The sequence below is a fragment of the Halorubrum sp. CSM-61 genome, assembly GCF_003781945.1.
Taxonomy (GTDB): Archaea; Halobacteriota; Halobacteria; order Halobacteriales; family Haloferacaceae; genus Halorubrum.
Genome location: NZ_RJJW01000004.1, coordinates 1 through 112,342, shown reverse-complemented (window position 1 = coordinate 112,342; position 112,342 = coordinate 1). Strand labels below are relative to the sequence as shown.

The following is a 112,342-nucleotide window of genomic DNA, read 5'->3' as shown; positions in this document are numbered from 1 at the left end:
CCCCCCGAATCTGATCTTTCTTCCAGTCACCTACTGATCTATCATTTGCATATAAGAGTAAATCCTCTGAATTGGGAAATTCATTTTCTATTTTTGAAGAGATAGATGCAGCAATCTCGGCAAAAATCCGGTATAGCATCTCTTTCATCGGTCGTCTGTTGAGATCAGCGAGTGTCAGTCGATCACATCGGGTTTGAGTGAAAGTGTCTGCTTGGGAAGGGTGTGGAAGCTACCGAAGCAGACAGCGAGATAGAAGAAGAGCACCTCCTTAATTTTGTCGTCAACAGCCTCAACGAAGAGCTTGCGATAGATCTCGACGAGAACGTCAAGGTCACGACAGAGACGTTGTACGAGGTCCTCGCCGGCGCCAGCGCCGGCGGGACCTCGATCAATCACGTCTGCGAAACGACCGAGGACTCGCCACACGCCAACACCGTCCGAGGACATCTCACCGAGCAGTTCGAACTTGACTCCGTTGAGGCGGTTGGCGACACGCTACTTCAACGAGATACGCTTGAGACGCTTCCAGATCGACCGGTGGAGGTCTGTGCAGACCTCCACCTCGACCCCTACTACGGCGATGAAGACGAAACGGAAGCGCTGTACTCCTCACAGGCGAAACGGGGAACGACGACGTTTCACGCGTACGCGACGCTGTACGCGCGGGTACGCAACAAGCGGTACACGCTGGCGGTGCGCCAGCTTGTCGCTGGCGACACCACCAGCGACGTCCTTGGTGAGTTTCTCGAGCTCCTCGACGGCCTTGACCTCGGCGTCAAGGCCGTCTATCTCGATCGCGGATTCTACAACAGCACCTGTCTTGGGCTGTTGTCCACGCACAACTACGCCTACGTGATGCCGATCGTCAAGTGGGGTGAAACGATCCAAGACGAACTCAGTAGCGGCTGGAGCCGCGAGATCGAACACGATCTCGCCGGCAAGGTAACGTTCCCTGTGTTCATCGACTGCGTCTACCAACAGGGACGATACGACGAACACGGGGTGGCGCGTCACGGCTACGCCGCTGACGCGCCGTTTATCGACACCCCACGGGATGCCCGAGAACACTACAGCAAGCGCTTCGGCATCGAGTCGAGCTACCGATTAGCCAAGCAGAGCCTCGCATTCACCAGTTCTCAGGACGCTGGGCTACGGCTGGTGATGTTTGTGGTGAGCCTGCTGCTCCAGAACAGCTGGCGGTATCTTCACTGGAAGTACGTGGCGGCGCCCCGCCACGGGGGGCGCCGCCTCTGGCAGTGGTCGTTCACGGAGTTCTGTGAGATGGTGCTGCGGGCCGCTTGGACAGCGCTTGGTGTACGTAGGTCCATTCCAGCGAACCAGCCACTCGACAACCGGTTCTTCCGGTAGCTGTCCACCGATTTAGATAGCGGTCGTGAGTGGCGACACTGTCGCGTCGGCGGCAGTGCGCCGCCGACAGCGACGGTCCATCCTGAAGATCACACTCACCAGCGCTTCGAAGACGCTCCATGACCAGTTCCATCTGATTCATCGCCATCAGACGAGATTACGCAGCTGTCGATGTGATCGACTGAACTTGGACGCTGGAGAAATCTCTCCAGAAGATCGAGAGAAGATCGTCCGGTCCGACGTGAAGTTCCAGGAGCGAATCGTGCCAGAGTCACTCGAAGAAAACGCGACAAAATATCAAGATATCTCTGCATCTGAATACCAGCCGAAGGCAATCATTCCGTGGCACCATCGCATTCGATCTTCTGGAGATGTGGATATCAACACTCATATTATTGAAACTGCTCTGGACCAGACCTCTCTGAGTCTCAAACCCTGTATACAGACGACTAAAGGATTCATCACAAACCTATCCAACCAACAACAGGTTCTTGATATGCTTGTTGAGACCGGTGTGGATCAGTGCTTCATTTGGGTTGAAGGTCTGGACAAGCGAGATACGGGACAGGACACCTATGAGAAGATAACTCGATTCGTTAAGGCTGTTTCAGACGCTGGAATCGACCCGCATTTCTACTATGCAGATTACTTCGGTACGATGCTCCACCATGCTGGTCTGTCGGGTGTAACTTATGGCACGATGTGGGGCGAGGAGGGGGAGGAAACAGTAGAAGGAACGTCCGGTGGAGGTGCTCTCTCCCGCTACTACGTTCCGCAGATGAAAGACTTCCTCAAAATTCCTGCTACGGTAGAACTACAGCAACTCGCGGATGCCCCTATGTGCGACTGTAGGGTCTGCTCAAATCAGTTTGACTCTTGGATCGACCTAGCAGAAAGAGAGGAAGATGATGATGAGAATATACAGACCCCAATTAAGAAACACCATCTCGTTACGAGATACAAGCAGATCAGAGAAGTCGAGGATCAGGATCTAGGCGAGACTATAGACGAATGTCGTGAGGATTTCAATGAGTACGTCAGTCCGTTCAATGCGGCCAACCAGATTAGTCCCTCAAAGAAAGTCGACTATCTTCCAATTTGGGTCAATGCTATCGAGAATGAGCTCAACTAGCTGGTAGTAATTGACGTTCGGTGTGTGGTTAGATTTCTCTGTGAATTCCGGGAAAACCTCAAGAGACCACTTACGCAAGACCTGTCTATGAGCGAAGTTGTCTACGCAATCAGAATTTCTCACTTGGAGTATTCGGGCCTGAAGATCATGGACATCAAGATCGGCAAGTCCACGAACATCGACAACACCCTCAGACAGTACAGCAGAGGCAACAGGGACATCGAGCTGCTCGACATGTGGACACCGAATCCCGACAAGAACCTGTCCACAGCCGAGCGCGGCGTCCACGAGGTCGCTGAGAAGTACGCGTACGACAAGCAGAGCGAGAAGTTCGTCTTCCTCCAGGGCGCGTACCAGGACTTCGCGGAGACGATCAACAAGCTCCTGCAGAACACCACCCGAGAGGACCTCGCCGAAGAACCGGCGTCGAGCGACTCCACTGCGATCGACGACTACACCGGAACGACGCCCTCCGTGCTCAAGCTCTTCGGCGAGAGCTACGACGTCGACACCTGGGCGGACACGCTCACCACGGCGGTGACGCAGATCCTTCGCGACGCCGACGACCACGAGCCGATCACGGAGATCGAAGGCCGCAAGCGGCGCTACTTCGTCGAGGAGGGTCAGCAGTCAGAACTCGTCAAACCGCGACGGATTCCCGATACCGATCTGTACCTCGAAACCAACTTCTCCGCGAATACGGTTGTTCGGGTCATCGAGCAGGTGATGGCGAAATACGGGTACGACAGGGCCGAACTGGAGATATTCACTGAAGAGGCCTGAATACGCGATTCTGAGCGGATATCGGCGAGAGCAGCACGCGGAAGCAAACGGTAGTTTAAAACTAGACGCTCTGCCCTTCAACAGTACATGCAAACAACAGGTGGCGGTAGCGGGACCGCCAGCAGGAACACGACAGCGTGGTGTCGAACGTGAGCGAAGATCGGAAACAGCTCACCTCGACCCAACAGGCGATCCTCTACAAAAAAGACGAGAACCCTAACTGGTCGAACGCTGAGATCGCCGATGCAGTCGGCTGCTCGGATTCGCACGTCTCGAAGACACTACGCAAGTGGGATCCAGACGATATGGATGACGACGGAACGGTGTCCGTTCCGAGCTCGGAGTATCCCGACGCGATTCCCGCCGAAGAGGTCGATTCGGGAATGTATCCGGCGGCGATCGTCGGCGTCTCCATCGCGTGGATCGCCGGGTTTGCAGGTATCTTCGCGCAAGCGAGTTTCATAACGGTAATCGGTTCACTCGTAGCGTTCGGCACATGGATCGGGCTTCCAATCGTGATCGCTCTGGACACGATTTCACTGCATAAACAGAACGCACCGTTCCGTCCGAATCGGATAGTCTGGCCGGCAGTGAGCCTGGTGTTCGGCGTTGTCGGTGGTTTCGCGTATCTCGTTGCTCGGGTGTCGAACCTATAGATCCATATTGGATTGCCATCTATCAGTTGAGGTGTTCGTGAAATCTTCAAAAATTACGAACAGGAGTGACAACCGAAGACCCCTTTCAATCCAAGAACGCTGACATCGGTTCTTGCCATTCTCCTAATCACTCCTCCTCCGGATCGAAGTTCATCACCAGCCGCTCTTTCGCGTCCTTCGACGATCCCTGCTTTCCGTTGTTGATAAATCGCTTCTCGTCGCGATCGAGCACGAACACTTCCTCGAACAGTTCCGATTGCCACGATTACCAACGCAGATTTTGCTGTAAGACCAAAAAGACGACAGGGGTAGGATCGGTCTGCGATAGATATACCTATCCGCCGCTCCGATTCATACGTATCTACGATGGGACGGTTTGGTGGCATAAAAGGCGATGCTGGAGGCGAGTATCCGGGTCAGATAGACCTGAGTATGCCTCTCGCATTGGTTGTGCGGCAGATCGAAGTGGCCACCTCGATATCTATCGATGACCCGGAGGAGTTCTTTGAAGCCGTAGTCAACAACGTCTTAGATCAGCCACCGGAACACCGATTTACTGAATCAATCGAGGTTATCGAGAAACATGTGAACGAGGAGTTCGGTACTCTCGATGCGTTTGAGGCAGTACTCCCGTTCGACAACGAGATGGCCATCCAATTTCTCGAGAACCTACTGGAGATGGTAATGGACGACGTCATCGAGGATTCGCTCCATGCGGACAATCCGAGCGGACATCTGATCCTGTTATCCGCGTTCGAATTCCTGAACTCTTGTTTGGAATTCACCCATGACAGCGAACCTACCGAGGACGAACGGAAAATCCTCGCCTCCTCGTTTATTGCGGTATACGCTCGGATATACCGTGCTTGGCAGATTGACAGCGAGGAATCGTGGGTCGATCTAAGCCCACTCGCAAACGATCTCGTATGGGCTAGGAGCGCGTTACTAGGTAAGATTGCTCCGAACTCGAAGGACTATCCGGATCCATCCAATACGTCGATGCATCAGTCGGTTGCGATGCAGCGCCAAGTAGGGGCTGTAGTGGTGTACGATACAGAGGATATTTCCGTGAATCGGGGAGCTGAACTGGCAGGGCTTACCCAAAACGATTTCGTCGAGGTTTTGAAGGCAGCCGAGGTCGAGGTCCGATACGGTCCTGAATCTGCTGAAGAGTTGTTTTCTGAGGATGGGTCGATCGATGAGTGAACAGGTATTCGTGCTCGACAACTCCGTTCTTTCCGCGTTTACCCGATCTGGGTGGTTCAAAAGCATCGAATTCTGGAGCGACACGCACAAAATCGTGACATCTGAACGGGTTTGGGAGACCGAGTACGTGCCCCATCACGAACGGACGGAGGTGCCCAGATGGCTGTCAGTCGAGGAAGCGAATCTAAATGAACTGGTGACCGAGCGCTCGGTTCGTCTCGGGGACGCTGATTACTCTCTGCTCCGTCTAACCGAAGAGCGGCCAAACGGTGTCCTCGTTACGAACGATAAGCGGGTATTGACAAAAGCGAAGGAGAACAATCTCGGTACGAGCTGGGGATCGAAGTTTCTGAAGGAAACGTTCGAGCAGTGTGGTATCTCCAAGGAAAGTTATCGAGGAAACCTTCCGAAGTACTTCAAGGATGTCCCGCTCAATTCCGAGGTTAGACGGGTTCTGCAAGATGCTGAGAAGCTATGATTAGAGACGTAGATTACTGATACAAGGGACAGCAGATGCTGCTCGCTGCAGTCACACCCTTTCCGGGTCGAAGTTCATCACCAACCGCTCTTTCGCGTCCTTCGACGATCCCTGCTTCCCGTTGTTGATGAACCGCTTCTCGTCTCGATCGAGCACGTACACGTCCTCGAAGCCCTCCGGCAGGTCCTCGTCCGAGCAGATCCAGTCGCCCTCCAACCCGGCGAGCCCGTCGACGAGCGCCTCGTGGTCGATCGTGTTCACGAGGTAGTAGTCCTCGTACCGACGTACGGCGGGTCGCAGTAGAACACGGTGTCTGCGCTGTCGTACTTCTCGAAGACCTCGGGCCAGTCGAGGTTTTCGAGGACCACGTCCTCGAGCCGGTCGGCGAACTCGTCGAGGCGATTGACCTTGTTCGCGTAGGGGCTGGCCTGACTCCGAACCTTCGAGGTCCCGGACCCGGCGCCGCTGTCGTACGTCTCGCCCCACTGCGTGTACCGGAGGTAGAAGAACTGCCCGGCGCGCTCGATCGGGTCGGCGGGCCGGTAGCCGTGGAAGAACTTGTGCGCCCACTCGTCGTAGATCTCCCGCGAGTACGGCGTCCGGTTGAGCCACTCGACCAGCTCCTCCGTGCGGTCGCGGAGAACCTCGAAGAACTACACGAGGTCGCCGTCGCGGTCGTTATACACCTCGACGTCGCTCGTGTCCGAGTCCTTGTTCGCGAGGACGCCGGCGGCGCCCCCGAACACTTCCACGAAGCAGGTGTGCTCGGGCGTCTGGTCGAGGATCCACGACGCGAAGCGGCTCTTCCCGCCGGGGAAGGGAAAGACGGCGTCCGCCATCACCGATCCCCTTCCAGGCGCTCGCCGACGACGCGGGCGACGCGCTCGACCCAGGCCGGCACGTCGACGTCGTGGACGGTGTCGCCCTCGCAGAAGGTGCGGACGATCTCGATCGAACCGGCGACGATCCGCACGTCGAGCTGCCAGTCGTACTGGTTCGCCGCCTCGATCTCGACGCGGAGCGTCCCGTTCGCGTCGAGGCTGACGACGGCGCGGGCGTGATCCGGACTGCGACCGCGAATCCTCTCGTCGACGAGGTCGATATCGAACTCCTTCGTCTGTGCGCTACTGCCGTGGACCGGTTGCTTCGAGGCCATACCGAGGGCTGGTCGTCGACTGCGGTTTAGCCTGACCCGGAGGGTTCCGAACGGTTCCGGACGGTCGGGATTCCGGTATCGTCTCCGAATTAGGCGCGTTCCGAACGGTGTTCCGGATGGTCGACACCGTAGACCACTCGTCCGGGGTGTGAAGGAGACTCACAGAACACGGACCGCGCCTCGATCACTCCGGTTGATACGGGTTGGTTGCGACGTCGAGGCGGTAGACGTCATCGGCGGCGTCGAAGTCGTCGTCGAACGCGTAGAGATAGCCGAGTCCCTCCATCTGCATGTACGCGACGATACAGGCGTCGACGAACGAGAACCGCTCGTGTTGCCGGAAGAGGCCCTTCGCCGTCGCGAACGCGTCCGCCGTCAACGATTCGACGTGGAATCGCGTGTTCTCCTCCACTCGGTCGAGGAAGTCGACGGCGGCGTCGTGGCCCGCGTGCGTCGTCAAGCCGTTGAGCGTTTCGGCGAGCGCGTACTCGAGAATCACCGCTTCCGGGAGGTCGGCGGTGTCGATCCCGCTGAGGATCGGGAGCGCGTCGTCGTGCGCGCTGTCGCGGCGGTACGCCGCCGCGAAGAGAACCGTCGTGTCGACGAGCGCACGGGGCACTACTCGGTGTCGACGCCCCAGGCGTCGTGTTCGCTCTCGGCGTCGGTCTCCCGGTCGCCGTCGTATCCGTCGAAGTCGCTGAACGTCCCGCTGCGCTGTTGGACGACCCGCACGCGGAGCGTGCCGTCGTCCTCGATCTGCCAGCGGAGCTTGTCGCCGTCGTCGATCTCCAGCTCTCGGCGGATGTGGGCGGGGATGTTCGCCTGGTTTCCCGAGACCTTACTCTCGGAATCAACGCTCTCGGTGCTCATACACTGGAGTACGGGGACACCGCCAATAAATATAGTGTGTCATCACACTACGCTTCGGAGCCGTGAACCTCCCTTTCGCGTTCACCGGGTCGTCCGTGTCCGCGAGACACCTGATGAGGGCTGTCCGGAAGCCGACGACTTCCACGCGCGGTGTGGGTGGATCGACGAGCATCGGTGAACCTCGTCGCACCACGTCTGATGAGTCGCCGCGTACACGGTCTTACGGCGATCCGGGTCCTTGAGGACGTACTGGACGCCCGCGCAGTGGGTGACCGGCTCCGGAGCGATACCGTCGTCGAGGCGGGGCCAGGAAACGAGCCGATCGACGCACCGGGCGTCGAGGGCGTGTCGACGCTCACGCACCGACACCTCCGGCTCTACGCACCGGGGGATAGCGTGGCGGTGCGCTTAGGGAACCGTTCGGGTTGCGATTTTGGACTCTCGTCTCAGGAGTGTTAGAATACCGAAATTGGGTGGCTGGGGAGTCCCAGCCCACCAATCCCGCACGGCCAGAGACCGTGCGCGCAGTAGGTGGGCCAACACGGATTTGAACCGTGGACCTCCCGGTTATCAGCCGAGCGCTCAACCTGACTGAGCTATTGGCCCAGGTGAGCGCATTCGTTCGTTGCGCTGGTAGGATTTTAAGGGTTTCCTTTCGCGAATCGCCCGCAGTCAGCCGATTTCGGATCGAGTCAGAACCACCTCACGCGGAGGGGAAAGCGCGTCTCGAACGGGTCGTCGAAAAGGGCCCGTCAGTCGGTCCGGTCCGGCTCCTCGTCTTCGACCGTGAAGTCCACGTCGACGACGTCGTCCGCGTGGTCCGGGTCGTCGAAGCGGTCGCCGTCGGCGGCGTCGCCGGCCCTGTCGGCGGTGGAGCGCTGGCCGTCGAACTCGTCGGTGCCGTCGGCGTCTCCCGCGTCGAAGCCAGTGCCGTCCTCGAAGTCGCCGTTCCCGAAGCTCCCGCCGCCGAACGACCCGCCCATCGTGAATCCGGTTCCGGCGCCGTCCCCGTCGCCGCCGGGGAACCCGCCGATGTAGACGTTGCCGGTGGTGAATCCGCCGGTCTCGCTGTCGAGGTACGGGATCACGACGTACTTCTTGAGGGCCATGCGGATCGGGACCCGCGAGAGGGGGAGCGCGAGCAGGAACCCGATCGCGTCGGTGACGAGCCCCGGCGTGAGCAGGAACGCGCCGGCGGCGATCAGGAGGCCACCGTCGAGCAGTTCGTCGGTCGGGGGCTGGCCGCGGGCCAGCTTGCGCTGGACCCGAGCGAGCGTCGCGCGCCCCTCGGCGCGGAGGAGGAGCATCCCGAGGATCGCCGTCAACACGACGAGCGCGACCGTGACGGGCCACCCGAGTCGCGTCGCGACGACGATCAGGAACAGCGCGTCCACGAGGGGGACGACGAGGAGCAGCGCGAACAGCGTTCGCGGGCGCATACCGTCGCCTTCCCGCCGGGGACCCATAGCCCTTTTCGTCCGGGGCGTCGGTTCCGCCGTCCGCGCCGCGGTCGTCAATCTCGCCAGTCCGCGGTCGTCCGGCCCGCCGTTCCGCGACCGCCACCGCTTTGACCGGCCGGGCCGAGCCGACCGTATGGACATCGTCGGCGCGCTTGGCCGCGATCCTCCGGACCGCGAGTCGCTGCCGCGGTGGCTCGCCCCGCTCCCGGAGGCGCTGGAGGACGTCGCCTTCCGGTTCGTCTGGGCCATCGTCGCTATCAACCTCCTCGGCACCGCGTTCGGTTTCTGGTACTACCGGTTCCAGTTCCGCGAGCTACCGATGGAGACGTGGCCCTTCATCCCCGACAGCCCCGGCGCGACGCTACTGATCGCGCTCGCGCTCGCGGCGTGGGCGCTCGGCCGGTCGAGCGACACGCTCGCGACGCTCGCATTCTTCGGGAACGTCAAGCTGGGGCTCTGGACCCCGTACGTGCTCGTCGTCTTCTACCCGGCGTTCCTCGCGAACTCCGGGCCCGCGATGTACGCGTTCCTGTTCGTGAGCCACCTCGGGATGGTCGTGCAGGCGTTCGTGCTCCACCGGATCACCGACTTCCCGGTGAAGGCGGTCGCGGTCGCGACCGCGTGGTACACGGTCGACCTGCTGATGGACTATTTCGTCCCCGTGACCGGCGGGGTGACCCACACGTCGATCCCCTACCCCGACGCCGAACCGTGGTTCACCACGACCGTGCTGCAGGTCGCGGCCGCCGGCGCCGTCGCGCTCACCGTGATCCCGCTGTTCTGGGCGCTCGCGACGCGGGTCGCCACGCTCCGGACCCGGATCCGCGCCGGCGGCGGCGCCTGACTCTGCGACGACGCCCGAATCGCGACCCGTTCGGCGGCGTCCCCCGTTTAAGTTCCCGCGGACCGTCGGGTACGCCATGAGCGCGTACGAGGAGATCGCGGACCTGTCGGTGACGATCGAGTCGGTAGAGCGCCGCCGGTACACAGGGAAAACGACGAGCGGATTCGAGCGGACGACCACCGAGTTTCGCCTCGCCGGTGACGGCGTGGTCGGGCGCGGCGAGGACGTGACCTACGAGACCGAGGACCACGACGCGCTCGTCGGGACCGATCCGATCGACGTCGAGGGCGAGTGGACGATAGACGGGCTGTCGGCCCGCCTCGACGAGATCGACCTGTTCGCCCACAAGCCGCCCGCACAGGAGTACTTCCGCAACTACCGCCGGTGGGCGGTCGAGAGCGCCGCGCTCGATCTGGCGCTCCGGCAGCGCGAGGAGTCGCTCGGCGAGTTCCTCGGTCGCGAGCCCGAGCCGGTCCGGTTCGTCGTCTCGACGCGGCTGGGAGAGCCGCCGACCACCGACCGCGTCGAGGAGCTGCTCGCGCTCGACGACGACCTGGAGTTCAAGCTCGACCCGACGCCCGACTGGCCCGACGAAGCGTTCGAGACGCTCAGAGAGACCGACGCCGTGCGGATCCTCGATCTGAAGGGCTGGTACGAGGGCACCGACGTCGACAGCGAGGCCGACCCCGAACTGTACCGCGACGTGTTCGCGGCGTTCCCGGCCGCGATCGTCGAGGACGCCGCGCTCACGCCCGAGACGCGCCCGCTCGTCGAGCCGCAGGCCGACCGGCTCTCCTTCGACTACCCGATCGACGGCGTCGAGAGCCTCGAGTCGCTCCCGGTCGAGCCGGGGTGGTGCAATATCAAACCCTCCCGGTTCGGCACGCTCCAGTCGCTGTTCGAGACGATCGCGTACTGTCGGGAGGAGGGGATCGAGCTGTACGGCGGCGGCCAGTTCGAGCTCGCGAGCGGCCGGACCGCGGTCCAGACGCTCGCCGCCCTGTTCTACCCGGATGGGCCGAACGACGTGGCTCCCCGGCCGTTCAACGACCCCGAGGCGTCGCCGCCGTACCCGATGAGCCCGCTCCGACCCGACCGCGACGCCGTCGGCTTCGAGTTCTAGGGAGAGAACCCCGTTGCAGTCCGCAGCGACGACCGGCTTCGGGAGTGGATAAAGCAGATCGGCGGCGGTAGTTCGGTATTTAAACGGCTGTGTGGACGGCGACGATCGCTTATAAATGACGAGTGCGGTGGCGCGTGCCGCCGAGCGCCCGCAGGGCGCGAGGTGCACGCGCGAGGGAGTCGCTGGCGGCTGCCGCCGCCAGCGACGAGGCTGGGGAGGCGTGAGGCTGCGGTGCGGTTGCGGGCGGGTGGGACTCAAAGGGGCAGCCGCTGTGGGCGGCGCAGGCGACTCAAGCACCGCAACGAGGGAGAGAACACCGTGAGCGACCGAGTGAGACGCGCAGCGAGCGTGCGCCGTCCACAGCGGCTGGGGCTTTGAACGCTTTTCCCGCAGCACCGTCGTACCCTTATAAACAGCCGCCAGCAACACCGCTCGATCACGTATAAACGACCGATCAACCACACTGACATACGCACTCCCGCCGTAGTTCAGCAGGACCGAACGTGGTGAGATCCCCGTCTACCGCTCGCGCTCGGTGATTCGGTCCGACGACTGCGACGCCGAGGAGTCGCGCTCCGTTGGGGAGCCGAACCGGGACGCCTCGTCGGCCTCGCGCTCGCGGATATCGGCGAACCGCTGAGCGGCGTCGGCGATCGAGTCGAGGACGGAGAGGGTCCGGTAGCTGAGGTACAGGCCGATCGGCAGCGCGACGCCGATCAGAAGGCCGAGGAGGACCTGTGCGACGATAACGACCGAGTACAAGAGCACGAACAAGGAGACGGCGGTGAGCACCGCCCCGATCGGCGTCAGGAGGGCCTCGGAGGGCGAGAGCGGGTCGTGCGCCATACGCGGCGCTACCGGCGCGAATCACTTAAAAATGAACGCGAACCGGCGCGGCCGTCGAGACGCGACCGCGATCAGTCGTCGGCGGGCGCCGCGGAGTCGCCGGCGGAGACGCCGGTGCCGGGGCCGACGTCGATCCCGAGCGCGTCGAGCTTCTCGTCGGGGACGACGCCGTCGATCCAGTCGCGGGTCTCGTAGTACTCGGCCTTCATTTCGTCGAGTTCGACCAGTTCGCCCTCGCTGGCGCCCGTGCCGGGGATGGCGTCCGGGTGCCCCTCGACGAAGCGGTTCGGCAGGGTGTCGTCCGCGCCGTCGAAGCCGGCGAGGTTGTTGAAGTACCGTTCGAGGTTGTACACGCGCTCGCCGGCCTCGAACAGCTCGTCCTCGGTGACGTCGCGGCCGGTCATGCCGTTGTACTGGAGCACGTACTCCTCGATCCCCTCCGCGAACGCGCTGAACTTGCAGATGTCGAAGGAGTCGGAGACGGCGTGTAAGTCCTGGAAGGTGGCGGTGAGTTCGCCCTTGCCCTCCCACTCGTACGGATCGACCTTCTCCGGGATGCCGAGGATCTCGGCGGCCGGGGTGTAGCCGCGCAGGTGGCAGGCGCCGCGGTTGGAGGTCGCGTAGGCGATCCCCATGCCCTTCATGCAGCGCGGGTCGTAGGCGGCCATCGTCTGGCCCTTCACGGAGAGCTTGTTGCCGTGGGCGTCCTTCGCGTCGGCGACGCGCTCGGGGCCCTCCGCGAGGAGGTCGCCCAGGTCCGAGGAGCGATGCCCGATCTCGTCGAGGAGATCGATCATCGTCTCGGAGTCGCCCCAGTCGAGGTGACCGACGCCGTCGAGTTTCCCCTCCTCGCTCATCTCCATCGCCATCGCCATCATGTTGCCGGCCTCGATGGTGTCGATGCCGAGGTCGTTACACCGCTCCAACATGAGGGCGATCTCGTCGCGGTCGGAGTGGCCCGAGTTCGGGCCGAGCGCCCACGCGGACTCGTACTCGTACGACTCCGTGCGGACGTTCATGTCCTGGCCCTTGTGGGTGACGTCGACGTCGACTTCCTTCTTGCACGCCACCGGACAGGAGTGACACGTCGGCTCGTCCACGAGGATGTTCTCGCGGACGTTCTCGCCGGAGACGCGCTCCGCCTCGATGTCGACGCCCTCCGCCTCGTTGTACGCCTCGGTCGAGGTGTACTTCGCGTTCTTCGACGGGAGGCCGTCCATCTCCTCCGTCGCGTTCATCAGGACGTTGGTGCCGTACATCGAGAGCCCGCCCTCGTTGGGCGCGGTCACGTCGGACTCCCGGATGACCTCCATCGCCTGCTGGTACCCCTCCTGGAACGTCTCGGGGTCGGCCGGCTTCGGCATGTCGGTGCCGCTCTTCACGACGACGGCCTTCACGTTCTTCGAGCCCATCACGGCGCCCGTGCCGCCGCGGCCCGAGGCGCGGTCGTCCTCGTTGATGACGCAGCCGTAGCGCACCTCGTTCTCGCCGCCCTGGCCGATCGCCATCACGGAGACGTTCCGACCGACCTTCCCGTCGACTTCCTCGCCGAGTTGGTCGATCGTGTCGCGGACGCCCTGTCCCCAGAGGTGGGAGGCGTCGCGTACCTCGACGTCGCCGTCCTCGACGAAGAGGTAAACGGGCTCGTCGCTCGCGCCGTCCAGCAGGAGGCCGTCGAGCCCGGCCCACTTGAGCCGCGCGCCGGACCAGCCGCCGTGGTGCGAGTCGGTGACCGTCCCCGTCAGCGGGGACTTCGTCACCAAGGCGATCCGACCGCTCATCACCGTCTGGGTCCCCGTGAGGGGGCCGGTCATGAACGCGAGGCGGTTGTCCGGCCCCAGCGGGTCGACGTCCGGGCCGGCGTCGAAGACGTACTTCACGCCGAGCCCCCGCGCGCCGATGTACTTCTCCGCGTCCTCCTCGTCGATCCCCCGGTAGTCGACCGCCCCGTCCCCGAGGTCGACCTGTGCAACTCGGTCTCTGTAGCCACCCATTTCAGTCATGTAATGCTCGTTCATTATAGAAGGACTGTAACGGGTTAGTTGTTCACCTCCCAGCGAAACGACAAACGGTTACGTCGGCGGTCGACTGCCGGCACCGTGATATATAACTGGTAAAACGGAGAAACGCGCCGAAAACCACCGACAGAAGCGCAGTTGCGTGTCGTTCGCACACCGGCTGCGGCGGCCGTACTGCCGAGCGGTTTCGGCGCGGGCGGCGCGGGCCGGCCGTGGAGGGAGCACGCCGTGCACAGGACCGCTCCGTGACCGCTAACTTCGCGCCCGGAGAACGAGGGTCCGTGAACGGCACCGACGGCGACGACGACAACGACGACAGCGGCCCCGCCGATCGCGAGAAGCGAACCGACCGGCGGTTCGGCGCCGTCGCGTTCGCGCTGGCGGTCCTCGGCGCGTCGGTGGTCCCGGTGTCGTGGGTCGCCCCCGGCGGGGCAGAGACCGGAGGCGACGCGAGCGGCGCCCTCCCGCTCGATATCGGCCTCACCGACCCCTTTCACCTCGTCGGCTACGCGGTCCTGACGATCCTCGCGAGCCGCGCGATCGGTCGGGGGCGGCGCGGGCTCCTCATCGCCGCCGGCGCGGCGGTCGCGTTCGGGTTCGGGATCGAACTCGTGCAGGCGCCGATCCCCTGGCGGTCGTTCGCGTGGCGCGACGCCGCCGTCAACGCGATCGGGGCGGGCCTCGGTCTCGTCGGGCTCGCCGCGGCCGACGCGATCGGCTCGGCCGCCGCGGCCCGGCGGCGGTGACAGCGACGCCGACCCCCGTCAGCGCGCCGCGAGGTTGTTCCCCCGGCCGCGGCCGCGACCGCGCCCCCGCTTCTCGATGACGGCCCGGACGGCGGCGTTCAGCCGCGAGCGCTCGAAGTACGGGTGGTCGAACTCGCTCGACTCGTACTCCGCGTAGAGCTCGAGCGGGACCTCGTCCCCGTCGTCGGCGTCCCCCAGCAGCTCCGCGAGGGCGCCGTCGTCGACGCGGACGACCAGCGTCCGGTCCTCCTCGTCGAAGACGGCCTTCTCGGCCGCGAGCTCGTCGCCGTCGGGCGACCACACGGAAACGGTGTCCTCGGCGACCGACTCGACGTCGTCGGGGGCGTCGAACCGGGCGACCGCCTTCCCGCGCCCGTCGACCGTAATCGACGCGTCGGACAGGTCGCGGTCGACCCGCTGCATCCGCCCCTCGACGACGGGCGCGACGACGTCCCGCTCGTCGAGGTACTCGATGACCGTCGTCGCGAGCAGCTCGCCCGTCTCCGCGAGCACGGGCTTGCCCTCGAGCGGGAAGCCGCTCCCGCCCTCGGCGATGAAGCTGTTGACGGCCACCTCGTAGGTCCCGTCGGGGTCGAGCGGCTCGCCGCCGACGCGCACGTCGCGAACCAGCTGGTCCGCGTCGTCGTGGGGGACCCACTCGAAGCGCACGCCGCTGACCTGTTGGGAGACCTCCTCGCCGAACTCCCGACCGGTCTCGCTCTCCAGCGTGACGATCTGGCTCTCCAGCGCCGCCACGAGCTCCTCGCCCGTGAGCTCCAGCTTGCGGAGCGTGTTGGCGAACGGGAGGGTGTTGAACACGTCCCCGCCGGTGATCTCACCGGGGCCGTACACCGAGTCCGACCGGATCCCGCCGGCGTTCGTGATCGCGACGTCCGCGTCGACGCGCTCGCGCATCGCGTCGGTGAGCAGGTTGCCGTAGTTGGTCTCGCGGTGGTAGTTCGACGAGAACGTGGCGTCGAGCGGCGTTTCCGTCTCCGCGACGACCGTGTCGAGCTTCGCCTCCGCGCGGTAGTCGTTGATGATCTGAGAGGCGTCTGGGTCCTTCTCCACGTCGTCCGTGACCTCGATCAGCTCGCCGTCCCACGAGGTGACCGCGCCGTCCTCGACCGTCAGTTCGATCTTTCCGAGATAGTTCGCCCGGGCCTGGGCTTCGGTGACGACCGTCCCGCTCGTCTCGGCGGGCGGATACACGAGCTCGTCGTCGCCGACGACGACCACGTCGATGTCGTCGTCCCCGTCGGCCTCGGCGAGCGCCTCGGCGTCCGGGACGCCCGTGTGCGCGAGCGCGACGACGACGTCCACGTCCTCCTCCTCTCTGAGCCGCTTCGCCTCGGCCGGACCCGTCTCGGTGAAGTCCTCGACGGTGAGCCCGCGATCCTCGAAGTCGATGTTCGTCTTACCGTACGTGGCCCCCTCGTCGATCAGACCGATGATGCCGACGCTGACGCCGCCTCGCTCGACGATTTTGGAAGACTCCGTCCCGTCGAACGCCTCGCCGGTGTCGCTGTCCACGAGGTTCGTGGCCAGCCACGGGAACCCGGAGTCGCCGGTGACGCCCGAGACGCCGTCGAGGCCGTAGTCGAACTCGTGGTTTCCGATCACGTCGGCGTCCGGCTCGACGCCGTTGAGCACCTCGACCGGCGCCCGCCACTGCGAGACGGCGCCGAGCGCGTGCGGCCCCACCTGGTCGCCGCCCCCGACCACGACGACCGGCCCGTCCGCGGCCGCCCGCTGCTCCTCGATGAGCGTCACCAGCCGCGGGAAGTTCCCGTCCTCCGCGGCCGCCGTCTGCACGTCGTTGTACGACAGCACCGTCAGCGTCGTCGACCCGTCGCCGTCGGCGCCCACCGCCGACCCGGAGAGGAGCGATCCGCCGAGAGCGATTCCACCCGCGCGAAGCACGTCACGCCGTCCGTAGTTTCGGTCCCGTGACATCGTTGTGTTCCTCCTAGTGACAGTTATAAAATCTTTCTATAGGTTGTAATATAGGTCTCACGAGCGCTCCCCCGCCGTCGGGTCATTTCCGAGAAGTCGCTCGCGGCGCGGCCGGCGCCCGGATCGGGGGTCCGCGATGACGACTCGGGATCCGCGATAGGGAGTCGGGGTCCGCGATGACGACACGGCTTTACGCGCTCGCCCGCTTCCTCCGGTAATGAGTAAGCCGAGCCCCGACGCGTACGAGCAGGGGCGCGGGATGGACGCGCACAACGCCGTGATGCGCGACATCCGCGCCGAGCGCTCGGAGACGTACGACCCGACCCAGCCCACCCGCGTGTGGATCGACGAGGACAACACGCCCGACGGGGTCGTGAACTCCCTCACGATCATCCTGAACACCGGCGGGTGCCGCTGGGCCCGCGCCGGCGGCTGCACCATGTGCGGCTACGTCGCGGAATCAGTGGAGGGCGGCAGCGTGAGGCACGAGGCCTTGATGAACCAGATCGAGGTGTGCCTCGACCACGAGCGCGAGGAGGCGGACGCCCCCGCCGAGCTGATCAAGATCTACACCTCCGGATCCTTCCTCGACGAGCGCGAGGTCCCCGCGGAGACCCGGCGGGCCATCGCCGAGACGTTCGCTGACCGCGACCGGATCGTCGTCGAGTCGCTGCCGGACTTCGTGAGCCGGGAGAAGATCGGCGACTTCGCGGACCACGGCATCGCGACCGACGTGGCGGTCGGGTTAGAGACCGCGACCGACCGCGTCCGCCACGACTGCGTGAACAAGTACTTCGACTTCGCCGACTTCGAGGACGCCTGTGCGGAGGCGGCCGCGGCCGACGAGGAGTTCGACGCCGACGTGGGGATCAAGGCGTACCTCCTGATGAAGCCGCCCTTCCTCGCGGAGCCGGAGGCCGCCGCCGACATGATCGACTCCATCCGGCGCTGCGCCGACGTGGACGGATGCCACACCGTCTCGATGAACCCGACGAACGTCCAGCGCTACACGATGGTCGACGAGCTGTTCTTCGAGGGGGGGTACCGCCCGCCGTGGCTCTGGTCGGTCGCGCACATCCTCGAGGAGACCGCCGACGTCGACGCCATCGTCGTCTCCGACCCGGTCGGGCACGGTTCCGACCGCGGCGCGCACAACTGCGGCGAGTGCGACGACCGCGTCCAGACCGCGATCAAGGACTTCGACAAGCGGCAGGACCCGAGCGTCTTCGAGCAGGTGTCCTGCGAGTGCGAGGCGACGTGGGAGCTCGTGATGGCGGAGGAGACGAGCTACAACATGCCACTTGCGCGGTAGCCCCGTCGTTCGGTTCTCGGTTCTCGTCTGCCGCTCGAGACCCCCGTCTTCCGTCCTTCACCCGGCGGCTTCCGTCTCTCCGTCCGAAACCGGAGCGATCGAGACCGGTTGCGATCAGGTAGATTCGATATTCTGAAACGTCTGATCTGTTTTGTGCGCATTTCTAAACGGTATTCGCGTGTGAACGCGGACCATACCGATCGATCAGGTCGAAAAAGACCCTTATAGCTCCGGATACTGAGAGTATGTATGAACGCAGACGCCAGCAGTTCCCAGTCAGACGCCAGCAGTTCCCGGCCCCTCCGCGGGAAGTCCGTTCTCTTCTGTGCGGAGTGCAACTTCGAGAGCCCCGTCTCCGAGGGGTGGCTCGTCGTCAGCGACGGCGACGAGCGCACCATCGTGTGCCCGGAGTGCGGTCACGTCGCCGACCACCGGACGGAGCGGTCGGCCCCGGCGCCGCGGGCGGACTGAGGACGGTATCGATCGGTCGAACGCCACTCGCCCTCACTCCCTCCACCTCGTCTCTCACACCTTCCAACCCGTCTCTCATCTCCGCGTCGCTCCTCACGTCCTTCCCGGCGCGCGCTCGGCCAACACCGGAATCGCGTCCAGTCGCTCGTCGTCGAGCGCGTCCCAGTCGATCCCCTCGGGGCGCGCGTGGGGCGTCTCGGTGCGGACCGTTCGCTCCGGAGTCACAACCAGATCCAGCGGCACGTCGTGCGCGTCGGGCGCCGGGAGTTCGGCGGGATCCGCGATCGGCGACTCGGTGCCGTCGAGGACCGACAGCTCGTGGACGGTGGTCGCGACTGTGGTCGCATCAGTGACCGCATCGAGCTCCCGGAGCGTCCCCCACTCCAAGTCGCTGTACCCTTCCCCTTTCCCGATCCGGGCGCCGTCGGTCGTGACGCCCACCGAGCCGGCGACGATCAGGTCGACGCGAGACACGTCCTCCGGCGCGGTCGGAACGCCGTACTCGGAGATGCCCGAGACCGTGGTGGCGTCGCCGATCTCTTCGGGAGCGATCTCGGCCGGGTCGAGCCGGAGGAACGGGTCCGGATCGCGGAGCCGCGGCTGCGCGACGTACACCGTCTTCCCGGCCCGGAGCGCGGCGCGTCGAACGGGGAGCTGCGGCGCGTCCGGGTTGCACTTCAGCGTCGCCGCCGCGTCCCACGCGTCGGTGTCGGTCAGCCGATCCGCCGCCTCGTCGGCGCCGGCGAAGTTCGGGATCCGGTCGTGGGGCGGGAACGGGAACCGGGCTTCGCCGCGCTCCTCGAAGGCGTCCCAGACGGCTTCGCGGACGGCCTGCTTGTCCATGGTCGAAAGAGGAAGCCCGGCGGCAAGTATCCCCCGTCCCCGGTCTCGATCCCGCCCACATACGACAATTGGTGAATTACCGGAGTGTTTATACATCAGATTCGTGTGAGGTAATCCATGCTCGAAGACGGACTCTCGTATCCGATTCGCGGCGACTGGATCGGTCGAATCATCATCGGTGGGATACTGGGATTCCTCTCGGTGCTCCTCCTCCCGGCGTTCGTCATCGTCGGGTACCTCGTTCGGGTGCTCGAACAGACGGTCGGCGGCGAGGACGTGCCGCCGGAGTTCACCGACTGGGGCGACCTCCTGATGAAGGGCGTTATCGGGACGGTCATCACGATCGCGTACACGGTGATCCCGGTGGTCCTGTACGCCGTCGTCGTCGCGGTCGTCGCCGGTACGAGCGGCGCGGTCGGGGGCGACGCGGGCGCGCTCATCGGCGTCGTCGGCGTGCTGTTGGCGCTGGCGTTCGTCCCGGTGCTGTTCCTCGTCTACTACGCCGTTCCGGCCGCGCTGTCGGCGTACGCGGCCCGCGGGGAGCTGAGCGCCGCCTTCGACGTCGGCCTGCTGAAGCCGGCGCTTCTCAGCACCGAGTACCTCGTCGCCGTGCTGATGCCCATCGTCGTGGCGGTGATCACGTGGGTCGTCACGGCGGTGCTCGCGGCGACGGTCGTCGGCCTCCTGCTCGTTCCCTTCGTCCAGTTCTACGGGCAGGTCGCGGTGTTCCGGATGTTCGGCTCCGCGTTCGCGAGCGTCAACGACCGGATCGACGCGGGTGGGATCGGCGGCGCCGGCGGCGTCGACGACCTCGGCGCGGCGGTCTGAACGGGCGTTCGAGACGGACCGGCGCCGAGCCGACCGTCGCTGCGACCGATTCACGACGTCTTTTGAACGATCAGTCGTCGCCGCTGACCGACCGTTTTCCGGCTCGAACCGTGCGGGTCGCCGCCACGCCCTTCCGGTTCGCGTCGAACTCCGAGAGCGCGTACACCAGACCGCCGAGCGTCGCCACGCCGATCGGGAGAAGCACCAGCGGCGTGATCCGGGTGGCGCCCCACACCGTCAACAGCAGGGCGGCGACGACCAGCACCGTCGTGGCGTAGTACATCTGGGTGCGGACGTGATCGATGTGGTCGGCGCCGGTGAACGTCGACGAGAGGATCGTCGTGTCGGAGATGGGCGAGCAGTGGTCCCCGAAGATGGCGCCGCTGAACACGGTCCCGATCGCGACGGGGAGCAGCGCCGGCGTCCCCCCGCCGACGCTCCACGCCAGCGGGACCGCGATCGGCGTGACGATTGCCATCGTCCCCCAGGAGGTGCCCGTCGAGAACGCGATGAGCGCGGACGCCGCCAGCACGACGACCGGGAGCAGCGTCGGCGACACGAAGGTCTCCGCGACGTTCGTGACGTAGATACCCGTGCCGAGCGCGGTGGTGACGGAGCCGATCGTCCACGCCATCACGAGGATCGTGAGCGCGGTCAGCACCATTCCGAAGCCGTCGATCACGGTGTCCATCGCCTCGTCGAGGCTGGCGAGACCGCTCCCGACGCCCATGACGAGCGCGACGGCGACCAGCGCGAACGCTCCCCACAGGAGCGCGTCGACGAACGCTGCGTTACCGGCGATGTCGAACGCCGACGCGCCGGGATCCGAGGCCTCGAGTCCCGTATAGGCCGCGCCGCCGACCACGACCGCCACCATCGAGAGGGTGGGAACGGCGAAGTACCGGAGCTTCGGCGAGTCGGTGAGCACCTCCCCGAGGCTGTCTTCGGCGCTCTGCATCGGGATCGCCCCGTCCCGCAGGAGCTTCCCCTCCGTCGCCGAGCGGTGCTCGGCGTCGAGCATCTCGCCGAAGTCGCGCCGGGAGAGCACGATGATCCCGACCATCACGACCGCGAGCAGGCAGTACATGTTAAACGGGATGCTCTTTGACATCCTCCCCGCGCTGAAGCGCGAGGATTCCCACGGCGCTGCACCGCTGGGTTGGGATATTGTGGTTTACGACGTTACCTGTTCTTGAGGCGCGAACGCGCCAGTTTCTGTGTCAAACAGGAACGTCGATGGCTGTGCCAACCAGCCGTTACTCCTATTCACCGAGAGATTCGGTGAACTCGGAGATACTTTCTGCCGAATGTTCTCAGCACCGTTCACATCCGCGTTCGCCGTCGTCCCGCACTCATCACACACATACAGCCCGCGTTCAACACGGTTCGCGTCACGCTTTCGACCACAGCACGAGCACGACTTYGASGTATCCCGCTCAGACACGTGTTCAACCGTGATACCTTCCATCTCCGCCTTGTACTCGAGGAGATCGGTGAAGCGGTCGAACGCCCACGAGTGCAGGTCGAGATTCCCGTGTCTACCCCAATCCTTTGACTCGCCGTTCTCCTCATCCTCACGGATGCCGGAGAGATCACCCACCACGATCGTTCCAACTTCTTCGTCAACACACCGCTGGACGATGTGTTTTGAGAGCGTGTGGAAGTAGTGAGTACGGCGAGCTGACTTCTTCTGGTTTAGCCGCGTGGCCTGCTCGGAGTTCGAATCGTCACACCGAGCGATTCGCTTGCTGAAGTAGTAGTCGTCCTGTTTCAAGCARTTCAGCGGGTATAGCTCGCTGTGACCGTCTTCATAAGCGAGCGCAGCGAAGTTGTTGATACCGAGATCAACACCCACGGTTTTCTCACCCGGGGCTTCATCTACGTCGATTTCGACCTTACAGACAAATTGTAGTTCCCACTCGTCGCCCGTCCAGACAATCTTGACTTGTTGAACGTTCTCCACGGTGGAAAGGTCAACGTCGGGGCGGGTCTGGTACTTACACAGGACGAAGTCCGACCAGTACTCCTTGAGGTTCGAGCCTTTTGAGAGTCGGACTCGGTCGTACTGAGTGTCRAGTTTGAATCCAGCGGTTTTGAACGTCACCGTCGAACGCGGGTGTTCGTCGCCGTGTTTGCGGTAGCCGGGCGGGTTCGCTTTCGTGTCTCCGTTGCGTCGCTTGCCGTACCAGCCGTTGAACGCCTCAGCGAGTTCTTGAAGGACTCGCTGACTTGACTGAGAATGGAGGTCATCGTAGCGTTCGTGTGACTTCAGGTACGTGGTGAGTTCGTTATGGTTCGGGATGTGGCCGATTTCATCCCAGATCCGACTACACGTCCACCGTCCAACGTTCCAGAGCTTACTGGCTGCGAACCCGAGCGAATCAAGGTCGTCCGACACCCGTGACTGATTCCGTATGGAAGCAGCGTAGGTGCGAGTAACGACCTGTTTCGCCATACGTAACCTATGTAGATAAAATTACTTGAAAGTACGTATTGGCGCAGCGTGGAATATCCAGCCGTGCCATCCGAACGGTGGACTGCGAAGGGTAGTGTCGGATTCATCCCCGCGCTAAAGCGCGAGGCTTTCTCCTCGATTCTCCGTAAGAACAGCGCGAACGCGGTGGGGACCTCGCCGCCCTCGGGGTCGACGCCGATGGCGCTGTACCCCTCTCGGATCATGCTCAGTTGGTACGCGACCCAACTCGAGATGCCGAACGTCGCGACGGGGGCGGCCGTCGAGTCGATGATGTACGCCAGTTTCTCGCGAGAGATCCGCACCTCGTCGGATATCTCTCGCATCGTCGTGCCGACGATCGCCGTGTTGGAGTAGTCGTCGAAGAACCACAGCATGCCGAAGAGCCACGTCGCCCCGCCGACCTTCCGTTGGGTGTCGAGGCTGGCGGTCACGGTGTCGGCGATGGCGTTCGCTCCGCCGAGCCGCCAGACGAGGGCGACGCCGGCGCCGAGGAACAACACGATCAGCATGATCTTCGCGTTGAACGCGCTCTCGCCGATCGAGGAGACGAGCCAGCTCAGCGTCTGTGCCACGCCGTGACTCGTCGTGAAGATCACGCCGCCGGACCAGATCCCGAGGAACAGCGAGAGGATCGGTTTCCGCGTCGCGATCGCGAGCACGATCGCCAGGAGCGGGGGAACCAGCGAGACGGCGCCGAACGTCTCGGCGCCCGTCATGCGTCTCCCCTCGAGTGGTCCGGGGCGTCGACACGTGGATTCGTCGGCCTCGGCCATCCGATTCGACCGTCACGAGCCCTCGTCGGGACAACCATGATACGATGACCCACACCCCACCATCGTATATAAATATGATGTTACTTTTGATATTTAATCGGATTTCTTGAGACATATAGTTAAAGAGTCATTTTCCGGCAGATACGCGTCTCGCTCGGCGGAACGGTCGAGAACGCGACGACGCGTCTTTTAAACCGTTCAACCGCCACGTACGGGTATGTTCGAAGACCGGCCGGACCGCGACGCCGAGGTCGTCCTCGTGGGGCGCTCGAACGTCGGCAAGTCCACGCTGATGCGCGAGCTGACGGGCCACGACTTCTCGACCGGCGGCAAGCCGGGCGTGACCCGCCAGCCGAACCACTTCGACTGGGCCAGCGAGAGTTTCATGTTCACGGACCTGCCCGGCTTCGGGTTCATGTCCGGCGTCGAGGAGGAGCACCGCGAGGCGATCAAGACGAACATCGTTCACTATCTGGAGGAGAACGCCGACTCGATCCTCGCGGGCGTCGTCGTGATGGACGGGAAGGCCGCCGTCGACATCATCGACCGCCACGCCGAGCGCGGGAACATTCCCCACGACGTGGAGATGTACGGCTTCCTGGAGGACGTGGGCGTCGAGCCCATCGTCGCCGTCAACAAGACCGACAAGATCGACGACCTCGACGAGCGGCTCGACGCGATCTGCGATCGGCTCGGCCTGTACCCGCCGTGGCAGCAGTGGTCCGACCGGATCGCTCCGATCTGCGCGAAGAAGGGTGACATCGAGGCGCTGGAGGAGTGCCTCCGGACGCGCTTCCACGAGCACAACCGCGACGACCTATTGAAGTTCGTCTCGTAAGCGACGTCGGCTCCTGAGAGGCCGCACGCCCTTTTAAGTCGGCACCCGTCGAGGTCACGCGCATGAACACTCGCCCCGTCGCGGCGCTCGGCGTCGGGCTGACGACGTTCCTCGTCGTCGCCGCGCTTCTCACCGAACTCCTCGCGGCGCAGATCGCCTTTTCGGCGCTCGTCGGACTCCCGGTCGGACTCGCCGCGGGCGCCGCGGCGGGACTCGCGACGTGGACCCGTCTCTGGCGTCTTCCGAGGGCTCGACCGCCCCTGCTCGGGATCGCCGCCTTCGGCTACGCCCTGCTCGTCGCGGCCGCCGTCTCGTACGCGGTGCCGCCGGCTCGCGGGTTCATCGGCGTCGACACGGCGGTCCCGTTCGCCGCGGTCTGTGCGGTCGCCGCGTTCCTGCTGGCTCGTCGACACGCCGACCGGACCGCGTGAGTCGACTGAGCGAACCTGAAAGAGCGGCTTTGGATACGGTTGCGCGGACGATGATCTACAGTCACACTGCCATCTAAGAAATCATAAACGCGGTCCGAATTTCTCAATGTTTGCGAATAATTATCATGAACTCCGTGGAACACACTGACATGGAGTTCCAGCTCACGGACGAACAGAAGCAGCTGCGGGAAGAGGTCCGCCGCTTCGCCGACGAGGAGATCCGGCCGGTCGCGACCGAGTACGACGTGGCGGAGGAGTACCCGCACGAGGTGATGGAGAAAGCCGCCGACATGGGGCTGCTCGCGCCGCACGTCCCGGTCGAGTACGGCGGCGTCGGCTACTCCTCGCTGGAGAACGCGATCCTCACCGAGGAGCTGTTCGCGGCCGACCCGGGCATCGGCCTCTGCGTCTCCAGCGCCGGCTTCGGCGCCGAGGCGCTGATGGAGTTCGGGACCGAAGCCCAGAAGGAGCGCGTCCTCCCCGAGGTGACCGCCGGCGACGCGGTGATGGGGTCGGCCATCTCGGAGCCGCAGGCGGGCTCGGACGTGACGTCGGTCGCCACCCGAGCTACCAAAGACGACGACGAGTGGGTGATCAACGGCTCGAAGATGTGGATCACGAACGGCACCGTCGCCGACTACTTCGTCGTCGTCTGCGAGACAGACCCGGAGATCGACGACCGCTACTCCGGCTACTCGCAGATCCTCGTCGAGGGCGACCGCGACGGGCTCACCCGCGACAAGATCACGGGTAAGCTGGGAATTCGCGCGAGCGACACCGCCGAGTTGCGATTCGACGACGTCAGAGTGCCCGAGGAGAACCTGATCGGCCAGCGCGGGATGGGGTTCCTCCAGCTCATGCAGTTCTTCGACGAGACCCGCACCGCGGTCGCCGCGCAGGGGGTCGGCATCGCCCGGGGCGCCGCCGAGCGCGCCTTGGAGTACGCCGAGGAGCGCGAGCAGTTCGACCGCCCGATCAGCGACTTCCAGGCGATCAAACACAAGCTCGCGGAGATGCACACCGACACCGAGGCCGCGCGCTGGCTCACCTACCGCTCCGCGTGGGCGGTCGACAACGAGGCCGGCGACCTCACCGCGCTCGCGTCGATGGCCAAGGAGTTCGCCTCGCGGGTCGCCGTCGACGTGGCCGACGAGGCGGTCCAGGTCCACGGCGGGGCCGGCTTCGTCAACGACCACGACGTCGAACGGCTCTACCGCGACGCGAAGATCACCCAGATCTACGAGGGGACCACGGAGATCCAGAAGAACATCGTCGCTCGCGAGCTGCTCGACGAGGGGATGTGACAGCGGGAGCCGTCGTCGGAGAGACTACTCCCCGTCGTACTCCATCGCGACCGAGTTGATACAGAACCGCTTGCCGGTGGGTTCGGGGCCGTCGTCGAACACGTGACCAAGGTGCGAGTCGCAGCTCGCACACCGGACCTCGGTGCGGGACATTCCGTGGCTCGTATCGACCGTCGTCGTCACGGAGTCCTCCTCGGCGGCGTAGAAGGCGGGCCAGCCGCAGCCGGACTCGTACTTCGTCTCGGCCTCGAAGAGGACGGTCCCGCAGGCCCGACAGCGGTACTCCCCGTCGTCTGGGTGATGGTCGACGTACTCGCCGGAGAACTTCGCCTCCGTGCCGCTCTCGCGGAGCACGCGGTACTCCTCCTCGGAGAGCCGCTCGCGCCACTCCTCGTCGGTCAGTTCTCGCGGATCGGCCGCGTCGTCCGCTCCGGTCTCGCTCATACCTCCGGTAGGCGCCCCACGGGCAAGGGGGTTGCGGCGGTCGGTCCGGCCGACGCAAGGGGTTTGGTCCTCGCGGCCGATCCGCGACCATGGCACGCGAGATCACGCACGAGGCGAACGGACCGGCGAAGCTCGACGAGTCGGACATGGGCGACGACGGGATGATCTACGTCTGTCGGTGCGGCCTGTCGGACACCAAGCCGCTCTGTGACGGCTCGCACAACGCGACGGCGGACGAGGAAGAGGGCGTCGTTTATAAATACCCAAACGACGACGCCGACGGCGAGCGCCGCGAGATCGAGTATAAAAACCGGTAGGAGGTCGGGACGGTCGCTTTTCGAAGCGTAGCACCGCAGTCGAATTCATACGAGCGACTCGTCTCTCCGCGAATCTTGGACGGTTGAGGCAGTACCGCGCAATCCAAAGGTAGTAACCGCACACCAGTTAGATAATAATCATGAACTCGGATGGCGTGAACTACGACGGTGACGGTCCTCATCTCAAACCTGTCCATCTCGCATTACTCGTCCCCGCATGGGTCGCGATAGCGGTTATCGTGCCGCTCGGCACCACGGTAAGCCTCATCGGGTTGTCTACCCTGATACTCAGTTACTTTCTCCTCCGCATCGTCTACGCGATCGAACACGTTCGCGCAGTCCTGGAACGGAGCGATTGACGCGGGCATCGACTCCCGCGAAGCGAGGCGAACGCGATCCCGTTATAACACGCCCATCGCGTCGAGCCGCTCGGGGAGGTACGTGTCCGTGACGAAGTCGAGCCCGCGGCTCGCGAGCGACTGCTGTTCGGACTTCTTGCCGATGTCGAGCTGGAGTTCGATCTGTTCCTCCCAGTAGTCGGTCTGGAACCGCGGGTCCTCCAGTTCGGATTCGAGGGCGTTCACGTCGGAGTCGGCGAGCGGGTCGGCCGGGAGGTCGTACTCGACGATGTCCTCCGGCTGGATCCCCACGAACCGCGCCTCCGGCGTCGCGAGGTACTTCGAGAGGTGCGCGGACTTGATCGACCCGTACGCCACGGAGCCGTAGATCCGGTAGGACCACGGGTCGCCGTCGGCGAAGACGGCGATGGGCACGTCGAGCTCGTCGTGAACGCGCTTGGTGATCCGGCGGGTCGCCCGCGCGGGCTGGCCCTTGAGGTGGATGACGAGGCAGTTGTACGCCTCGTCGAACCCGTTCTCGACGAGCCGGTCGCGCATCCCGCCGGTCTCGACGGCGAGCGCGAAGTCGATGTCGTCGTCGAGAAAGTCGATCATGTCCGGGTTGTTCGGGATCTGGTAGCCGCCCGCGCCCACGTCCTCCTGACAGTGGATCTCCCGCTCCCCGCGGCGGGTCTGCTCGCGGATGAGGAGGGGTCCCATCAGGGTCGCGCCCGACTCCTCCGGACGCATGTGGAAGTCCTCGCGGGTGACGCCCGTGACGATCTCCAAGTCCTCCACGAGGTCGTTCGACTCGTCTTGCGAGGAGAACTGCGCCTCGTCGTTGTCCCACGACTCCGAGAGGTAGTACAGCTCACGCAGGGTCGACGAGCGGTCCTCGTCGAGCTGGTCCGCGAGGAACTCGATCGTGTACGCCGCCTTCAGCAGCTTCCGCGCGCCCCGAACCGAGTTGGCGCTGCGCGTCGACGTGCGGTCGCCGTAGGTCCACACGCCGCTTTCGGTGTCGTACTCGATGTTGCTCTTCGTCCGCGTGGGAAGCGTCATCTCCGGGATGTCTCCGGCGGCGAACTGGTCGTAGAAGTCCGCCGCCAGGTCGATCAGCTCGTCTCGTGCGTCGCTTTCGGTCGTCATTTAAGCGTTCACCGTGAGTTTCTCGGTCTCGACGCCGCCGACGCTGACCTCGAAGTCGGCGTCGCCCTCGATCGCGTACGTCAGTTCCCGTTCATCACCCGAGGGGACTTCGGGCTTCCACTGGACGAACCACTCGCCGTCCATGTCCACCACCGTTCCGTCGGACAGGTCCGTCGGCTCCGTCGAGACGATGTCCGTGATCTCGAGCTGTTCGTTCACGTCCGAGTGGTTCTCGACGACGAGCGTCACCGTCTCGTCGGTCACCTCGCGTTCGACGCTGACGTTGTTCATGATCCGCGCCAGAGCCCCGTCGATGTCGGGGCGGGACCGGCCCGTAACCTCCGAGACCTTGTCGGCCATCTCCGGGAGGATCTTGCCGAGCACGTCCTGTTTCTCCCGGCGCTGCTGCATCGAGCGCCGCTTGTTGAGGTACGACTTCAGCTCGCGGGCCGCCTCCCGCACCGCGAGTTCGATCTCGTCTTCGATCGCGGGGACGTTCGCGAGCGCGTCCTTCGACTCGCTCGTGAACGGGACGTTCGTGGAGGCGACGTGGATGCTGATGACCGCCGGACCGTTGGGGAGCCCCGACCCGCCGGGCTGGTCGAGCCCGTAGTTGCGCCAGCCGATGTTCTTGATCACGTCCGTCGTCGCGCAGGCGCCGCGCTGGTACACCAGCGGGACGCGGTTCGCGAACCGGAGGAGCTCCACCGACCCCTCCGCCGGGATCTCGCCGCCGTAGGCGATGCCGGCCTCGACGATGAACGGGTCGCCGCCGTGGACCTCCGCGTCGCGGGTCGCCGCCGCGTAGAAGTCGGCGTCGTACTCCTTGCGCAGCCCGGCCTCGACCAGCTCGGCCGTGATCGGCGCGAGGCAGTCGGTCGGCGGCGCGAGGATGTCCGTCGTCCGCATCGCGTCGAGTAAGTCGGCCGCGGCGTCGCGGCTCCCCGCGATCGCCGTCACCTTCGGCGGGTCGTCCGGGACCGTGCGCGCCCGCGACCAGAACGCCTCGACGACGTTTTCGCGGGCGGTCTCGCCGAAGGTCGCGTCGCGCTGCTCGGCGACGAACGAGGCCGCGTCAGCGACGAGGCGGTCGAGGTCGTCGCGGGTGATCCGGAACGCGTCGCCGTCGATGTTCTCGAACCGGCGCGCGAGCGCCTCGGCCATCGCCCGCACCGCGGCGTCGTCCTTCCGGGTCGAGGTGGCGTCGTCGACGAGGGCGTAGGCGTCGGGGACGAGCGGCGACTCGATCGCGCCGCTCTCGCCGTCGTCGGAGTCTCCGCCGTCGCCCGCTCCGGCGGCTCCGTCGTCGCCGCCGGCACCGGTGATCGCCCGCCACGCGGCGTCGACCGCGTTCTCGCGGACGGTCCCGCCGAACGTCTTACCCGTGTCGCCCTCGACCGTCTCCGCGACGTTGTCGACGATCGTCGCGAGCTCGGACCGGGAGAGGCGGTCGTTGTTCGCGACCGTCTCGGCGACGCCCTCGGAGAAGGCGGTCGTCGCGTCTTTACCCTTGTTGGCGACCGCGTCGGCGACGGCGGCCGCGACGTCGCGGTCGTCGTGGGTCCGCGGGGGCGACCAGGCCAGCTCGCGGCCGTAGTACACGTCGCGGAAGTTGTCGATCACGCCGTCCGCGGTCTTCTTGCCGACCCGCGTGAACTCCTCCTGGAGGAACCCCGACACCGAGTATGACTCGGTCGCCTCCAGCATCTTGATCAGCGCGCCGAGCTCGACCCCGTGGGGGTGCGGGCGGATCTCCTTCGTCTCCGCCGGCAGCTCGTCGGTCGCGCGCTCGAACTTCATCGGCTCGTCGAGCCCCGGCTCGCGCAGTTCGAGCCGCGCGTGGGGGTTGACGACCGCGGTGTGTTTCACGTAGTCGTGGAGCTGGTTGCGGGCGCGCATGTTCGCCTCCATCTCCAGTTCGATGCGGGTGCCGTGGGGGCGGTCCCACGTCGTCTCCTCGTCGGCCTTGATCTCCGGCTCATTCGTGTCGGTGTCGATGATGAGCTCGAAGTACTGCGCCCGCGACTGCCCCTTCGGCCGCGAAGTGATCTTCGCGGGCTGACCGGAAGTCAACTGAGAGTACAGTACAGCCGCTGAGATGCCGATCCCCTGCTGACCGCGACTGTTTTTGACGCTCAGTGCGCCCTCGTTGGAGACGACGAAGTTCTCGTCTCCCCCGGACTCGCCAGGAACGGAGATGTCGTACACGTGTTCGGGCGGCTCGGTTTCGGTCACGCTCTTCACCGAGAGCAGACACATGTCCGTGTCCGTGATTCCGTGTAGGCTGGTGACCGTTTCCCAGAGCGATTCGAGCGAGTCTGTCGCGAAGCCGGCGTCATCGAGGAGCCCGTACTCCTGTAAGTTGTGTGCGTACCTCGTCTCGTCGATCTGCGCTCCGTCCAGAGCGCGTTCGATCAGTGAGGCGTAGGTCTCTGCGTGCTCGCGCTTCGATCCTACCCCGGCACCCATCAGCAACCCGGGAATCGTGTCTGGAACCGTCTCGGTGTCGGCGTCACTGACTCGAACCTCGTCAAGTAGCGCGGTCGGGACTCGCTTGTACTGCTGTGTCCGCGGTGATTCCGAGCTTTTGAGCGCGTCGACAGTATCGATGTCGGACCCGTACACCTTCGTCCGATACTTCGTGGAGACACCGTCACCGTACCCGTCGCTGTCTTCCGAAACCTCCGTACTCGCGAGAACGCCCTGCATGTTCCACAGCGTCGAGACCTGGCGAGCCAGCGTCTCGCTTCGCGTCGTGTGGGACAGCTCGTTGCTCGGGTGCGAATCGGACCCATCTCCCTCGTAGAGCGCTCCGATAAACCGACGCTGGAGGTCGGGATCGAGGTCGAATACGAAGCCCGGAACTCGCTTGTTCGCGGCGGCATCGCCGCAGACGGACTTCAAGAACAGCGCCAGTGGCGAACCGAACGCTTTCACGCGCGTCGAGTTGCGCTCTCGTTTGACCGTCGTCGTTTCGCCACCGATCGTCTGTACCGCCTGTTCCGTCGCTTCGATCAGGTCCGACTCGTGACTTCCGAACGTGAATCCGACCTGTCGCGGTCCCGCATGCCCCTCCGACACGTAGTACGCCAGCATCTCGACAAGTGACTCGTCGACCGGTAGCGACACCGGAAGCATCGTCTCGTCGCCACCGACACGGTACGTCTTGAACTCGCAATCGGCTGCCTTCTCTTCCCAACCGAGTTCCAAGACCGTCTCCGCTGGGAGGTACCCTTTCTGGAGGTAGTTCTGGTCGAGGCTGTCTTTCAGAATCTCGACACCGTCGTATCGGTAGTAACTCCGCTTTCGGTCGCTTTCGTCTGACGGCTTCCGGCGAACTATCTCATCGGTCTGGAGTTCCTTGAGCGTCTCTTGATCGAAACCGTAGACGTAGACACGCCGATCGGCAAACTCTCCGCGGTCGACGTGTTCAAGCAGATTAACCTCCTCGACGGTCCGATCGGTCGACGGTAGCGTGCGGGGCGTGAGGAGTGCATCTCCGGATTCAAGTTCACCGGCTTTCACCTCCTGTGTATTCCCGTTCGAATCGACGCTGAACACGCTGTGGTTTCCGGTGACCTCAACCGATCTCCCCTTATGTGTCTCTATCTCGTACGTACGTTCGTCTGTCTCGTGGCGAATCGCGTGAGTGATCGGCTGCCAGCTCATATCCTGCGTCTCGCGATTGAAGGACGGAACTTCGATCGCGTCGGGGATCGGGGCAGTCGAGTCACCGTCTTCCGGGAGGTACGCGTCACAGAGTACCCCGATCGGGATGTACTCGACGTTTCCGTCCCGTCTAACGAGCAGTTGTTGGTCCGGAGTCAGCGACTGCTCCCTGGCATGAAAACGACTCCCATACAGGAGTTTCCCGAAGACCTTCGGGAGCTGTTCTTTCGTGATGCCCGGCCCGTTGTCCTCGATGACGAGCCGGTAGTAGTCGCCCACCTCCTCGATCTCGATGTAGATGTCGGGGAGGACGCCGGCCTCCTCGGTCGCGTCGAGGGCGTTGTCGACCGCCTCCTTGACGGCGGTGACGAGCCCGCGGGCGCCCGAGTCGAACCCGAGCATGTGTTTGTTCTTCTCGAAGAACTCGGCGATGGAGATCTCGCGCTGGCCCTCGGCCAGCTCCTCCGCGATCCCCTCCTCGTCGCCGATCGTCGACTGGAAGGACGTCATTCGGTACCCTCCCCTTTCACCGAGGCACCTAAAAACGCACCGCCGGCGCGGTGAAAGTGTATCTCGGCGTCAGACGCCGTCTCGTCGCCCTGATCGAGAACGTGTCACACGAACGGGCAAGTCCGATCCCCCCGACAGCTTTCTCCCCGTGACGCCCCTCCGTTCGGGCATGACCGACTGGACCGCCGCGGACATGCCGCGACTGGACGGGAAGACGGTCGTCGTCACCGGCGCGAACAGCGGGCTGGGCTACGAGGGGACGCGCGCGTTCGCCGCGAAGGGCGCCACCGTGGTAATGGCGTGTCGCAGCGTCGAACGCGGGAAGGACGCGGTCGACCAAATTCGGGCCGAGGCGGACGGGGCGGTCGGCGGCGCCCTCGACGTGCGCGAGTGCGACCTCGCCTCGCTCGACTCGGTCGCGGCCTTCGCCGAGGGCCTGCGCGACGACTACGACGCGGTCGATATTCTGTGTAACAACGCCGGCGTCATGGCGATCCCACGCGGCGAGACCGAGGACGGCTTCGAGACGCAGTTCGGCGTCAACCACCTCGGCCACTTCGCGCTCACCGGACGCCTGTTCTCGCTTTTAAGAGACGGCGAAGGGATCGACGGCGACTCCAGAATCGTCACGCAGTCGTCGGGCGCCCACGAGAGCGGCGAGATGGACTTCTCCGATCTCAACTGGGAGGAGTCGTACGGCAAGTGGAAGGCGTACGGCCGGAGCAAGCTCGCGAACCTGCTTTTCGCGTACGAGCTCCAGCGCCGGATCGAGGCCGCGAACCGCGAGGACGACGAGGGGAACCTCGGGAACGAGTCCGCGATCGGCGTCCGTAGCGCCGCCTGCCACCCGGGCTACGCCGACACAAACCTCCAGCTCCGCACCGCCGCGGAGAGCGGCAACCCCCTCGTGAAGGTCGGGATGCGGCTGGCGAACGCGGTGCTCGGTCAGGACGCCGCCACCGGCGCGCTCCCGATGCTGTACGCGGCCACCGCCGACGTCGACGACGGCGCCTACGTCGAGCCCGGCGGGCTGATGAACATGCGCGGCGCGCCGACGATCGGTCGGTCCAACGACGCCTCCTACGACCGCGAGGACGCCCGGGAACTCTGGGAGTACTCCGAGGAGGCGACCGGCGTCGAGTTCCCGGTCTGACGCGCTCGGACAGGTGAGACGGCGCCGCCGCTGGCGGGTGTCATATACGCGAGACGCGTTTCGAGAGCTGTCCGACGTCGTCGGTAGCGGATGCCGCCGAACGATCTACAGCCGAGTGAGGTTCGTCGCGCGCGGACCCTTGTCCGCCTCCTCGATCTCGAACTCTACCTCCTGGCCTTCCTCGAGATCCGGGCCGCCGACGTCTTCCATGTGGAAGAACACGTCCTCGTCAGCGTCGTCTGTCTCGATGAATCCGTAGCCGCCGGTGTCGTTGAAGAAGTCGACCTTGCCTGTCGCCATCGCGTCTCGATCCACTCCCGACTGGGACATAAGTGTTGTGTGGCTCCGGAATCCGACGCGTATCCCGGACTCCGTGACTGACCGTCCGATTCAACCGTTTTCCGTCCGGACGGTCACCGCCCGGATTTCGCCATCTCCAGCGAGATGAAGAACCCGAAGTACGCGGGGATCCCGGCGAGCATGAACATGTACAGCACCCACCTCGGGGAGGCCGAGAACAGGAAGTCGTACAAAAGCGAGACGGTCGTCACCCACACCACCGCGAACGCGAGGTCGTAGAGCATCCCGCCCCGGTTCTCGCTGACGTGCGCTCGGAGGCGATCGACGGGGCTCTCGGGCTCCGAGTCTGTCGGCTCCGTGCCGTCGGTGTCAGTCATGGGTAAGCGTACGTGGCCGGATACGTCGGTGTTCCGGAAGCGAATCGGTCGCGGTCGGTCGAACGAGCTATTCCAGCGAAAGCGAGACCGAGGCGGAGCCGCGTCGCGTCAGTCCTCGTCGAGGTAGTCGACGACGAGCACGGGGACGTGCGTCGAGCGCAGCGTCCGTTCGGTGACGCTCCCGAGCAGCGCTCGCCGGACGCCGGCCCGACCGTGACTCCCCATCACGATGAGGTCGATGTCGTGGTTCTCGGCGTAGTCGCCGATCACCTTGTGCGGCCGACCGCCCGAGACGTGCTCGACGACCTCGACGGCGCGCGCCGCGCCCCGCTCGGCGACGGTGCCGGTCGCCTCGTCGGCTCGGTCTTTCAGCTCACCCATCTCGTCGAACCGACCCTGTTTGAGCCGGTCGACCTGTTCGGTCCCGAGACTGAAGTTCACGGAGTCGATGTCGACCACGTACAGCGCGTGGACCTCGGCGTCGTACTTCTCCGCGAGGTCGAGCGCGTGCTCGACTGCCGACTCTGCGACGTCGCTACCGTCCGTGGGTACGAGGATGCGTTCGTACATTATCGCTCCTCCGTGGTTTTATCGTCGTCAACTGCGCGGCCACCGTCGGTCCCCGCGTCGTCAACTGCGCGGCCACCGTCGGTCGCAACCTCTTCGCCACCGTCCGCAGCGACGACGTCTTCCGCCGTCTGCTGCTGGCGCATCGGCTCCGGACTGTGGCACTGCCGGACGATCCGCTTCGTCTCCATCGGCGGGTCGTCGGTCGCCATCGAGACGACGATGGTGACCGCGAAGACGATCGGCACGGCGATGAGCGCGGAGCCGATCGCGGGCAGCCACGTCGCGAGCCCCGCGTTGAGCGGCGCTTCGAGGCCGCCGATGTACGTCGGGACGACCTCGTTGACCATCGAGATCCCCCAGATTGTCAGTCCGGTCGTCATGCCGGCGAGCGCGCCCTCGCGGTTCGTGTTCTCCCACCACATGCCGAGGAAGAACATCGGGAACAGCACCGCCCCGGCCAGCGAGAACGCGTACGAGACGAGCGCGGCGATCGGCGCCGCGGGGTCGAGCGCGGCGAGCGTCGTCAACACGCCGAGCGCGACGATGCTCAGACGGCCGACGAGCACCTGCTGGCGCTGCGTCGCGTCGGGGTTGATGATGTTGGTGTAGATGTCGTGCGAGATCGCCGAGGAGCCGGCGATGAACAGCCCCGCGGTCGTCGCGATCGCCGCGGCGATACCGCCCGCCGCGACCAGCCCGACGAACCACTGGGGCAGGTTCGAGAGCTGCGCGGCCAACACGACGATCACGTCGGCCGCCTCGCTCGTCATGCCGGGGTCACCGTACACCGCGCCGATGTTCTGTCCGTACAGGTCGGTCCCGAACGCCGCGAACGCCGGCGCGCTGAAGTAGAGGATACAGATGAAGAACAGCCCCCAGACGGTGGACCAGCGGGCAGTCCGCTCGTTCTCGACGGTGTAGAACCGCACGAGAACGTGCGGGAGCCCGCAGGTCCCGACGATCAGCGAGAACGCCGTCGCGATCCACAGGTAGTAGCTCTGGTTGACGAACGGTTCCGAGAACTCGGCGCTCAGGGTGTTTATGAGCGCGCCGTACTCGATCTGCGGCAGGACCGTCGAGTAGCCGTTCGTGAATCCGACCGCGTACAGGCCGGCGACGAACGCGACGATGAGGATGACGTACTGGACGGCCATGTTCTTCGTCGCGCCCAGCATCCCGGAGAGCGTCAGGTAGCCGACCGTGATCGTCATCATGATCACGACCATCGCCTGGTAGCCGCTCAGTCCGAGGAAGCCGAGGTCACCGAAGATGTAGAGGCCGACGAGCCCCATCCCGCGCGCCTGTCCGATCGCGTAGACGAACCCGATGAGGAACGTCGTGACCGCGCCGATGGCGCGTGCGGTGTCGGAGTTGAAGCGGTCGCCGACGAAGTCCGGCGCCGTGTACTTCCCGAACCGGCGCAGCTGCGCCGCGAGGAAGATGAGCAGGATGAAGTATCCCGTCGTCCAGCCGACGACGAACGCGAGGCCGTACACGCCGGCCGTCGCGATCAACGCGGCCATTCCGAGGTACGACGCGGCGGACATCCAGTTCGCGCCGATCGCCATCCCGTTCTCCAGGTTGCCGATGGAACGACCGGCGACCCACATGTTCTCGGTGTCGGCCACGCGGAAGATGAAGCCGATCGCGAGGAAGATGAGCAGCATGCCGATAACGAGCACCGAGGGGAGCGCCTTGAACGAGACGTCGAGCCCCTCGGGGAGCAGCTCGCTCTGTAGCAGCGCCGCGGCGAGCGTCATGCGTCACCCCCCACGCTGTCGTGTTCGATTCCGTACTTGTCGTCGAGCTCGTCGCGTCGCCGCGCGTACCACGCGGACAAGATTAGCGCGCCGCCCGGCGCACCGATTGCGATGAGGAAGTAGTGGAGCGGGAAGCCGATGATCGGCATCGCCGTCGTCATGGCTCCGGGAGCCAGATAGGTGGCCGTCACCGGTCCGAAGACGATGACCGCCCAGATCGCGAACCCCGTCCAGACGATCCGGAGGTGCTCGCGCATGTACGGCGTGCTCGGGTTCAGGAGGTTTACCTCCGAGCCGAGGTAGTCGGTCTGCCGGTGCTTCTGTGCCGCTCCCGACGCGACCCCTCCGTCGGTGGCCACGTCGTCCGCTGCGCGACCACCGTCGGTGGCCACGTCGTCCGCTGCGTGACCACCGTCGGTGACCGTGTCGTCGGCTGCGTGTGTGCGATTATCTGTCATGTGTTGTGATGTGTATTGTTGTGGTGCGTTTGTGCGATTTTATCGTGATGTTTATTTCCGGTGTCGAGCGGGTCTGTTCGTCTGGCACCAGGAAAACGGAACCGCCGGCCGGCTACTCGCCTTCGGCCTTCCGCTGGATCTCTTCGACGATCTCCGGGTTCCGAAGCGTGCTGGTGTTACCCAGCTCCTTCCCGTCGGCGATGTTCTCGAGCAGGCGACGCATGATCTTTCCGGACCGGGTCTTCGGCAGGTCGGGCGTGAACACGACCTGCTCCGGCCGAGCGATCGGGCCGATGGCGTCTTCGACGCCCGCGACGATCGCGTCGCGGAGCTCGTCGTCGCCCTCGTAGCCGTCCTCGGTGGTCACGTACGCGTAGACGGCCTCGCCCTTGATGTCGTGGTCGCCGCCGACGACCGCGGCCTCGGCGACGCCCTCGACGCCGACGATGGCGGACTCGATCTCCATCGTCCCGAGCCGGTGGCCCGAGACGTTGAGCACGTCGTCGACGCGCCCGAGGACGCTGATGTAGCCGTCCTCGTCGATCTTCGCCCCGTCCTCCGGGAAGTACACCCAGTCGTCGGGGTCGTCGCTGTCGGTGTCAGAGTACTCGGCCCAGTACTCCTCGATGTAGCGCTCGTCGTTGTTGTACAGCGTCCGGAGCATGCCGGGCCACGGCTTCTGTACCGTGAGGTAGCCGGCCTTTCCGGGCTCGACCTCGTCGCCGAGCGTGTCGAGGATCTGTACGTCGAGCCCCGGAAGCGGCGGTCCGGCCGCCCCGGGCTTCATGTCCTTCACCCCGGGCAGCGTCGTCACCATCATCCCGCCGGTCTCGGTCTGCCACCACGTGTCGACGATCGGGCACTCCTCGTCCCCGATGTGCTGGTAGTACCACTTCCACGCGCGGGGGTTGATCGGCTCGCCGACCGTGCCGAGCAGCCGCAGCGAGGAGAGGTCGTGGCGGTCGGGGAACTTCGAGCCCCACTTCATGAACGCCCGGATCGCGGTGGGCGCCGTATACAGCTGGGTCGCGTCGTACTCGTCGACGATCTCCCAGAGGCGGTCGCGCTCCGGGTGATCGGGCGTCCCCTCGTACATCATCGTCGTCGTCCCGAGCGCGAGCGGCCCGTAGACGATGTAGGAGTGACCCGTGATCCAGCCGATGTCGGCCGAACAGAAGTACGTGTCATCCGGCTTGACGTCGAGGACCGCCTGCGAGGTCCACGACACCCACGAGAGGTATCCGCCGGTGGTGTGTTTCACGCCCTTCGGCTTCCCGGTCGTCCCCGAGGTGTACATCAGGAACAGCATGTCCTCGGCGTCGCGGGTGACCGGCTCGACCTCGGCACCCTCGTGGTCCGCGACGAGGTCGCCGTAGTCGATCTGGTCGTCGCCGAGGTCGTGGCCGAAGTCGTCGCCGTTCGGGCCGAGCCGATCGACGACCACCGTGGTCGTGTCGTGGTCGACGCCCGCGAGCCCCTCGTTGGCCTTGTCGAGGTGGTCGAGGGGGTCGCCGCGGCGGTAGTAGCCGTCGCAGGTGACGAGGTACTCCGAGTCCGCGGAGTTCATCCGCGTCGCGAGCGCGTCCGCCGAGAACCCGGCGAAGACGACGCTGTGGGGCGCGCCGATGCGGGCGCACGCCAGCATCGCGATCGGCAGCTCCGGGATCATCGGCATGTACATCGTCACCACGTCGTCCTCTTCGACGCCCTGCGCCCGGAGCGCGGCCGCGAACTCGTTCACCTCCCGGTGCAGTTCCTCGTAGGTGAACGATCGGTCGTCCTCGTCGACGGGCTCGCCGACCCACTCGATCGCGACCTCGTCGCCGCGCTCGTCGAGGTGTCGGTCGAGGCAGTTGGCCGACGCGTTCAGCTCGCCGCCCGTGAACCACTCGTAGAAGGGAGGGTTGCCGTCGTCCAGCACCTGGTCGTAGTCCGTCTCCCAGTCGAGCAGATCGGCGGCCGCCTCCCAGCACCCCGGCCAGTTCTCGTCGAACTCGTCGTAGACGCCGGGATCCGAGACGTTCGCCTGCTCGACGAACGACTCCGGCGGCTCGAACACCTCCTGCTCTGCCAGCCTCGCTTCCAGTTGACCGTCTCCCTCTGTCATGGTACGGGCGTACCCAACCGATCTCATCATATAAACGCTGGCGCTAAATACGAAAAATCGTGAAGGATTCGGGGCGTGATTCGGAGCGTCTCGGCCGCTCGGCGCCGGTTCACTTTCGATCGGAACGACGGGGGCCTCGTCCGTCCTCGAAGAGCTCGTCGAGCAGCCCGCGCTGGGCCTTCCGGAGGTGGTTGTGGAACGTCGGCGAGGAGACGTCCATGGCGTCGGCGACCTCCTCGGCCGTGCTTCCCCGCGGCCAGTCGAAGTACCCGCCGTGGTACGCGGCCGACAGCGCGGCCCACTGGCGGTCGGTGAACCGGTCCGCGACCCCCTCGCGGAGCGAGTCCTCGCTTCGCGCCGACCGCACGACGGACTCCTTGCTCGCGAGCCGCGCGTCGGCGAACGCGGCCCGGAACCCGTCGGCGACGGGGCGGACGTCGGCGCCCTCCGGGAGGTCCGCGACGACCCGGACCCGTCCGTCCTCCGCGGTCGCGTCGCGGACGGTCGCGCCGTGTTCGGTGAGCGTCCGGACCGCGGACCCGCCCTCCACGCGCGCGGACACGTCGCAGCCGTCCTCGCGCGTCTCGATCACGCGGAGGTCCGAGACCCCGGGCGCGCCGTCGACCGCGTCGGCCAGCGCCTGCGGGCGCGCCCCCTCGACCGAGAGGTAGAACCGGGAGGCGTCGTCGTCGACCGCCACCGTCGAGGCCAGTTCGATCCGACAGCCGAGCGCCGCGCTCGCGCGGGCGAGGAACGCCCCCTCGTCGCCGGTGTGGAACTCCACCTCGGTCACCGCGTCGGAGTGGAGCAGGTCGCGCCAGCGCTCCGCCGTCACCGCCCACCCGAGACACCGGCCGAGCGTCGCGATCTCCCGACGCTCGATCGACGAGACGGACGGGACGGAAGCGACGGATGACTCTCCGCCGGCGACCACGCACAGCGCGCCGTGGGTCACGTCGCGGTACCGGAGAGGAACCGCGACCGCCGGCCGGCCGGCGGTCGCAGGCGACCCCTCGGTCGCGACCGGCTCGCCCTCCTCGACCGCCTCGCGCCACGGGCCGTCGCCCGCGACGCCCCGATCGACGAGCGTCTCCCGGTCGACGCCGGCCGCGCCCGCGATCTCGACGCGGCGGCGGTCCCCCGTCCCGCGGACGACCCACGCCTCGGCCCAGCGGTCGGACTCGACCACGCCGTCGGGGACCGCCGCGAGCGGGGCCGCCCGGTCGCCGCCGGCCGCGAGCGCCTCGAACCCGCCGAGGGCGGTGGACCCTGCGCCCGCGCCAGACCCGCCAGACGATCCCGCTCGGTCGCCGGCGATCGCCTCGGCTATCGCGTCCCCGTCGAGCGGCCCGAGGTAGTCGTCGAGCGTCGCCATCGTCTCCCAGCCGCCGGCCTCGCGGACCGCGTGCGGGTCGACGCCGCGGTCGACGAGGAGCCGCCGCGCGAAGGTCCGCCGCAGGTCTCGCGGCGTCACGTCCGGGTCGACGAGGCCGTCGGTCCGCCTCGCCGCGCGCTCCGCGGTCTCGCTCACGATCATCTGGACGCGGCGGGGAGACACGTCGACGAACGGCTCCGACTCGCCCAGGTCGGCGCTCTCGGCGTACCGCCGCAGCTCCGCCGCCAACGACGCCGGAACCGCCGTCTCGCGGTCGATCGCTGTCCCGTTCTCCGCCCCCGAGCCGTCGTCCGCCCCGCCTCCCCATTCGTCGTCCGCCGGCGGGACCGCGAGGAGGGAGAGGTCCGCACCGCTCTCCGTCTCCCGGAGGTGTCGCGGGGCGACGCGCGTGATCTCGCCGGTCCGCAGTCCGGCCTCGCCGGCGAGGCGGACGACAAGCGCGGCGCGGTACGTCTCCGCCGCGGTCACGAGCGCGTCGTACGCGTCGGCGTCAAGTCCCTCGACCATTCGTTTCGTGTTCACACAGATAAGCGAAGTAAACGTTTCCCTCGAAACCGCTCTAGGCCCGCGAATGACTCCGATTGGTTCTCCGCTCTCGTCTCTCGACCGCGAGCCGGACGAACGATCGCCGATTCGATTTCGTATCCGTAAACTAGAGCGAAACGTTAGCGGCGAGCGATCGTCTCGCGACGGTTCGATCTCGGGCTCACGCGTTCGCTCGTCGGTTCAGGCCGTCTCGGCGAATCCCCACGCTACGTGGTCCCACAGCCGCTCGTAACCGTAGTAGGTTATCGTCTTCACCACGTTGGCGACCAGTCCGATGTTCACGGCGTCACTGACGTCGCCGACGACGACCCACGCCACCAGAACGGTGATTGCCACCATGAGAACCCGGTAGCAGAGGGTCTTCGCGAGCGCCCGCTTCCGCGCGTGGAGCGCGGAGCGCGAGACGAGACTGCTCATAAAGCGTGAAACGGTCTACAGTACCAAGAAACCTATAGACGTTTCAAATATATCTAGATGTAGCTTTTTGTGGTTACATCTCGCGAACCGCCGACTCGATCTCCCCGACGACCTCGGGGTTGCGGAGGGCGCTCACGTCGCCGAACTCGTCGCCGCGAGCGATGTCCTCCAGCAGGCGACGCATGATCTTCCCGGACCGGGTCTTCGGCAGGTCCGGGGTGAACACGATCCGGTCGGCGCGCGCCACGTCGCCGACCGCCCGCGCCAGCCGCCCGCCGATCGCCTCGCGGAGTGACTCGTCGGGGTCGACGTCGCCCCGGGTCGTCACGTACGCGACGATCTTCCCGTCGCCGTCGCCGACGACCGCGGCCTCGGTGACCCCCTCGGCCCCGACGATAGCGGACTCCAGCTCCGCGGTGTTGAACCGGTGCGTCCGGACGTTGATCACGTCGTCGACGCGGCCGAGGATCGTCACGTAGCCGTCCTCGTCGACGGTGGCGCCGTCGCCCGTGCGGTACCGCCACCCGTCCTCGCCCTCCACCCAGTACTCCCGGCGGTACCGCTCGTCGCCCTCGCGGAGCCCGCGGAGCATCCCGGGCCACGGGGCGGCGATCGCGAGGTACCCCGGCTCGCCGGGGTCGACCGGCTCGCCGTCCTCGTCGACGACGCGCGCGTCGATCCCCGGCAGCGGCGGCCCGACCTTGCCGGGCTTCATCGGCGTGATTCCCGGCAGCGTCGCGAGGGAGATGGCGCCCGTCTCGGTCTGCCACCACGTGTCGACGATCGGGGCCTCGCCGCCGCCGACGTGCTCGCGGTACCAGCGCCACGCCTTCGGGGTGATCGACTCGCCGACGGTCCCCAGCAGGCGGATCGACGACAGGTCGTGGGCCTCCGGGTACTCCGCGCCCCACTTCATGAACGAGCGGATCGCGGTCGGCGAGGTGTAGAAGACGCTGACCGCGTTGCGCTCGATCAGGTCCCACACGCGGTCGCGGTCGGGGTAGTCGGGCGACCCCTCGTACAGCAGGGTCGTGGTCCCCACCGAGAGGGGACCGTACACGCCGTAGGAGTGGCCCGTGATCCAGCCGATGTCGGCCGCGCACCAGTAGGTGTCGTCGGGGCGCACGTCGAGCACGTTCCGGGTCGTCCACGCGACGTGCGAGAGGTACCCCCCGGTCGCGTGCTCGACGCCCTTCGGGCGCCCCGTGGTCCCGGAGGTGTACATCACGAAGAGGAGGTCAGTGGCGTCGCGCGCGACCGGCTCGACGGTCTCCCCGTCGTGCGCGTCCACGATCGCCTCGTACTCGTGTTCGTCGTCGCCGAGGGGCGCGTCGAGCGTGTCGCCGAGCCGGTCGACGACCACCGTCGCCGAGAGGTCGGCGTCGGCCCGGAGACGGGCGTTGTCCGCCTTCGACTTCTGGTTGAACGCGTCCTCTCGTCGGTAGTAGCCGTCGCAGGTGACGAGGTACGACGAGTCGGCGGCGTCGATCCGGGTCGCGAGCGCCTCGGCCGAAAGCCCCGCGAAGACGACGTTGTGGGGCGCGCCGATCCGGGCACAGGCCAGCATCGCGATCGGCAGCTCCGGGATCATCGGGAGGTACAGGGTCACCACGTCGTCCTCCTCGACGCCCAGATCCCGCAGTCCGGCCGCGACCGCGTTCACCTCGCGGTGGAGGTCCAGGTAGGTGTACGACCGGCGTTCCCCGCGCTTGCCGAACCAGCGGATCGCGAGCTGGTTCCGGCGCTCGTCGAGGTGGCGGTCGACGCAGTTGGCCGCGGCGTTGAGCCGCCCGTCCGGGAACCACTCGTAGAAGGGCGGGTCGCCGTCGTCCAGCACCGTCTCGTAGTCCGTCTCCCAGTCCAGCAGGTCGGCGGCGCGACGCCACGCCGCCGGTCCCTCCTCGGCGAAGGCCTCGTACAGCTCCGGATCGCTCGCGACGGCCCGGTCGCTGAACGCGGAGAGCGGCTCGACGACGTCCCCGTCCTCGCCGGCGGCGCTCCCGTCCGTCCGCCGGCCGTCGACTCCGGCGTAATCCATGATACTACCTCGCAATCGGAGGAATGTATACTTTGTCCGCGACCGCGACGCCGAACCCCTCGGGACCGACCGCCTACGTCGACTCCGCGGACGCCAGTTCGGCCGCCTTCGACCGGGCGCGCGCGACGATCGACGGCTTCGCCTCGAAGTCGAGCGTGACCTGATCGTCCGCGTACGTCTCCGCCTCGACGTGGCCGTGGTCGTGAACCCACGAGACGAGGCTCATCGCGTCGTCGGAGAGGGGGAGGACGAGCCGCTCGCGCTCCCAGTCCGGCAGTTCGTCCTCGACGCGGTCGCGGAGCTCCGCGACGCCCGCGCCCGTCTTCGCCGAGACGGCGACCGGGTCGGGCGCGACTCCCGAGAGCGCGCCGCGCTTGTCCGCCAGCTCGCCCGGAGCCAGCCGGTCGACCTTGTTGAACACGGTGACGATCGGGGCCTCGTTGCGCTCGTAAAGGGTGTCGTGGCTCGTGACGAGCTTCTCGCGCATCTCCTCGACCGACTCGCTGGCGTCGACGACGAGCAGCACGAGGTCGGCGCGGTACACCGAGTCGAGCGTCGACTCGAACGACTCCACCAGCCAGTGGGGCAGGTCCGCGATGAACCCGACCGTGTCGGTGAGGAGGACGTCCCGCTTCTCCATCTCGGCCCGGCGGGTGGTGGTGCCGAGGGTGGTAAAGAGCATGTCCTGCGACTCGGCGGTCCTGTCGAGGTCGGGGTGGCGCTCGGCGTTCTCGTCGACGTCGATCTCGGCCGCGAGCCGGCGCATCAGCGTCGATTTGCCGGCGTTCGTGTAGCCCGCGAGCGCGACCAGATCGAACCCGGAGTCGCGGCGCTGCTCGCGCCGGGACTCCTCCTTCTCCGCGATCGACTCGAGCTCGTCGCGGATCTCGGAGATCTGGCGTTTGATGTCGCGCTCGACGCTCTCGTCGTACTCGCCGAGCCCCATGAACCCCGGCCGCTCGTCGCGTTTCGCGAGGCTCGCCTTCGCCTCGGCGCGCGGGAGCTCGTACCGCAGCTCCGCCAGCTCGACCTGCAGCTGCGCCTTCCGGGTGTTCGCACGCTGGCCGAAGATCTCGAGGATGAGCGTGAACCGGTCGATCACCTCGACGCCCTCGGGGAGCTCGCCCCCGATGTTGAACGTCTGGTACGGCCCCACGTCGTTGTCGACGATCACGGCCGTCGCGTCGGTCCGGCGGACTAGGTCGCGAAGCTCGGCGACCTTCCCCTTCCCGAACATGAACGCGGCGTCCTCGGTGCGGGTCTGGGTGAGCTCGCCGACCACGTCGTAGCCCGCGGCGGCCGCGAGCTGCGTGATCTCCGTCAGGTCCGCCGATCCGGACTCGACGCGCTTGGCGACGACCGCGCGCCGCTCGGCGGCGGTCGGCTTCGTGTCGGTGGCCGCCCCCTGAGCGCTCCCGGTCATAACAGGAGGTCGCGGGCGGCGTACGCGGCGTGGTGTGCTGCCTGCACTGTTTCGCGTTCCCCTATGCTCTCGACGTATTTAAACTCGGGTTGGAAGCTCAGTCCCACCCGCTCGGCGGGCTCCTCGTAGAACTCGCCGCCCTCCGCGACGATCGGTCCCGCCGGCGGCTTCGGAAGGTTGCCGACCGCCTCGGCCGTGAGCGCGACGGTCGCGTCGAGCGTCGGTCCCTCGCGCACGGCGGAAAAGCCCATTCTCTCTATCGTCCGGATCCGCGTCGAGTCGACGCGCGCGTGGACCGCGGCCGCGACCATCAGGTACTCGCCGTCCTCCTCGTGGCGGCCGCTGATGTCGACGCCGACGACCTCAGGGACGGGCGCCCGTCACCTCGGTTCGATCGGCACGCGGCTCGGTCGCGGGGGCTGTCGGAACCATACGCCCCGATACGTCGCCCGACGAATTGAACGTTTCCGTGGTCGGAGCGGGGTGGTAAATAAAAGGAACCGCGCACGTCTATCGCGCTCGACTTCGCTTACGCCTCGTCAAACACCGATAGACTCGCTGCGCTCGTCTATCTGGCTCGACGAGTCGTTTTACTCCTCGTCGAACAGCGTCTCGCCCTCGACCATGTGCTCCTCGACGGTGTCCATGTCGAGCGTGAGGCCGATACCGGGCTTTTCCGGCACCTCGATGTAGCCGTCCTCGATGACGTCCTCCTCGACGAGGTCCTCCCACCAGCCGAGCTCGTAGGAGTGGTACTCGATCGCGAGCGAGTTCGGGACGGAGGTGCCGACGTGGGCCGCCGCCATCGTCGCGATCGGGGAGGCGACGTTGTGCATCGCGACCGGGACGTAGTACTGGTTCGCCACGTCCGCGACCTTGCGGGTCTCGCGCATCCCGCCGACCTTCGGCAGGTCCGGCGCGACGATGTCGACCGCCTGGTTCTCGATGAGGCGGCGCTGCTCGGTGACGCGGTAGCGGTTCTCGCCGACCGCGATCGGCGTGACGGTGTTCTTCGTCACTTCCTCCTGCACCTCGAGGTTCTCCGGCGGGACTGGGTCTTCGAGCCACCACACGTCGTACTCCTCGATGGCGTCCGCGAGGCGCTGCGCGGAGCCGCCAGAGAACGTCCAGTGGCAGTCGAAGGCCACGTCGGCCTTGTCCTTCACGCGCTCGGTGACCTTCTCGACGATCTCCGCCTTGTGGCGGATCTCGCCGGGGCGCAGGTGGCGGTTCGCGCGGTCCTTCTCGAAGCCGCTCGGCACGTCGAGGTCGAACTTCAGGGCGTCGTAGCCCAGCTCGTCGACGACGCGCTCGGCCTCGTCGGCGCACGCCTCGGGGTCGGCCTCCTCCTCGGTGTGGCAGTCGCAGTACACGCGCATCCGGTCGCGGTACTTGCCGCCGAGCAGCTGGTAGGCGGGCACGTCGAGGATCTTGCCGGCGGCGTCGTGGAGCGCGACCTCGATCCCGGAGATGGCGGTGACGGTGACGCCCTCGACGGAGCCCTCGCCCGACATCTTCTGGATGAGGTGCTCGTAGAGGCGGTCGATGTCGAGCGGATTCTCGCCGACGACGAACGGCTTCATGCGCTCGATAAGCTCCGGGACGCCCGCGCCCCAGTACGCCTCGCCGGTGCCCACGACGCCCGCGTCGGTGTACACGCGGACCAGCGTCCACGGGAAGTTCCCGTCGACCATGGTCGTCTGCACGTCGGTGATCTCGACGTCGCGCCCGCCGCCGCGCGAGCCCGTCGTCCCCATCGTCTCGGCGGAGAGCTCTCGCATCGTGTACTCCGCGTTCGGGTCGTGAAGCGACTCGTAGTTCCGGCTCATGGCTCCCGATTCATTCGGAACAGGGTAAACGTTTATGTTCCTCAGGGGAGGGTTCGTTCGGCGCGAACGCCTCCTTCGGTCTCTCACGTAAATAGGGAGTTTTTCATTGACGTGTCCGCAATGGTCGGCATGGTCGAACTCACGGATTCGCTGAAGTGTCTCTTTACCGGAACTGTCGAGGAGCGCGGCGACGATCACGTCGTCACGGTCCCCGCGACCGAGATCGAACACGGCACGATCGAGGCGGGCGCGTCGTACCGCGTAGCTCTGATCAAACGCGAGGGGGACGACGACCGGACGACCGTCGCGACCGACGGCGCCGCGGACCGGACCGTCGCAGGGAACGGCGCCGGGGGGAGTCCGGCGTCCACGACGACGCGACCGACGGACGACGGCGGCGCCTCCGGCCCGCCGGTCTCCGAGGGCGACGTGCGAGAGGTCACGATCGAGACGCTCGGCGACAAGGGCGACGGGATCGCCAAGATCGAACGCGGGTACGTCGTCATCGTCCCGGACTCCGAGCCGGGCGACGAGCCGACCGTCGAGATCACGAGCGTCCGCGAGAACGTCTCGTTCGCGGAAGTCGTCGAGGAGTAGAGTCGTCGAGGAGTAGTTCTCTCCGCGCCCGCGCCCCGACCGCGCCGGCTACCGCGGCGCGTCGTCGGGACCGCTCCGCGAGAACAGCTTCCTGAGGTGCGCCGGCGAGAAGAAGGAGCTCGGCCGGTCCATGTGGACGCCGATCTCGCCCGACAGCGCCCACAGCCCGGCCCGCTGAACCGGCTCCGGGAGCGAGTAACACCGCCGGATCGCCGAGCCGAGCCGGATCTCGGTGCCGATCGCGTCGCGCCACCCGGACTCGTAGTCGGCGAGCGTCGCCGGGTCCCGCGGGTCGATCGCGTCGGCGGCCGCGTCGGCCGCGGTCATCCCGTAGAGGATCCCCCCGCCGGTGAACGGCTTCGTCTGCGCGGCGGCGTCGCCGATGAGAAACGCTCGGTCGGTCGTCACGCGGTCCGGCGGTCCGACCGGGATCGCCCCGGAACAGAAGTGATCCGTCGTCACGTCGTAGGCGTCGGTGAGGCGGTCGAACATCGCGGACACGTCGTCGCTCGGCGGCGCGGCGAGCCCGTACTCCACGCCCGCGTCGCCGCGGGGGATCCGCCACGCGAAGAACGTCGGCGCGGTGAGGTGGACGTCGACGAGGTCGCCCGCGTCGGGCGCGTCGTCGAACGCGAGCACGCCGTGGAGCAGCTCGTCCGGCTCGGGGAGGCCGAGCGACCGGCGGACGCGCGAGGTCGGGCCGTCGCAGCCGGCGACCATCCGCGCCTCGACCTCCTCCACGTCGCCGGCGGGCGTCCGGACCTCGACGACGACCCGGTCGGGGCGCTCGTCGACGCCGACGACCGTGTGATTCTCCCGCACGTCGGCGCCGGCCTCGCGCGCGCAGTCGGCGAGGGTGCGGTCGAGCCCGATCCGGTCGATCACGTTCGAGACGGGCTCCGGCTTGTAGAACGGATACGCTTTGGAGCCGGGCCCGCCGACGTGGAAGCGCGCGCCGTACACCCGGTTCTGGAGGAGTTCGTCACGGGCGCCGCCCGGGACGTACTCCCACACGTCGTCTGAGACGTGCCCGGAGCAGGCCAGCGGCTCCCCGACCGTACCCTTCTCGAAGGCGACCACGTCGTGGCCGAGCTCGGCGGCGCGCCGGGCGAACCGCGACCCCGGCGGCCCCGCGCCCACGACGACGAAATCGTGCATGGACGGAGCGTGGTGACGGGGACATATAATTACGCCGCGGCTTACTCGAGGCGATCGAGCAGGTTGAGGACGTAGACGGTCCGGAGCATCGTCGCGGACTGGCCGCGCACGAACACCAGCTCGTCGCGGTCGAGCACGTGCGAGAGCACGTCCGCGGAGGCGTGCTCCGGGGCCGCCGCGATCCCCGCGTCGCGCTCGGCGGCCCACTCCATCACGCGGAGGTCGGACTTGCTGTCGCCCATCACGAGCGGGAACGGGTCCCGCACGTCGAGCACCTCGAGCGCCGCCTCGACGCCCGCGACCTTGTCGAGCTCCAGCGAGGTGATCTCCGCGGCGTCGGCGCGGTAGTAGCCGACGGCTATCCGGTCGAACAGCGACGCGACCGGCTCGGGTACGTCCTCGGCGGCGACCGAAGGGCGGCCGTCACCGTCGACCTCCGCCGCCTCGATCACCTCCCGGATCTCGGGGTCCGAGGCCGCGTAGTGAGCGCGCGCCCACGCGGCGCCGCGGTCGGCCGGATCGAGGTCGGTCGCGCCGAGTTCGGCGGCGTCGAGATCGCTCGCGTCCATATCGTCCGCGTCGAGATCGTCAGCGACCCGCTCGACGACGACCTCGCCGAGCAGGTCGATCAGGTGGACGAGCCCGTCGTCGATCACGGCCTCGGCGTCCGCGCCGCCGGTCTCGAAGTTCGGCTTCAGGGTGACGTTGAACTCGTTGCCCTGGAGGTGACAGCCGCGGCGGACGTTCTCGGGCGCGTCGGGCAGCGCGCGCGACCGCACCGCGTCGAAGACCTCCCGGACCGGGCCGTCGAGGTCCTCGTACAGCAGGCGCTTCGTGCGCGAGCCGTGGCCCGGCGTGAACACGCCGTTGCCGGACTCGTAGACGATCGAGAAGCGCCCGGAGTGGACCAGCTCGTTTCCGAGCCCCTGGATCATAAAGCCCTTCACGTTCTCCAGCGTCTGGCCGGTACAGATGACGATCGGCACGCCGGCGTCGTGCAGCTCCGTCAGCATGTGGAGCGTCTCGCGGGGGATCTCGTTGTCCGTGCCCCCCGCGGACCGGAGCGTCTCGTCGACGTCCAACACTAAGGCGTTGACGGCGCGGCCGTAACGCGCGTGGAGATCGAGCGCGGTGAACGCGGTCTCGCGGTCGGCGTAGGCCGCGATCTCGGCGTAGGTGGCCCCCGCGGGCAGGGACTCCCGGATCTCGCGTTTCAGCCGGTCGAGCTCCTCGCCGGCGTCCTCCCAGTGCTCCAACGCCACCCGCGAGTCGACCGGCGGGAAGAGGTCCACGAACGACTGGTGTTCCCGGAGCGTCTCCGCGTCGAACTCGTCGTACAGGCGATAGAGGAGGTCGTGCCGCTCCATGGTCGTCCCTCCGAATTCGGGTCGGTAAAGCGTGCCGTCTCCCTTCGGACCGGGAGTCGAGGAAGGGTCCGAAGTCCTACTCCGACCGCTCCCGCGCGGCCAGCCACTCCAGCGCCGCGTCGAGGTCCGTCTCCGGGGGCGAGCACGTGAGCCCCTCGCAGACGTAGGCGGTCGGCTCGCCGTCGATCGCGTCGCGGTCGACCCAGATCGGCGGCGCCTCGTCCATGCCGAGCCGGTCGATCCACGCCTCGAGGTCGTCTTCGGTCGGCGGGCGCGGGGCGACCAGCGCGCCCGGCAGGTAGCGCGTCCCGAGCGTCTCGCGCCACGCGTCCGGCATCGCGTCGGCGGCGACGGTAACCTCGATCCCGCCGGACGCGACGCGGTCGGCCGCGCGCACCAGCGAGACGTGCTCCAGCGGGCTCGCGCGGATCCGGTCCGCGTGGGTCGTCACGACCCGCTCTGCGATTTCCGCGAACTCGCGGTCGGTCCGGAAGCCGTCGAGGAGCGCGAGCGTCTCCGCCGCCACGCCCAGACTCGACGGCGTGGATCGATCGGTGAACTCCTGCGGGCGGGCGAAGAGGGTGTCGTCGCCGGTCGGGGATCCGCCGCCGCCGTCTTCGCCGGCGGCTCCGTCCGGGTCCCGCGTGAAGTAGATCGTGCCGTCCTCGTCGTCGTAGAAGTCCGAGACGATCGTCGCCGCCAGATCGAGCGCGAACCCGAGCGCGTCCGGGTCGCCGGTGGCGGAGTAGACGTCGAGCGCGCCCCGCGCGAGGAACGCGTGGTCGTCGAGGTAGCCCGGCCCGCGCACGTCGCCGTCGAGCCAGCGACGCGCGAGACCGCCGGTCTCCTCGTCGTACAGGCGCTCGCGGCAGAACGCGAGCGCGTCGCTCGCGATGTCGGCGTACGGTTCACCCAGGACTTGCCCGGCGGCGGCGAACGCGGAGATCGCCCGGCCGTTCCACGACGCGAGCACCTTCTCGTCGCGCGCGGGCCGCGGCCGCGACTCGCGCGCCTCGAACAGTGCGACGCGGGCCTCCGTCAGGCTCTCTCGGACCGTCTCCGCCGACATGTCGTGCTCGTCGGCGAGCTCCGCGACCGACGCCGCGATCGTCGGAACCGTGGTGCCGCGCTCGAAGTTCCCGCCCGACTCGATCCCGTACCGGTCCTTCGCGAGCGACGCCGCGGGCTCGTCGAGGACGGCGTCGACCTCGCTCGGCGTCCAGACGTAGAAGGCGCCCTCGACGTCGGCGTGGCCGCTCCCGTTGGCCCCCGCGTCACCGCGCCGGCTCTCGGGGGGTCTGCTCCGGGCGTCGAGCGTGCTGAAGAAGCCGCCGTCGTCGTGACGGAGCTCGCGGTCGATAAAGCCGAGCGTCTCGCTCGCGACGCGGGCGTACGAGGCGTCCCCCGTCAGACGGTGGGCGTCGAGGTACGCCATCGGGAGCTCCGCGTTGTCGTACAGCATCTTCTCGAAGTGCGGGACCGTCCACTGTCGGTCGACCGCGTACCGGTGGAACCCGCCGCCGATCTGGTCGTACATCCCGCCGCGGGCCATCCCGTCGAGGGTGCCCGTCGCGGCCGTGAGCGCGGCGTCGCGGCCGGTCTGCGCGTACGCCCGCATGAGCACGTCGATCCGGCCGGGCATCGGGAACTTCGCGCCGCCGCCCCCGAACCCGCCGTACTCGTCGTCGTAGCCGCGGACCGCCGCGGCCGCGGCCTCGTCGAGGAGGTCGGGGCCGGGCGCCCCCGCGTCGGCCGCGTCGGCCGCGTCCCCCGCCCCGCCCGCGTCGTCCGCCCCAGCTGCCGGACCCGACTCCGGCACCGACTCCAGCTCGTCGCGCGCGCTCGTCGTCCACTGGTCGGCGCGCCGCTTCATCTCCTCGCGCTGCTCCGGGTCCCCCCACGAGTCGGCGATGCGCTCGCAGAGATCGCGAAAGCCTGGCTGGTTCCGGCGCGGCTCCGGCGGGAAGTAGGTCCCCACGTAGAACGGCTCTCCCTCCGGCGTACACCACGCGGAGAGGGGCCATCCGCCCCCGCCGGTGACGAGCTGCGAGACGGTCATGAAGGTGCTGTCGACGTCGGGGCGCTCCTCGCGGTCGACCTTCACGGGGACGAACTCCTCGTTGAGCACGGCGGCGACCGACTCGTCCTCGAAGCTCTCCTCCGCCATCACGTGACACCAGTGACACGAGGAGTAGCCGATCGAGACGAACACCGGCACGTCGTGCTCGCGGGCGCGCTCGAAGGCCTCCTCGCCCCACGGCTGCCAGTTGACGGGGTTGTCCGCGTGCTGTTGGAGGTACGGACTCGCCTCCCCCTCGAGGCGATTCCGCTCGGTGGGCTGTGACATACGTCCGGTTCGGTCCCGCGCGGCAAAAACCCGTCACACGAGCGCGACCGAGAATATCACACCATGAACGTGTATATCCGAACGCAGATAGAGGGTAAAGCTTACACTACCGTGTAGTGATCGGTCGCATATGACGGAGACCGTACTCCTGGTGGGGGGCGGCGGGCGCGAACACGCGATCGCCCGCGCCGTCGCCGACGACTGCGCGCTGTACGCCTGCGCGAGCAACCGGAACCCGGGGATCCGGCGGCTCGCCGACGGGTTCGAGGCGATCGCGGAGACCGACGCCGAGGCGGTCGCCGACTACGCGACCGCGGTCGGCGCGGATATCGCCGTGATCGGCCCGGAGTCCGCGCTCGCGGCGGGCGTCGCCGACGCGCTCGACGAGGTCGGCGTGTACGCCTTCGGCCCTCAGGCCGAGGAGGCGCGGCTGGAGACGGACAAGGCGTACCAGCGTGAGTTCATGGACGAGGCCGACATCCCGGGCTGTCCGGACTACGAGGTGTTCGACGACGTCGAGGCCGCCTGCGAGTACATCGACGCGTACGACGGCGACCTCGCGGTGAAGCCGACCGGGCTCACCGGCGGCAAGGGCGTGAAGGTGATCGGCGATCAGGTGACGAGCGGGGAGGCGAAGGCGTACCTCCGCGACTCCGACTACGAGCGCGTCGTCCTCGAGGAGCGGCTCGTCGGCGAGGAGTTCACGGTACAGGCGTTCGTCGCGAACGGCGAGCTCCGCACGACCCCCGCGGTGCAGGACCACAAGCGCGCCTACGAGGGCGACGAGGGGCCGAACACCGGCGGCATGGGCTCGTACACCGACACCGGCCTCTCGCTGCCGTTCATGGCGGAGGGCGACTACGACGCCGCGGTCGACGTGCTGGAGGCGGTCGTCGACGCGCTCCCCGACTACAAGGGCGTCCTCTACGGCCAGTTCATGCTCACGGACGCGGGCCCGAAGGTCGTCGAGTTCAACGCGCGCTTCGGCGATCCCGAGGCGATGAACACGCTCCCCGTCTTGGAGACTCCCTTCCTCGACGTGCTCACGGCCGCACGGGACGATGACGCGCTCCCCGAGCTCTCCTTCTCCGGCGAGGCGACGGTCTGTAAGTACGCCGTGCCGGACGGCTACCCGACCGACCCCGACGCGGGCGCGAAGATCGCGGTCGACGAGGATAGCGTCGGCGACGCGCTCCTCTACTACGCCAGCGTCGACGAGCGCGACGACGGCCTGTACACCACCACCTCCCGGTCGTTCGCGGTCGTCGGCCGCGGCGATTCCATCGCGACTGCGGAAGCGCAGGCCGAGGACGCGCTCGCCGCCGCCGGCGACCGAGTCCGCATCCGCCACGACATCGGGACGGCCGACCTCGTCCAGCGGCGGATCGACCACATGGCCGAGCTCCGCGAGTAGCGCGCGCCGTCAGCGACCCTTTTATTCCCGCCGTCCGAACGGAGTAACGTGACACGCGACGACGCGGACGCGACGCCTGAGGACACCGACTCGCTCCGAAGCGACGGCCTCGACCGCTTCCCGACGCCGGGGCCCCGAAACTCCCTGTGGTCGTGGCCCGACGCGAAGTCGCCGCTCGCGGTCGTCCGCAACTACGTCGTGATCGTGCTCGCGCGGGTCTGCCCGAGCCTCCGACTGAAGAACTGGCTGTTGCGCCGGATCGGCGTGACGGTCGGCGCCGGCGTCTCGTGGGGGCTGGAGTCGACCCCGGACGTGTTCTGGCCGGAACGAATTACGGTCGGGAACGACGCCATCGTCGGCTACGACGCCACGCTGCTCTGTCACGAGTTCCTCCAGGACGAGTACCGCCTCGGCGACGTGGTCGTCGAGGACCGCGCGATGATCGGCGCGGGCGCGGTCGTCCTCCCGGGCGTCACGATCGGGGAGGACGCGCGGGTCGCCGCCAACTCGCTCGTCGCAGAGGACGTGCCGTCCGGGACGACCGTCGCCGGCGTGCCGGCCGAGGTCGTCTCGCGGGCAGATGCGGAGAGCGGAGAAGGCGGAGAAGGCGGAGAAGGCGGAGAAGGCGGAGAAGGCGGAGAAGGCGGAGAAGGCGGAGAAGGCGGAGAAGGCGGAGAAGGCGGAGAAGGCGGAGAAGGCGGAGAAGGCGGAGAAGGCGGAGAAGGCGGAGAGAGCGAAGCGGGCGGAGAGGGCGAAGCGGGCGGAGAAGGCGAAGCGGGCGGAGGGCCCGGACGAGAACCCTGATCGGGGCCTCGATCGGTTACGATTCCGTCTTCGACCGATCGAATCGACCGCTGTCGTGCGGGAATTGGCACGAGCGGACGGTCATCTCGCGGACAGAACCAATCCCGTCCCGACGACGACGAGTCCGATCGGAGAGAGGATCGCCGGAAGCGGGATGCTGCACTCGTTCACCCCGTCGTGCGTGTACAGGAGGTTCGAATCCTGCACACCGATGATGCCGATTCCCTGATCACGCCCCTCCGGAACGCCGACATCGGTGCAGCCGCCGAACAACATTTCGGGGAACGTCACCAGTTGCACGAGAGCGATCCCGAATCCGACAGCGAAAAGGACACCGCCGAGGAGGACGATTCGATTCATACCGATCTATGGACGGGACTGCTGTTAATATTGGCTCCGTTGATATACTGTTCTCCGGATGTCTCTAGTCACGAATCTCCGGTCGCTGGAGGACGTTTCTTGATCGATGGCGGGAGTAAGTATTGCAGATCGGTGGCGGCGAGAGAGTATTTAAACAGTCGCGAGCGACGCCGACGATCGCTTATAAATGGGATGCGGTGGCGCGCCCCGGTGAGCGGCCCTCTGGGCCGCGAACCGACGGTGCGAGGGAGTCGGCGGCGACCAACGGGAGCCGCCGACGAGGCTGGGGAGGCGTGAGGCGCGGTTGCGGTGCTGTGCGGGGTGGGACTCAAAGGGGCAGTCGCTGTGGGCGGCGCAGGCGACGTAAGCACCGCAACGAGGGAGCGAACACCGTGAGCGACCGAGTGAGGAGCGCAGCGAGCGTGCGCCGCCCACAGCGGCTGGGGCTTTGGAGGTCTTCACCGTCGATCCCAAGAGGTCGTCACCGTATCGACGCCGCTCACTTATAAACAGCCGACAGCAACACCACTCGATCACGTATAAACAACTACTCCACCATATCGATATACCCACTCCCGCAGTCTCTCACAACTGTGTCTGTACCAGCCGGAACCGCGTCCAAACGGCTTACGTCTCGGTGTCGTCGTTCGCGGACTCATCGTCTCCCGCTGCGTCATCGCTGTCTGCGCCGCCGCTTTCGGCGCCCTCGGCGTCGCCCTCCGGCCCGGAGATCTCCTCGGCGTCGGTGATGTGCGCCTCGGTGCTCACGCTCTCTAAGTCGACGCCGACCTCCTCGGCGACCGCGTCGAGGACGGCGCGCTGCTCGGCCATCTCGTTTTCGAGCCGCTGGATGCGCTCGGAGGTGTCGAGCACGGTCGTCTGGGTCTCCTCGACCTCGGCGCGGAGCTCGTTGATCTTCTGGTACGTGCGCTCTGCCTTGTCGGCGAGCGTCTGGATCTTCTTCGCCGTGTCCCCGAATCCCATACCGGTCGATCGACCCCGGGATACGTGGGCCTTTCCGTTCGGTACGGCGGGGTCCGCGGCCCGTCGCCACACCGCGGCCGCGCTCCGGTTCCTCCTCCGACGGTGGACTTTTGGCCGAACCGCCCGAGGTGATCCCATGAGCGTCGAACGCGTCCTCTTGACGAACGACGACGGGATCGACGCCGCGGGCCTCAGAGCGCTCTACGACGCGCTCGATGTCGACTACGACGTGGTGGCGGTCGCTCCGACCGACGATCAGTCGTCTACCGGGCGCACCCTCTCGGACGGCGTCGACGTCGCGGACCACGAGCTCGGGTACGCCGTCGACGGCACCCCGGTCGACTGCGTCGTCGCGGGGCTCGACGCCTTGGTCCCGGACGCCGACGTCGTGGTCGCGGGCTGTAACGAGGGGGCGAACCTCGGCGCGTACACCCTCGGGCGGTCGGGGACCGTCTCCGCCGCGGTCGAGGCCGCCTTCTTCGACGTGCCCGCGGTGGCGACCTCCATGTACGTCCCGGGCGGGGACGACTGGTGGAAGCGGGAGCTGGAGCCGGCGGAGTTCGCGAACGCGACGCGCGCGACCCGGTACCTCGTCGAAGAAGCGACCGCGGCCGGTGCCTTCGACCGCGTCGACTACCTCAACGTCAACGCCCCGATCGCGGATCCGGACGCGGGCGCGGACGGCGAGCGCGACGCCCCGGCCCCGATGCGGGTCACTTCGCCCTCCCCGTGGTACGGCATCGAGGCGGCCCGCGACGGGAACGGCCGCGTGACCTTCTCCGACCCGATCTGGGGGAGGATGAACGCGGGCGACGTCCCCGATCCGGTCGGCACCGACCGGCGGGCGGTCCTCGACGGCGAGGTGTCCGTCTCGCCGCTGTCGATCCCCCACGCCGCGGAGCCGGACGCGGGGCTCGACGAGCTGGCGGCCGCGTACGGGCGCGCGACCGAGAATGTCCGGTGACCGATATCCGGTGACCGGCTGTCCGAGACTACTCCTCGTCGGCGCTGACGGTGACCTTCGCCTCGCTGACCACGCGGTCGCCCATCTCGTAGCCGGGCTCGTACACCTCGTGGACGGTCCCGTCCGGCTGGGCGCTCTCGACCCGCAGCATCACTTGATGGCGGGCGGGGTCGACCTCCTCGCCGGGGTCGGGGTCGATGGGCTCGACGCCCTCGTCGGCGAGCACCTCGTCGAACTTCTCTAACGTCGACTCGACGCCGGGCCGGAGGTCGCTCCCCTCCTCCTGGTCGAGCGCGCGAAGGAGGTCGTTGCGGACCGGGGTGATACGCTCGACGAGCGCCTCCGAGGCGCGCTCGCGGATCTCCTCCTGCTTGCGCTTGGCGCGCTGTTTGTAGTTGCTGAAGTCGGCCTTGACGCGGGCGAGCTTGCTCGTCAGCTCCTCGACCTCCTCCTCGGCCTCGAGGAGCTCGTCGCGCGTCTCCGCGAGGTCCGCCTCCAGCGCCGCGACCTCCCGAGCGAGCGCCCGGTCGTGTTCCGCGACGGCGGCAGCCAGCGCCTCGGCGTCGGCGCGGGCGTCGCCGTTCGCTTCGGTCGACTCGCCGCTCGTTCCCTCGGTGCCGTTCGTTCTCGCCGCGTCGGCGGCGTCGGCCGCGGCGTCGGCCGCGGCGTCGTCGGAGGACTCGACCTCGACGTCGACGGCGTCGTCGTCGCTCATGTCCGATCGAAGTCGGTCAGCGTGCATAAGCGTTGCAGAACGGAGCGGCCTCGCGCGTGGTATCGACCCCCTCGCGGCGACCCCGAGGCGTTCGAGGAGGCCGAGCGCGAGCCTCCGGCGGACGCGCTCGCCCGCGGGTGGACCGCCGACGAGAGCGGCGGGAGCGACCCTCCGGTCCCGGCGCGACCGACTCGCGGGAGTATTTAAATCGCGACTCCCAAGCGATCGTAATGACCGCGCCGAACCGGAACACGCTGTGGGCGCGCGCCCTCGTCGACGAGCTCGTCGCCGCGGGCGTCGACGCCGTCGTGGCCTCGCCCGGAAGCCGCTCGACGCCGCTGACGATGGCCGCCGCTCGCAGCGACGACCTGCGGGTTTTCTCCCAGCTCGACGAGCGCTCGGCCGCCTACTTCGCGCTGGGTCGCGCGCGTCGGACCGGAACGGTGACGCCGCTCATCTGCACTTCCGGCACCGCCGCCGCCAACTACCATCCCGCCGTGATGGAGGCGAGCGAGGCCCGCGTCCCCCTGCTCGCGCTCACGGCCGACCGTCCGCCCGAACTCCGCGACTCGGGGGCGAACCAGACCGCCGACCAGGAGAAGCTGTACGGCGACGCCGTCCGGTTTTACAAGGACCTCCCGGAGCCCGCGCCGAACGACCGCGCGCTCCGGTCGCTCCGGACCACCGTCGCCCGCGCGGTGGGGACCGCCGAGGGCGCCGACCCCGGCCCGGTCCACCTCAACGTCCCGTTCAAGAAGCCGCTGGAGCCGACCCGCGTCCCCGACGACGTGCCCGCCGACCTCGATCCGGTCGCCGAGGCCGGCCGCGACGGCCCCTACGTCGACGTGACGCCCGGGTCGCCGGAGCCGGGCGACGACGAGCTCCGGCGGCTCGCCGACGAGCTCGCGACGACCGACCGCGGACTGATCGTCGCCGGCCCCGCGGACCCGCCGGGGCTCGACGCCGAGGCCGTCACGGCGCTGTCGCACGCCACCGGGTTCCCGATCCTCGCCGACCCGCTCTCCGGCGTTCGATTCGGCGGACACACCCGCGTCGCGCCCGTGATCGGCGCGTACGACGCGTACCTCTCGGCGGAAATCACCGGGGAGGGGGACGACGCCGCAGACGACGTGGGGAGTGCCGCCGACTGGACCGATCCCGACCTCGTCGTCCGGCTCGGCGCCTCGCCCACCTCCAAGCGCCTCCGCAAGTACCTCGCCGAGACGGGCGCCGACCAGTATCAGGTCGACCCAGCCGGCCGCTGGCGCGAGGCGGAGTTCGCCGCGACCGACCTCGTCGTCGCCGAGCCGAGCCGCCTCTGCGCCCGGCTCTCCCGGTCCGTCGCCGGGAGCGGCGGCGACCCCGACTGGCGCGCGCAGTGGGAGGACGCCGACGCAGCCGCCGGAGCGGTTCACGGCCGGGAGGAGGCCGCCGACACCCTCCCCGCTTCCGACGGCGACGACCCCCTCGCTGCCTCCGACGGCGACGACGCCCTCCCCTTCCACGAGGGCGACGCGCTCCGCGCGGTGGCCGACGTGCTCCCCGACCCCGCGACGCTGTTCGTCTCCAACTCGATGCCCGTCCGCGACCTCGACCGCTTCGTCGGGCCGACGACGACGAGCGTCACTTCCCTCGGCAACCGCGGCGTCTCCGGCATCGACGGGATCGTCTCCAGCGCGCTCGGCGCCGGCTCCGCGACGACCGACGACCTCACGCTCGTCGTCGGCGACCTGGCGCTGTACCACGACGCGAACGGCCTGCTCGCGCTCGACCGCTGCGACGTCGACGCGACGGTCGTGCTGATCAACAACGACGGCGGCGGGATATTCCACGAGCTCCCGATAGAGTCCTTCGAGCCGGAGTTCACGGAGTCGTTCAAGACCCCCCACGGCATCGCATTCGAGCCGATGGCCGACCTCCACGGGCTGGATTACGTGCGGATCGACGCGCGGCCGGACGCCGCGGAGTCCGCCGAGAACGTCGCCGAAGACCTCGGGGACGCGTACGCGCGGGCCCGCGACGCGGACGGCTCGCACCTGATCGAGGTACGGACGGACGCCGAGTCGAGCCACCGCACCCGCGAGCGCCTCGAAGCCGCGGTCGAGCGCGCGGTCCACGGCGAGCGCGTCGGCGACGGCGGCGACGCGGAGTAGCGGGACGCGACTCAGTCGACCTCGACGGTCGCGGTGGCGGTCAGATCGCACTCCTCCGCGGTCACCTCGCCGACGATCCGGTATTCTCCCGACGGCGGATCCCCCCACGTCGCCTCGTAAGCCGTCGACTCGCCCGACTCCAGCGTCTCGCTCCCGAGCACCTGCGTGAACAGCCGACCGGTGCCGTACCGCCAGACGGGGTCTGCGTCGCCGTCCGTTCCGTCCCTCTCGGCTTCCCCGTCGATCCGATACGCCGCGAAGTCGGCGCGCTGTCCGGTCCGGAACCGGAGCGTGACCGGATCGTCGCCCGCGTTCGTCACGGTGAGCGCGAGGTCGACCCCTCCGTCGCCCGCGGCGGTCGTCAACGCTGCATCGAGCATGCGATCGGATCGCACGCGGCGCGAGTTAAAACCGCGTCCGGTCTCTCCGGTCCGTGAGCGTCCGCGGATACCGTCTCCGCGGTCGTCTCTCAGCCGTGCGCTCAAGCGCTACGACCCACCGAGTTTCTCACCGGCCAGCGGGGCGGCGACCGTACTCCCGACGGCGACGGCGGAACCGAGGAACGCGATCGGCAGCGGCGGTTCGACGGCGTACAGGAGCGCGAAGAAGCCGCCCGCGAGTCCGAGGACGGCGAATCCGGCACCGACCTCTCGGCGGTTCGACGGGTGGGCCGGCGTCGAATCGGCGACGCCGCGCCACACGAGCCACGCGCCGACGGCGCTTCCGAGCGCGGCCACGCTCTCGAAGGAGGCCCCCTGAAACAGCCCCAACAGCCCGGCGACGACGGCGACGAGGAGGACCCGACTAGGGTCGGTGCCGCGGTCGGCGACGACGTAGAGCATCCCCAGCACCACCAGCCCGAGGCCGACCCCGGCCACGACGTCCACGAGGTAGTGGACCCCCAGGACGAGCCGCGCGACCGAGACGGTCACGACGACGGCGCCGGCGAATCCGATCCACGCACGCGACAGTTCGTCCTCCGCGACGGTGAGCGCGAACCCGCCCCACACCAGCGTGCTTCCGAAGGCGTGACCGCTCGGGAACCCCGGCCCGTCCGCCGTGCTGATGTCGGCGAGCACCCCGTCGAGGACGGACGGGATCCACTGGACGACGGGCGGGGCGCCCGCTCCGACCGGACGCGGAAACAGGAAGAATCCCTTGAGCACCCCGATGAGGGCGACGTACGTGAGCAGGAGGGCGAGGACGAACAGCCCGCGCCGCCGGTCGATCCCCCAGCGGGGGAGCTGGTCGCCGGCGACGTAGAGCACGCCCCCGAGCAGGAAGAGGAACCACACGTCACCGAGCTGCGTGAGCAGTGCGAAGCACACGAGAACCGAGTCCGGTACCGCCCCGTGGAGCGCCTCGGTGACCCCGACACTGCGGCCCTCTGGGAACATGTTCGTGCGGAGTTCGTCGGCTCCACGCCTGTTATAGCCTCGGCCTGTAGTGGCCAATCGTCCCGTCTGCCGAGGGTCTCGAGAGAGTCGTCCGCGGGAGGCTCGGACGGACGGGACTCGGCGCTACGATTCGTCGGACGACAGCCGCCGTCCGATCGTTCCGGCGACGACGCGCCTAAGTCCGGGCTCCCCCTACGGGAACGCGTGCAGGTCGTCGGCTACGAGTCGGGCGAAGGGCTCACGGTCGCCAGCGGCGGCGCGGTCGAATTCGTCGAGGCGACCCCCGGCACGGAGCTCGCCTTCGGGCTCGGCGACCGCCGGTGCGCGGGGACCGTCCACGACGGCGAACACGTCGCCTGCGACGCCGACGAGGCCCCCTACTGCGACGCGCACCGGCACGTCTGGGTGTGCGCCCGCTGTACGGGCGACTGTCTGAAAGACGAGATGGACTGTCACGAGGAGCACGCCGTGTACCTCGCGGCGTTCGCGCCCGACGTGTTGAAGGTGGGCGTCACGCGGCACTGGCGGCTGGAGACGCGGCTCCGAGAGCAGGGCGCCGACCGCGGGGCCCATATCCGGACGTACCCGGACGGGCGGATCGCGCGAGAGATCGAGGCCGAGTTGGCCGAGCGCGACGACCTCGTCGACCGGGTGCGCGTCCCGACGAAGCTCGCGGGGTTCGGTCGCGACGTGGACGCGGCGGCGTGGGAGTCGCTCTTGTCGGATTTCGACCCGATCGAGCGGTTCGCGTTCGACGACGGGCTCGACCTCGACGACCGCCCCGTCGCGGAGACGATGGCGGCCGGGACGGTCAGGGGGTGGAAGGGACGCGTGCTCGTGCTCGACCGCGGCGGGTCGACGTACGCGGTCGACGCCCGCGATCTCGTGGGGTACGAGCTCACCGAAGCGGTTCCGGACCGCGAGCTGCAGTCGAGTCTGGGCGCGTTCGGCGGGTAGCGCTCGGTGCGCCGAGCGCGGTCTGCGTTACTCGACGCGCTCGAACCGGTGTCGCACCACGTCGGCGTCGTCGTCCCAGTCGAAGCTCCCGCCGTGCGCGCGGACCATCCGCTCCTTGTACGCCGAAAGCGACGGCGACCCCTCCCGCTTCGCGTCCTCGTCCGTCATGTCGCCGAGGGTTCGCTCGGTCACCTCGGTGAGCTCGAAGGTCACGCCGTCGACCTCGAAGGTGTCGCCCTCCTCGCCGTACCGGTTCCCGCGGTGGAGCTGGGTCACGTCGCCGTCGAGCGCGCTCCGCTTCACGCGATCGTTCGGGAGCAGGTCGGCCGGGTCGTTTTCGGACTCGCCTGTCGGGTCGTTCTCGGACATACCCGTCCGTTGGGCGCGGATCGGTTTATAAGCGCGGCCGCTGGTCCGGGGGGACACGGGCCGCGGTGACGCCCCCGCATTCTGCGAATCTCGAAACGGTCGCTCGCGGCGATCCACACGGACGTGAACACCCTCGTCGGCGGCCGAGCCGAGGGATTCAAGATACTGCCGGCCCCCTTCTCCGACGATGCGTCAGGACCACCTCATCACCGCGACCCAGCTCTCGCGGGATGACATCGAGGCGGTGCTCGACCGGGCCCGCGAGGTCGCCGACGACCCCGCCGCCTACGCGGACCGGCACGCCGGGCGCGTGCTCGCGCTCTGCTTTTTCGAGCCGAGCACGCGCACCCGGATGAGCTTCGACAGCGCGGCCAAACGCCTCGGAATCGACACGGTCGACATGGGCGACGTCGACTCCTCGTCGGTCTCGAAGGGGGAGTCGCTCTCCGACACCGTCCGCGTCATCGAGGGGTACGCGGACGCCCTCGTGCTCCGCCACCCGAGCGAGGGCGCCGCGACGCTGGCCGCCGAGAACGTCTCCGTCCCCGTCGTCAACGCGGGCGACGGCGCCGGACAGCACCCCTCACAGACCCTCCTCGACCTCCACACGATCCGCGAGAACCACGGGCTCGACGACCTCACCGTGGGGATCATGGGCGACCTGAAGTACGGCCGCACCGTCCACTCGCTCGCGGCGGCGCTCACGGAGTTCGACGTCAACCAGCACTTCATCAGCCCGGAGTCGCTGCGGATCCCGCGCTCCGTGCGCTTCGACCTCCACGAGACCGGCGCGCAGATCCGCGAACACGAGGAGCTCGAGCCGGTCTTAGACGAGCTCGACGTGCTCTACGTCACCCGGATCCAGAAGGAGCGGTTCCCCGACGAGAACGAGTACCACCGCGTCGCGGGCGAGTACCGGATCGACGCCGAGACGCTCGAAGCCGCCGCCGACGATCTGACCGTGATGCACCCGCTCCCCCGGGTCGACGAGATCGCGCCCGACGTCGACGAGACCGACCACGCGACGTACTTCGAGCAGGCGCACAACGGGATCCCGGTGCGGATGGCGCTGCTCGACACCCTCCTTGAGAACGCCGAGGCCGACGAGGGGACGGAGGTGGACCGATGAGCGACCACGAGCTCCGCGTCTCGAAGATCCGCGACGGCACCGTGATCGACCACGTCGAGGGCGGGCAGGCGCTCAACGTGCTCGCGATCCTGGGCATCGACGGCTCCGAGGGACACGGCGTCTCGGTGGGGATGAACGTCCCCTCGGACCGGCTCGGCCGCAAGGACATCGTGAAGGTGGAGGAGCGGGAGCTCTCGCAGTCGGAGGTCGACGTGCTCTCGCTGATCGCGCCCGAGGCGACGATCAACATCGTCCGCGACTTCGAGGTCGTCGAGAAGAACCGCGTCACCCGTCCCGACAGCGTGACGGGCGTGCTCTCGTGTCCGAACCGCAACTGCATCACCAACGCCGACGAGCCGGTCGACACCCGGTTCGACGTGGTCGCCGACGGCGTCCGCTGCGACTACTGCTCGACGATCCTCCGCGCGGACATCGCCGAGCACATCGACGTGTGACGGGGGCGACTTCGCGGACGTACCCCCGAACCCTCCGGTAGATTTTAGCGCCCGCCTCCCGATGTTCATGACATGAGCAAGAAACTAAAGCTCGTCCTGGTCCTGTCGCTGGTCACGCTCGCGTACTTCCTGTTCGCCGGCGACAAGGAGCCGGTCGAAGTCCAATAATCGGCTCGACGCGCGCTTCTCTCCCGTATCGCTCACCGGCCATCTCCCGCGGGCGGATGCCCGCCGTTTTTACCCGTCAGTCTCGTAGCGGCGCGCATGTACGGGGTCGTCACGCGCAACGCCGACGAGGTCGAGATGGAGCCGTTCGACCTCGGCTTCTACGAGGTGAAAGACGTCACGGGGCGGGCGGCCGCACCCCTGCCGAACGCCGTGAACATGGTGTCGTGTTTCGGCGACAACGCCGCGGCGAGCGAGAACCCCGACCTCGTCCCGGTCGACGAGCGCGGCAAGCCGGCGACCCGCGACCGCGACTACTTCGACTGGGCGTACATCTGCCCGACCCACCCGGAGTACCGCGAGGGCCTCTTGGAGATCATCGAGGACTGCGCCGCCGAGAACGGTGACGTGCGCCTCGACGACGTGGGGTTCCCGCGGGAGGGGTTCTGTCGCTGCGACCGCTGCGAGCGACTGTTCGCGGAGAGCGCCCGCGACGACCGGAGCGACTGGCGCGCCGACGTGATCTCCGAGTTCGTCGCCGACGCCGCCGACCGGATTCCCGGTCGGGTGCTGCTCACGCTGTATCCGGACCCCTACCCCGGCCACCTGCGGGCGCGGGCCGGCCTCGACCTCGACCGGCTCGCCGAGCACGTCGACGAGTTCGTGGTCCCCGTATACGACACGGAATACGCGACGACGTACTGGCTGGAAACCATCGCGCGCGGGTTCCGATCGCGGTTCGGCGGGGACTACGACGTGCACGGCGCGCCGCCGGAGACGCCGTTCTCGCTGGAGCTGTACGCGGTCGAGGTCGACGTCGACGACCTGATCCACGCCGCGGAGGTCGCGGAGCGGTACGCGAAGGACGTGTTCTTCGGCTACGACGCCAACAACGCCGCCGCCGCGCTCCGTCGGAAGGACGCCGACGAGCGCGAGGGCGAGGTCCACCGGCCCGACTGATCCCGCTCCGATCGACGTCTCCGGAACCGCGCGAACGAGGGTTTAAGTACCGGAGCGACCGACGTTCACTCGACCGGCCGCCGGTGTGCGACACAACTGGTCGTCTCGCGTTCGCGTGGGGCGGTCACCTTTCAACGTCCGCACCGTAGCGGCGGTCGCCCTACAGTTCTGAGCCGGCGGCTCGTCGATCACTTATAAACAACCGATCAGCAACGTGTAATAGCCGCTCTCGCTATCGATCGTCACGGGACCGACATCATCGCAACCACCGTGGAACCGGTTGCGGAGAATCGAGGAGAAGGCCTCGCGCTTCAGCGCGGGGAGGACGTCATGAATCCTCGATCGCGGTCTGCACCCGTTCGTGGAACTCCCGGAGCGCGGCCGACTCGTCGTCCGCGAGCACCGCGTCCGAGTCGACGAGCGTCGCCAGCCCGAACGCGAGCGGGGTCGGGGAGTCGACGGTGCGGTCGACGACCGCGAGGTCCCCGTCGGCGATCCGCTCGGCTACCGCGCGGATCCGGGGCGCGTCGAGCCGGTCGTCCGACAGCTCGCGGTACGTCTCCTCTATCACCGCGAAGTCGTCGAGCCCCTCCGCGAGCGAGAGCAGCGTCTCGGCGGACACCTGCTGTTCGGCGGCCGACTTCTCGTACCCCTTGTACCGCTTCAGGATCATGAGCGAGCGCGTCGCGTTGATCCGGAAGTAGCGCTGGAGGAGGTCGGTCCCCCGCAGCGCCGCCCGGAGGTCCCCGCGGACCGTCTCGGGGTCCAACTCGCGGAGGATGCCCGCCACGTCGACCTTGCGGTTCAGCGGGAGCGCGAGGCTGAACCCCCGGTCCGCGACCGCGACGGTCGGCTCGGCGTCGGTGCGGGCCCGGCACTCGGCGGCGACCAGCCGCGAGAGCCCCTCGTTGAACCGCCGGCCGTAGGTCGAGTGGACGTGGAACCGGCGCTTGTACGCGTCGCGGTCGAGCACCTCCTCGACGGCGAGCCGCGACGGGGTCGACACGCTCTCCGCGCCCGCGTACGCGACCTGTTCGTCGTACGTGCGAGTGATCGCCCGCACCGAGTTGCCGTCGATCGGGAGCTTCCGGAGCCACGCGCGGACCGCGGGCGGACCGCCGCGCTCCAGCCGGTCGAGCAGGTCGCCCTGAAACGCGAGCACCTCGGCGGCGAGGTCGGCCGACAGCGGGAGCCGCTCCGCGTACCACGTGGGCACGGTCGGGCGCTCGTCGGTCCGGTCGGCGTACACCTTCGAGCCGCGGCGGTAGCGGAACGCGAACCGCTCGCCGCCGAGCGCGAACACGTCGCCGGGAGAGAGCGTGTCGAGGTAGTTCTCGTCGAGCGTTCCGACCGCGTCGCCGTCGCGGGTGACCACGTCGCAGCCGAACGAGTCGGGGATGGTCCCGACGTTGGTCATGTAGATGACCCGCGCGAGCCGGCCGCGCTTCCCGACCAGCGTCTCGCCGACCGGGTACTCCTCGTGGTGATGTTCGCCCTCCGGCGGGTCGTTCGCGTCGCGCCACACCTTCGGGTAGACGTTCCGCTCCGCCAGCCCCTCGTAGTCGCCGGTGAGGTACCGCATGAGCCGCTCGTACTCGCGGCTCCCGAAGTCGCGGTAGGGGTGGGCGCGCCGGAGGATATCGCGAACTTCCCGGTCCGGGCGGACCCGGTTGATCGCCATCCCGTAGACGTGTTGGGCGGCCACGTCGGCGGCGCCCTCGGGGAGCGACACGCGGTCGACGAACCCCGCCTCGGCGCGCGCGAGCATCGCCGCGCACTCGACCAGCTCGTCGCGGTCGAGCGCGAACACCCGTCCCTCGACGGTCTCGCCGGGGCTGTGGCCCGCACGGCCGACGCGCTGGAGCAGCGCTGCGACCGACTTCGGCGACCCCACCTGCACCACCAGGTCGAGGTGCGGCATGTCGATGCCGAGCTCGAGGCTCGTCGACGTGGTCACCACGTCCAGCGTGCCCGCCTTCAGCCCCTCCTCGATCCGGGAACGCTGGGCCTCGCCGAGGCTCCCGTGGTGACAGCCCGAATCGGACTCGTCGTAGTCGAACCGCTCGCGGAGCTCCCGGAGGGTTCGCTCGGCGCCCGACCGCGAGTTCGCGAACACCAGCGTGTTCTCGTGGTCGGCGATGAGGTCGTGGAGCGCGTCGTAAAAGCGGTCGGTGACGACCGCGTCGTCTGTGTGAATGAGGTCTGCGGCCGGCGTCCGGAGTTGCAGGTCGAACTCGCGGCCGAACCGGGCGTCCACGATCTCGCAGTCGCGGGGCGCGAACCCCGCCGTCTCGCCGACCTCGCCGGCGACGCGCTCGCGACCGACGAGGAAGTCGGCGACTTCCGCGAGGGGTTCGACCGTGGCGGAACAACCGATCCGGGTCGGGGAGCCGTCGGCGAGCTCCGTCAGCCGCTCCAGCGACACCGAGAGGTGGGTGCCGCGCTTGTTGTCCGCCAGCGCGTGGATCTCGTCGACGACGACGTACTCGACGGTGCGGAGCTTCTCCTTGAACTTCGGCGAGTTGAGCAGGATCGCCAGCGTCTCCGGCGTGGTGTTGAGCGCGTGCGGCGTCTCCTCCAGCATCGCCTGCCGCTCCGCCTTGCTCGTGTCGCCGTGCCGGATCGCCTGGCGGACGCCGGGATCGGGGTCGCCCTCCTCGTCTCCGTCGGGCTCTTCGTCTCCTTCGGCCCTCTCCGCGCCGCTCCTCGCCGCCATTTCCGCCGCGATCCCCTCGAGCGGCGCTTCGAGGTTGCGCTCGATGTCGTTCGCGAGGGACTTCAGCGGGGAGACGTACAGGCAGTAGACGGAGTTCTCCAGCTCGCCGGCCCGCTCGCGCTCGAAGAGGTCGTCGAGGACCGCGGTGAAGGCGGCGAGCGTCTTCCCGCTCCCCGTCGGCGCGGCGACGAGGCAGTTCTCCCCGTCGTCGACGCGAGGGATCGCCCCGCGTTGCGGCGGGGTGAACAGGCCCCCGTTCTCGCCGACGTACGCGGCGAACTGCGAGACCCACCAGCGGCGGACCGGAGGCGAGAGCCGGTCGAGCACGCCGGAATCGGGGATCGGGACCGTCTCCGGGTCGAACTCGACGGCCGGGGCGTCCGCACCGGAGAGGGCCTCGCGGAGGAGCTCCCGCGCGGGGGGCGACGCCTCGGAGTGCTCCGCGCCCTCGGCCGAACCGCCGTCCGTGAGTTCGCTCACGTCGAACGAGTGGGCCCGGCGCGGGAAAGCGGTTACGTCGGGATCGGCCCTCGTGCGTCCGAGTTCGCGCGAACCGGCCCGTTTATCCGGGATCCGTCCGTGGCGGCGCACGTATGAGTGGAACCTCGGGGTCGGCGGAACGGGAGATCGATCGGAACCTCTTCGTCACCGTCTCCGGCCCGCCGGGCTGCGGCGCGACGACGCTGGTGGAGGGGATCGCGGCCGCGCTCGACTGCGGCTACGTCTCCGGCGGCGAGCTGTTCCGCGAGATCGCCGCCGAGCGCGACATGAGCCTCTCGCAGCTGATCGCGAAGGCCGGCGAGTCCGAGGAGATCGACCGCGCGCTCGACGAGCGGCTCCGCCGGATCGCCGAGAAGTGGGGGACCGCGAACAAGGCGTTCGTCCTCGAGTCGCGGCTCGCCGGCTGGATCGCCGGCAACCGCGCCGACATCCGGATCTGGCTCGACGCGCCCGACGAGGTGCGCGCCGACCGCACCCTCGACCGCGAGGAGATGACCTCGGAGATGCAGGTCCGGGAAGTGATCGAGGAACAGCGCTACCAGTCGTACTACGGGATCGATCTGTCCGACCGCTCCATCTACGACCTGGCGATCAACACCGGGCGCTGGGACGCCGAGGCGACGCTGGACCTCGCGCTCACGGCGATCGAGGGGTACGACGTGGAGGCCGACGAGGGGGCGTTCGACACGCCCGACTTCGATATCTAGGCGGCCGCAAAATCCGGTCGAGTCGGCCGACCGTCCGAGTCAGAACGTGATGATCTCGTAGTCGTCGTCGACGAGCGAGCGGACGCTCGGGTGCCCGTCGTACTCGTCGAGGGTGACGAGCCCGGCGTCCGCGACCGCCTCGTCGACGCCGAAGGCGCCGGAACAGTAGTCACAGACCGCGGCGTCGTCGCGGACCGCCTGGTACAGCTCGTGGTAGTCGCTCTCCTCGTCTTCGAGCTCCGGGATCCACTGGGTCCCGGCGCCGTCGAAGATGAGTTCCAGCTCGTCGTCGTCGTTCTCGGCGAACTCCTTAGCGGCCTCGAGCCCGTTCGCGAGGCGACCGTAGTCGGCGTGCGATTCGTTGCCGGCGAGGATCACGATTGCCGCTTTTGCCATCGTGTTCGCTTATAAGCGTCACCCCTACAAAACCCACCCGCGGGTGTGTGTCCGGGACGCCGATTCGGTATGCGGTGACGTATCACGAGTGGTGGTTGTGATCGTGTCCGCCGCCGCCCCGCGAGAACTGACCCGAGAAGGCCCGATCGACCACTTCTGAGAGCGCGGGGTGGATGTGGACCGCGTCGCGAATGTCCGCGACGGTCCCCGAGCCCGCGGTCATCGCGACGACGACCTCCTCGATCAGGTTCGACGCCTCGGGACCGACGACGTGACAGCCCTCGATCTCGCCGTCCAGATCGATGAGCACCTTCACGAAGCCGTCGGCGTGCATCGCACTCCCGCGGGCCGTCTCGTCGTACGCGTAGGTGCGGGTGGCGTACTCGGCGTCGGCCTCTCGGAGGTCCCGCTCGCGCGCGCCGACCCCCGCTACCTCGGGCGAGGCGAACACCGCGAACGGCATCGCCGAGTAGTCGACCGGCTCCGGCTCGTCGCCGAGCAGGTTCCGGACCACGGCCTTCGCCTCGTGGTTCGCGCTGTGTTTCAGCAGGTACTCGCCGACCACGTCGCCGAGCGCCCACACGCCCTCCGCGTCGGTTCGCAGGTACTCGTCGGTCTCGACGAAGCCGTTCACGTCGGTCTCCACGCCCGTAGCGTCGAGGTTCAGCATATCCGTGTTCGGTCGGCGGCCCGTCGCGACGAGCAGTTCGTCGCCGGTGACGGTCACGTCCTCGGCCTCGTCGGGCGCACCGACCGTCTCCCCGCCCGCGCGGACCGAGTCGGCCTCGGGGTACGGCCGGGCCTCGACCGTCACCTCGCCGTCATCCTCGTCGGCCGCGACGGCCTCGTAGCCGGCGTACACGTCGAACCGGTCGGCGTACCGGTCGGTGAACGCCTCGCCGACCTCCGCGTCCGCCTCCGGGAGGAGGTGCTCGCGTCGGCCGACGATCGTCACGTCGCTGCCGAAGGTATCGAAGAAGTGGCCGAGTTCGGCCGCGATGTATCCGCCGCCGACGATCACGAGGCGGTCCGGCGGCTCCTCCAGCCGGAGCGCCTCCGTGCTCGTGAGGTGGTCCACCTCCTCGATCCCCTCTATCGGCGGGATCGAGGGACGCGTGCCGGTGGCGATCAGGACGGTGTCGGCCCGCAGCGCGGCGCCCTCGTCGTCGCCGTCGACGACCTCGACCGTGCGGTCGTCGACGAACTGCCCGGTTCCCGAGAACAGGTCGTGGGCGTCCGAGGACTCCAGCCCCCGCCGGATCGACTCGGAGCTCTCCGAGACGTCCTCGTTCACCTTCCGGACGATCTCCGCGAAGTCGACGTCGGTCACCTCGGCGTCGATCTCGAACTCCCCGGCCCGCTCGATCGTCTCCATCACGTCGGCGTGATAGAGGAGCCGCTTCGAGGGGATACAGCCGCGGTTGAGACACGTGCCGCCGAGCCGCCCCTCCTCGACGACCGCGACCGAGTTCCCCCGGCCGGCCATCGCGTTCGCCACGTCCAGTCCCGATCCCGAGCCGATGACGAGGAAGTCGTACTCCTGCATGCGTCTCCAAAGCACGCCCGGAGGCATGAAGCTCCGGCCGACGTGCGGGGCTCGCACCGAGCCGCGGGGACTCGCACCGAGCCGCGGGGACGCGGACGGTCTCAGAGCGTGGTCACGTGGTCGACGCCGACCTCGCCCAGCGCCTCGTAGAGGTCCGGGAAGCGGCCGACGGTCGCGCCCTCGACCGTGTCCGTCGCCTCGTAGCGGTCGCGGCCGTGCTCGTCGGTGACGGTCGGATCACCGCCCGTCGGACCGCGACCGATCAGACCACGACCGACCCGAACGGGTACGCCGGCGACTCCGCGGTCCAGACGGTCCCGGAGTCGACGTCGACGAGGGAGACGCGGTCGTCGTCGTAGTGCGAGACGGCGAGCCGCCCGTCTCCCGCTCCGCCGACGGGCGTCGCGACCAGTCCCGGCGCCGCCGTCTCGACGACCGCGCCGTCGAGCGACCGGAGGCGGGCGGCGGCCGCGTCGAGCACCCACCGCTCGCCGGCGACCTCGAAGACGTCGACGGGGCGCGAGAACCCTTCGTGGACCGCGATCGGCTCCAAGTCCCGGTCGAACTCGTGGACGACCCCGTCGCCGCGGCCGGGGACGAACACGCGGTCCGCGGTCGCGACGAGGTCGTACGGGTCGGCGCCGACCGCGGCCTCGCGGCGGATCGGTTCTCCGTCGGAGAGCGACCCGGCGTCTCCCCCGGGATCGAAGGCGACCACGCGGGCGCCCCGTTGGTCGACAGCGTACCCGCGCTCCCCGTTCGGCGAGACCGCGACGCCCTGCACGCGGGCGTCCGGCCCGGCGTCGATCGCGCCGATCCGCTCGCGGCTCTCGGTGTCCACCACGTCGACGACGCCCTCGCGGCGGCTCCCGGAGTAGAGCCGGTCGCCGTCGGGAGAGACGGCGATCTCGTGCGGCTCCGCGCCGACGGCGACGCGGTCGACGAGCGTCAGGCGCTCGGGATCGATGACCGCGAGGGCGTCGCCGGCGGAACAGGAGACGTACAGCTCCCCGTTCGCGGTCGCGAAGTGCGAGGGCCCCAACACGCCGGTCTCGACCCTCGTCACCTCTCCGCCCGAGCCGACCGCGGTGACGGCCCGCTCGCCCATGGTGGCGACGACGGTCCGCCCGCGGCACGTCGTCGCGTGGACCGGATGGCTCCCGACCGGGACCTCGCCGAGCCGGTCCCCCGTATCGAGCGCGAACAGGGCCAGCAGGTCGTCGCCCTCGCACGGAACCGCGAGGACGCGGTCGATGGACGAAGTCATCCAGTACAGGAGAAGTCGCCGCCGTCGCCGTCGCCGCCGACGCTCCCGTCCGTCTCGACCACGACGTTCGTCGCCGTCTCGACCGGGTACCGCCCGCGGTCGCCGTCGACGTTCGCCCACTCGCCGAAGCCGCCGTCGTACAGGCGCACGTCCTCGAAGCCGATCGCCTTCAGCGTCAGCCACGTCGAGGTCGGGTCCACGTTGTCGTCGCCGTAGACGACGACGGTCCCGCTCCGGTCCAGCTCGGCGTCGACCTCGTACAGCTGGACGAGCCGGCCGGGGTCGGTCATCCGCCGGCCGTCGACGTTCCCGACCCAGTGCACGTCGACCGCGCCGGGGAGGTGGCCGTGGCGGTCGTGGTCCTCGTTCAGAAGGTCGGAGCCTGCGGCGGCGAGGTACGCCTCCGGCACGCGCACGTCGACGAGCCCCGGACCGTCCGCGTTGAACGTGCCGACGCGGTCGGCGAGCCACTCGTGGGTGACCCACGCCGAGTCGTTCCGCTCCGGCTCGTAGTCGGTCGGCGAGACCCGGTCTCGCGACCCCGTTCCGAGGCGACCGTTCCAGGCCGAGAGTCCGCCGTTGAGGACGCGGATCGACCCCTCGTGGCCGACCGCGGCGAGCGCGAACGCGACGCGGGTGACCCGCGACCCGACGCTCGCGCCGTAGACGAGCACGTCGTCGTCCGGCGCCACGCCGATCTCGCCGAACGCGGACGCGATCGCGTCGGCGTCGGGAACGTCGCCCTCGTCGATCGACTCGCGGGCCGTGACCGCGTCGAACGGCACGCGTCGGGCGCGGTAGATGCGCTCCTCGCGGAATCGCTCCGCGTCGCGCGCGTCGAGGACGACGGTGTCCTCGCGGTTGTCGGCGAGCCAGCTCGGTCCGACGAAGTGGCCCACGTTCCCCGACACCTCGTTCTGCGCCGCCACGTCGGCGGGGGTCGTCACGCCGAGACAGCCGGCCGTGCTCGCCGCGCCCGCGACGGTCGCGCCCGCCGCCGCGCGCAGGAGGCCGCGGCGGGTGGCGTTCTCGGTGGAGTCGGCGTTCTCGGTGGAGTCGCCCTCGTCGCCGTCACCGTTCGAATGCTTTCCCGTCATCCGCAGTAGCAGTGGTCGTCCATACACCACGACGCCTCCATCTCGCCGAAGGTGATCCCGAGCGAGGCGAGCGACGCCTGTACCCGCGACACCGCGTCGCCCTCCGGGCGGACGGTGCCGGCGGCGGCTCCCGTGGGCGCCTCGCCGACGTCGATCGTCTCCGTGACCTCACGGCTCGCGTGCTCGACGACGGCGACCTGATTGGCGTCCTGCACGGGGACGTACAGCTTCTCGCGGTTCGGGCCCCACGACGCGGAGATGCTGCTTCCGCCCACGTCCAGCGTCGTCTCGTACTCGAAGCTCTCCAAGTCGATCACGCCGACGCCCTCGCCGGGGATGAGGAGGTAGGCGGCCTCGTTGTCCGGGGACACCTCGCTCGTGATCGGCGCGCCGGGAAGCCCGTCGTCGCGGGTGATCTTCCCGACCTCCTCGGGGTTCTCGGGGTCGGAGACGTCCCAGAGGCTCTCGGAGCCCTCGCGGGGCACCTCCGGCTCGCCGCCCAGCGTCCCTTCCCCGTTCTCGACGAGGACGTACTCCCCGTCGAACGCGGCGGTACACATGAAGGGGAGGACGTTCCCCTCGGTGACCGGCTCTCCCGAGCCGACGCGGGCGACGGTCTCGAACGGGTCGACGCTCAGCACGCGGATCGACTCGTCGGCCACGTCGACGACGAACGCGTAGTCGCCGTCGGGCCCGAGCGTCATGTCGCAGGGGCCGACGTAGCCGGTCTCTATCTCCGCGGTCACCTCGCCGAAGGTCTCGCTGTCGCGGTCGGCGTCGACGCGGAAGATGGCGTGGTTCTCGTCGCCCTCGGGCTCCATCCCGGTGGTTCCGCCCGAGGCGATCAGCAGGTGGTTCCCGTCGGGAGTGACGTTCGGGTAGTTCGGGCCGTAGCCGGTCTCGACGAAGGCGACCTCCTCAAGGGTTCGCTGGTCGATACCGCGGACGCCGCCGGAGACGTTGAGCCAGAGCACGTCGTGGTCGGCGTCGATCCCGGTCGAGTACTGGTTGGCCGGGAACGAGGCGGTCGTCCCGAGGAACGCGGAGGTGAGCAGCTCGTCCGACTCGGTGTCGATCACGCTGACGGTCCGGTCCCCGTTGTTGAACACGAACATCGTCGGTTCGGGGTCGGCGCCGTCCCCGCCGCCCCCGCCGGAACAGCCCGCCAGCGCGGTCGTCGCGCCGACGGTCCCGGACGCCTGGAGCAGGCGCCGCCGGTCGATCCCCTCCGCGAAGGGGTTCCGGCGGTCGTCGTTCGCCAGATCGCTCCCCTTCGCGGGACGGGGGTTCGCCTTCCCCTTCGCGGAGCCGGGATCCGCGTCGGCCCCCGAGGGACGCGAATCCGCGTCGGTCGTCCCGCAACAGCAGTCCTCGCTCATACCCACGGAACGCGTCTCACGGCTAAAGGCTCCTCGGCCTCCCCGTTCGTTGCCCCGTGTGTTACGTAGGGGCAAATGATGCGCCATTCTCCGACACGAGGGAGCCGTTACCGTCTCCAGCGACGCTTTACGTGCGGGAGCGTGAGATCCGGTAATGTTGCTGTCGCCCGTCGCCTACGTCGGCGTCTCTATCGCGGTCGGCTTGTCGTTCGGGGTCCTGTTACAGAAGGCGCGGTTCTGCTTCGTCAGCGCCTTCCGCGACTTCGTCGCGTTCAAGGACACCCGCGTGCTGAAGGGGCTGCTCGCCGGGCTCGCCGTGATGACGGTGTTCTGGAGCGTGCAGGCCACGTTCGGCTACTTCCGCGGGTTCTGGACGCCCGCGTGGGGGCTCGGCTCGCTGTTCGGCGGCTTCGTCTTCGGGCTCGGCATGACCCTCGCCGGCGGCTGCGCGTCCGGCACCCTCTACCGCGCCGGACAGGGGTACGTCCAGTTCTGGCTCGTACTCTTCTTCATGTTCGTCGGCTACGTCCTCTTCGCGTTCGCGTTCCCCGTCGCCGAGACGTACTACTTCCAGACGCTGAACCCGTTCCAGGGGCAGACGCTGTACCTCTCGCTCCCCTTCTCTCCGGCGCTCACCGGGGCCGGCGCCGTCGCGCTCGGCACCCTCGCGTACGCGTTCGTGAAGGGGCGGAGCCGGCTCCCCGACGACCCCTCGGGCGGAACCGGCGTGGAGGCCGACACCCGCGCGCAGGCGGCGATCGGCGCCTCCCGGACGCTCTCGGCCGTCTCGCTCGGACTGCGCGGCATCGCCGACGGGACCGTCGAATACGTCCGCGGGATTCGCGGCGACGACCGGCCCCTGAAAGTCCGGCTCCGCGACTCGTGGGACGCGCGGACCGCGGGCGTGGCGATGGCGCTCATCGCGAGCCTCTGGTTCTACGTGCACGGCCACTGGGCGATCACCGGCAGCGAGGCGCGCTGGGCGGGCTACCTGCTGGCCGGGGCCGGGTTCGACGTGGCGAGCGTCGAGTACTGGGGGTCGATCCTGTTCCGCGACGGGAACATCTCGCTGACCATCGACATGGTGATGATCGCGTCGCTGATCGTCGGCTCCTTCCTCGCCGCGTACGCCTCCGGCGACTTCCGCGTCCGGAAGCCCAAGCTGAACCGGGTCCCGAACTACGCGATCGGCGGCCTCCTGATGGGCGTCGGCTCGCGGCTCGCGGCCGGCTGCAACATCGCGAACCTCTTCTCGGGGATCGCGCTGCTGTCGGTGCACTCCTTCCTCGCCGGCGCGGGGATCATCCTCGGCGTCTACGCGATGACCCACTACATGTACCGCGAGGTCGGCTGCGCGATTTAAGGAGAACTGTCAGTCGGGTTCGTCGGTTGATACGCCGATCGGGTCTTTTCGTGGCTATGAGAGTCTTCGAAGCTCCAGCCACTCGCTTATAAATTGGTGCACTAGCGCGGAGAACATCTCCAGAGCTCCAGCCGCTCGGCTATGCGTCGTTGCAGCCGCTGTGACGGAGAACACCTTCAAAGCCCCAGCCGCCCGCTTATAAGTGGTTGCCGGTGACTCTGCGATGAAGACTCAGTACATCACAAAGCCGGTTAGTTGAGACGTCTGCTTGCTGAAGGTGTGTCTAATACCAAGCAAGCAGACGGTGAAATTCACGAGGACCAGCTTCTTAACTTCCTCGTCAACTCCCTTGACGAGGAAGTTGCCCTCACACTCGCTGAAAACGCTGAACTCGATGCTGAAGACATCTACGAGGTCCTCGTCGGCGCGTGCGCCGACGGGACCTCGGTCTCAACGCTCTGTGAGAAAAGCGAAGATGCTCCCCACGAAAATTCGGTTCTCTACCATCTCCGCACCAAGTTCGATCTTGAGACGCTCGAACAAGTCGGAAACGCGCTCCTTCAGAAGGACGTCCTCGACGTCCTTCCCCAGCAGGTGGAGGTCGTTTCAGACCTCCACCTGCGGCCCTACTACGGCGACGAAGATGGGACAGACGGCTTGTATCACTCACAAGCGAAGCGTGGAACGACTGCGTTCCACGCCTACGCCACACTCTACGCGCGTGTGAAGAACAAACGCTACACGCTGGCGGTGCGCCGTCTCGAAGACGGCGACACCGCCAGCAGTGTCCTCGCAGAGTTTCTCGGTATCCTCGACGGCCTTGACCTCGAGGTCAAGGCCGTCTTTCTTGACCGCGAATTCTACGACAGCAAGTGTTTGACGCTGCTTCAGGCACACAACCACGCCTACGTCATGCCGATCGTCCGCTGGGGACAGACGATCAAGCAAGAACTCTCGGAAGGCTGGAGTCGCGTGATTCAACACGACATGACGGCGAAACTCGACGGTCACAGCTGGACCGTCGAGTTTCCCGTCTACATCGACTGTACGTACCAAAACGGACGGTACGACGAACATGGAGTGGCGCGTCACGGCTACGCCGCTGACGCGCCGTTCATCAATTCACCACGAGACGCTCGATACCACTACGCGAAACGCTTTGGTATCGAGGCCAGCTACCGACTCTCCGAGCAAAGTATTGCGACGACCTCGACACAAAATCCGGTCGTACGGCTGCTGTACGTCGTGGTGAGCTTGTTGTTACAGAACGTCTGGCGGTATTTACACTGGGAGTACGTGGCGACGCCCCGCCGTGGAGGGCGTCGCCTCTGGAAGTGGTCGTTCAAGGAGTTCATCAACATGATTCAACGGGCAGCGTGGACGGCCCTCGCGACGCGTCGGGCCGTCCCCGCAAACCGACCACCAGACGACCGGTTTACTCGCTAATCTCCGACCGGGCTAGCCTCCGCCAGGAGTGGCGACGCTGTCGCGTCGGCGGCAGCCGCCGCCGACAGCGACAGCTCTCCGTCGGTTCGTCGACGATCTTCTCGTCAAGACCACCCAGCACAACCGCTCCACCACAGAACTCAGGCTTCAGAAACAGCTAGCTGAGGATGCTTTGTGAGGTACTGATGATACTCGTCACAGCGACCCCGATGCCAAATCCGGGCGTGGTTCCGCGGGTCGGTTCTGACGACACTGCACCGTCTGTGGTGGCGTTATTCGGCTCCCGGTCGTCTGTCGAAGTGTTATCCGATTCTTGGCTACGATCGGTCTCGTTCTCACCGACGCGAATCGTCGTCGTGGTCGTTTCGATACGACCCTTGTCATCTATCGCTCGCAGGGTAACAGCGTACTCACCGGGCCCGGTGAATTGATGCGTGATCGTCTCGCCAGCCGCGGTCTCCTCATCAGTAAGCTGCCACGTGTACGCGAGCACCTCTCCCACACCGAGTGCTGACGAACTCGCATCAAACGTGATTTCGTCGCCGGTCTCCGGCCGGTCGGGCGTGTACTCGAACGCCGGTCGGAGACCCAGTCGCTGACCGAACCCGCTAACGTCGTCTCCATCGAGGCTTCGCTGGTGGAACTCAACGATGTCTTCGAGCGCCATGCGGGGAGAGTGGCCAGCACCTTCGTACACTTTGAATTGGGCATCTACTCCAGCTTGCTCGTAGGCTCGCTGGCAGGTCGGGAAGCGGTCCGCAACCATCGCTTCCCCGTACACGTCCAGTGCGATTTCACGCATGCTGTCGCTCCATGCGTCGTCGTACGGGATCGTGTCATTCCCGTCGTCTTCGCCCATGTAGAGAAACTGGTTCGTTTCATTCAGCGCGTCCAGATCGACGGATTCCCCGATCAGCGCTTCAACATCAGCAATGCCGATATGAAAGTCGAGCGTGTGACCGTCGGCTTCTTCGAGGGGGAGGATCGCCGTTCCGTTGAGACCGCCGGCCGTGACGGAACGGACACGGTCGGGATGGAGGACCGTGAAGCGGTCGACGAAGTTGCCCGCGGCAGAGAATCCGTTCAGCATCACCTGATCGTCGACCGGATACGACCGCTCGCTGAGGCGCTGTCGGGCGTCGTCCGCCATCCGTAGCAGCTGACGATCGACGCGTTCTAGCGGACCATCCGATATCTGCATCGTTTGGCGGTCCAGCGCGTGGACGTAGTGTCGCCAGTCGACGGGATCGGACTCCGGTCGCGGCAAGACGGGGATCAGGAGCGGAACCGAAAGCCGATCGGCGACGGTCCGCGAGATACCACTCTCGATACGACGCCGGGCCGAGCGTCGCTGTACGTCGAAATCGTCTGTAGTTTGCCCGCTGTTGTTCGGCTGGACAAGAATCGAGGCCTGTTGTTCGTTTTCCCGCCGCGACGGCGCATAAAGGAAGTACGGATAATTGAACCCGGCATCTGAGTCCGACTCGATGAGAGTCGGCTCGATCCCGGATGCGAGGTTCGGGTCCCCGCTGATAGTGACGCGCGCGGCTTCCCGCGCGATTCCCTGTCCATCGTTGTCGTAGAGGTTTGCGGTGACTGTCTCGGTCTCGGTGAGCGGTGGCTGAAGGTCCACTTCGTACTCCCCGTGAACCGTCCCGGCGTCGAACGAGATCGGTCCAGCAAGGGTGGTTGATTCGGAATCCAGGATTCGGAACTGTGCATCAATATCCGTACTGATTTCAGCGACGGTTAGCCGGGTGCCGTCGGTAGTTTGGTCGTCGAAGGAAATCGAAACGTCCGACGAGGTTTGTGCTGAGACGCTAGTAGCGGTACCGAGCGTGGCAACTCCGAGTACCGATGCTCCGGCGCCTGATACCACGTCCCGGCGCTTCATCGACCCTCACCTGCCACGGGAGATGCAAACCGTGCGACCTCGCCTGCCACACTGTTCAGATCGTTGCGACTCCCGTTCAGCCCTCCCTCAATACTGACCGGCGCGTGGAGTCCGACTGGTTTTGTCATCTACCTCGATTTAGCGCGGGGTGTGTACTAAAACCACCCAATTTTCTTATATGTAGGTGGTTCGATTGCTGAGAAGAATTACAGAATCGTAACGGAGGTCGCCACGTTACGTGAATTTCTGCTCGACGTCGGACGACATCAAATACCTATGAAAAATTAAATTAATCCAGTAGAACTAATATCCCCGAACAGAATTCCGAATTATGAATTCGGAAACCAACATATCACTCGACGCGATCGGTCTCAAGCATCCGTATCGTCGCGCTCGACTGCTTCTGTCGGGCTTCGGATTCCTTACCGCGCTCTATTTTCTCGGATCAGCGCTCTTTTTGCTACCTGCGTTCTTCCTCGTGAGCGCGTACGGACCGGTCGGCTGGCTGCTGACGGTCCTTCTCGTTTCAGGGGTAATTGGCTGGATAGCGTACCGTGGATACACGAACCAACTCCGTCGGATACTGGGAAACGCCGAGCGCGTGACCGCGGAAACCCACCCGGAACTCGGGGACGCGGTAGCGTTCATCGATCGCGAGGCGGAAAAGAGAGGGATGAGCCCCCCAGAGCTCTATGTAACCGACCGGCCCGACGCCAACGCGTTAGCGCTCGGGCGCCGGAAGAACGGGTATATCGTCCTCCACGACGGCCTCTTTACGACACTCGATGACTCCGCTGAGCTGAACGCGGTTCTCGGCCACGAGATCGCGCACATCGCGAATCGAGACTCGGTCATGATGCAGCTCACGGTCGGAATCCAGGAAACCCTCGTCCGGTTCTGGACCTGGGTCGGGTACGCGCTCCGGACGTGGATGTATCAGCGTCGGGGCGTCGTACTCGGCCCGCGTGAGGAAGATGCCATCCTCCGGAAGGCAGAAAGACGATCGCGATACGTCTGTAGCCCGATCGGGCTGTTTACAAAGTCCCTCTCGCGGCATCGTGAATACATTGCGGACGCCGAAGGAGCGGAAGCAACCTCCCTCGCTGCGATGGTCGACGCGCTGGAATCGATTGAATCGAACGACCAGCAATCACGCGTCGCCGACGCCCCGCAGGCGCTCTGTATCTATGGTGAACCGACCGGGCTCCTGTCGCGACTGCGAGCGACGCACCCGCCGCTACGGAAGCGGCAGCAGAACCTACGGAAATCGTTCGACGATGATACAGCGTCACAGTCGTAGTTGACGCGTCACAGCAGCTACGAAAAGGAGAATCTCACTCGTGGCTATCGAATCCAGGCACTTCGAACAGCGAATCGGAGATCGCGTTCGTCTGCGGCTTGGTCGTCCGAGTCGGGAGCAGATCGAGTACCTGATCCTCTGAGAGCAGATACACGCTCGATTTCGCGCCGCTGCGCATTCGCCGGTGTGTGAGATAAAACACCCGCTCACCCGGACTCGGGTCCGCCGTCCAGACCGACGAGATCTCGCCGGGCGGTCGAATTCGTCCACCGCTCTCGTCGACGTCCTCGATATCGTATATCTTGTAGATACCGACGTTCGTGTACGCGTCTTTTTCGAGAGGACGCTCCGAGAGAACGATGTACCGATCGTCGTTCTCCACGCTCCAATGGATCGCAGGTCCCTTTGTGAGGTGGTTCGTCGCGACTGTCTCTCGGACTTGTTCGGGAAGTCGAATCATGCCGCCCGAATTCACGGTCGCCTGAATCAGGAAATCCCATCCACGAAATCCGTCCATACCCTCCGAGGGCCTCCGTAACAACCTAAGTGTTTGCGCTCGGACAGTCGCGAACTCCCCCGCGTCGAGAGCCAGCAGACGGCCGATCACAGCGGCGTAACAGGGAGTTAAGAACGGCGCCGAAAGAACGTTCGACAGCGCCGCTTCAGTCGTCGAGCGGATTGTCCACGTCGATCGCGCCCGAGTCGATCTCGGCTTCGACCTCTCGGGCCGCGGTGACCATGTTCTCGGTCTTCCCGTACGCGATCTCGCGCGGGAGGAGCTTCAGCCCGCAGTCGGGCGAGATCGTGAGCTTCTCCGGCGGGACGACGCGGAGGCCCTGCCGGATGTTCTCCTTGATCTCCTCGACCGGCTCGACCTCGGCGGTGTGGGCGTCGACGACGCCGAGCGCGAGGTCGGGCTCGAACTCGGGGTCGGTGAACGTCGGGATCTGCTCGAAGTCGCCGTTACACAGCTCCACGTCGAACTCGTCGATCGGGTAGTCGTTGATCTCGGGGTAGATCCGCGAGTAGTCGCCGTAACAGACGTGGAGGCCGATCCGGACCTCCTCGTCGATGCCCGAGACGATGCGTTCGAGGGCCTCGCCGACGATGGCGTGGTCCTCCGGCGTCGTCGCCAGCGCGGGCTCGTCGATCTGGATGTAGCGCGCGCCGGCCTCGACCAGCTTCTCGACCTCCTCGTTGACGAGGTCGGCGAGGTCGTACACGAGCTCCTCGGTCGAGGGGTACGCCTCGTTGAACGCCCAGAACCCGAGCGTGTACGGCCCCGTGATCGGGACCTTGACGGGGCGCTCGGACACGTTCGAGGTGAACTCGAACTCGTCGACCAGCCACGGCTCGTCGTACGCGACCTCCTCGACGACCGAGGGCTTGTCGAAGTAGTTGTGGCCCCACACCTTCACGGGCCCGTTGAACTCGTAGCCGTCGATGCGGTCGGCGAAGAACTCCACCATCTCGTTGCGACGCATCTCGCCGTCGACGACCGTGTCGAGCCCGGCGCGCTCGTGCTCGTGGGTGATCAGCCGGCAGGCGTCGTCGTGGGCCTCCTCCAGATCCGCTTCGTCGAACTTCGAGTCGGGGTCCTCGACGAGCTCGTCGGCGCGGTTGAGCCACTTCGGCTTCGGGTACGAGCCGACGACGGTCGTCAGCAGGAACGCGTCGTTCGGGTGGTCGTGCGGGCGGAACTGTTCGCGGTTTGCTTCGGGGGTTCGGACCATTACTCTAACACCTCCGCGGCGGCGGCGAGCGCGTTCAGCTTCGCGCGGTACTTGTTGGTCGGCAGGTAGAACAGCTCGGTGTTGGGCGTCAGGTAGGTCCGATCGAACCCCTCGGCGGGAATCTGCGACTCGAACCACTCGACGCGCTCCGCGACCGTCTCCGGCTCCTCGACGAGCGTGTTCTGCCCGTCGACGAGCCCGAGCGCGAGCGAGTCGGTCGCGCCGAACTCCTGGACGTTGTAGACGGTGTCGTCGCGGTCGCCGGCGACCAGGTCGAGCCCGAGCGCGTCCGCGCCCGCCTCGTCGACGAGGTGGGCGTACAGCTTCTCGCCCAGCGCGCCGTAGGAGGTCTGAACGACCACGTCGGCGTCGGTCGCGTCGGCGACCGTCGCGATCGCGTCGGTCGCGGCCGACTCCTCGCCCTCGGCGGGCGGGTTCGTCACCAGCGACGGTTCGAGGAGGAACAGCGTCTCGTGGGCGGGGAACGCCTCGACCTCGCCAGCGAGGAACTCGGCGATCGCCGCCTGGAACTCGGCCGCGTCGCCGTAGTGCTCGTCGGTGGCGAGGTCGGCGAGCGAGTACGGACCGGAGAGCGTCGCCGCGAGGGGCTCCTCGCCGTCGATCAGGTCCGTCGCCCGCTCGAGCTCGCGCGCCACGTCGCCGGAGAAGTCGAGATCGTCGACGACCCGCGGGTCGCGGTAGAAGTTGTTGTTGTCGTAGTACCGCACGATCCCGCCGGTCTCGACGCCGTCGTGGACCGTCAGCGGGTGCGCGATCATGTCGTCCCAGCGCCCCTGTCCCTCGACGACGCGGTCGAGGCCCGCGTCGAGCTGGTCGTCGACGTACTCGGCGCGCACCTCCGCGTACTCCTCGACGATCGCCTCGCTCTCGTCGCCGCTCAGGAGGTCGCCCTTCTGGTGCCCCTTGAGGTCGGAGAGCGTCTCTTTCGCCCAGTCCGGGAGCGGATACAACCCCGGCGTGGCCGCGACTCGTTCAGTCATCACCGTTGGTTCGATATGCCGCCGTATAATATTTGCTAATGTTATTTATGCTCTGAAGTAATTAACCGGTGATCGGCGTCGCTGGCGGACGGGCACCGCCTCACTCCCGCCGGAGCGCCAGCACCGTCAGCGTCTCGAACGGGAACGACTCCTCGACGACCGGCTCGGCCGCGAACCCGGCGTCCTCCGCGAGGGCGAGCACCTCGTCGTACCCCGTCAGCGACGAGACCAGGAGCAGGACCACGCCGCCGGGCGCGAGGACGCGCCCCACGTCGTCGAGGAACGGCTCGATGAGCTCGCGGCCCGACTCGCCGCCCGAGAGGGCGTGTTCCATCCAGTCGTCCCACTCGTTGTCCGGGTCGGTCGGGAGGTACGGCGGGTTGAAACACACCGTGTCGAACGCGTCCGCCCGGAACGGCGAGAGGAGGTCGGCGACGACCCCCTCGACGCCGCGATCGCGGGCCTGCCGCGCCGCGTGCGGGTTGAGGTCGCTGCCGACGGCGTCGAGCCCTCGCTCCTCGGCGATCCGTTGAGCCACCCAACCCGAGCCCGTGCCGACCTCCAGCACCCGCCCGTGCGCCTCCTCGACCGCCGCCTCCGCGAGCAGCCCGGAGTCCTCGGCCGGCTGGTAGACGACGGCGTCGTCGAGCCCGCGCCGCTCCGCGAGACCGGAGTCGGGACCGTCTTCGGTCATCGGTCCGCCCCCTTCGAGCCGGTTCCGTCGGTGCCATCGTCGTCGGTACCGCTCTCGGACGCCTCGTCACCGTCGGCGTCGGATCGAGATCCGCTACGCGTCGCCGCCCGGTCCTCGACCGACGCGTCCAACTGCGGGCCGGAAGCGCCCGCGTCCCGCGCGGAGAGCGTCTGCTGCGGGAAGGGGATCACGATACCCTCGTCTTCGAGCGACGCCTTGATCGCGTTCATCGCGGCGGTCTGGGTGCGCCAGCGCTTGCGCATGCTCGGGTTTCGGATCCAGTAGCGGAGCCCGAGCACGACCGCCGAGTCGGCGAACCGCTTCGTCACGGCGTTCGGCTCGGGCATCCCCGCCACGTCCTCGATCTCGGCGACGGTCTCCTCGATCACCGCCGCCGCGCGCTCGACGTCGGCGTCGTAGTCGACGCCGACCTCGATCTCGATCCGCAGCCGGTTCCGCCGCGATCGGTCGATTATCGACCCCGAGCGCACGTCGTCGTTCGGGAGCGTGATCACTTCGCCGTCGAACGACCGGAGGCGGGTGCTCATGATCGAGATCTCGGTGACCGTCCCCTCGTGGTCGCCGACCTCCACCCAGTCGCCGACCTCGAACGGGCGGGAGAACATGAGCACGAAGCCGGCGAGGATCGCCCCGAGCGTCTGGCGGGCGGCCATCCCGACCACGATCCCGAGGAACCCGGCCCCGACGAGGAGGCCGCCGACGTTGTCGGTGAACAGCCCGACGACGACGAGCAGCGCGGCCGTGTACACCGAGAGCTGCGTGATCCTGAGGATCACCTCCTGCTGGTGGTCCGAGATCGACGCGCTTTCGGCCGAGATCTCGCGGATGACGCCTCCGAGAAAGTCCGTGACCGCGTAGGCGCTCGCTAAGAGCACCACCGCGAGCACGAGGTTCGACAGCTGGTCCGCGATCGCCGCCGACTCGTAGGCGTCGATGAGCGCGCCGCTCCGGTCCCACACCGCGAGCAGCGAGAGGGCGCCGACCGCGGTGGCCCCGGCGACCGCTACCGACAGCAGGAGCCGCCGCTTCGAGGACAGCTCCCCGTTCCGCCGCTTCACCCACCCGGTGAGCAGCCGGACGCCGAGCACGACGGCGACGATCAGCGCGGAGAGCGCGAGGCGCCGGGCGTTCCCCGTCAGGAGCCCGTAAAAGTCGCCGAAGGTATCGGGGAGGGCGGTCGCGTTCTGCGCGAGGACGGCCGAGATCACGACTCCCCTCCGTCGGCCGCGGTGTCACTCTCGTCCGCCTCCTCCCCCGCGGCGTCACCCGACGCCTCCTCTGCGGTCTCCTCTTCAGCCGCGCCGTCGACCGGCTGGGCCGGGACCCCCGGCCGGTTCGACAGCTCGCGCTGCGGGAAGGGGATCCGAATCCCCTCGCGCTCGAACGCCGCCTTGACGGCCTCGACCACGGCGTTTTGCGCGTTCCACTTGCGCTGGATCGTCGGCGGCTGGATCCAGTACCGGAGCCGGAGCACGACCGCGGAGTCGCCGAACTGCCGCCGGATCACGTCCGGCGAGGGCGCGTCGTTCACGGCGTCGCACTCCTCCATGGCCTCGGTCGCGACGCGCGCGGCGGCCGCCACGTCGGCGTCGTAGTCGATCCCCACGTCGGTCGTCAGCCGGAGCGAGTCGCTTCGCGTGAAGTTGGTCACCTCGCTGCCGGTCACCTCGTCGTTCGGGACGAGGACGTGCTCCTCGTCGAACGTCCGGATCTGGGTGTTATAGAGGGTGATGTCGGTGACGATCCCCTCCCGGTCCGAGACGGCGATCCAGTCGCCCACCTCGAAGGGGCGCGCGAATAGGATGATGAACCCGGAGAACGCCCCGGAGAGCGTCTTCCGGGCCGCGAAGCCGACGACGACGCCGAGCGCGCCCGCGCCGAGGAACAGGCTCTGAACGGGGATCCCCCACAGCGTGACGACGAAGGCGATCGCGGGGACGAACATGACGATCTGGACCACGTGGTGAGCGATCTCCTGCTGGTGTTTCGAGACCACACCGTGTCCGGTCCCGTACGCGATCGTCCGGCGCGTGAGCAACGTGGCCGTGTACGCGCCCGCGAGGACGATGACGGTCACGAGCGCGCGGATCAGGTCGGAGGGGCCGATCACGATGAACTCGAAGGCGGACTCGACCTCGCCGGTCAGCCGCCAGACGCCGACGAGGAAGCCGGTGAACGCGAACGTCGCCGCCGTGACGACGGTCCACTGGACGGTCCGGACGACGTCGGTCTCGACCAGCTCTCTCTCTCTCGCCCACCGCCCGCCGGCGACCAGCGCGGCCGAGATGGCCACCATCGTGACGATCGCCCCGGCCGTCGCGGCGTACTGATCGGTCGGGGTCTGGAACCGCTCTCGGATCCTGATCGCCCACCGCCAGTACCACGGAAGCTGGACCGTGAGCGGTCCCATCGACCACGTCATCGCTCAGACCCCCGTCGGCGATCCGCGCTCGCGCGCCAGCTCGGCCAGCGCCGCGAACGCCGACGGCTCCAAGTCCCCCGGCCGACGGCGGAGCAGGTCCTCGTCGGCGGCGTCGACGACCGCGTCCGGGTCGTCCAGTCCGGAGATGTGGCCGGTGTTCCGGACCGCGTTCCGGACCGTCTTGCGCCGCTGGGTGAACAGCGCCTTCACGAACCGGAGGAAGAACGCCTCGTCGCCCACCTCGTAGTCGGGGTCGCGGGGGGTACACCGGACGACGGCGCTCTCGACCGCGGGCTGGGGGTCGAACGCCTCCTTCGGGACCCGCTCGACGATCTCCACGTCCGCGTAGTGCTGGGCCGACACCGAGAGGCGGCCGTACTCGGACTCGCCGGCCGACGCCACCATGCGGTCGGCGAACTCCGCCTGGAACATCAACACGAGCGGCTTCTTCGCGGGGAGCAGCCGGAAGGCGATTTCAGAGGAGACGCCGTACGGGAGGTTCGCGACGCAGGCGGTGAACTCCGGGAGGTCGACGTCGAGCGCGTCGCCCTCGATCACGCCGAGGAGGCCGTCGTCGATCGCGGTCGCGAACTCCTCGCGGAGGAAGTCGGCGAAGGCGCCGTCTCGCTCGATCACGGAGAGGCGGCTGGGGGAGGCGTCGGAGCCGGAGTCGGCGGAACCGTCGCCGGCCACCACCGCCAGCAGCCGATCGGTGAGCGCCCCCGCGCCCCCGCCGATCTCCAGGAGATGGCTCGCGTCGGCGTCGTCGGGGAGGTACGCGGGGATCCGATCGAGCACGCGGTCGTCGACGAGGAAGTGTTGGTCGCGGTCGGGGTTCGCGCGCTCCCCGGCCCGCCGGGCGAGCGCGTCGGGGTCGCGGTCCCCGTACGCCGCGCCAGCGCCCGTCGATGAATCGGTCATGGCCGCGTTACTCCGCGGCTCCGGGTAAAAGTCCCGTTTCGGGTCGTCGCGGGCCGTCCCGACTGTCCGCCGCGAGGACATGTCTGATCACCCACAGACGTAGCGGGATCGATGACGAGAGTGAGTATTGCAGATCGTCGGTTGCGATGGCGTATTTAAACCGACCGTGATCGACGGCGACGATTGCTTATAAAGAACAGTGCGGTGGCGCCGCCGGCGGCTCCGCCGCCGGCTGCAAGAGGCGCGTCGCGCCTCCCTGCGTGCCTGCGAGCGGTCGCCGGCGCTACGCGCCGGCTGTCACCGGGCGAAGCCCGGTTGCCCGAGGGACTCCGTCCCTCGCTGCCAGAGGGACCTTCGGTCCCTCGCTGGAGTCGGCTCGGCGCTTATAAGCGCCGAGCCGACGAGGCTGGGGAGGCGTGAGGCGCGGTTGCGGTGCGGGTGGGACTCAAAGGGGCAGTCGCGAGTCCCGCGAGCATCGCGAGCGGGACCACGAACGTCGCAGCCCGCGCAGCGAAGCGAGCAGGAACGACGTTCGGTGGTCCTCGCGGCTGGGGCTTTGCAGGTCTCCACCGTCGATCCGTTGACCGCTTATAAATAACCGTCAGCAACATCACTCGATCACGTATAAACCCCCGATCGAACCGATTTGCGAGACGTACTCCCGTCATCGATCACGGGGCACGCGCGTCACCGAACCCACCGGACATCTGGCACAAAATCCACCGGACATCTGGCACAAAGTACTCGCTCGCGACCGCTGCTGTACCCCCCACCGAAACGCTCCCCGCCTCACTCCTCGTACCCGACGAAGCGGCGGTACTTGAGGTCCTCCTCGCGGATCTCTTCGACGATCCGCTCGACGATCACCTCCTTCGGGCGATGGAGGCCGGTGACCCGCTCGGATATCTCCTCGAAGCTCTCGAAGGGGCGGCGCTTCCGCTCGTCGAGCACCTTGTTCCGGAGCTGCTTGCCGATCCCCGGCAGGAGGTTGAGCTGGTGGAGCCGCAGCGTGATCGGTCCGGCCTCGTTGTAGAAGTCGACGAACCGCTCCTCGTCTCCCTCCACGATGGCCTCGGCCGCGTACTCGATCTCGGCGGCCGCGTTCCGGGTGAGGTCGTCGAACGACACCTCGTGATACCGGCCGACCGCGGGGCCGTCAAGCGCGATCCGGTCGCTCACGGAGACGTCCGCCCCCTCCTCGAGCGCGAGCTCGTACAGCCCGAACGCGTCCGTTCCGAGCCCGTACGCGACCGGCGACTTCCGGTACTGCGGGCGGTCGTCGTCCGGCCGCCCGTTGGGCATCACGTCCAACAGGACGACCGCGGGACCGTCGTCCGCGTCGGGCGCGTCGGATTCGGGATCGCTCATACGCGTTTCGAGGGTCCGAGCGGTGAAAAAACCGCGGGCGCGCGGAGCCGACGGCGACCGATTCCGGATCCCTAGCGACCGGCGAAAGCCAAAAGCCCGTCTGTCCCCCACGAACGGTATGAACGAGCCCGGCACCGAGGGCGTGCTGTTGGATCAGGAGACGCTCCACGATCGGCTCGACGGCGCGCCCGGCTGGCTGCAGGAGCATTACCGTACCTTCCGCGAGTCGATGCTCGGCGAGCGTGACGGCTCCCCGTTCCCCTGCTACTTCGGCATCGAGGTCGAGCGCGAGGGCGACCTGCTGTACGCCGCCTGCGAGTCGACCACCGACCCCGTGGCCCTGCTCCGGTTCCGCGACGCGCTCCGGGAGTACCTCGACGCGTACGCGGACCACGCCGACCGCGCCCCGCTGGCGGTGTTCTTCCGGCCGCCGGAGGGCGACCCCGGCGAGGCGCACTACCACGAGCGGCTCTGGCACGTCCTCGAGTTCCTCCACGTCCACGACCCCGAGCCGTGGCCCGACGACATCCCGACCGACCCCGACACGCCCCGATTCGAGTTCTGCTTCGGCGGCGAGCCGCTGTTCCCGACCTCGCGGGCGCCGTTTTACGACGAGCGCAACAGCCGGTACTCGCCGGTCGGCCTCGAGATAACCTTCCAGCCGCGAGCCGTCTTCGACGGGCTCACAGCCGACACGGAGGCGGGCGAGCGCGCCCGAGAGGCGATCCGCGACCGCATGGGCGAGTACGACGGAGTCTGCCCCCACGCCGATCTGGGCGACTGGGGTGTCGAGGGCGACCGCGAGTGGAAGCAGTACCTGTTCCGCGAGGACGACGACGCGAGCCCTGACGCCTGTCCCCTGAACCCGACCCGCGACCACCCGAAGGCGCCCGAGGCGCTGCTGGAACGAGGCGCGTGGCGCCGGCTCGCCGAATCGCCCCCGCCCGGCGACGACGCCGCGACGCTGACCGCGGGGCTCGGCGATGACTGACACGTCGAAGTCCGAGGGCTCCGCCGCGGACCGCGGCGGCGACGCCCCCGTGATCGCCGACGACGCCGTCCTCCTCCTGATCGACTTCCAGACCGGCTTCGACGAGCCGGGGTGGGGCGAGCGCAACAACCCCGACGCGGAGTCGGTCGCGGCCGCGCTCCTCGAGCGGTGGCGCGAGGCGGACCGCCCGGTCGCGCACGTGCGCCACGCCTCGACGGAGCCCGACTCACCCCTGCGCCCGGACGCGCCGGGGTTCGCGTGGAAGCCGGAGACCGCGCCCGCGGCGGGCGAGCCGACCTTCGAGAAGTCGATCAACGGCGCGCTCCTCGACTCCGGGCTCGACGAGTGGCTCCGAGAGGCGGGCCACGAGTCGCTCGTCGTCTGCGGGCTCACCACCGACCACTGCGTCTCGACGACCGTCCGGACCGCCGAGAACCGGGGGTACGACGTCTCCGTCGTCGCCGACGCGACCGCGACTCACGCCCGGACGACCCGCGACGGCGACCGGATCGATCCGGAAACCTCCCACCGCGTCGCCCTCGCGCACCTCGACGGCGAGTTCGCGACGGTCGTCGAGAGCGGCGATCTCCTTCGCAGTTGACCGAAAGCCCATATGTCCACCCGGGGAACCGTCGACCGTGTTCCGCGGGACCCCGAACTGCCCGGAGTGCGGGAGTCGATTCCTCGTCACCTCCATCCGGATGAACGGCGGGTACGTCCCGCCGCCGGACATGTCCGTCTACCGCTGTTACCGGTGTTTCGCGAAGTTCACCGACGAGGACGTGGCGGAGGCCGAGGACGGTGCCGGCGTCGACGACGGTGAAACCTCGGAGACGGGCCCCCCGGTCCGCGTCGCCGACGTCGACGTCGCGGTCTCGCGGACCGGTGAGAAGCGCGCGGTCGACCGGTTCGACCTCGTCCTCCGCAACGACGGCACCGAACCGGTCCGGGTGGCGCGGACCACGCTCGCGTTCCCCGACGGGGAGGAGTCGGTCGTGCCGGTCGATCCCGTCGTCCTCGACCCCGACGAGACGGCGACCGTCGCGGTCCCCCGCGACTGGCTCCATGCCGGACAGGACGCGGTGACGGTCCGGCTCGTCGGTGACGGCGACGTAGTCGGGTCGGTCCGCGTCGCCGACCTCGACTGAGCCCGCCGTCCGCGGTCGCCCCCCGGCGAGGTCAGTCGTCGTCGGCCACCTCCGCGGCGCCCCCGGCTCCGTCCCCGCCGTTCGCGCGGTCGGCCGCGTTCGCGAACATCCCCCGTCGCGTCGTGTACGCGAAGTACGCGCCCAGTCCGAGGAAGCCGACGACGTTCGAGGCGGCGACCGCCCAGAAGACGGCCTCGACCCCCCAGCCGAGCCCGGGCGCGACCGCGACGCCGAACGCGCCGAACGTCGCGGTCGCGGGCACCGCGGCGACCGCGATGGGGAACCGGATCGCCCAGTACTTGACCAGGTCCGCGACGAAGGAGGTCCGAGTGCGAGAGGCGCCGTTGAAGCCGGCCAGCAGGGTGTATGTCCCGCCGAGCGCCCAGTAGGAGGCGCCGAGGATCCGGAGGTACGTGACCGCGAGGTCCCGGCCCGTCGCGGTGAGGTCGGGGGCGAGCAGGTCGGCGATCGCCCCGGCGAACAGGAACTGGGCGGCGCCGAGCGCGAGGAAGCCGACGACGACCATCCCGGTGCCGACGGTCGTCGTCCGCCGGGCGCGGCGCGGGGCGGCCGCGCCGAGGTTCTGGCCGATCATCGACTGGGCCGCCTGCTGTACCCCGAGCGCGGGGACGACCGCGAGCGTGGCCACGCGCGCGCCGACCGTGTACGCCGCGACGCCGGCCGCGCCGCCGGCGAGCGCGACCAGCCCCACGACGAGCACGCGCACCAGCTCGCTCACCCCGCGCTGGCCGCCGAGCGGGGCCCCGACCGCGACGACCTCGCGCACCGCAGCACGGTCGACGGCGAACGCGTCGCGGGTGAGCCGGAACGTGTCCCGTCCGATCCCGGCCGCGTACGCGGTCACGTGGACCAGTCCGACCACGCCCGCGACGACCGTCCCGAGGGCCGCGCCCGCGACCCCGAGCGCCGGGACCGGACCGACGCCGAAGATGAGCACGGGCGCCGCGACGAGGTTGGCGAGGACGCCGGCGACGCTCACCTGGAGGACGGCCCGCGTGTCGCCGTAGGCGGTGAAGCAGTTCTCCACGGTGTCGCCGACCGCGCCGAGCGGGAGGACGGCGACGACGATCGCGAGGTACGTCGCCGTGGTGCCGGCCAAGGCGGGGTCCGCGCCGAGGAGCCGCACCAGATCCTCGGCGTAGACGACGACGGGGACCGCGATCGCGCCGGTGACCGCGAGCGCGACGAGCGCGCCGTTGACCGCGACGCGCCGCGCCCCGGAATCGTCCCCGTCGCCGACGCGCTGGGCGACGAGGATCTGCGTTCCGACCGCGGCGACGACCACCGCCGCGCCGAGGAACGACTGGACCGGGAGGCTGAGCCCGACCGCGGCGACCGCGTCCTCGCTCACCCGGCCGAGCCAGAACGTGTCGACGAGCGCGTTGGCGACGTACACGAGGTTCTGGGCGACCAGCGGGGCCGCGAGCAGTACGAGCACTCGTCCCACCGGCCCGTCGGTGATCGCCTCGCGGTCGACGTCGAACATCGAATAGTTACGTATCGAACAGGTATAATAAAAATATATTGGTGTTAGATAGTATACTCTTCTCGGGGCGTGCGGTCGGTCAGGTCCGGGCGATGGAGGTCCGGCCGATGCCGATCGGATCCTCACGTTTTTGCACTCGGCCGCCGTGGCCCCGGTATGCAACGCGGCCGTCGGAAGCCGGACTGGCTGAAGTCGCGTCCCCCGTCCGGTTCCCGGTTCACGGAGATCAAGGAGCGCCTCCGCGAGCGCGACCTCCACACGGTCTGCGAGGAGGCGAACTGCCCGAACATGGGCGAGTGTTGGTCCGGCCGGGACGGCCCGGGGACGGCGACGTTCATGCTCATGGGCGACCGCTGCTCGCGCGGGTGTAACTTCTGTGACGTGGAGACGGGCGGGATGGAGCCGCTCGACCCGGACGAGCCCGCGAATGTCGCGGACGCGGTCGCCGAGATCGGGCTCGACTACGTCGTGCTCACGTCGGTCGACCGCGACGACCTCGCGGACGGCGGGTCGGCGCACTTCGCCGAGACGATCCGCGAGATCAAGCGGCGTGACCCGGAGATCCTCGTCGAGACCCTCATTCCCGACTTCCAGGGCGACCCCGAGGCGATCGACCGGATCGTCGACGCCGGCCCGGACGTGATCGCCCACAACGTCGAGACGGTCGAGCGCCTCCAGTGGCCGGTCCGGGACCGGCGGGCGAACTACGAGCAGTCGCTCGCGGTGCTCGATCGGGTGGACCGAGAGTCCGACGTCCACACCAAGACGAGCCTCATGCTCGGCGTCGGCGAGTACGACCACGAGGTGTACCGCACCCTCGGCGACCTCCGCGAGGTCGGGGTCGACGTGGTCACCTTCGGTCAGTACCTCCAACCCTCTCGCTCGCACCTCGACGTGTTCGAGTACGTCCACCCCGACGTCTTCGAGACGTGGCGTGCCGTCGCCGAAACCGAGTTCGACTTCCTCTACTGCGCGTCCGGGCCGATGGTCCGCTCCTCGTACAAGGCCGGCGAGCTGTTCGTCGAGGCGCTGCTCCGGGAGGGGCGTTCGCCGGAGGACGCCCGGCGTCACGCGCGGGCCGCGGGCGGCGACTGACGCAGGTCGAGGAAATACCTCGTTCTGACAGCTGTCTTGCGTTTTCGAGGTATCGACTTTTGTCGGAACAGCGAGTTATTTACCTCTCCACGACTCACCCTGCGTCAGTGAGACGCACACATGGGAACAACTGATTCGTCGATCGTCGACTCGGCGCGGGCCCGGCCGGGGCTTCTCCTCGTCGCTCTCCTCGGCGGCCTGCTCCTCGTCGACCTCGCCGCGAAGCTCGCCGGGGTCTCTCTCGGTCCGGTCGGCGGGGCGCTCTCGGCCGATCGGCTCGGGTCGAACCTCTGGAGCGGGGTCGTGATCGGGCTCGTAATCGGGCTCGCCGGAATCGGACTCTCGATGACGTACAGCATCCTCTCGTTCGCGAACTTCTCGCACGGCGATCTCTTAAGCACCGGGGCGTTCACCGGTTGGGGCGTCGCGTTCCTGATCGCCGGGGTCGGCGACGTGCCGCTCCGAGCGCTGTTGACCGTTCGCGACGCCGGGAGTGCGACATCGGGCGACATCGGCGCGCACATCCTCTCGACGCCGATCGCGATACTCCTCGGACTGCTCGCGGCGTTCGCGGCCACCGCCGTCGTCGCGCTGGCGCTCGACCGGGCGTTCTACAAGCCGATGCGGGATCGCGACGGGATCTCGATCCTCATCGCGTCGATCGGCGCCGCGCTGATCGTCCGCTACGTGATCCAGTTCGTCTACGGCTCCGACCGGCGGGGCGTCACGGCGAGCGTCGAGGCCTCGAACCTGGCGTTCGCCCCGCTCGGGCTCTCCGTCAACGCCCACGACCTGACCATCGCCGTCGCCGCGATCGGGCTCATGCTCGCGATGCACTTCATGCTCCAGCGCACGAAGCTCGGCACCGCGATGCGGGCGATGGCCGACAACAAGGACCTGGCCCTCGTCACCGGCATCCCGGCCGAGCGCGTCGTCACCGCGACGTGGATCATCGGCGGCGGGCTCGCGGGCGCCTCGGGGTACCTCTACGTCCTGCTGCGCGGGACGATCCAGTTCGACTTCGGCTGGCTGCTGCTCCTGTTGATCTTCGCGGCCGTGATCCTCGGCGGGATCGGGTCGGTGTACGGCGCGATCGCCGGCGGGCTCGTCATCGGGATCGTCTTCACCACGTCCACGATCTGGATCCCCTCCGACTTCAACGAGGCCGCCGCCTTCGCCGTGATGATCACCATGCTCCTGTTGCGCCCCGAGGGGCTCTTCGGAGGTGTTACGACCGCATGAGCGACGCTTCGCCGCCGTCGAGCGACGGGGACGCGCCGGCCGACGGATCGGCCCCGGAGAGCGCGACCGCCGCCCTGATCGACGCCGCCAGACGGAGCGACCTCGGGCTCGTGCTCGGGACGCTCCTCTTAGTCTACCTTGCCGCGACCGTTCTCACCTTCACCGACGGGCTCAACAGCGTCGTCGGGCTGATGCGGACGCTGACGTTCCTCGGGCTCGTGTACGCGCTCGCCGCGCTCGCGTTGAACCTCCAGTGGGGGTACGCCGGGCTGTTCAACATCGGCGTCGCCGGGTTCATGGCGCTCGGCGTCTACACGATGGGGATCGTCGTTCGATCCCCGGACCCGGCGTTCGGGCCGCCCGGATTCGGCCTCCCGCTCCCGGTCGGCATCGCCGCCGGCATGCTGGTGGCCGCCGTCGTGGGGCTGCTCGCGGCGCTCCCGGCGCTCCGGCTCAAGGCCGACTACCTCGCGATCGTCACGCTCGGCATCTCGGAGATCATCCGGCTGTTCCTCCAGTCGAGCGCGTTCGACACGTTCCTCAGGGACGCGCTCGGCGTCGGCACCGGCGGCGGCCGGGGGATGGGAATGCCGCGGAACCCCGTCCGAGACCTGTTCCTCGTCGACGGACAGGCCGGGACGCCGACGGCCCTCGGCGACCTCGTCTTCGGCGTCTTCGGCGAGAGCGGGCTCGGCATCTCCAACACGATCCTGATCGACTGGGGGTACATCGCCGTGCTCGCCGCCTTCGTGATCGGCTTTTACGTCCTGCTCGAACGGCTCGGCCGGTCGCCGTTCGGTCGGACGCTCAAGGCGATCCGGGAGGACGAGCTCGTCGCCGACTCGCTCGGGAAGAACGTGGACCTGATCAAGATCAAGGTGTTCGTCATCGGCTGCGCGCTGATGGGGCTCGCGGGGATCCTCTGGTTCGGCAGCCAGGGCAACGTCTCGCCGACGCCGCAGTTCATGCCCCTCTTGACCTTCTACGTCTTCATCGCCGTCATCATCGGCGGGTCCGGGTCGAACACCGGCGCGGTCCTCGGCGGCATCGTCTTCGCGACCGTGCTCTTCGAGGGGCCGCGCCGCATCGGGGCGGCGCTCCGCGACGTCATCGACGCCCAGACGCCGCCGTCGTTCGGGGACGCGCTGGTCTCGCTGGACCCGACAGCGTTCCTCGCGTACGCGACGGACAACATCGCGCCGCTGCAGTTCGTCTTCCTCGGGCTCATCCTGGTGTTCATCATGCACCGGCGGCCCGACGGGCTACTCGGCGACCGGATCGAGACGGCCGCGGCCGTCGACCTCTCGGAGCGACCCGGCGGGGGTGAGACCGATGAGTAGCGACGTCCCGGACGCGTCCGACATCGCCGACGCGGCGGACGAGGTCGACGCGGCCGACGCGATCACCGACGAGCCCGAGGCGAACGACAGCGCCGTCGAGGAGGCGGCGAAGCACATCCCGTCCGGCGGGACGTCGCCGCTCCGCGTCGAGGGGCTCGTCAAGCGGTTCGGCGGCGTCACGGCGGTCGACGGCGCCACCTTCGAAGTCGAACAGGGGTCGCTGACCGGGCTTATCGGCCCCAACGGGGCCGGCAAGTCGACCACGTTCAACTGCATCACCGGCGTCCACGAGCCGACGGCGGGGTCGGTGTACTTCAAGGGCGAGAACGTCACCGGGCTCGAACCGTACCGGATGGCGCGGAAGGGGCTCGTGCGAACGTTCCAGATCGCCCGCGAGCTCTCGGAGATGACCGTGCTGGAGAACCTGATGCTCGCGCCGAAGGGCCAGATCGGCGAGTCGGCGATCCGGGCGGTCACCCCCGGGCTCCGCGGCGAGGTGATCGAACAGGAGGAGGAGATCCGCGAGCGCGCCTGGGAGACGCTCGACTTCTTCGAGATCGACCACCTCGCGACCGAACACGCCGGCAACCTCTCCGGGGGACAACGGAAGCTGCTGGAGATGGCGCGCGCGCTCATGACCGATCCTGAAGTGGTCCTGCTCGACGAGCCGCTCGCGGGGGTCAACCCCACGCTAGAGGAGAAGCTCCTCGACCGGATCCACCAGCTGCGCGAGGACGGCTACACCTTCCTCCTCGTCGAACACGACATGGACGTCATCATGAACAACTGCGAACACGTCATCGTCATGCACCAGGGAAGCGTTCTCGCCGAGGGGACCGGCGACGAGATACGGAACGACGAACGAGTCATCGAGGCGTACCTGGGGGAGGACATATGAGCGTCGAAGAGAGCGACTCGGGCGACGACACAGCGGCCTCCGCCGAAGCCGACGTCGAGGCGGGAACGACGCACACGCTCGACGGCGACGCGATCCTCCGGCTCCGGGACCTCGACGCCGGCTACGGCGACCTCCAGATCCTCTCCGACGTCGACCTCGACGTCGCCGACGGGGAGTACGTTACCATCGTCGGTCCCAACGGGGCCGGCAAGTCGACGGTGATGAAGACCGTCTTCGGGCTCACGACCTACATGGACGGCATCGTCGAGTTCGAGGGCGAATCGATCCACGGGCTCGCGCCCGAGCAGATCATCCGCGAGGGGATCGGGTTCGTCCCGCAGACGGACAACGTGTTCCCGGGGCTGAGCGTGCGCGAGAATCTGGAGATGGGCGCGTACATCCTCGACGAGGTCCCCGAAGACCGGATCGAGGAGATCTACGACCGCTTCCCGATCCTCCGGGAGCGGAAAGCGCAGAAGGCCGGGACGCTCTCGGGCGGCCAGCGGCAGATGGTCGCGATGGGGCGGGCGCTCATGCTCGACCCCGACCTGCTACTGCTCGACGAGCCCTCCGCGGGGCTCGCGCCCGACCTCGTCGCCGACATGTTCGACCGGATCGACCGGATCAACGACTCGGGGACGGCGGTCCTGATGGTCGAGCAGAACGCCAAGGAGGCGCTGCGGCGCTGCGACCGCGGCTACGTCCTCGTGAACGGGGAGAACCGGTACACCGACCGCGGGGAGGTGCTGCTCGGCGACGAGGACGTGCGGAAGGACTTCCTCGGCGGGTAGCTCGATCGCCCGCACTTCGATCAGCGGGAAGTTCGTTCGGCGAAGTGCCGAGCGGGTTATCGAACTCCCAGTCGGCGACACGTGCCGACCCGAGTGAGATAATACAGACCCAGTGGCGATTGATGCCGAGAGTGGGTGAATCATTGTGGTGGAGTAGTTGTTTATAAGTCGGATTGAGGTGTTGCTGTCGGCTGTTTATACGTCGTCGACGCGGTGACGACCTCCAAAGCCCCAGCCGCTGCGGACGGCGCACGCTCGTTGCGGTCCTCGGTCACTCGCTTCGCTCGTTCCCTGTGGTCCTTACGTCGCCTGCGCCGTCCGCAGCGGCTGCCCCTTTGAGTCCCACCCGACCGCACCGCCCCGCACCTCACGCCCCCCCAACCTCGCCGCGGCCGCCTCCGGCGGCCGCGGGCTCCCTCGCACGCGCTCCTCGTGGCCTGTCGGCCACTCGGAGGCGCGCGCCACCGCACTCGTCGTTTATAAGCGATCGCCACTGTCGCTCATCACCGTTTAAATACCCTCCCCGCCGCCGATCTGCTTCACCCACTCCCGCTATCACTCAAAACCGTCTATCAGCGGCCAGTTCCGCCGGACGACCCGCTATCCGACGACGAAAGCGGAGTTCACGAGAAAAACGGAAATATCGACGGACCGACCGTCGCTACGGGACGCCTACTGGTTCAGCACGCTCGACCACTGGCTGGTGTACGTCGCCTGTGCGGGCTCGAAGGAGACGCGCTCTCCGATGGTCCCGCCGCTCTCCTCGAAGGAGGACACGTACTCCTCCTCGAGCGACTGCCCGTAGGCGTCGTTGAGGTACAGCGTCCCCGAGGACTCGGCGCCGATCGTGTCGCCGCGCGCGAGTTCGGCCATCGCCGGGCCCTGCAGGAGGTCGGACGGCGCGGTCCGGAAGACGTAGTCGTTGTCGTCCAGGTCGGTCACGTCCGGGCTCGTCGAGGACGGCGAGATCCCGACGACGCCGTTGGGGATGTACACCTGGTCGGCCACCTGGAGGTTCACGTTCGAGGCGGCCGGGCCGACGACGGCGCCGTAGCCGGCGTCGACGAGCGCGTTCGCGCCCGAGATCCCCGCCTGCGGGTCCGTCTGCGTGTCCTCGACCCGGGTGTCGACCGTGACGTTCAGGTCGGCGTCGTTGACCTGAATCGCGGCGAGCAGCGCGCCGTCGCGGATCGGACCGCCGAGCGACCCGAGGTCGCCGGTCTCGGGCATCAGCACGCCGATCTTCGCCTCGAACTCCCCGTCGATTCCGACGGGGTCGGCCGCCGGCGCGTTCAGGTCCTCGTCCGAGAGCTCGTTGCCGAACTCGAGGGTGTCGAGCGTGACGATCTCGCCGTCCTGGAAGTCCCGCACGTCGTACGCCGCGGTGGCGATGTCGCCGTTGACGTCGAAGTCGACGCTCGACGACGCCCCGACGTAGTGGACGGGATCGCCGGCGGCGACGGTTTCGACCGCCTCGGGGAGGTTCTCCGGACCGAACTCATCGCCGCCGGGGTTCGCGACGGTCCGGATCCGGTCGCGGATGGCCTCGCCGTCGTTCTCGCCCGCGGCGGTCGCCGCGAGGATCTCGACCGCCATCGCGTCGTAGGCCTGCGCGGTGAACACGCCCGGCGCGGTGTCGTACTCCTCCTCGTAGGAACTGGTGAAAAAGTCCGCGCCCGGACCGCCCGCGGACGGCGCGGTCCCGATGACGTTGTTCATGTCGTTGTCGACCTCGCCGGGGAGGTCGCTGTCGATCAGCCCGTCCGGCACGATGATGTCGAGGTCCGGCACGTCGCTGGCGAAATCGGAGTAGAAGTCGCGGAACAGCTGGATGCCCGACTCCGGGAAGCCGACGACCATCACGGCGTCCGGCGCGTCGCCGCCGGATCCGCCGTCGGAACCGTCGCTTCCGTCGGAGCCGTCGGACCCGTCGCTTCCGTCGGAGCCGTCGCCTCCGTCCGAGGTGTCGCCTCCGTCGCTGCCGTCGCCGCTCTCGGTCGAGCAACCGGCGAGTGCCGCGATGCCGGCCACTCCGGCGCCCTTGAGTACGTCGCGTCGCTGTATCCTTCGCGTCATTCTGTTACGCCATACCATACGTGAGCTTATAAGAGTATCCACGCCCACAAATACCACAGCAGCCCGATCCGTTCCGACGATGGGGGGTGTGACGCGTTCGAGACGCCGGCTCTCGGGCGTCCGCGTCATTCGCCGATCGCGGCGAAACCCCCGTTAGTTATAGATATCAATCATGTCTCGCCGGGGCGTCCCAGTTCGGTCCGCCGCGAGGGCGCGGTCGACGACGGCGAGCGGGTCGGGGTCAGTACCCCTGCGCGTTCCCGTCCTTGCGCGGCTCGGTCGCCGCCGAGAGGACGCCGTCCCGACACCGCGCGATCTGGGCGCCGCCGAACATGACCGGCGGGAGCGTCGAGACGTCGTGGTCCTTCCGGGCCAGCTTCGCGGCGGTCCCCCCGTCGACGTGGGGTTCGAGCGCTAACTCGCCGCTCTCCCGGTAGCGCCACCGCGGCTCGTCGAGCGCCCGCTGGAGCGGCATCCCGTAGTCGACGACGTTCGAGACCACCTGCACGTGCCCCTGCGGCTGCATGTACCCGCCCATCACGCCGAAGGCGGCCCAGTCGTCCTCGTCGAACCGGATCAGTCCGGGGATCAGGGTGTGGAACGGCCGCTTCCCCGGTTCGAGGCGGTTCGGGTGGTCCGGGTCGAGCGAGAACGACGCGCCGCGGTTCTGGAGGGCGATCCCCGTCTCGCCCGCGACGAGCCCGGAGCCGAACCCGGCGAACCGCGAGTTGATGTAGGAGACGACGTTTCCCGCCTCGTCGGCGACCGTCAGCAGGACGGTGTCGGCGTCCTCCGCGTTGGCGTCGGGGACGCCGAAGCTCACGTCGCGGTTGGCCGTCTCGCCGACCTCGCTCGCCCTGCGCTCCGCCCAGTCCGCGGACGCGAGCGGGGGGATCTCCTCGTAGCTCGGGTCGGTGATGTACCGATGGCCGTCGTGGAACGCCACCTTCAGCGCCTCTGCGAAGTAGTGGACGCGCTCCGGGCTGTCGTAGTCGTACTCGCCGGCGCCCAGCTCGGCCGCGACGTTGAGCGCCTCCAGCGCGATGAGCCCCTGGTTGTTCGGCGGGAGCTCGTACACCTCCGCGCCGTTGTACGTCGTCGAGACCGGGTCCGGCCATTCCACCTCGAAGTCCGCGAGGTCGTCGACCGTCATGAACCCGCCCGCCGCCTGCACCTCCGCGGCGATGGCCTCGGCGATCTCGCCCTCGTAGACGGCGTCGGCCCCCTCCTCGGCGATCAGCTCCAACGACTCGCCGAGCCGGGGGAGCGTCACCCGTTCCCCGACCGCGGGCGACTCCCCGCCGAAGAGGTACGCCTCGCGGGCGTGGTCGCTCTCGAAGAGGTCCTCCCCGTGGCTCCACGCGTCCGCGATCACCTCGCTGACCGGGTACCCCTCCGTCGCGTAGCGGATCGCCGGCTGCAGGAGGCGATCAAGGCCGAATTCGCCGAACCGCTCGGCGGTCGCCTCCCACCCGCGGGCGGTCCCCGGAACCGTCACCGTCTGCGCCCCCGTCATCGGCATCTCGACCGCGCTCGGATCGTCCTCGTCAACGTCGTCGTCGGCCGCGAGCGCCGCTCTGGCGTTCTCGATCGTCGCGTCGGCGGGCGCGCCGCCGCAGGCGCGCATGGCGCCGACCTCGCCGTCGGCGGTGCGGTACAGCGCGAACACGTCGCCGCCCAGCCCCGTCGACGTGGGCTCGACGACGTTGAGCGCGGCGGCGGTCGCCACCGCGGCGTCGAACGCGTTCCCGCCGTCCCGGAGCACCTCGATCCCCGCCTCGCTCGCGAGCGGTTGGCTCGTGGCGACCACGCCTCGCTGTCCGTACACCGTCGAGCGCCGAGAGCCGAACCGGTCCACGTCTGGGTCCATGAACACACCTTCACCGGCGCCCTGTTAAACGTCCGCCCGGACAGTTCCGGTGTGGGCCCGTTCAGTGCTCGCCGGCGAGCCGACCCCGAGTCGTCGCCTCGTCGCGTGCGATCGGAGAATAATCCGGCCTTACTCGTTTTCAGGCCGTATAACTAATCGAACGGCACCACCATTCAGGGTATGGACAGTACAACCATACCGTCGGTCGATCAACTGCTCCAGTCGGGAATAGAGCTCTCGATGCCGCTACAGTTCTCGGGCGACTTCCTCGAGCTCGCGGTGTTGTTCTTCATCATCGCGATCGTCGCGGCGGTCCTCGGCGCGCGCGGCGTCGCCGGCCTCTCGATGACCGTCGCGAAGTGGCTCGTCATCGTCTTCCTCGTGCTGGCCGTGATCTCGCTCCTGCTCTGACCTCCCCGGCGGCCGGTCCCGGGGCCCCCCGCGGCGCGTGAGATCGCGGTGGCTGGGGGATAACGGGGGCGCCTTCCGCGCGTCTTGAGTGGCTTCACGTCGGAAGGGCCCGCGCTCGCACCGAGAAACGGCATCGACGCGGTTGGGGCGTTTCGTTTTATCCGAGACGCGAGCGGCTAAAAGCCCTTTCAGATGCTAGCAGTGAGTTCACGCTCTGAGCGGTCACCTAGCTAGATCCCGCGTGGGTAACCCTCGGAGTTCACAATGGTAGAGATAGGATTCACGCTGTCGAGCGAGGAGCATCACCCGAGCGAACTGGTCGAGTACGCGGAGCGGGCGGAGGAGGCCGGGTTCGACTTCCTCTCCGTCTCGGACCACTTCCATCCGTGGGTCAGCGAGCAGGGCCACTCCCCGTTCGTGTGGTCGACGCTGGGCGGGGTCGCGGCGGCGACCGACGAGATCGACGTGGGCGTGGGCGTCTCGGCGCCGATCATCCGCTTTCATCCGGCGATCTACGCGCAGGCCGCCGGCACCGCCGCCGCGATGTTCGACGGCCGCGAGTTCTACGCGGGCGTCGGGACCGGCGAGAACCTGAACGAACACGTGCTGGGCGATCGCTGGCCGGCCCACGCCGTTCGGCTGGAGATGCTCGAGGAGGCCGTCGACGTGATCCGGAAGCTCTGGACCGGTCGAGAGGTCAGCCACTACGGGGAGCATTACACCGTCGAGAACGCGAAGCTGTTCACCCTCCCCGAGGAGACCCCGCCGATCTGCGTCTCCGCGTACGGCGAGCGGACCGCCCGCGCCGCGGCCGGGTTCGGCGACGGGTTCTGGTCGGTCGGCCCGCAGGAGGTCGTCGACGTCTGGGAGGAGGAGGGCGGGGAGGGCCCCCGCTTCTGTCAGCTCCAGGCGTGCGTCGGCGACAGCGAGGAGAAGGCCGTCGCGACCGCCTACGAGAAGTGGCCGAACAGCGAGCTCCCGGGCGAGCTGAGCACCGAGCTGGCGACGCCGTCGCTCTTCGAACAGGCGGTCGAGTCGCTCTCGGCGGACGACGTCGCCGAGGGGAGCATCATCACGGACCCCGACCCGCAGGCCCACATCGACAGCATTCAGACGGCGATCGACGCCGGCTACGACCACGTCTACACCATGCAGATCGGCGACGATCAGGCGGCACTGATCGACATGTACCGGGAGGAGGTCCTCCCGTCGTTCTCCTGACTGGCTCCGCGGGCCGGCTCTCGTCCCGCAGAACCTGCGGTAGCCGGCGGGGTTCGTCGCCGGAGCCCCGCATTATTCCTCCGGTCGACACGATCCCTTGCAGTTGCAGCCACACCGCTCAATCCGGTCGCTCCCCACCTACGGGGTGTCGTATCGGACTGCGTGCGCGACGGACGCGACGACCGAAACGAGGACCCCTTCAAATGACCACAGAACAGCGGAACGAGAGGCGCGATCGATCGATCGAGCCCCAACGGTCGTCCCCGTCGCCGGAGACGGGAGTCGCCGGCGACCGAGCGAAGCGGGCGGCCTCCCTCGGCGTCGGTGCGATGCTCCTCCTCCGGGGGATCCGGCGGCGGTCCGCCCGGGGGCTCGTACTGGCACTCGTCGGCGTCGGCGTCCTCGCCCGGACGCTGTTGGGCGGCGTCGGTCTCGATCGGACGGGTATCGCTCGGCACCTGAATCGGCTGCCCAAGGTCGATCGGGCCGAAACGGCGGCTTTCAGCCGCTCGGTGACGATCGGCGAGTCCCCGGACGAACTCTACGACGCCTGGCGCGATCCGGACGTGTTGTCTCAGGTGATGGGCCACTTCGCGGAGGTCACGCCGATCGACGAGGACCGTCACCGCTGGACGGTTTCCGGCCCGGCCGACGCAGAGTTCTCCTGGGAGACTCGGATCGTCGAGGCGGAGCCGGGAGCGCTCGTCCGCTGGGAGACGACGGGCGACGCGTCGGCGTCGAACGGCGGCTCGGTCCGGTTCCGACCGGCGCCCGGCGGCCGCGGTACGGTCGTCTCCCTGTCGCTCACGTTCGAGCCGCCGGGCGAGACGCTCGGAGCCGCGACGCTAGAGCGACTGGACGTCGTCCCCGAGACGCTCGCCGGCCACGCGTTGGGTCGGTTCAAGAGCCTCGTCGAGAGCGGGGAGATCGCGACGCTCGAGGGGAACCCCTCGGGCCGCGGTGCGGGAGATCTGCTATGAGGAGGATCCACCAATGAGAGCACTCACCTGGCACGGGAAGGAGGACGTACGAGTCGAGAACGTCCCGCGGCCCGAGATCGTCAATCCGAACGACGCGATAATCGAGATCACGGCCACCGCGATCTGCGGGTCGGACCTCCACCTCTACAACGGGAAGATGCCCTCGATGCGAGAGGGCGACGTGATCGGTCACGAGCCCATGGGCGAGGTGGTCGAGGTCGGCAGCGACGTCGAGACCCTCGAAGAGGGCGACCGAGTCGTCGTCCCCTTCACGATCAGCTGCGGGTCGTGCTGGTTCTGCGAGAGCGATCTCTACTCGCTGTGTGACAACTCCAACCCGAACGCGGAGATGGCCCGGAAGATGATGGGCCAGTCGCCCGCGGGCCTGTACGGCTACTCGCACCTCACGGGCGGATACGCGGGCGCGCAGGCGGAGTACCTCCGGGTCCCCTACGCCGACGTGGGGCCGATCACGGTCGATTCGGGGCTCTCCGACGAGGAGGTCCTGTTCCTCTCGGACGTCTTCCCGACCGGCTACATGGCCGCGGAGAACGCCGACATCGAGGAGAACGACACCGTCGCCGTCTGGGGGTGCGGACCGGTCGGACAGTTCGCCGTCCAGAGCGCCCGAATGCTCGGCGCCGAGCGCGTCGTGGCGATCGACCGGGTCCCCGAGCGCCTCGAGATGGCCCGCGAACACGGCGACGCGGAGACGATCCACTTCGAGGAGGAGGACGTGTACGACCGGCTGATGGAGATGACCGGCGACCGCGGGCCGGACGGGTGCATCGACGCGGTCGGCACCGAGGCGCACGGGACCGGCCTGAGCGGGGTTTCCGACCGCGTCAAGCAGCGAGCGCACCTCGAGGACGACAGCCCCCACGTGCTCCGGCAGGCGATAAAGTCCTGCAGGAAGGGCGGAACGGTCTCGGTTCCGGGCGTGTACGTCGGTCGCGTCGACAACCTCCCGTTCGGCTCGGTGATGAACAAGGCCCTGACGATCAAGTCGGGGCAGACGCACGTCCAGCGCTACCTCGACCCGCTCTTAGCGCGGATCGAGGACGGCGACATCGACCCCTCCTTCATCGTCACGGACCGGGCTCCGCTGGAGAAAGGCCCGGAGCTGTACGACAAGTTCGATCGGAAGGACGACGGCTGTATCAAGGTCGTTCTGGAGCCGTAGGGAGGGGGTGATCCGAGGCCGCCGACGCTCTCGGACGCGCGGTGCCGGTGGCCGTCCCGCCGTTCGATCGCTGATGCGAGCGGCTCTGTCAAAATCCCGTTCTTCAGGTATAAACCGGGCTGAAACGCCCGGTCGCTGAAGAGTGCTTGTTGATCGAGTACGGGAGTACGTATCGCACATTTATCGAGTGGTTGTTTATAAGGGATCGAGTGGTGTTGCTGGCGGCTGTTTATAAGCCCACGGCGGCTTTGCGGTGAACACCTCCAAAGCCCCAGCCGCTGAGGGCGGCTCACGCTCGCTGCGCGCCTCACTCGGTCGCGTTGCTCCCTCGTTACGGTGCTTGCGTCGCCTGAGCCGTCCTCAGCGGCTGCCCCTTTGAGTCCCCTACCGCTCCGCACCGCTGGAAGACGGCCGCCTCGCTGCGCTCGGCGCTGCGACTTCCATGCTCCCGCTCGCTCCGCTCGCGGGACCGCAGCCTCACGCCTCCCCAGCCTCGTCGCTGGCGGCTGTCGCCGCCAGCGACTCCCTCGCGGGCTGGCTCGCGGCCGCCGGTGGCGGCCGCTCGCAGGCGCGCCGACTGCATCGCACTTTATAAGAGATGTCGTTGTCGCTCCCAGTTGTTTAAATACTTACTCGCCGGCACCGATCTGCAATACCCACTCCCGAAATCGCTCGTCGCTGTGTCTGTATTGACCGCGACCGGGTCAGAGACATCAATTGCCGCGGGTTTCAACGGAGCGAGGTGAGTGGGTCACGGCGACGACGGATCACAGTCCGGCGGCTCTCGAACCGACTCGATCGGACAAAAAACGCCGCGCGCTCGAAGTCTGCCGAGAGGCTCCGCGACCGCCGTCAGTCCGCCGCGGTCTCGGTGACCTTCTCGTAGTCGTAGTCGTCGACGAACCCGGAGAGCTTGTCGAGCGCCTCTTTCTCTTCCTCCAGGTTCTCGTGAAGCAGGTCGCCGACGTCGTCCATGCCGAGGCGTTCGGCGAGCAGCGCCAGGTTCCCGTAGGCGGCGATCTCGTAGTGTTCGGTCTTCTGCCCCGCGATCAGGTTGTGCAGGGTGAGCACGTCCCCGCTGGGGTCCTCCTCCTCGACGAAGGTCTCGTGTTCTTTGATCAGGCCCTCGATGCCGTCGCACTCCTCGGTATCGGGCACCATGTCGAGCGTCTCGAAGACCTTGTCGAGGCGCTCGATCTGGCCCTGCGTCTCCTCGCGGTGCTCGGCGAACGCCTGAGCGATCTCGCTCTCCTCGGTCTGGTCTTCGAGGGTCTGAAGCGCGTCGAGCAGCTCCCCTTCGGCGTAGTAGATGTCTTCGAGGCCGTGAACGAACAGGTCTCGGAGGTTGGATACTGTCATGGGTTCCACCTCGAAGGAGGGGCGGCGCGAAAATAGCGTGAGAGCCTGCAAACGCAAGGCAACGGTGCTCGGTACCGGCGATCGCGGTCTAATCGGAATTGCAGTATCTCGGTATACCCCCCGTTCAGGCGTCGAAGAGGGGCTATACGGTAGCACGTCGCCTGCGCAGTGAACGACTCGCGGACCCGTCGACGCGTGGTTATTAGCCGCGTGCGCACGTCGTCTGCGGCGTGGACACGCTCACCCCCGACGAGACCTCCCTCTCGATCCGAAGCGTCACCACCGGGATCGTCGCGGCGTCGCTGTCCGCGGTCCTGGTCGCTCCGGCCCTCGTCGTCCCCGCGTACGGTCGGGTTCTCATCACCGTCCTCCTCGCGGGGTGCACCGCCGCGGGCGGTCGGCTCCTCGCCGCGACGGCGGTGGCGGCCGGGCGACGCGATCCCCCCGCGGCACCGCCGCGAGAGGAGTGGCCCTCGGTCAGCCTCGTCGTCACCGCGTACAACGAGGCCGACGTTCTCGGCGAGACGATCGACGCCTGCACCGGCGTCGACTACCCCGCGGACCGACTGGAGGTGATCGTCGGCTACGAGTCGGCCTCGACCGACGGGACGGCGGCGGTCGCGGAGGCGGCGGCCGAGGCCGATCCGCGGGTGACCGCCGTCGAGCGCACCGCCCCGCCGGGCGGGAAAGCGAGCGCGACGAACGACGCGATGGCGGCGGCCACCGGTGAGGTGGTCGCGGTGTTGGACGCCGACCAGCGCTTGGAACCCGGCGCGGTCGCCCGCGCGGTCCGGTGGTTCGCCGGCGACGAGTCGGTGTGGTGCGTGAAGGGTCGGTGCCGGGGAACGAACCCCCGCGAGTCGCTCGTCGCGCTCGTCGCCACCGTCGAGCGGAACCTGGTCGAGCGGACCGAGTTCGTCGCCCGCGACCGCCTGGGCGGGTTCGCCATCTTCACCGGCGGACAGGCGTTCGTCCGGCGCGCCGCGCTCGACGCGGTGGGACGGTTCGACGAGTCGGTCCTCCTCGAGGACCTCGACATGGCCTACCGCCTCCAGCGCGCCGGCGGCACGGTCAGGGTCGATCCCGGCGTCGTGACCGCGGAGCGCAACCCCGTCGGCGTCTCCGCCTGGTGGCACCAGCGCAAGCGGTGGGCCCGCGGCGGCATGCAGGTCGCCCGCCGGTACCTCGGGACCGACCTCCTCTCCGGGCCGCCCGGGATCGCCGCTCGCGTCGACTTCGCCGCCACGCTCGGGGCGCTCCTGACGATCCCGCTGTTGGTCCTCGCCGCACCAGTGGGGGCACTCGTCGGGTGGAACGGGTACGCGCCCCCGGCGCTCGCCGGCCGGCTCTGGGCCTTCGTGTTCCTCGCGCCGCTGGCGGCGTCGTACGCCACGCTCGCCGTCGACGCGCGGGAGGGGCAACGGCGCGACGCGGTGGAGTACGCGGGTCCTCTCCTCCTGTGGCCGTACGTCTTCGTGCAGACGCAGGCCATCGTCGCCTCGTTCCTCGGCGAGTTCGTCCTCCGGCGACCGACGCGCTACGTGACGAGTGCGAGCGACGACACCGAGGGGTGATCGAACGACGACGCGGGGCGGTGACCGAGCGACGACGCCGAGTAACACCGCGTTAACGCCGAACCGATCGCGAAACGGTGTCGGTAGTTAACTGATGATCTCCCCAACGCTGCGTCCATGTCCGACGACACCGATCGCGCCGCGTGGCAGGTGACGACAGACCGCGAGCGGATACGGGAGTGGGGCGAGGAGCACGAGACGGTTCCGGTACTCGCGGAAGGGGCGGACGGCGCCGACCTACGGCTGCTCGCCGACCCCGACGACGAGCGCGGCGAAGAGCTCTCGTGGGACCGGTTCTTCGAGCGCTTCGAGTCCGAATCGCTGGCCCTCCGGTACCGGGAGACCGCGACTCGGGGGGACGGTCAGCCGGCCTACGAGTTCGTCGACAGGGACGAGATCGCCGACCCGAACGACGGCGGAGCGGAGAACCCGGACGCCCCCGATGCACGCACGGGCGAGAACGACGACGACGACGAAAAACAGTCGACGCCCCCGGGGACGGACGGGACCGGCGTCACGCAGGCCGACAGCGAGACGGCCGTCCGCACCGACGAGGCCGCCCAGGAGAGCGAGACGCCGACCGCGGACGCGGAACCGGACGACCCGGAGGAGCGGGACACCGCGATGTCGGAGTCGTCGCGCGCCGTCGAGACGGGCGCGTTCGTCCTCAACGAGATCCACGAGTCGCGGGGGCTCGGAGACGACGTCGAGGACGAGTACGTGACGTTCCGGAACACGGGCGAGGAGGCGCTGGACCTCTCGGGCTGGGTCGTCGAGAACGAGGCGGGCGAGCGGTTCGCCTTCCCCGACGGGTTCACCCTCGACGCCGGTCAGAGCGTCACGCTGCACAGCGGTCGCGGCTCCGACACCGAGACCGACGTCCACTGGGGCGCCGCGAGCGGGGTCTGGGACGACGACGGCGACACGATCACCGTCCGGACCGCGGACGGGCGAGAGGTGCTTCGAGAGCCGTATCTGAAGTGACTCCGACCCTCGACGCCCAACGGACGACGGCCGGCGGCGGGAGTTCGACCGCTAGTCGACTTCCTCCACCGCGAACTCGTCGGCGAAGGCGTCCACAGTCACTTTGAGCATGCCGATGACGACGGGGCCATAGAAGATGCCCATGAAACCGATGACGTAGATACCGCCGAGGACGCCGATGATAATGACGCTCGGGTTGATTTTCGCGTACCGATCGACGACGATCGGTCGGAGGTAATCGTCGGAAAAGCCGACAACGATTGCCCCCCATGCGAAGAGGCCGACGGCCAGCGTAAGCTGGCCGTTCAGGAAGAGGTAGACGGCAGCCGGCCCCCACACGAGGAACGAGCCGACGATCGGCAGCAGCGAGAGGACGGTCATCACAGCCGTCCAGAACGTGGCGTTCGGGATGCCGACCACTATCAGGCCGAGGCCGGCGAGCAGACCCTGTACCAACGCGACGAGGACGTGGCCGAACAGGACCGCTTTCAGGATGCGATCGAGCTCGTCGTAGTACTCGCTCTGTGTGTCGTCGGGCAGCGGCATCCGGGCGCGGAGCCACTCGAAGAACTCCTCGCGGTCCTTTAGGAAGTAGAACAAAAGGAACAGCGTCAGCCCCACACCGATGGAGGTGTGGGTGATCGCTCCCACCACGTTCACCACACTGTCGACCTGAACGTCACTGGCCGCCGATTGCAGCGAACTGGTGAGGTCGACGTTTCTCCCAGCGAGATCCTGGATACGCTCCTCCAGAGGAGCGAGAGTGACGTTCCCCTCGCTAATGTCTCGAAGGAGGCCGATAGCGTCCGACGCGGTCTGACGGACGACGTACACGAACGGCAGGACGACCGTGACCGACGACACGAGTACGATGGCCATGGCCGATTTGCCCGCACCCATCCGGTCCTCCAAGCGTTTCTGAACGGGCAAGAAGAGGACCGTTAGTAACACCGCAAGGAGGAAGAAGTTGAGGAACGGCAACACGTGCGCTACCGTCAGCGCGAGGAGAACGATAAAGGTGAACAGGAAGACGCTTTTCGATGGGCGCATATCAGTTCGGGACTGCGCAGGCGGAAAAGTAGTCGCCCGATGTCGCATACGGATTTTTCGGCTACCGCGGTTACGAGCGTCGTAACGTCAGTTCGTGGCGAGTGCGGGGACGAGAATTTTCCTCAGAACCGTGGCGGAACGCCGGCCTCGGCACTCGAACCAGTAAATATTACCGACCTACGAGCTACTCTGCCAAATTCGATTTCAAAAACAGGGCTTACGCATGAAAGGTTTCTCGCATTTTAATAAGGTAGTTCATCGTCCCTCATTCACCTTCTGCTTCTAGCCACAATCAGGGCACTCTCGCCATACCAAGCGGTTCTATTTGACATAAAACTAATGAAAAATTATTTATGTAGATCTCTACCTTGTGATTTACCCATACCCGTCAAGACCATTTCATCTTGGTCTTCTGCCACTCATAGTTGGCTACAATGTGTTTTTCAAGTATGAACGATAAACACGTTTTTCAATCACAATTTGGAGGAAGGACGAGTGCACCCCTGTTTCGGGAACACTACTAGCAACCCGGAATACTCTCCCAAAAACTATTTTCAGACTCGAACTTATAATTCAATTAGAGGTGTTACTCAGTAGGTCTCCGTGTTAAAACGGAACCCTTGCCTTCCTAATAGGCAGTCGGGTCAAATTTTACTTGAACACCATATTTTTCAGCAAGTATTTCACCAGCACCCGAATCTAAATTTGTAATTCTCCTAATAATTGAAACACCTGCTTGTTCTGACTCTTCTGTTGACGGGATAGGCAGCGATGAAGTGCGAAGGACCCCTGCTAGGTATGCTTCAAGAAAGTCAACCTCATCCCCTGCACCATGTGCTCTACCTTTAACAATCTCAGTTCTTCTCGCATTGATATAGTCTACCAACCTTTCGGCGGATAGAACCTCGACAATCGATTCTAAATCATATACTGAGCACACATATGGCAATTCGTTGTCGGAATATCCTGTTAGCAACTTCGGGAATTCCCTGGTTGCCAGCTGGTCATAATGCGTGGCTGTAATTATGACAGGTTCATAGTTTTCAATTCCATTTGGATCCAAAGAAAATGGAGTTTCTGTCTCAATTTCTGTTCCCGACCCAACTTGCTTTAACGCAGTAATTGCTTTTGTGACCTGTTCTGTTGCTTTTCCAACTCCGGCTTCGCTATCAATTGTGTCTGACCGAATAGCTCATCCGTCTTTAGTTAAGTCTCACACCTCGGTTGTGTAGCGGTAGCGAGCGTCTCTTGTAAGATTGGTCGTTGCTGGTGGATCTTTTGAGCGTCTTCGATCAGCCGGTCGAGCAGCTGCGGCGGTGAGTAGCCGAGGAACTCACCGAGTTCGTGGAGAATGAGCTGGGCGTGCGACCGGAAGGTCGCCGCCCAGCGCTCTGTCGGAAACACAAGCTCATCATCCGCCTGCTCAGTGACTAGATCCAACAGATCGCGGCTTACAAGCAGCGACAGCAGCGCTGCGTACAATAAGATCCTCACCACGTGTTCGTCACTCGTGTCGAACTCGTCCAATTCGTACTGCGTCTTCAGCTCCCGGAACAGCAACTCAACTTCCCACCGACAGCGGTAGATCTCCGCTAAATCCGCCGGAAAGAACTCCTCCCTAGCTAAATTCGTCATGTACAGGTGGTAGTCGTCGGCGTCCTCGTTGCGGACGCCGACGACGCGAAATCGCTTCGTATCCAGCGACTGTGTCCCATTGTACGGCCCCCGTTTGAATTCGACTTCGACCTCCACATCGATGTATTTCCGGTCAAGGTCATCGAGAACAGCTCGGAGCTGCTTGCCCTCTAAGGGAATGGCGCGGCCGCGCCATTCCCG

The 112,342-nt window shown here is 67.3% G+C and carries 104 protein-coding genes, 1 tRNA gene and 3 pseudogenes (1 of these 108 cut by a window edge); 45 read left to right on the top strand and 63 right to left on the bottom strand.

The features are described from left to right. Positions 1 to 148 carry the beginning of a hypothetical protein gene (locus EDM04_RS08500; protein WP_123621094.1) on the bottom strand. The gene continues 254 nt to the left of window position 1, outside the view, so only the first 148 of its 402 coding nucleotides appear in the window; its start codon is at positions 146 to 148; its stop codon lies off the left edge, out of view. A 74-nt stretch (positions 149 to 222) separates the two neighbouring features. Here EDM04_RS08500 and EDM04_RS08495 point away from each other — a divergent pair, with 74 nt between their 5' ends. The 6 genes from EDM04_RS08495 to EDM04_RS08460 all read left to right on the top strand — a co-directional run bounded on the left by EDM04_RS08495 (position 223) and on the right by EDM04_RS08460 (position 5,623). Further along, positions 223 to 1,368: an ISH3 family transposase gene (locus EDM04_RS08495; RefSeq protein ID WP_123619196.1), complete on the top strand. Its 1,146-nt coding sequence runs from the start codon at positions 223 to 225 to the stop codon at positions 1,366 to 1,368. A gap of 187 nt (positions 1,369 to 1,555) precedes the next feature. Continuing rightward, complete coding sequence (locus EDM04_RS08485; protein ID WP_123621092.1) at positions 1,556 to 2,500, top strand: hypothetical protein; 945 nt, start codon at positions 1,556 to 1,558, stop codon at positions 2,498 to 2,500. A gap of 87 nt (positions 2,501 to 2,587) precedes the next feature. After that, on the top strand, positions 2,588 to 3,283 hold the full coding sequence (locus tag EDM04_RS08480) for a hypothetical protein (RefSeq protein WP_123621090.1): 696 nt from the start codon (positions 2,588 to 2,590) through the stop codon (positions 3,281 to 3,283). Positions 3,284 to 3,432: 149 nt separating this feature from the next. Further along, positions 3,433 to 3,939: a hypothetical protein gene (locus tag EDM04_RS08475; RefSeq protein WP_123621088.1), complete on the top strand. Its 507-nt coding sequence runs from the start codon at positions 3,433 to 3,435 to the stop codon at positions 3,937 to 3,939. Positions 3,940 to 4,305: 366 nt separating this feature from the next. Further along, the gene (locus EDM04_RS08465; protein WP_123621086.1) at positions 4,306 to 5,145 is read left to right on the top strand and encodes a hypothetical protein; all 840 of its coding nucleotides are present in this window, start codon (positions 4,306 to 4,308) and stop codon (positions 5,143 to 5,145) included. Continuing rightward, positions 5,138 to 5,623, top strand: coding sequence for a hypothetical protein (locus EDM04_RS08460; RefSeq protein ID WP_123621084.1), 486 nt, complete (start codon positions 5,138 to 5,140; stop codon positions 5,621 to 5,623). Before EDM04_RS08465 ends, EDM04_RS08460 begins: the two co-directional genes overlap by 8 nt. Positions 5,624 to 5,674: 51 nt before the next feature. Here the strand turns inward: EDM04_RS08460 and EDM04_RS18795 are convergent, their stop codons facing one another. From EDM04_RS18795 to EDM04_RS08430, 8 genes are all read right to left on the bottom strand, one after another. After that, entirely contained in the window at positions 5,675 to 5,884 is a 210-nt protein-coding gene (locus tag EDM04_RS18795) for a hypothetical protein (protein WP_241154878.1), read from the bottom strand. After that, a complete protein-coding gene (locus EDM04_RS18790; protein ID WP_343198514.1) occupies positions 5,881 to 6,243 on the bottom strand; it encodes a DNA adenine methylase in 363 nt (120 codons plus the stop codon). The genes EDM04_RS18795 and EDM04_RS18790 overlap by 4 nt, the downstream gene beginning before the upstream one ends. Positions 6,244 to 6,276: 33 nt before the next feature. Further along, the gene (locus EDM04_RS18785) at positions 6,277 to 6,462 is read right to left on the bottom strand and encodes a DNA adenine methylase (RefSeq protein ID WP_241154877.1); all 186 of its coding nucleotides are present in this window, start codon (positions 6,460 to 6,462) and stop codon (positions 6,277 to 6,279) included. Further along, on the bottom strand, positions 6,462 to 6,779 hold the full coding sequence (locus tag EDM04_RS08450) for a hypothetical protein (protein ID WP_123621081.1): 318 nt from the start codon (positions 6,777 to 6,779) through the stop codon (positions 6,462 to 6,464). Before EDM04_RS08450 ends, EDM04_RS18785 begins: the two co-directional genes overlap by 1 nt. Before the next feature lie 184 nt (positions 6,780 to 6,963). Further along, a complete protein-coding gene (locus tag EDM04_RS08445; protein WP_123621079.1) occupies positions 6,964 to 7,398 on the bottom strand; it encodes a PIN domain-containing protein in 435 nt (144 codons plus the stop codon). Next, complete coding sequence (locus tag EDM04_RS08440) at positions 7,398 to 7,649, bottom strand: AbrB/MazE/SpoVT family DNA-binding domain-containing protein (protein WP_123621077.1); 252 nt, start codon at positions 7,647 to 7,649, stop codon at positions 7,398 to 7,400. Before EDM04_RS08440 ends, EDM04_RS08445 begins: the two co-directional genes overlap by 1 nt. 532 nt (positions 7,650 to 8,181) lie before the next feature. After that, positions 8,182 to 8,255: transfer RNA gene (locus EDM04_RS08435), tRNA-Ile, on the bottom strand. A 146-nt stretch (positions 8,256 to 8,401) separates the two neighbouring features. Beyond that, the gene (locus EDM04_RS08430) at positions 8,402 to 9,088 is read right to left on the bottom strand and encodes an FxsA family protein (RefSeq protein ID WP_123621075.1); all 687 of its coding nucleotides are present in this window, start codon (positions 9,086 to 9,088) and stop codon (positions 8,402 to 8,404) included. A 154-nt stretch (positions 9,089 to 9,242) separates the two neighbouring features. Between EDM04_RS08430 and EDM04_RS08425 the strand changes: the two genes are divergently transcribed. Continuing rightward, positions 9,243 to 9,953, top strand: coding sequence for a DUF1405 domain-containing protein (locus tag EDM04_RS08425; protein WP_123621073.1), 711 nt, complete (start codon positions 9,243 to 9,245; stop codon positions 9,951 to 9,953). Between the two features lie 76 nt (positions 9,954 to 10,029). Next, entirely contained in the window at positions 10,030 to 11,076 is a 1,047-nt protein-coding gene (locus EDM04_RS08420; protein WP_123621071.1) for a hypothetical protein, read from the top strand. Positions 11,077 to 11,595: 519 nt separating this feature from the next. Here the strand turns inward: EDM04_RS08420 and EDM04_RS08415 are convergent. Both EDM04_RS08415 and EDM04_RS08410 read right to left on the bottom strand, forming a co-directional pair. Next, entirely contained in the window at positions 11,596 to 11,922 is a 327-nt protein-coding gene (locus EDM04_RS08415) for a hypothetical protein (protein ID WP_123621069.1), read from the bottom strand. Between the two features lie 71 nt (positions 11,923 to 11,993). Then, positions 11,994 to 13,925, bottom strand: a complete 1,932-nt coding sequence (locus EDM04_RS08410) for an aldehyde ferredoxin oxidoreductase family protein (protein WP_123621067.1) — start codon at positions 13,923 to 13,925, stop codon at positions 11,994 to 11,996. Between the two features lie 296 nt (positions 13,926 to 14,221). Here EDM04_RS08410 and EDM04_RS08405 point away from each other — a divergent pair, with 296 nt between their 5' ends. Beyond that, entirely contained in the window at positions 14,222 to 14,686 is a 465-nt protein-coding gene (locus EDM04_RS08405) for a VanZ family protein (RefSeq protein ID WP_241154876.1), read from the top strand. Between the two features lie 18 nt (positions 14,687 to 14,704). Here the strand turns inward: EDM04_RS08405 and EDM04_RS08400 are convergent, their stop codons facing one another. Next, a complete protein-coding gene (locus EDM04_RS08400) occupies positions 14,705 to 16,642 on the bottom strand; it encodes a bifunctional UDP-sugar hydrolase/5'-nucleotidase (protein ID WP_241154875.1) in 1,938 nt (645 codons plus the stop codon). A 217-nt stretch (positions 16,643 to 16,859) separates the two neighbouring features. Here EDM04_RS08400 and EDM04_RS08395 point away from each other — a divergent pair, with 217 nt between their 5' ends. Continuing rightward, positions 16,860 to 17,954, top strand: a complete 1,095-nt coding sequence (locus tag EDM04_RS08395; protein WP_123621065.1) for an archaeosine biosynthesis radical SAM protein RaSEA — start codon at positions 16,860 to 16,862, stop codon at positions 17,952 to 17,954. 249 nt (positions 17,955 to 18,203) lie between these two features. Next, the gene (locus tag EDM04_RS08390) at positions 18,204 to 18,425 is read left to right on the top strand and encodes a hypothetical protein (RefSeq protein WP_123621063.1); all 222 of its coding nucleotides are present in this window, start codon (positions 18,204 to 18,206) and stop codon (positions 18,423 to 18,425) included. Between the two features lie 93 nt (positions 18,426 to 18,518). On the opposite strand, the gene EDM04_RS08385 is transcribed toward EDM04_RS08390, so the two are convergent. Then, positions 18,519 to 19,268 (bottom strand): 5-formyltetrahydrofolate cyclo-ligase, encoded by a 750-nt coding sequence (locus EDM04_RS08385; protein WP_123621061.1) that lies wholly within the window; start codon positions 19,266 to 19,268, stop codon positions 18,519 to 18,521. Positions 19,269 to 19,385: 117 nt separating this feature from the next. Here EDM04_RS08385 and EDM04_RS08380 point away from each other — a divergent pair, with 117 nt between their 5' ends. After that, positions 19,386 to 20,096: a DUF4013 domain-containing protein gene (locus EDM04_RS08380; protein WP_123621059.1), complete on the top strand. Its 711-nt coding sequence runs from the start codon at positions 19,386 to 19,388 to the stop codon at positions 20,094 to 20,096. A gap of 70 nt (positions 20,097 to 20,166) precedes the next feature. Here the strand turns inward: EDM04_RS08380 and EDM04_RS08375 are convergent, their stop codons facing one another. From EDM04_RS08375 to EDM04_RS08365, 3 genes and pseudogenes are all read right to left on the bottom strand, one after another. Then, the gene (locus tag EDM04_RS08375; RefSeq protein WP_241154874.1) at positions 20,167 to 21,207 is read right to left on the bottom strand and encodes a Na+/H+ antiporter NhaC family protein; all 1,041 of its coding nucleotides are present in this window, start codon (positions 21,205 to 21,207) and stop codon (positions 20,167 to 20,169) included. 63 nt (positions 21,208 to 21,270) lie between these two features. Further along, entirely contained in the window at positions 21,271 to 22,551 is a 1,281-nt protein-coding gene (locus EDM04_RS08370) for an RNA-guided endonuclease TnpB family protein (RefSeq protein WP_123621057.1), read from the bottom strand. 137 nt (positions 22,552 to 22,688) lie between these two features. Beyond that, a pseudogene (locus tag EDM04_RS08365) lies at positions 22,689 to 23,288 on the bottom strand (Na+/H+ antiporter NhaC family protein); the annotation flags it as partial. A 274-nt stretch (positions 23,289 to 23,562) separates the two neighbouring features. On the opposite strand from EDM04_RS08365, the gene engB reads away from it, so the two are divergent. The 3 genes from engB to EDM04_RS08350 all read left to right on the top strand — a co-directional run bounded on the left by engB (position 23,563) and on the right by EDM04_RS08350 (position 25,918). Next, positions 23,563 to 24,183, top strand: a complete 621-nt coding sequence (gene engB, locus EDM04_RS08360; RefSeq protein WP_123621055.1) for a GTP-binding protein EngB — start codon at positions 23,563 to 23,565, stop codon at positions 24,181 to 24,183. Between the two features lie 62 nt (positions 24,184 to 24,245). Further along, positions 24,246 to 24,614: a hypothetical protein gene (locus EDM04_RS08355; RefSeq protein ID WP_123621053.1), complete on the top strand. Its 369-nt coding sequence runs from the start codon at positions 24,246 to 24,248 to the stop codon at positions 24,612 to 24,614. A gap of 149 nt (positions 24,615 to 24,763) precedes the next feature. Next, positions 24,764 to 25,918: an acyl-CoA dehydrogenase family protein gene (locus EDM04_RS08350; protein ID WP_123621051.1), complete on the top strand. Its 1,155-nt coding sequence runs from the start codon at positions 24,764 to 24,766 to the stop codon at positions 25,916 to 25,918. A gap of 24 nt (positions 25,919 to 25,942) precedes the next feature. On the opposite strand, the gene msrB is transcribed toward EDM04_RS08350, so the two are convergent. Then, positions 25,943 to 26,362 (bottom strand): peptide-methionine (R)-S-oxide reductase MsrB, encoded by a 420-nt coding sequence (msrB, locus tag EDM04_RS08345; protein WP_123621049.1) that lies wholly within the window; start codon positions 26,360 to 26,362, stop codon positions 25,943 to 25,945. A gap of 89 nt (positions 26,363 to 26,451) precedes the next feature. Here msrB and EDM04_RS08340 point away from each other — a divergent pair, with 89 nt between their 5' ends. Beyond that, complete coding sequence (locus EDM04_RS08340) at positions 26,452 to 26,679, top strand: CDGSH iron-sulfur domain-containing protein (RefSeq protein WP_123621047.1); 228 nt, start codon at positions 26,452 to 26,454, stop codon at positions 26,677 to 26,679. A 140-nt stretch (positions 26,680 to 26,819) separates the two neighbouring features. Further along, positions 26,820 to 27,038 (top strand): hypothetical protein, encoded by a 219-nt coding sequence (locus tag EDM04_RS08335; protein ID WP_123621045.1) that lies wholly within the window; start codon positions 26,820 to 26,822, stop codon positions 27,036 to 27,038. 42 nt (positions 27,039 to 27,080) lie between these two features. Here EDM04_RS08335 and EDM04_RS08330 read toward each other — a convergent pair whose 3' ends face one another. After that, a complete protein-coding gene (locus tag EDM04_RS08330) occupies positions 27,081 to 28,166 on the bottom strand; it encodes a DNA topoisomerase IV subunit A (protein ID WP_123621043.1) in 1,086 nt (361 codons plus the stop codon). Beyond that, positions 28,167 to 32,345: an ATP-binding protein gene (locus EDM04_RS19130; protein WP_123621041.1), complete on the bottom strand. Its 4,179-nt coding sequence runs from the start codon at positions 32,343 to 32,345 to the stop codon at positions 28,167 to 28,169. A 169-nt stretch (positions 32,346 to 32,514) separates the two neighbouring features. On the opposite strand from EDM04_RS19130, the gene EDM04_RS08320 reads away from it, so the two are divergent. Next, a complete protein-coding gene (locus tag EDM04_RS08320; protein WP_123621039.1) occupies positions 32,515 to 33,498 on the top strand; it encodes an oxidoreductase in 984 nt (327 codons plus the stop codon). Between the two features lie 105 nt (positions 33,499 to 33,603). Here EDM04_RS08320 and EDM04_RS08315 read toward each other — a convergent pair whose 3' ends face one another. The 12 genes from EDM04_RS08315 to EDM04_RS08260 form a co-directional block, all read right to left on the bottom strand. Beyond that, complete coding sequence (locus EDM04_RS08315; protein WP_004045866.1) at positions 33,604 to 33,798, bottom strand: cold-shock protein; 195 nt, start codon at positions 33,796 to 33,798, stop codon at positions 33,604 to 33,606. 113 nt (positions 33,799 to 33,911) lie between these two features. Then, positions 33,912 to 34,175: a hypothetical protein gene (locus tag EDM04_RS08310; RefSeq protein ID WP_123621038.1), complete on the bottom strand. Its 264-nt coding sequence runs from the start codon at positions 34,173 to 34,175 to the stop codon at positions 33,912 to 33,914. Positions 34,176 to 34,283: 108 nt separating this feature from the next. Continuing rightward, positions 34,284 to 34,745 carry a universal stress protein gene (locus tag EDM04_RS08305; protein ID WP_123621036.1) on the bottom strand — a complete coding sequence of 154 codons (462 nt, stop codon included), beginning with the start codon at positions 34,743 to 34,745 and terminating at the stop codon, positions 34,284 to 34,286. Then, positions 34,745 to 36,505 carry a cation acetate symporter gene (locus tag EDM04_RS08300; protein ID WP_123621034.1) on the bottom strand — a complete coding sequence of 587 codons (1,761 nt, stop codon included), beginning with the start codon at positions 36,503 to 36,505 and terminating at the stop codon, positions 34,745 to 34,747. The genes EDM04_RS08305 and EDM04_RS08300 overlap by 1 nt, the downstream gene beginning before the upstream one ends. Next, on the bottom strand, positions 36,502 to 36,963 hold the full coding sequence (locus EDM04_RS08295; protein WP_123621032.1) for a DUF4212 domain-containing protein: 462 nt from the start codon (positions 36,961 to 36,963) through the stop codon (positions 36,502 to 36,504). Before EDM04_RS08295 ends, EDM04_RS08300 begins: the two co-directional genes overlap by 4 nt. A gap of 112 nt (positions 36,964 to 37,075) precedes the next feature. Continuing rightward, positions 37,076 to 39,070, bottom strand: coding sequence for an acetate--CoA ligase (acs, locus tag EDM04_RS08290; protein WP_123621030.1), 1,995 nt, complete (start codon positions 39,068 to 39,070; stop codon positions 37,076 to 37,078). A gap of 109 nt (positions 39,071 to 39,179) precedes the next feature. Next, the gene (locus EDM04_RS08285; protein ID WP_123621028.1) at positions 39,180 to 40,973 is read right to left on the bottom strand and encodes a bacterio-opsin activator domain-containing protein; all 1,794 of its coding nucleotides are present in this window, start codon (positions 40,971 to 40,973) and stop codon (positions 39,180 to 39,182) included. 219 nt (positions 40,974 to 41,192) lie between these two features. Then, positions 41,193 to 41,429, bottom strand: a complete 237-nt coding sequence (locus EDM04_RS08280; protein WP_123621026.1) for a DUF2061 domain-containing protein — start codon at positions 41,427 to 41,429, stop codon at positions 41,193 to 41,195. Positions 41,430 to 41,502: 73 nt separating this feature from the next. After that, positions 41,503 to 43,467, bottom strand: coding sequence for an acetate--CoA ligase (gene acs, locus EDM04_RS08275; protein ID WP_123621023.1), 1,965 nt, complete (start codon positions 43,465 to 43,467; stop codon positions 41,503 to 41,505). 73 nt (positions 43,468 to 43,540) lie between these two features. Further along, on the bottom strand, positions 43,541 to 44,890 hold the full coding sequence (gene hflX / locus EDM04_RS08270; RefSeq protein ID WP_123621021.1) for a GTPase HflX: 1,350 nt from the start codon (positions 44,888 to 44,890) through the stop codon (positions 43,541 to 43,543). Next, complete coding sequence (locus tag EDM04_RS08265; RefSeq protein ID WP_123621019.1) at positions 44,887 to 45,237, bottom strand: DUF2209 family protein; 351 nt, start codon at positions 45,235 to 45,237, stop codon at positions 44,887 to 44,889. The genes hflX and EDM04_RS08265 overlap by 4 nt, the downstream gene beginning before the upstream one ends. Positions 45,238 to 45,480: 243 nt before the next feature. Then, a complete protein-coding gene (locus EDM04_RS08260; RefSeq protein WP_123621017.1) occupies positions 45,481 to 46,719 on the bottom strand; it encodes a mandelate racemase/muconate lactonizing enzyme family protein in 1,239 nt (412 codons plus the stop codon). A 129-nt stretch (positions 46,720 to 46,848) separates the two neighbouring features. On the opposite strand from EDM04_RS08260, the gene EDM04_RS08255 reads away from it, so the two are divergent. After that, positions 46,849 to 47,316: a TRAM domain-containing protein gene (locus tag EDM04_RS08255; RefSeq protein ID WP_123621016.1), complete on the top strand. Its 468-nt coding sequence runs from the start codon at positions 46,849 to 46,851 to the stop codon at positions 47,314 to 47,316. A gap of 48 nt (positions 47,317 to 47,364) precedes the next feature. On the opposite strand, the gene EDM04_RS08250 is transcribed toward EDM04_RS08255, so the two are convergent. The 3 genes from EDM04_RS08250 to EDM04_RS08240 all read right to left on the bottom strand — a co-directional run bounded on the left by EDM04_RS08250 (position 47,365) and on the right by EDM04_RS08240 (position 52,188). Continuing rightward, on the bottom strand, positions 47,365 to 48,474 hold the full coding sequence (locus tag EDM04_RS08250; RefSeq protein WP_123621014.1) for a geranylgeranyl reductase family protein: 1,110 nt from the start codon (positions 48,472 to 48,474) through the stop codon (positions 47,365 to 47,367). 41 nt (positions 48,475 to 48,515) lie between these two features. Next, positions 48,516 to 49,841 carry an HAD family hydrolase gene (locus tag EDM04_RS08245; protein ID WP_123621012.1) on the bottom strand — a complete coding sequence of 442 codons (1,326 nt, stop codon included), beginning with the start codon at positions 49,839 to 49,841 and terminating at the stop codon, positions 48,516 to 48,518. 76 nt (positions 49,842 to 49,917) lie between these two features. Further along, entirely contained in the window at positions 49,918 to 52,188 is a 2,271-nt protein-coding gene (locus EDM04_RS08240) for a thioredoxin domain-containing protein (protein ID WP_123621010.1), read from the bottom strand. A 130-nt stretch (positions 52,189 to 52,318) separates the two neighbouring features. On the opposite strand from EDM04_RS08240, the gene purD reads away from it, so the two are divergent. Continuing rightward, entirely contained in the window at positions 52,319 to 53,602 is a 1,284-nt protein-coding gene (purD, locus tag EDM04_RS08235; RefSeq protein WP_123621007.1) for a phosphoribosylamine--glycine ligase, read from the top strand. A gap of 48 nt (positions 53,603 to 53,650) precedes the next feature. Next, positions 53,651 to 54,199, top strand: a pseudogene (locus tag EDM04_RS08230) (acyltransferase); the annotation flags it as partial. A gap of 288 nt (positions 54,200 to 54,487) precedes the next feature. Here the strand turns inward: EDM04_RS08230 and EDM04_RS08220 are convergent. Both EDM04_RS08220 and EDM04_RS08215 read right to left on the bottom strand, forming a co-directional pair. Beyond that, complete coding sequence (locus EDM04_RS08220; RefSeq protein WP_123621005.1) at positions 54,488 to 54,766, bottom strand: hypothetical protein; 279 nt, start codon at positions 54,764 to 54,766, stop codon at positions 54,488 to 54,490. A 627-nt stretch (positions 54,767 to 55,393) separates the two neighbouring features. Next, on the bottom strand, positions 55,394 to 55,750 hold the full coding sequence (locus EDM04_RS08215) for a DUF5798 family protein (RefSeq protein WP_123621003.1): 357 nt from the start codon (positions 55,748 to 55,750) through the stop codon (positions 55,394 to 55,396). 136 nt (positions 55,751 to 55,886) lie between these two features. Here EDM04_RS08215 and surE point away from each other — a divergent pair, with 136 nt between their 5' ends. After that, complete coding sequence (gene surE, locus EDM04_RS08210) at positions 55,887 to 56,714, top strand: 5'/3'-nucleotidase SurE (protein ID WP_123621001.1); 828 nt, start codon at positions 55,887 to 55,889, stop codon at positions 56,712 to 56,714. 28 nt (positions 56,715 to 56,742) lie between these two features. Here surE and EDM04_RS08205 read toward each other — a convergent pair whose 3' ends face one another. Next, on the bottom strand, positions 56,743 to 57,429 hold the full coding sequence (locus tag EDM04_RS08205; RefSeq protein WP_123620999.1) for a nucleotide exchange factor GrpE: 687 nt from the start codon (positions 57,427 to 57,429) through the stop codon (positions 56,743 to 56,745). A 230-nt stretch (positions 57,430 to 57,659) separates the two neighbouring features. Here EDM04_RS08205 and menD point away from each other — a divergent pair, with 230 nt between their 5' ends. Then, positions 57,660 to 59,582: a 2-succinyl-5-enolpyruvyl-6-hydroxy-3-cyclohexene-1-carboxylic-acid synthase gene (gene menD / locus EDM04_RS08200; RefSeq protein WP_123620997.1), complete on the top strand. Its 1,923-nt coding sequence runs from the start codon at positions 57,660 to 57,662 to the stop codon at positions 59,580 to 59,582. Positions 59,583 to 59,593: 11 nt separating this feature from the next. Here the strand turns inward: menD and EDM04_RS08195 are convergent, their stop codons facing one another. Continuing rightward, a complete protein-coding gene (locus EDM04_RS08195; protein WP_123620995.1) occupies positions 59,594 to 59,962 on the bottom strand; it encodes a BsuPI-related putative proteinase inhibitor in 369 nt (122 codons plus the stop codon). Positions 59,963 to 60,070: 108 nt separating this feature from the next. Continuing rightward, positions 60,071 to 60,979, bottom strand: coding sequence for a phosphatase PAP2 family protein (locus EDM04_RS08190; protein ID WP_123620993.1), 909 nt, complete (start codon positions 60,977 to 60,979; stop codon positions 60,071 to 60,073). A 204-nt stretch (positions 60,980 to 61,183) separates the two neighbouring features. Here EDM04_RS08190 and EDM04_RS08185 point away from each other — a divergent pair, with 204 nt between their 5' ends. Continuing rightward, the gene (locus tag EDM04_RS08185; protein ID WP_123620991.1) at positions 61,184 to 61,936 is read left to right on the top strand and encodes a DUF2797 domain-containing protein; all 753 of its coding nucleotides are present in this window, start codon (positions 61,184 to 61,186) and stop codon (positions 61,934 to 61,936) included. 27 nt (positions 61,937 to 61,963) lie between these two features. On the opposite strand, the gene EDM04_RS08180 is transcribed toward EDM04_RS08185, so the two are convergent. Next, positions 61,964 to 62,305, bottom strand: coding sequence for an ASCH domain-containing protein (locus EDM04_RS08180; protein WP_123620989.1), 342 nt, complete (start codon positions 62,303 to 62,305; stop codon positions 61,964 to 61,966). A 187-nt stretch (positions 62,306 to 62,492) separates the two neighbouring features. Between EDM04_RS08180 and pyrB the strand changes: the two genes are divergently transcribed. From pyrB to EDM04_RS08165, 3 genes are all read left to right on the top strand, one after another. Further along, positions 62,493 to 63,434: an aspartate carbamoyltransferase gene (gene pyrB / locus EDM04_RS08175; RefSeq protein WP_123620987.1), complete on the top strand. Its 942-nt coding sequence runs from the start codon at positions 62,493 to 62,495 to the stop codon at positions 63,432 to 63,434. After that, positions 63,431 to 63,889, top strand: coding sequence for an aspartate carbamoyltransferase regulatory subunit (pyrI, locus tag EDM04_RS08170; protein WP_123620985.1), 459 nt, complete (start codon positions 63,431 to 63,433; stop codon positions 63,887 to 63,889). The genes pyrB and pyrI overlap by 4 nt, the downstream gene beginning before the upstream one ends. 264 nt (positions 63,890 to 64,153) lie before the next feature. Continuing rightward, positions 64,154 to 65,014 carry a hypothetical protein gene (locus EDM04_RS08165; RefSeq protein ID WP_123620983.1) on the top strand — a complete coding sequence of 287 codons (861 nt, stop codon included), beginning with the start codon at positions 64,154 to 64,156 and terminating at the stop codon, positions 65,012 to 65,014. Positions 65,015 to 65,342: 328 nt separating this feature from the next. Here EDM04_RS08165 and EDM04_RS08160 read toward each other — a convergent pair whose 3' ends face one another. Further along, positions 65,343 to 68,210, bottom strand: coding sequence for an ATP-dependent helicase (locus EDM04_RS08160; RefSeq protein ID WP_123620982.1), 2,868 nt, complete (start codon positions 68,208 to 68,210; stop codon positions 65,343 to 65,345). 113 nt (positions 68,211 to 68,323) lie between these two features. Here EDM04_RS08160 and cmk point away from each other — a divergent pair, with 113 nt between their 5' ends. Further along, positions 68,324 to 68,938 carry a (d)CMP kinase gene (gene cmk / locus EDM04_RS08155; RefSeq protein WP_123620980.1) on the top strand — a complete coding sequence of 205 codons (615 nt, stop codon included), beginning with the start codon at positions 68,324 to 68,326 and terminating at the stop codon, positions 68,936 to 68,938. A gap of 39 nt (positions 68,939 to 68,977) precedes the next feature. Here cmk and EDM04_RS08150 read toward each other — a convergent pair whose 3' ends face one another. From EDM04_RS08150 to EDM04_RS08125, 6 genes and pseudogenes are all read right to left on the bottom strand, one after another. After that, on the bottom strand, positions 68,978 to 69,334 hold the full coding sequence (locus tag EDM04_RS08150) for a DsrE family protein (protein WP_123620978.1): 357 nt from the start codon (positions 69,332 to 69,334) through the stop codon (positions 68,978 to 68,980). A gap of 82 nt (positions 69,335 to 69,416) precedes the next feature. Beyond that, entirely contained in the window at positions 69,417 to 70,880 is a 1,464-nt protein-coding gene (locus EDM04_RS08145) for a dihydrolipoyl dehydrogenase (RefSeq protein WP_123620976.1), read from the bottom strand. A gap of 101 nt (positions 70,881 to 70,981) precedes the next feature. After that, positions 70,982 to 71,107, bottom strand: a pseudogene (locus EDM04_RS19035) (sulfur reduction protein DsrE); the annotation flags it as partial. A 35-nt stretch (positions 71,108 to 71,142) separates the two neighbouring features. After that, positions 71,143 to 72,147, bottom strand: a complete 1,005-nt coding sequence (locus EDM04_RS08135) for a YncE family protein (protein ID WP_123620974.1) — start codon at positions 72,145 to 72,147, stop codon at positions 71,143 to 71,145. Next, complete coding sequence (locus EDM04_RS08130; RefSeq protein ID WP_123620972.1) at positions 72,144 to 73,244, bottom strand: sulfurtransferase; 1,101 nt, start codon at positions 73,242 to 73,244, stop codon at positions 72,144 to 72,146. The genes EDM04_RS08135 and EDM04_RS08130 overlap by 4 nt, the downstream gene beginning before the upstream one ends. Next, positions 73,241 to 74,623 carry a hypothetical protein gene (locus tag EDM04_RS08125; protein ID WP_123620970.1) on the bottom strand — a complete coding sequence of 461 codons (1,383 nt, stop codon included), beginning with the start codon at positions 74,621 to 74,623 and terminating at the stop codon, positions 73,241 to 73,243. The genes EDM04_RS08130 and EDM04_RS08125 overlap by 4 nt, the downstream gene beginning before the upstream one ends. Before the next feature lie 154 nt (positions 74,624 to 74,777). Between EDM04_RS08125 and EDM04_RS08120 the strand changes: the two genes are divergently transcribed. After that, entirely contained in the window at positions 74,778 to 75,986 is a 1,209-nt protein-coding gene (locus EDM04_RS08120; protein WP_123620968.1) for a YeeE/YedE family protein, read from the top strand. Between the two features lie 279 nt (positions 75,987 to 76,265). Further along, complete coding sequence (locus EDM04_RS08115) at positions 76,266 to 77,432, top strand: ISH3 family transposase (RefSeq protein WP_123619147.1); 1,167 nt, start codon at positions 76,266 to 76,268, stop codon at positions 77,430 to 77,432. Positions 77,433 to 77,589: 157 nt separating this feature from the next. Here EDM04_RS08115 and EDM04_RS08110 read toward each other — a convergent pair whose 3' ends face one another. Continuing rightward, a complete protein-coding gene (locus tag EDM04_RS08110; protein WP_123620966.1) occupies positions 77,590 to 79,326 on the bottom strand; it encodes a PKD domain-containing protein in 1,737 nt (578 codons plus the stop codon). Between the two features lie 331 nt (positions 79,327 to 79,657). On the opposite strand from EDM04_RS08110, the gene EDM04_RS08105 reads away from it, so the two are divergent. Then, entirely contained in the window at positions 79,658 to 80,626 is a 969-nt protein-coding gene (locus tag EDM04_RS08105; RefSeq protein WP_123620963.1) for a M48 family metallopeptidase, read from the top strand. A 34-nt stretch (positions 80,627 to 80,660) separates the two neighbouring features. On the opposite strand, the gene EDM04_RS08100 is transcribed toward EDM04_RS08105, so the two are convergent. The 8 genes from EDM04_RS08100 to EDM04_RS08065 form a co-directional block, all read right to left on the bottom strand. Then, positions 80,661 to 81,233, bottom strand: coding sequence for a hypothetical protein (locus tag EDM04_RS08100; protein ID WP_123620961.1), 573 nt, complete (start codon positions 81,231 to 81,233; stop codon positions 80,661 to 80,663). A 55-nt stretch (positions 81,234 to 81,288) separates the two neighbouring features. Beyond that, positions 81,289 to 82,359, bottom strand: coding sequence for a methionine synthase (locus tag EDM04_RS08095; protein ID WP_123620959.1), 1,071 nt, complete (start codon positions 82,357 to 82,359; stop codon positions 81,289 to 81,291). Continuing rightward, positions 82,359 to 83,360: a 5-methyltetrahydropteroyltriglutamate--homocysteine methyltransferase gene (locus EDM04_RS08090; RefSeq protein WP_123620957.1), complete on the bottom strand. Its 1,002-nt coding sequence runs from the start codon at positions 83,358 to 83,360 to the stop codon at positions 82,359 to 82,361. Before EDM04_RS08090 ends, EDM04_RS08095 begins: the two co-directional genes overlap by 1 nt. Before the next feature lie 100 nt (positions 83,361 to 83,460). After that, complete coding sequence (locus EDM04_RS08085; protein WP_123620955.1) at positions 83,461 to 84,054, bottom strand: HemK2/MTQ2 family protein methyltransferase; 594 nt, start codon at positions 84,052 to 84,054, stop codon at positions 83,461 to 83,463. After that, entirely contained in the window at positions 84,051 to 85,283 is a 1,233-nt protein-coding gene (locus EDM04_RS08080; protein ID WP_123620953.1) for a mechanosensitive ion channel family protein, read from the bottom strand. The genes EDM04_RS08085 and EDM04_RS08080 overlap by 4 nt, the downstream gene beginning before the upstream one ends. Beyond that, complete coding sequence (locus EDM04_RS08075; RefSeq protein ID WP_241154872.1) at positions 85,280 to 86,485, bottom strand: mechanosensitive ion channel family protein; 1,206 nt, start codon at positions 86,483 to 86,485, stop codon at positions 85,280 to 85,282. Before EDM04_RS08075 ends, EDM04_RS08080 begins: the two co-directional genes overlap by 4 nt. 15 nt (positions 86,486 to 86,500) lie before the next feature. Continuing rightward, positions 86,501 to 87,418 carry a 16S ribosomal RNA methyltransferase A gene (locus EDM04_RS08070; RefSeq protein WP_123620949.1) on the bottom strand — a complete coding sequence of 306 codons (918 nt, stop codon included), beginning with the start codon at positions 87,416 to 87,418 and terminating at the stop codon, positions 86,501 to 86,503. Positions 87,419 to 88,207: 789 nt separating this feature from the next. Beyond that, complete coding sequence (locus EDM04_RS08065) at positions 88,208 to 88,786, bottom strand: DUF655 domain-containing protein (RefSeq protein ID WP_123620947.1); 579 nt, start codon at positions 88,784 to 88,786, stop codon at positions 88,208 to 88,210. Between the two features lie 118 nt (positions 88,787 to 88,904). Between EDM04_RS08065 and EDM04_RS08060 the strand changes: the two genes are divergently transcribed. Genes EDM04_RS08060 through EDM04_RS08050 form a run of 3 tightly spaced genes read left to right on the top strand, consistent with a single transcriptional unit; the run spans position 88,905 to position 90,925 of the window. After that, positions 88,905 to 89,777, top strand: a complete 873-nt coding sequence (locus EDM04_RS08060) for a YqcI/YcgG family protein (protein WP_123620945.1) — start codon at positions 88,905 to 88,907, stop codon at positions 89,775 to 89,777. Continuing rightward, the gene (locus EDM04_RS08055; protein WP_123620943.1) at positions 89,770 to 90,378 is read left to right on the top strand and encodes a cysteine hydrolase family protein; all 609 of its coding nucleotides are present in this window, start codon (positions 89,770 to 89,772) and stop codon (positions 90,376 to 90,378) included. The genes EDM04_RS08060 and EDM04_RS08055 overlap by 8 nt, the downstream gene beginning before the upstream one ends. A gap of 37 nt (positions 90,379 to 90,415) precedes the next feature. Further along, on the top strand, positions 90,416 to 90,925 hold the full coding sequence (locus EDM04_RS08050; protein ID WP_123620941.1) for a hypothetical protein: 510 nt from the start codon (positions 90,416 to 90,418) through the stop codon (positions 90,923 to 90,925). A gap of 31 nt (positions 90,926 to 90,956) precedes the next feature. Here EDM04_RS08050 and EDM04_RS08045 read toward each other — a convergent pair whose 3' ends face one another. Continuing rightward, positions 90,957 to 92,432 (bottom strand): MATE family efflux transporter, encoded by a 1,476-nt coding sequence (locus EDM04_RS08045; protein WP_123620939.1) that lies wholly within the window; start codon positions 92,430 to 92,432, stop codon positions 90,957 to 90,959. 156 nt (positions 92,433 to 92,588) lie between these two features. Between EDM04_RS08045 and lipA the strand changes: the two genes are divergently transcribed. The 5 genes from lipA to EDM04_RS08020 all read left to right on the top strand — a co-directional run bounded on the left by lipA (position 92,589) and on the right by EDM04_RS08020 (position 97,798). Further along, a complete protein-coding gene (lipA, locus tag EDM04_RS08040; RefSeq protein ID WP_123620937.1) occupies positions 92,589 to 93,527 on the top strand; it encodes a lipoyl synthase in 939 nt (312 codons plus the stop codon). Between the two features lie 120 nt (positions 93,528 to 93,647). After that, a complete protein-coding gene (locus EDM04_RS08035; protein WP_123620935.1) occupies positions 93,648 to 94,769 on the top strand; it encodes a branched-chain amino acid ABC transporter permease in 1,122 nt (373 codons plus the stop codon). Continuing rightward, a complete protein-coding gene (locus tag EDM04_RS08030; protein WP_123620933.1) occupies positions 94,766 to 96,109 on the top strand; it encodes a branched-chain amino acid ABC transporter permease in 1,344 nt (447 codons plus the stop codon). The genes EDM04_RS08035 and EDM04_RS08030 overlap by 4 nt, the downstream gene beginning before the upstream one ends. Further along, positions 96,102 to 97,007: an ABC transporter ATP-binding protein gene (locus tag EDM04_RS08025; RefSeq protein ID WP_123620931.1), complete on the top strand. Its 906-nt coding sequence runs from the start codon at positions 96,102 to 96,104 to the stop codon at positions 97,005 to 97,007. Before EDM04_RS08030 ends, EDM04_RS08025 begins: the two co-directional genes overlap by 8 nt. After that, positions 97,004 to 97,798, top strand: a complete 795-nt coding sequence (locus EDM04_RS08020; RefSeq protein WP_123620929.1) for an ABC transporter ATP-binding protein — start codon at positions 97,004 to 97,006, stop codon at positions 97,796 to 97,798. Before EDM04_RS08025 ends, EDM04_RS08020 begins: the two co-directional genes overlap by 4 nt. Before the next feature lie 672 nt (positions 97,799 to 98,470). Here the strand turns inward: EDM04_RS08020 and EDM04_RS08015 are convergent. Beyond that, on the bottom strand, positions 98,471 to 99,874 hold the full coding sequence (locus EDM04_RS08015; protein ID WP_123620927.1) for an ABC transporter substrate-binding protein: 1,404 nt from the start codon (positions 99,872 to 99,874) through the stop codon (positions 98,471 to 98,473). 241 nt (positions 99,875 to 100,115) lie between these two features. After that, positions 100,116 to 101,744: a gamma-glutamyltransferase gene (gene ggt / locus EDM04_RS08010; RefSeq protein WP_123620925.1), complete on the bottom strand. Its 1,629-nt coding sequence runs from the start codon at positions 101,742 to 101,744 to the stop codon at positions 100,116 to 100,118. A 180-nt stretch (positions 101,745 to 101,924) separates the two neighbouring features. Here ggt and EDM04_RS08005 point away from each other — a divergent pair, with 180 nt between their 5' ends. The 4 genes from EDM04_RS08005 (at position 101,925) to EDM04_RS07990 (ending at position 105,539) form a co-directional block, all read left to right on the top strand. Beyond that, complete coding sequence (locus EDM04_RS08005) at positions 101,925 to 102,155, top strand: DUF1328 domain-containing protein (RefSeq protein ID WP_123620923.1); 231 nt, start codon at positions 101,925 to 101,927, stop codon at positions 102,153 to 102,155. A gap of 264 nt (positions 102,156 to 102,419) precedes the next feature. Then, positions 102,420 to 103,376: a TIGR03557 family F420-dependent LLM class oxidoreductase gene (locus EDM04_RS08000; RefSeq protein WP_123620921.1), complete on the top strand. Its 957-nt coding sequence runs from the start codon at positions 102,420 to 102,422 to the stop codon at positions 103,374 to 103,376. A gap of 203 nt (positions 103,377 to 103,579) precedes the next feature. After that, positions 103,580 to 104,356 carry an SRPBCC family protein gene (locus EDM04_RS07995; RefSeq protein ID WP_123620919.1) on the top strand — a complete coding sequence of 259 codons (777 nt, stop codon included), beginning with the start codon at positions 103,580 to 103,582 and terminating at the stop codon, positions 104,354 to 104,356. Positions 104,357 to 104,369: 13 nt separating this feature from the next. Further along, positions 104,370 to 105,539, top strand: a complete 1,170-nt coding sequence (locus EDM04_RS07990) for a zinc-dependent alcohol dehydrogenase (RefSeq protein WP_123620917.1) — start codon at positions 104,370 to 104,372, stop codon at positions 105,537 to 105,539. Positions 105,540 to 106,391: 852 nt separating this feature from the next. Here the strand turns inward: EDM04_RS07990 and EDM04_RS07985 are convergent. Beyond that, positions 106,392 to 106,898, bottom strand: a complete 507-nt coding sequence (locus EDM04_RS07985) for a ferritin-like domain-containing protein (RefSeq protein ID WP_123620915.1) — start codon at positions 106,896 to 106,898, stop codon at positions 106,392 to 106,394. A gap of 230 nt (positions 106,899 to 107,128) precedes the next feature. Between EDM04_RS07985 and EDM04_RS07980 the strand changes: the two genes are divergently transcribed. Together EDM04_RS07980 and EDM04_RS07975 are read left to right on the top strand one after the other, a co-directional pair. Beyond that, positions 107,129 to 108,472: a glycosyltransferase family 2 protein gene (locus EDM04_RS07980; RefSeq protein WP_123620913.1), complete on the top strand. Its 1,344-nt coding sequence runs from the start codon at positions 107,129 to 107,131 to the stop codon at positions 108,470 to 108,472. 117 nt (positions 108,473 to 108,589) lie between these two features. Then, positions 108,590 to 109,456 (top strand): lamin tail domain-containing protein, encoded by an 867-nt coding sequence (locus EDM04_RS07975; protein WP_123620911.1) that lies wholly within the window; start codon positions 108,590 to 108,592, stop codon positions 109,454 to 109,456. Between the two features lie 51 nt (positions 109,457 to 109,507). On the opposite strand, the gene EDM04_RS07970 is transcribed toward EDM04_RS07975, so the two are convergent. The 3 genes from EDM04_RS07970 to EDM04_RS07960 form a co-directional block, all read right to left on the bottom strand. Further along, positions 109,508 to 110,506, bottom strand: a complete 999-nt coding sequence (locus EDM04_RS07970) for an AI-2E family transporter (RefSeq protein ID WP_123620909.1) — start codon at positions 110,504 to 110,506, stop codon at positions 109,508 to 109,510. A 628-nt stretch (positions 110,507 to 111,134) separates the two neighbouring features. Beyond that, the gene (locus EDM04_RS07965) at positions 111,135 to 111,569 is read right to left on the bottom strand and encodes a hypothetical protein (RefSeq protein WP_123620907.1); all 435 of its coding nucleotides are present in this window, start codon (positions 111,567 to 111,569) and stop codon (positions 111,135 to 111,137) included. A 143-nt stretch (positions 111,570 to 111,712) separates the two neighbouring features. After that, on the bottom strand, positions 111,713 to 112,342 hold a 630-nt coding region (locus EDM04_RS07960), incomplete at its 5' end, for a transposase (RefSeq protein ID WP_164471108.1).

Excerpts from the sequence above, each read along its gene's own strand:
- EDM04_RS08480 (WP_123621090.1), top strand. The coding sequence starts at position 2,588 with ATGAGCGAAGTTGTCTACGCAATCAGAATTTCTCACTTGGAGTATTCG.
- EDM04_RS08465 (WP_123621086.1), top strand. The coding sequence starts at position 4,306 with ATGGGACGGTTTGGTGGCATAAAAGGCGATGCTGGAGGCGAGTATCCG.
- EDM04_RS08460 (WP_123621084.1), top strand. The coding sequence starts at position 5,138 with ATGAGTGAACAGGTATTCGTGCTCGACAACTCCGTTCTTTCCGCGTTT.
- EDM04_RS18785 (WP_241154877.1), bottom strand. The coding sequence starts at position 6,462 with ATGGCGGACGCCGTCTTTCCCTTCCCCGGCGGGAAGAGCCGCTTCGCG.
- EDM04_RS08450 (WP_123621081.1), bottom strand. The coding sequence starts at position 6,779 with ATGGCCTCGAAGCAACCGGTCCACGGCAGTAGCGCACAGACGAAGGAG.
- EDM04_RS08440 (WP_123621077.1), bottom strand. The coding sequence starts at position 7,649 with ATGAGCACCGAGAGCGTTGATTCCGAGAGTAAGGTCTCGGGAAACCAG.
- EDM04_RS08430 (WP_123621075.1), bottom strand. The coding sequence starts at position 9,088 with ATGCGCCCGCGAACGCTGTTCGCGCTGCTCCTCGTCGTCCCCCTCGTG.
- EDM04_RS08425 (WP_123621073.1), top strand. The coding sequence starts at position 9,243 with ATGGACATCGTCGGCGCGCTTGGCCGCGATCCTCCGGACCGCGAGTCG.
- EDM04_RS08420 (WP_123621071.1), top strand. The coding sequence starts at position 10,030 with ATGAGCGCGTACGAGGAGATCGCGGACCTGTCGGTGACGATCGAGTCG.
- EDM04_RS08415 (WP_123621069.1), bottom strand. The coding sequence starts at position 11,922 with ATGGCGCACGACCCGCTCTCGCCCTCCGAGGCCCTCCTGACGCCGATC.
- EDM04_RS08410 (WP_123621067.1), bottom strand. The coding sequence starts at position 13,925 with ATGACTGAAATGGGTGGCTACAGAGACCGAGTTGCACAGGTCGACCTC.
- EDM04_RS08400 (WP_241154875.1), bottom strand. The coding sequence starts at position 16,642 with ATGTCACGGGACCGAAACTACGGACGGCGTGACGTGCTTCGCGCGGGT.
- EDM04_RS08395 (WP_123621065.1), top strand. The coding sequence starts at position 16,860 with ATGAGTAAGCCGAGCCCCGACGCGTACGAGCAGGGGCGCGGGATGGAC.
- EDM04_RS08390 (WP_123621063.1), top strand. The coding sequence starts at position 18,204 with ATGAACGCAGACGCCAGCAGTTCCCAGTCAGACGCCAGCAGTTCCCGG.
- EDM04_RS08385 (WP_123621061.1), bottom strand. The coding sequence starts at position 19,268 with ATGGACAAGCAGGCCGTCCGCGAAGCCGTCTGGGACGCCTTCGAGGAG.
- EDM04_RS08380 (WP_123621059.1), top strand. The coding sequence starts at position 19,386 with ATGCTCGAAGACGGACTCTCGTATCCGATTCGCGGCGACTGGATCGGT.
- EDM04_RS08375 (WP_241154874.1), bottom strand. The coding sequence starts at position 21,207 with ATGTCAAAGAGCATCCCGTTTAACATGTACTGCCTGCTCGCGGTCGTG.
- engB (WP_123621055.1), top strand. The coding sequence starts at position 23,563 with ATGTTCGAAGACCGGCCGGACCGCGACGCCGAGGTCGTCCTCGTGGGG.
- EDM04_RS08355 (WP_123621053.1), top strand. The coding sequence starts at position 24,246 with ATGAACACTCGCCCCGTCGCGGCGCTCGGCGTCGGGCTGACGACGTTC.
- EDM04_RS08350 (WP_123621051.1), top strand. The coding sequence starts at position 24,764 with ATGGAGTTCCAGCTCACGGACGAACAGAAGCAGCTGCGGGAAGAGGTC.
- msrB (WP_123621049.1), bottom strand. The coding sequence starts at position 26,362 with ATGAGCGAGACCGGAGCGGACGACGCGGCCGATCCGCGAGAACTGACC.
- EDM04_RS08340 (WP_123621047.1), top strand. The coding sequence starts at position 26,452 with ATGGCACGCGAGATCACGCACGAGGCGAACGGACCGGCGAAGCTCGAC.
- EDM04_RS08335 (WP_123621045.1), top strand. The coding sequence starts at position 26,820 with ATGAACTCGGATGGCGTGAACTACGACGGTGACGGTCCTCATCTCAAA.
- EDM04_RS08330 (WP_123621043.1), bottom strand. The coding sequence starts at position 28,166 with ATGACGACCGAAAGCGACGCACGAGACGAGCTGATCGACCTGGCGGCG.
- EDM04_RS19130 (WP_123621041.1), bottom strand. The coding sequence starts at position 32,345 with ATGACGTCCTTCCAGTCGACGATCGGCGACGAGGAGGGGATCGCGGAG.
- EDM04_RS08320 (WP_123621039.1), top strand. The coding sequence starts at position 32,515 with ATGACCGACTGGACCGCCGCGGACATGCCGCGACTGGACGGGAAGACG.
- EDM04_RS08315 (WP_004045866.1), bottom strand. The coding sequence starts at position 33,798 with ATGGCGACAGGCAAGGTCGACTTCTTCAACGACACCGGCGGCTACGGA.
- EDM04_RS08310 (WP_123621038.1), bottom strand. The coding sequence starts at position 34,175 with ATGACTGACACCGACGGCACGGAGCCGACAGACTCGGAGCCCGAGAGC.
- EDM04_RS08305 (WP_123621036.1), bottom strand. The coding sequence starts at position 34,745 with ATGTACGAACGCATCCTCGTACCCACGGACGGTAGCGACGTCGCAGAG.
- EDM04_RS08300 (WP_123621034.1), bottom strand. The coding sequence starts at position 36,505 with ATGACGCTCGCCGCGGCGCTGCTACAGAGCGAGCTGCTCCCCGAGGGG.
- EDM04_RS08295 (WP_123621032.1), bottom strand. The coding sequence starts at position 36,963 with ATGACAGATAATCGCACACACGCAGCCGACGACACGGTCACCGACGGT.
- acs (WP_123621030.1), bottom strand. The coding sequence starts at position 39,070 with ATGACAGAGGGAGACGGTCAACTGGAAGCGAGGCTGGCAGAGCAGGAG.
- EDM04_RS08285 (WP_123621028.1), bottom strand. The coding sequence starts at position 40,973 with ATGGTCGAGGGACTTGACGCCGACGCGTACGACGCGCTCGTGACCGCG.
- EDM04_RS08280 (WP_123621026.1), bottom strand. The coding sequence starts at position 41,429 with ATGAGCAGTCTCGTCTCGCGCTCCGCGCTCCACGCGCGGAAGCGGGCG.
- acs (WP_123621023.1), bottom strand. The coding sequence starts at position 43,467 with ATGGATTACGCCGGAGTCGACGGCCGGCGGACGGACGGGAGCGCCGCC.
- hflX (WP_123621021.1), bottom strand. The coding sequence starts at position 44,890 with ATGACCGGGAGCGCTCAGGGGGCGGCCACCGACACGAAGCCGACCGCC.
- EDM04_RS08260 (WP_123621017.1), bottom strand. The coding sequence starts at position 46,719 with ATGAGCCGGAACTACGAGTCGCTTCACGACCCGAACGCGGAGTACACG.
- EDM04_RS08255 (WP_123621016.1), top strand. The coding sequence starts at position 46,849 with ATGGTCGAACTCACGGATTCGCTGAAGTGTCTCTTTACCGGAACTGTC.
- EDM04_RS08250 (WP_123621014.1), bottom strand. The coding sequence starts at position 48,474 with ATGCACGATTTCGTCGTCGTGGGCGCGGGGCCGCCGGGGTCGCGGTTC.
- EDM04_RS08245 (WP_123621012.1), bottom strand. The coding sequence starts at position 49,841 with ATGGAGCGGCACGACCTCCTCTATCGCCTGTACGACGAGTTCGACGCG.
- EDM04_RS08240 (WP_123621010.1), bottom strand. The coding sequence starts at position 52,188 with ATGTCACAGCCCACCGAGCGGAATCGCCTCGAGGGGGAGGCGAGTCCG.
- purD (WP_123621007.1), top strand. The coding sequence starts at position 52,319 with ATGACGGAGACCGTACTCCTGGTGGGGGGCGGCGGGCGCGAACACGCG.
- EDM04_RS08220 (WP_123621005.1), bottom strand. The coding sequence starts at position 54,766 with ATGAATCGAATCGTCCTCCTCGGCGGTGTCCTTTTCGCTGTCGGATTC.
- EDM04_RS08215 (WP_123621003.1), bottom strand. The coding sequence starts at position 55,750 with ATGGGATTCGGGGACACGGCGAAGAAGATCCAGACGCTCGCCGACAAG.
- surE (WP_123621001.1), top strand. The coding sequence starts at position 55,887 with ATGAGCGTCGAACGCGTCCTCTTGACGAACGACGACGGGATCGACGCC.
- EDM04_RS08205 (WP_123620999.1), bottom strand. The coding sequence starts at position 57,429 with ATGAGCGACGACGACGCCGTCGACGTCGAGGTCGAGTCCTCCGACGAC.
- menD (WP_123620997.1), top strand. The coding sequence starts at position 57,660 with ATGACCGCGCCGAACCGGAACACGCTGTGGGCGCGCGCCCTCGTCGAC.
- EDM04_RS08195 (WP_123620995.1), bottom strand. The coding sequence starts at position 59,962 with ATGCTCGATGCAGCGTTGACGACCGCCGCGGGCGACGGAGGGGTCGAC.
- EDM04_RS08190 (WP_123620993.1), bottom strand. The coding sequence starts at position 60,979 with ATGTTCCCAGAGGGCCGCAGTGTCGGGGTCACCGAGGCGCTCCACGGG.
- EDM04_RS08180 (WP_123620989.1), bottom strand. The coding sequence starts at position 62,305 with ATGTCCGAGAACGACCCGACAGGCGAGTCCGAAAACGACCCGGCCGAC.
- pyrB (WP_123620987.1), top strand. The coding sequence starts at position 62,493 with ATGCGTCAGGACCACCTCATCACCGCGACCCAGCTCTCGCGGGATGAC.
- pyrI (WP_123620985.1), top strand. The coding sequence starts at position 63,431 with ATGAGCGACCACGAGCTCCGCGTCTCGAAGATCCGCGACGGCACCGTG.
- EDM04_RS08165 (WP_123620983.1), top strand. The coding sequence starts at position 64,154 with ATGTACGGGGTCGTCACGCGCAACGCCGACGAGGTCGAGATGGAGCCG.
- cmk (WP_123620980.1), top strand. The coding sequence starts at position 68,324 with ATGAGTGGAACCTCGGGGTCGGCGGAACGGGAGATCGATCGGAACCTC.
- EDM04_RS08150 (WP_123620978.1), bottom strand. The coding sequence starts at position 69,334 with ATGGCAAAAGCGGCAATCGTGATCCTCGCCGGCAACGAATCGCACGCC.
- EDM04_RS08145 (WP_123620976.1), bottom strand. The coding sequence starts at position 70,880 with ATGCAGGAGTACGACTTCCTCGTCATCGGCTCGGGATCGGGACTGGAC.
- EDM04_RS08135 (WP_123620974.1), bottom strand. The coding sequence starts at position 72,147 with ATGACTTCGTCCATCGACCGCGTCCTCGCGGTTCCGTGCGAGGGCGAC.
- EDM04_RS08130 (WP_123620972.1), bottom strand. The coding sequence starts at position 73,244 with ATGACGGGAAAGCATTCGAACGGTGACGGCGACGAGGGCGACTCCACC.
- EDM04_RS08125 (WP_123620970.1), bottom strand. The coding sequence starts at position 74,623 with ATGAGCGAGGACTGCTGTTGCGGGACGACCGACGCGGATTCGCGTCCC.
- EDM04_RS08120 (WP_123620968.1), top strand. The coding sequence starts at position 74,778 with ATGTTGCTGTCGCCCGTCGCCTACGTCGGCGTCTCTATCGCGGTCGGC.
- EDM04_RS08110 (WP_123620966.1), bottom strand. The coding sequence starts at position 79,326 with ATGAAGCGCCGGGACGTGGTATCAGGCGCCGGAGCATCGGTACTCGGA.
- EDM04_RS08105 (WP_123620963.1), top strand. The coding sequence starts at position 79,658 with ATGAATTCGGAAACCAACATATCACTCGACGCGATCGGTCTCAAGCAT.
- EDM04_RS08095 (WP_123620959.1), bottom strand. The coding sequence starts at position 82,359 with ATGGTCCGAACCCCCGAAGCAAACCGCGAACAGTTCCGCCCGCACGAC.
- EDM04_RS08090 (WP_123620957.1), bottom strand. The coding sequence starts at position 83,360 with ATGACTGAACGAGTCGCGGCCACGCCGGGGTTGTATCCGCTCCCGGAC.
- EDM04_RS08085 (WP_123620955.1), bottom strand. The coding sequence starts at position 84,054 with ATGACCGAAGACGGTCCCGACTCCGGTCTCGCGGAGCGGCGCGGGCTC.
- EDM04_RS08075 (WP_241154872.1), bottom strand. The coding sequence starts at position 86,485 with ATGGGACCGCTCACGGTCCAGCTTCCGTGGTACTGGCGGTGGGCGATC.
- EDM04_RS08070 (WP_123620949.1), bottom strand. The coding sequence starts at position 87,418 with ATGACCGATTCATCGACGGGCGCTGGCGCGGCGTACGGGGACCGCGAC.
- EDM04_RS08065 (WP_123620947.1), bottom strand. The coding sequence starts at position 88,786 with ATGAGCGATCCCGAATCCGACGCGCCCGACGCGGACGACGGTCCCGCG.
- EDM04_RS08060 (WP_123620945.1), top strand. The coding sequence starts at position 88,905 with ATGAACGAGCCCGGCACCGAGGGCGTGCTGTTGGATCAGGAGACGCTC.
- EDM04_RS08055 (WP_123620943.1), top strand. The coding sequence starts at position 89,770 with ATGACTGACACGTCGAAGTCCGAGGGCTCCGCCGCGGACCGCGGCGGC.
- EDM04_RS08045 (WP_123620939.1), bottom strand. The coding sequence starts at position 92,432 with ATGTTCGACGTCGACCGCGAGGCGATCACCGACGGGCCGGTGGGACGA.
- lipA (WP_123620937.1), top strand. The coding sequence starts at position 92,589 with ATGCAACGCGGCCGTCGGAAGCCGGACTGGCTGAAGTCGCGTCCCCCG.
- EDM04_RS08035 (WP_123620935.1), top strand. The coding sequence starts at position 93,648 with ATGGGAACAACTGATTCGTCGATCGTCGACTCGGCGCGGGCCCGGCCG.
- EDM04_RS08030 (WP_123620933.1), top strand. The coding sequence starts at position 94,766 with ATGAGCGACGCTTCGCCGCCGTCGAGCGACGGGGACGCGCCGGCCGAC.
- EDM04_RS08025 (WP_123620931.1), top strand. The coding sequence starts at position 96,102 with ATGAGTAGCGACGTCCCGGACGCGTCCGACATCGCCGACGCGGCGGAC.
- EDM04_RS08020 (WP_123620929.1), top strand. The coding sequence starts at position 97,004 with ATGAGCGTCGAAGAGAGCGACTCGGGCGACGACACAGCGGCCTCCGCC.
- EDM04_RS08015 (WP_123620927.1), bottom strand. The coding sequence starts at position 99,874 with ATGACGCGAAGGATACAGCGACGCGACGTACTCAAGGGCGCCGGAGTG.
- ggt (WP_123620925.1), bottom strand. The coding sequence starts at position 101,744 with ATGGACCCAGACGTGGACCGGTTCGGCTCTCGGCGCTCGACGGTGTAC.
- EDM04_RS08005 (WP_123620923.1), top strand. The coding sequence starts at position 101,925 with ATGGACAGTACAACCATACCGTCGGTCGATCAACTGCTCCAGTCGGGA.
- EDM04_RS08000 (WP_123620921.1), top strand. The coding sequence starts at position 102,420 with ATGGTAGAGATAGGATTCACGCTGTCGAGCGAGGAGCATCACCCGAGC.
- EDM04_RS07995 (WP_123620919.1), top strand. The coding sequence starts at position 103,580 with ATGACCACAGAACAGCGGAACGAGAGGCGCGATCGATCGATCGAGCCC.
- EDM04_RS07990 (WP_123620917.1), top strand. The coding sequence starts at position 104,370 with ATGAGAGCACTCACCTGGCACGGGAAGGAGGACGTACGAGTCGAGAAC.
- EDM04_RS07985 (WP_123620915.1), bottom strand. The coding sequence starts at position 106,898 with ATGACAGTATCCAACCTCCGAGACCTGTTCGTTCACGGCCTCGAAGAC.
- EDM04_RS07975 (WP_123620911.1), top strand. The coding sequence starts at position 108,590 with ATGTCCGACGACACCGATCGCGCCGCGTGGCAGGTGACGACAGACCGC.
- EDM04_RS07970 (WP_123620909.1), bottom strand. The coding sequence starts at position 110,506 with ATGCGCCCATCGAAAAGCGTCTTCCTGTTCACCTTTATCGTTCTCCTC.